Source organism: Zobellella iuensis (assembly GCF_016746085.1).
Lineage (GTDB): Bacteria > Pseudomonadota > Gammaproteobacteria > Enterobacterales > Aeromonadaceae > Oceanimonas > Oceanimonas iuensis.
This window is the reverse complement of record NZ_JAERTZ010000002.1, coordinates 56073-170345: the sequence shown is the minus strand read 5'-3', so window position 1 is coordinate 170345 and position 114273 is coordinate 56073. Positions and strand designations below refer to the sequence as shown.

Below are 114273 nucleotides of genomic sequence, written 5' to 3'. Positions count from 1 at the left end.
GGAGCGCTGCAGGGTTTCCAGATCTTCCGGTTTGATGCGGGTGTTGGCCAGCAGCCCGAACCCGGTGTTGATGCCGTATACGGTACGGTCTTCCGCCACCATGCGGTTGACGCAGTCGACCGAGGCCTGAATGGCGCCATGGGTGCTCGGATCCAGGCTCAGCTTGACCGGCAGCTCATAGGCCTGGCGCATCTGCGCCAGGGTCATTTTTCCGGGGTTGATAGTCAGAGTGCTCATAAATTAGTCCTTGTTTACCATGGGCAGATCCAGGCCGTTGTCACGGGCGCAGTCGATGGCGATATCATAACCCGCGTCGGCGTGGCGCATCACGCCGGTGCCCGGGTCGTTACGCAGCACCCGGCCCAGGCGCGCGGCGGCGGCGTCGGTACCGTCGGCCACGATCACCACGCCCGAGTGCTGGCTGAAACCCATGCCGACCCCGCCGCCGTGGTGCAGGGACACCCAGGTGGCGCCACCGGCGGTATTGAGCAGGGCGTTCAGCAGCGGCCAGTCACTGACGGCGTCGGAGCCGTCCATCATCGCCTCGGTTTCCCGGTTGGGGCTGGCGACGGAGCCGGAGTCCAGGTGATCACGGCCGATCACGATGGGCGCCTTCAGTTCACCGTTTTTGACCATCTCGTTGAAGGCCAGGCCCAGGCGGGCACGGTCTTTCAGGCCGACCCAGCAGATACGGGCGGGCAGGCCCTGGAAGCTGATGCGCTCGCGCGCCATGTCCAGCCAGTTGTGCAGGTGCGGGTTGTCGGGGATCAGCTCCTTCACCTTGGCGTCGGTCTTGTAGATGTCCTCCGGATCGCCGGACAGCGCCACCCAGCGGAAGGGACCTATGCCCTGGCAGAACAGCGGACGGATATAGGCCGGGACGAAGCCGGGGAAGTCGAAGGCATTCTTGACCCCCTCTTCCAGCGCCATCTGGCGGATGTTGTTGCCGTAGTCGAAGGTGGGCACGCCCATCTGCTGGAAGTCGAGCATGGCCTGCACGTGTACCGCCATGGACTGCTTGGCCGCCTTGACGGTGGCCTCGGGCTGGGTCTTGCCACGCACCACGTACTCTTCCCAGCTCCAGCCCTGGGGCAGGTAGCCATGCAGCGGGTCGTGGGCGCTGGTCTGGTCGGTGACCATGTCGGGCTTGACGCCGCGCCTGACCAGTTCGGGCAGCACGTCGGCGGCATTGGCGCACAGGCCGATGGAAATCGCCTTGCCCTCGGCGGTGTAACGCTCGATACGGGCCAGGGCGTCATCCAGGCTCTCGGCCTGTTCGTCCAGGTAGCGGGTGCGCAGGCGGAAGTCGATGCTGGCCTGCTGGCACTCGATGTTGAGCGAGCAGGCGCCGGCCAGGGTCGCCGCCAGGGGCTGGGCGCCGCCCATGCCGCCCAGGCCGGCGGTGAGGATCCAGCGGCCCTTGAGGCTGCCGTCATAATGCTGGCGACCGGCCTCGACGAAGGTCTCGTAGGTACCCTGGACTATGCCCTGGGAGCCGATGTAGATCCAGGAGCCGGCGGTCATCTGGCCGTACATCATCAGGCCTTTCTTATCCAGCTCGTTGAAGTGCTCCCAGTTGGCCCAGGCCGGCACCAGATTGGAGTTGGCCAGCAGCACCCGCGGCGCGTCGGCGTGGGTCTTGAACACGCCCACCGGCTTGCCGGACTGGATCAGCAGGGTCTCGTCGTCTTCCAGCCGCTTGAGCACGTCGACGATGCGGTCGAAGCAGGGCCAGTTGCGGGCGGCGCGGCCGATGCCGCCGTACACCACCAGATCCTCGGGGCGCTCGGCCACATCCGGGTGCAGGTTGTTGTGCAGCATGCGGTAGGCGGCTTCGGTCAGCCAGCTTTTGCAGACTTTATTGACGCCGGTGGGCGCCTTGATAACACGGCCGGGGGCGTGACGATCGTTTTGTTGTGACATGTGGGTTTCCCTCTTTACAGTGTCAAAGTATGAATCAACCGAGCCGCCAGCCTGGCCGTGTGGCCATCCACGTCATACTCGGGGTTGAGCTCGGCCAAATCGGCGAGCCGGAGCTTGCCACTGGCCTTGATCTGTTCAATTACGGGTTCAATCAAATCCAGCCCTACCCCCCGGGCCGCCGGCGCACTCACGCCGGGCGCCTGGGCGGCGGGGAACACATCGATGTCGATGGTCAGGTAGAGGTGGTCGCAGCGACCGATAAAGTCCGCCACCTCCTGCTGCAGCCGGGGCAGGGTCGCCGCCGTCATGGCCCTGTCTTCCCATACCAGCACCCCGAGCTGCTCGGCGCGCCGGAACAGGTTCTGGGTGTTGGCGGCCCGGCTCACCCCCAGGCAGGCATACTGGAAGGGCCAGCCCCGCTGCGCGCTCGCCTCGGCGATCTGGGCAAAAGGCGTGCCGGACGACACCACGAAGCTGGGGTCGCGCAGATCGAAGTGGGCGTCGAAGTTGATGATGCCGATGCGCGGGCGCTGCTCGCGCGGCGCCAGATGCCCGGCCAACCCAGACCAGGAGCCGAAGGCCACCTCGTGGCCGCCGCCCATCACGATGGGGAAATGGCCCAGATCCAGCGCCTCGCTCACCCGGGCGGACAGGGCCTGGTGGGCCCCTTCCAGATCCTCGCCCTGGCAGACCACGTCGCCGGCGTCGAACACGGCCGTGCCCTGGTGCCAGGCCAGGCTGCCCAGCATCCTGCGCATGGCCGCCGGGCCCTTGGCGGCGCCGACGCGGCCCTGGTTACGGCGCACCCCTTCGTCACAGCCAAAGCCGATCAGCACGGCGCCCGGTTCCCGGGCCTGCTCCAGCGGCTGCACCTGCTGGTGCCAGCGATAGGTGTCGGGCTCGGGATCGACCCGGCCGGTCCAGGGGGTCATGTCAGTCTTCATGCAGGCTCTCCCGCTACGATGCGTTGAACGAGCCGGGGCAGGCCCAGGCTATAGGCCAGCTCGGCGTAATTGTCGGTCTCCCACAGGCACAGATCCGCCGCCATCCCCGGGGCGATGCGGCCACACTCGTGCGGCAGTCCCAGGGCCCGGGCGCCCTGGGCGGTAACGCCGCGCAGGGCCTCCACCGGGGTCAGACGGAACAGGGTGCAGGCCATGTTCAGCATCAGCCTCAGGCTGAAGATGGGCGAGGTGCCCGGATTGGCGTCGGTGGCCAGGGCCATGGGCACGCCGTGGCGACGCAGCAGCGCTATGGGCGGCACCGTGGTTTCGCGCAGCATGTAGAAGGCGCCGGGCAACAGGGTGGCGACGGTGCCGGCCTCGGCCAGGGCCTTTACCCCCGCCTCGTCCAGGTATTCCACATGATCCACCGACAGCGCCCCGGCGCGGGCGGCGGCGGCGCTGCCGCCCAGGTTGGACAGCTGCTCGGTATGGCCCTTGATGGCCAGGCCATGGGCCTTGGCGGCGGCATAGACCCGCTCGCACTGGGCGACCGAAAAGGCGATGTGCTCGCAGAACACGTCCACCGCGTCGGCCAGCCCTTCGGCAGCGGCGGCCGGGATCATCCGCCGGCACACCAGCTCGATATAGCCGTCGGCATCGTCTTTATATTCCGGCGGCAGGGCGTGGGCGCCCAGCAGGGTGGTGACCACCCGCACCTTGAGCTCCCGCCCCAGGCGGCGCGCCACCCGCAGCATCTTGAGTTCGTTGTCCACATCCAGGCCGTAGCCGGACTTGATCTCGACCGTGGTCACCCCGTCCGCCATCAGCGCCTCGAGGCGCGGGCGGGCGGCGGCGAACAGCTCCTCCTCCGAGGCGGCGCGGGTGGCCCGCACCGTGCTGAGGATGCCGCCGCCGGCGCGGGCTATTTCTTCATAGCTCTTGCCTTCGAGCCGGGCCTCGAATTCCCCGGCCCGGTTGCCGCCGTACACCAGGTGGGTATGGCAGTCCACCAGCCCCGGGGTCAGCAGCCGGCCTTCGGCATCGATAAGCTCGAACCCGGCACGGTCGGCCCCGCTCAGCGCGCTCATGGGCTTCAGCCAGGCGATGCGGCCATCCTTAACCGCCACCGCCATGGGCTCGGCGGCGGCGTCGAGGCCGTCGAACAGGGTGGCATTGACCCAGAGGCGGTGGGCTGACTGTGGCATGGTTGGCTCCTTGAATCGCTATTTGTATATACATTTAAACCTTCATCCGCCCTTTGGCAAGTATCATCCGATAAAAAACCCGGATTTATCGATCTGTATCACATAAAAAATAGACAATCTATTAACATTAGGCGTATTTTTGTATATACATTAATCGTCACTCACAAGGAGGTCTCCTCATGCACCAGGTTACGGAACAATCCCGGCCCCAGGGCAAGGCCATCGGCCGGCTGCTGGGCCTGAGCACCATCGGCATCTTTATTTTCTTTATCCCCATCAGTCTGCAGGGCAAGACCAGCATACCGCTGGATCATATGGTGGGCTGGCTGCGCGCCGCCCTGGGCGAAACCGGCGCCGGCTGGTACGCCATGGGGATGATAGTGGCGGGGGCCCTTTATCCGCTGGTCACCGGCCGCTGGAAACAGAGCCCGACCGACGGCGTCTTCCTGGTGCTGAAATGGCTGGGGGTGGTAGCGGGCCTGATGGCGCTCACCGGCCTGGGCCCGGCGGCGCTGCAGGCGCCGGACATGCTGCCCTTCCTGTTCAACAAGCTGGTGATCTCGGTGGGGCTGATCGTGCCCATCGGCTCGGTATTCCTGGCCTTTCTGGTCGGTTACGGCCTGCTCGAGGCCATCGGCATCCTGGTGCAGAAGCTGATGCAGCCCATCTGGCGCACCCCGGGCCGTTCGGCCATCGATGCGGTGGCCTCCTTCGTGGGCAGCTATTCCATCGGCCTGCTGATCACCAACCGGGTGTACAGCGCGGGCCACTACTCGGCGCGGGAAGCGGCCATCATCGCCACCGGCTTCTCCACCGTCTCCGCCACCTTCATGATCATCGTGGCCAAGACCCTGGGGCTGATGGAGATCTGGAACCAGTACTTCTGGCTGACCCTGCTGATCACCTTTATCGTCACCGCCATCACGGTGCGGCTGCCGCCCCTCTCCCGCATGGACAACAGCGCCGAACACCGGGAGCCGGAAGGCGAGCCCGGCAACCGCCTGGCCACCGCCTGGCAGAACGGGATGGAGGTGGCCGAGCAGGCGCCCTCCCTCGGCCGCAACGTGATCGACAACTTCAAGGACGGCCTGGTGATGACCATCAGCATACTGCCGTCCATCATGTCGGTGGGGCTGATCGGCCTGCTGGTGGCCAAATACACCCCGGTGTTCGACTGGCTGGGCTACCTGTTCTACCCGGTGACCTGGCTGTGGGGCCTGGATGACGGCATGCTGCTTGCGAAGGCCACCGCCTCGGGGCTGGCGGAGATGTTCCTGCCGGCGCTGCTGATGGCCGAAGCCGACTTCGTGGCCCGCTTCGCCGCCGGCGTGGTGTGCGTGTCGTCGGTGCTGTTCTTCTCGGCCTCGATTCCCTGCATACTGGCGACCCGCATCCCGCTCAGGGTGGGGACCCTGGTGCTGGTATGGTTTATCCGCGCCTTCCTCAGCCTGCTGCTGGCCATCCCGGTCGCCATGCTGATAGCGCCCTGAGCCAGGCCCGGCCCGACGACGCCCGGGGCGCGTCGGGCTGGATACCGCCCCGGCTTGCCGTTAAGATGGCGTTTTTGTTAACGAGATCTTTTCATGGCCCTGACCGCCACCCTGCACAAGGTGCGGCTGAATATCAGCGATCTGCACCGCCACTACTACCAGGAACACAGCCTGACCGTGGCCCGCCATCCGTCGGAAACCGAAACCCGGCTGATGGTGCGGCTGCTGGCCTTTATGCGCCACGCCGACGAGGATCTGAGCTTTACCAAGGGACTCAGCACCGACGACGAGCCGGAGCTATGGCAAAAAGCGCCGGACGGCCGCATCCTGCTGTGGGTGGAGCTGGGCGAGCCCAGCGTCAAGCGCATCAAGCAGGCCCTGTCCAAGGCCGAGAAGGTGGTGGTGTACAGCTATGGCGGGCGCTCCGCCCTGGAATGGTGGAGCAAGCATCAGATAGAGCTGGGGCAGTTGCCGCGGCTCGAAATCTACCACCTGGCCGATCCCCAGCCGGCCCGGCTGGCCGAACTCTGCAGCCGCAGCATCGATCTCTTCGCCACCCTGCAGGAACTGGACATCCAGGTCACCGACGGCAAGAACAGCCTGGATCTGCAACTGACCCAGTGGCGCTGACCCAGGCGGGAAGCGGGAAGCGGGAAGCGGGAAGCGGGAAGTATTGTGATTCCGGCCCCTACTCCTACCCCTACCCCTACCCGCAACCCTAATACGCCGGGACGGCGCTCAGTCCAGCTTCAGGGTCGAGCGCAGCTTGTACTTGTCTCCCGGATGCCACAACCGGGCAAAACTCACCAGCTGGTGCAGTGACCAGGTGCGTCGGGTCACCAGCAGGCAGGGCTCTTCCGGCCCTATCTGCAGCCAGTCGCACACCTGGGCCGGTGCCAGCCGAGCTTCCACGATATGCTCCAGATCCGACAGCGGGCAGTGCTGTACCAGGTAGGCATTGGGGGTCATCTGGCCGAAGTCGCAGCTCAGGTAATCGGGCGCCAACGCCGGGTTGACGAAACGTTCCTCCACCTGGATAGGCAGCTGGTTTTCCAGGTGCACCATCACCGAATGAAACACCCGGGCGTTGAGCCGCATGCCCATCTGCAGGGCCACTTCCTCGTCGGCGCGGATGCTTTCCAGCAGCAGCACCCGGTTGCCGTATTGGTGGCCGCGCAGGCGCACTTCGTCGGCGATATTGTTGATGTCCGCCAGCGGCGACTCGGCCTTGGGCTCGGTAACGAAGGTGCCGAGCCCGGCCCGGCGCATCAGATAGCCTTCCTGTACCAGATCGCGAATGGCCTTGTGGGCCGTCATCCGGCTGACGCCGAACTGCCCGGCCAGCTCCTGCTCGGGCGGGATCTGCTGGTGCAACGGATATTCCCCGGACTGGATACGGGCCAGGATATGCTGCTTGATCTGCTGGTAAAGGGGGGTTGATTGGGTCACATAGCCTCCTGCGCTGGTTGCAATTGTACATACAATTGCCGGCCAGTCCCAGTCGCCGCCCGCGAAAGTTCCCTTTGGGTTCAACGGGTCTTTTCCCTGCTGTCGTTTTGCGCTATGGTGCGCGCACATCCCGCAAGCCCCATCGGCAGGAAGACCTTGGAAAAACATGAAGAAGTGCTGGTGGCGCTGCGCCAGATCATCCGCGCCATCGACCTCCACTCCCGGCAGCTCAGCAAGGTCTCCGGCCTGACCGGCCCGCAGTTGCTACTGATGCAGGCGATCAACGAGCACGGCGACATCACCATGCGCAAGCTGGCCCAGGCCACCAACATGAGCCAGGCCACCGCCACCACCATCATCGACCGGCTGGAGCAGAAGCAGTTGGTGCGCCGGGAGCGCAGCCAGACCGACAAGCGCAAGGTGCATGCGGTGCTGACCGAGGAGGGCAAAACCAAGCTCAAGACCGCGCCCCGCCCGCTGCAGGAAAGCTTTATCCAGCAGTTTCAGGCGCTGGCGGCCTGGGAGCAGAACCTGCTGCTGTCGTCGGTACAGCGCATCTCCTCGATGATGAACGCCAACGATCTGGACGTGGCGCCGCTGCTGCAGGTGGGCAGCCTGATCCAGGAAGAAAAATATTAATCCTGCAGGCTGATGCCGATATTGGACACCCCGCCCTGGGCGGCGAAGTCGCGGATGGCCAGGATGGCCTCGGCTTCCCGGGGTTGCGCCACCTGCTCTAGCAGCTCCACCTGAAACTCCATTTCCACTTCCATCAGCTCGTGCTCGTACAGCTCTTCGTCGCCGAGCTCCCGCTCCGCCAGCAGCTCGGCAAAACCGGCCACCGCCCCCAGGGAGGCGTTGCTGGCCTCCATCGCTTCTTCGCCGATACGGCAGATCACCGAGTTGTAGGCCGCTCCCAGGGCCACGCAGGCGTCCAGGGCCGGATAGGCGCCGTAGGAGTCGAACTTGGCCGGGTCCGGGATAAAGACCTCGAAGGCTTCCAGCTCGGCGGACAAGTCCACCCGGGAGCCCTTGACGGTAAGATAGGTCCAGAGCACATCCAGGGTATGGCGGAAACGCTCGCCGCTGCCGAAGCCGGAAGTCTCGCTGAACAGGCGGTAGTTGGGATACATCCGCTCGGCCAGGGCCAGGGCGAACACCGTTTGCTGCCAGGGCATCAGTTTGTTGAGTTTCTTATAAAATTTGTCACCGAACACGGGCAGTTCCTTGTGGTTGGGCTTGCCGCATTGCTGCCAATCTGACCGTTTGCGGCCAAGGCTCACACTTTATGCGGGAAACACTGGTATAAGTTTTTGCTTGTGCCATTGTCTCATAAAAAGCTGGCACAAAAAGCATATTGAGGAGAGAAGGTATGGCCAATCATACCCTGTTACTGCTCAGTCAGGATAACGCCGAATACCATGCCCTGTTAAAGCAGGCCTACTTGCCCGGACTGACCATACTCGCCCCCAGAGAAGAAACCGACATCCAGGCCGCCCTGACCCGCGCGGATATCCTGTTGGGCGAGCCTGCCCGCATCAAGGCCAGGCTCAGGGATGCACGGGCGCTGAAATGGGCCCAGTCCACCTACGCCGGCGTCGACCTGCTACTCGGCCCCGGCAGCCGCCAGGACTACCTGCTGACCAATATCCGCGGCATCTTCGGCCCCTTGATCAGCGAATACGTCTTCGGCCACCTGTTGTCCATCAGCCGCCACCTGCGCCACTACCGGGAGCAGCAGCGCCACCACAACTGGCAGCCCATTCCCTACCAGAGCATCCACGGCAAGACCATGCTGATCCTGGGTACCGGCAGCATAGGTCAGCATGTCGCCGCCACCGCCCGCCATTTCGGCATGGAAGTGCTCGGCATCAGCCGTGCCGGCCGGGAGGCACCGGGCTTCGATCGCACCTACCAGGTGCAGGCCCTGAACAAGGTATTGCCCAGGGCCGACGTGGTGTTGAGTGTACTGCCCTCCACCCCCGAAACCCGCGCTCTGTTCAATGCCGAGCGGCTCTCTCATATCAAGCCGGGCGCCATCTTCTTCAACGTGGGCCGGGGCGATGCGGTGGATGAAACCGCCCTGGTACAGGCGCTGCGCAACGGCCGTATCGGCGCCGCCGTGCTGGACGTATTCGCCATCGAGCCGCTGCCGACGGACAGCCCGTTGTGGGACCTGCCCAACGTGGTGATCAGCCCCCATAACGCCGGTTACAGCTTCCCGGATCAGATAGTGACCCGCTTCAGTCGCAACTACCTCAAATACATCGAAAGCAAGCCGATGGAGGGGCTGGTCGACTTCGATCTGGGGTATTGAGCATGGACCAACTGCTGCAGGAAATACGGGCCTGCCGGCTGTGCGAAGCCTTCCTGCCCCTGGGGCCCAGGCCCGTGGTGCAGCTGGGCGCCGAGGCCCGCATCCTCATCATCGGCCAGGCGCCGGGCACCCGGGTGCACCAGACCGGCATCCCCTGGAACGATCCTTCCGGCGACACCCTGCGTAAATGGCTGGAGGTAAGCCGGGAGCAGTTCTACGACCCCGAGCGCTTCGCCATCATGCCCATGGGTTTCTGCTACCCGGGCCGGGGCAAGAGCGGCGACCTGCCGCCCCGGCCCGAATGCGCCCCCACCTGGCACCAGCGGATACGGGCCGCCCTGCCCCGCATCGAACTCACCCTGCTGATCGGCCAGTACGCCCAGCATTACTACCTGGGCAAGCGCTACCGCACCCTCACCGAGACGGTGCGCCATTGGCGGGAATTCGCCCCGAGCCGGCTGCCGCTGCCCCACCCCTCCCCCCGCAACCGCCGCTGGCTGCGCGACAACCCCTGGTTTGAACAGGAAGAACTGCCGGCCCTGCGGGCAAGGGTGCACCAGGTGCTGGGGCGGGGCTAACCCCGCTTCGGTAAAAATTGGGACAGCAGGAACAGGCTGGCGGCCACCACCACCACGGAAGGGCCGGCGGGGGTATCGTGGCTGACGGACAGCTGCAGCCCCCCCAGCACCGACAGCATGCCGAGGCCCATGGCGTAGAACGCCATCTGCTCGGGGGTGCGGCTGAAGCGACGGGCGGTGGCGGCCGGGATGATCAGCAACGAGGTGATGATCAAGGCGCCAACGAACTTCATCGCCACCGCGATCAGCACGCTGATCATCAGCAACAGCAGCAACTTGAGCGGCTCGACCCGGACCCCTTCCACCCGCGCCAGTTCCTCGTTGACGGTAATGGACAACAACTGGCTCCAGTACCGGCGCAATACCAGCAACAGCAGCAGGCCGCCGCCGTAGATCCAGTACAGATCCACCGGCTGGATCGCCAGCAGATCGCCGAACAGGTAGGCCATAAGATCGACCCGCACATTGTCCATAAAGGCCAGGGCCACCAGGCCGAGGGACAGGGCGGTATGGGCCAGGATGCCGAGCAGGGTATCGGTGGCCAGCCAGCTGGCCCGCTGCAGGGCCGCCAGCAGCACCCCCAGCACCACGCAGGCCACCAGCACCGCCAGGGTCAGATCGATGTGCAGCAACAGGCCCAGCGCCACCCCCAGCAGGGAGGAGTGGGCCAGGGTATCGCCGAAGTAGGCCATGCGCCGCCATACCACGAAGCTGCCCAGGGGGCCGGCCAGCACGGCGATGCCCAAACCGGCCAGGAGGGCGTAGAGCAGAAAACTATCCCACATGGCGTACGTCCCCGTGATGCTCGTCGTCACAATCATGGTGGTGGGTATAGACCGCCAGTTGCGTCAGTTCGGGCCGGCCGAACAGGCGGGCGAACTCCGGGTGGCGCGCCACATGCTCCGGCTCGCCATGGCAGCAGATATGCTGGTTCAGGCAGACAACCCTGTGGGTGCTGGCCATCACCAGGTGCAGATCGTGGGACACCATCAGCACCCCGCAGTGCAGTTCGTCGCTGAGCTGCTTGATCAGGGCATAGAGTTCGGTCTGGCCGTGCACGTCCACGCCCTGGGCCGGCTCGTCCAGGATCAGCAGCTCCGGTTCCATCATCAGGGCCCGGGCCAGCAGGATGCGCTGCATTTCGCCGCCGGACAGCGCCTGCATGGCCCGCTCGGCCAGGCGCTCCGCTCCCACCCGGGCCAGCGCCTGGGCCACCGTCAGCCGGCGGCCGTGGGACAGGCTCATAAAACGGGCCACCGTCAGCGGCAGCACCGGATCCAGGTGCAACTTTTGCGGAACATAACCGATGCGCAGGCCAGGCTTGCGCCACAGCCGCCCGGCACTGGCGGTACGCAGCTGCAGCACCAGCTTGATCAGCGAACTCTTGCCGGCGCCGTTGGGGCCGACAATGGTCAGAATTTCGCCGCTTTGCAGGCTCAAAGAAATCCGTTCGAGAATCACATTGCCGTCGGCTTCCAGCCCGACGTCCGTCAATTCCACCAGCTTGGTCATCCGCTTCGCGCCTTTACATCGTTATTTGTAATATTATAACATTGCCGGTTCGCTAAACACCATAACCGAGGTATAGGGACCCGAGCCATGAGAGCCTTACTGTTGTTGGCGTTGCCCCTGCTGCTGAGCAGCCAGGCCCGCGCCCTGGAAGTATTAACCACCATCAAACCCCTGCAATTGATCGCCAGTGCCATTACCGACGGCGTGAGCGAACCCGATCTGCTGCTGGCGCCCGGCACCTCGCCCCACGATTACGCCCTGCGTCCTTCCGACGTACGCCGTATCAACCAGGCCGATCTGGTGGTCTGGGTCGGTCCCGAGCTCGAGGGCTTCCTGACTTCGCTGCTGGGCGACAAGGAAAACAGCCTGGCGCTGCTGGCACTGATCGAGCCGGCAGAACACAAACATCACGACGACCATGGTCAGGGCGGTCACCACCACCAGCCCCATGGCAACCATGATCACCACCACCATGGCGAGCACGGTCATCGGGACGAGCATCATACCGGTAAAATCAGCATCGGAAACCAGGATGATGAACATGAGCACGATCATGGCGACAAGGATCCCCATATCTGGCTGGATCCCCACCAAGGGGAGCGCATCGCCACCCTGCTGGCCGAGCGCATGGCACAGTTGGATCCGGCCAATGCTGATCTGTATCAACGCAACCTGGCCATTTTCCGGACAGAATTGGCAAAAACCGACAGCGCCGTGGCCAAACGCCTGGCCCCGGCACGCGGCAAGGGCTATTTCGTGTTCCACGATGCCTACGGCTACTGGGAAGATCACTACCAGTTGCCGTCCCGCGGCCATTTTACCGTCAACCCGGAGCGGGCTCCCGGCGCGCAAACCGTCAGCCGTATCCATCAGGCCTTGCGCGATGAGCAGGCCGTATGCGTCTTTGCCGAACCCCAGTTCCGGCCGGCGGTGGTCGAGGCCGTGGTACGCAATACCCCGGCGCGGATCGGCACCCTGGACCCATTAGCGACCGATATTGTAGTCGGTCCCCAGGGCTATTTCGCCTTTATGCAGCAGCTGGCAGAGGCCATGGCCGCATGTTTACTCAATGAGTGATAAAAATCTGAAATAAAATTCGGTATAATGCGGAACTTTCGTATCATACGATGCACTAACTTGGGTTGCCCGCCTGTTGCGGGCCCTTTAGTAATTAAACGTTAACCGCTTTATTATCCCTGGATCTATGCCTGGATAGATAAAGCGGTTTTTGTATGCATAGTTTAGCAACCAACAGGCACAGGTAATCCGGATGAATCCTCTCCGCCCGATACAAACCAAACTGCTGGGAATACCGATGCAACTGCCCAAGCGGCACCTGTACGGTATCATCTTCCTGAGCGGCCTGACCCTGACCACGGCGGTGATGATGCCCTCACCCAACGAACGGGTTGAACAGCCGCTCAAAATCAGCATCCCCGCCAGCCTGAACCTGCCTAAAGAGGCCAGGGAGCAAATCAACAACACCGAATTCTATACCCTGCCCAACGACGAAATCGGCCCGCTGGAACCGGTGGATGCCCTCGAGGTCATCACGTCCGGCGAACCCGAGTGGCAGGAATATGTGGTGCAGCGCGGCGACACCCTGAGCACCATCTTCAATGGCCTGGGCCTGCCCCTGGCCACCATGTACAAACTGCTCGATGCCGACAAAGAAAGAGCCCTGGACGGACTCAAGCCTGGCCAGACTCTTTCTTTGCTGATCGATGAAGGCAACCTGCTGCAGGAATTCAAAATACAGCAGGATCTGCTGCACAGCCGCCTCTTTGTCCGCTCCGGCGAGAACTACCGGAGCCAGCTCCAGACCGAGGAAAGCAACTGGGAAAGCCGGACCCTGGGTGGGGTGATCAACGGCAGCTTCTACCTCAGTGCCCGGGATGCGGGGCTGTCACCCAGCCAGATCCAGCGGGTAGCCAACCTGTTCCAGTGGCAACTCAACTTCGCCCGGGATCTGCGTCAGGGAGACAGCTTCAAGGTGCTGGTACAGCGGGAATTCGTCGATGGCCAGAGCACCGGCAAGTCCGAGCTGCAGGCGGTGCAGATCACCAACAAGGGCAAGAGCTACCACGCCTTCCGCCATGAGGACGGCAAGTTCTACGACGCCAAGGGCGAAAGCCTGGAACGGGGCTTTGTACGCATCCCCCTGGAGCGTAACACCCGCATCAGCTCCAACTTCAACCTGACCCGTAAGCATCCGGTCACCGGCCGGGTACAACCGCATCATGGCACCGACTTTGCCGTGCCCATCGGCACCCCGGTGGTCGCCCCCGGTGACGGTGTCGTGGTCAAGGCCACCCGCCATCCGCTGGCCGGCAACTACCTGGTGATCCGCCACGGCCGCCAGTATACGACCCGCTTCCTGCACCTGAGCCGTTTCCTGGTCAAGGAAGGCGACACCGTCAAACGCGGCCAGCGCATCGCCCTGTCCGGCAACACCGGCCGCTCCACCGGCCCGCACCTGCATTACGAATTCCACGTCAACAACAGGCCGGTGGACCCCATGCAGGTCAAGCTGCCCATGGCCGAGGGCCTGAGCGGTGCCGAGCGCCGCACTTTCCTGAGCAGGGTGGAACAGTACAAGCGGGAATTCGCCGGCTAACGGCATCCATCGCCCGCAACAAAAAAAAAGCGCCCTCGGGCGCTTTTTTGTTTCAGCCATGGTGGTAAAGCTCAGCCCTGATGGTAGGGCCGCGACAGCCGGTGCACCGCCTCGACAAAGGCGCCGGCGTGCTCGGGCTCCACATCCAGATGGATGCCGTGGCCCAGGTTGAACACGTGGCCCGGGCCCTGGCCGAACCCTTCCAGTATGGTCGCCACTTCCTGCTCGATGCGGGGAATGGGGGCGTAGAGCATGGAGGGGTCCATATTGCCCTGCAACGCCACCTTGTCGCCCACCCGCCGCTTGGCGTCGGCGATATTGATGGTCCAGTCCAGGCCGACCGCATCACAACCGGTAGCCGCAATCGCTTCCAGCCACTGGCCGCCGTTCTTGGTGAACAGGGTCACCGGTACCCGGCGACCTTCGTGCTCACGGGTCAGGCCATCGACGATCTTGGCCATGTATTGCAGCGAAAAATCGTTATAATCGCGCGGCGTCAGCACCCCGCCCCAGGTATCGAAGATCATCAGCGACTGGGCACCCGCGGCCACCTGGGCATTCAGGTAGGAAGTCACACTGTCGGCCAGCTTGTCCAGCAACAGGTGCAGAGTCTGGGGCTCGGCATACATCATCTTCTTGATTTTGGTGAAGGCCTTGGAACTGCCACCCTCCACCATATAGGTGGCCAGGGTCCAGGGGCTGCCGGAAAAACCGATCAGCGGCACTTCGCCCTTCAGCTCGCGGCGGATGGTGCGCACCGCATTCATCACATAGCCCAGCTCCCCTTCCGGATCCGGTATGCCGATTTTCCGTACATCGGCCATGGAGGCCACCGGACGCTCGAATTTGGGACCTTCGCCCGCTTCGAAGTAGAGCCCCAGGCCCATGGCGTCGGGGATGGTCAGAATATCGGAGAACAGGATGGCCGCATCCAGCGGGAAACGGCGCAGCGGCTGCAGGGTTACCTCGCAGGCCAGTTCGGCATTCTTGCACAACGACATGAAGTCGCCGGCCTGGGCCCGGGTGGCCTTGTATTCCGGCAGATAACGCCCGGCCTGGCGCATCATCCATACCGGGGTAACGTCTACCGGCTGGCGTAAAAGGGCACGTAAATAGCGATCATTCTTGAGTGTATTCATCCCGTCGTTCCGGATCAGGTGGCAAATTGGCCGTATTGTAACATCAGACGGGGAAATCGGAAAAAACTGCATACCGCCATTCGGCCGCAACGAAACCCAGGATAATGGCGAGCCAGCGCCCAACTTGCCCGCTCGACGCTTGACCACCGCGGATCTTTTCTTTACTTATAATTCATTGCCGCCCCTACTCAGGTGACTCACGGAGGGAATCATGCTCAGGAAAATGGAACAGACCAAGGCGCAGCTGGCCGGCAAACATCATGCCCTCGACGCCTTTATCAATGCCCGCCAGAATCTGCTGGTCGAATATATCCGTCTTTCCACCAACAAGACGCTGCCGACCCAGGCCGAGCTGGAAGAGTTTTGCGGACAACTGATCGATTATGTCTCCGCCGGTCATTTTGAAATCTATGATTATGTGGTGACCGCCTATGAAGCGGCCCAGGGTAATGCCCGGCTGCTGGCCGAGCGGATTTATCCGCGCATCAAGCAGAATACCGATGAAGCGCTGAACTTCCACGATAAATACACCCAGGCCGACGAAGATACCCTGCTGGAGCTGGATCAGGAACTCAGCCACCTCGGAGAACTTCTCGAAGAGCGCTTCGAGCTGGAAGACCGGCTGGTTTCCGCCATCGACCTGGTCGATCATCTGGACACCGGCCACCCCGCCTGAAAGGAGCCGACCATGGCTGAGCGCAGACTGTTTTCCCGAATCGGGCTCCAGGCCAAAGCCTGGCTTGTCGATGGCGCCGGCCATAACCACCATGCCCTGGTTCAAGACCTGTCCCTGCACGGCGCCCTGGCCATGGTGGACGAAGGCTGGGCCGGACAGAACGGCGACGAGTTCGAGCTGGTGCTCGATCTGGACGGCCATGGCCAGCGCATCATCATGCATACCAGCCAGCGCCACCATCATGGCGTTTGTATCGGGCTGGAATGCCGGCGCATGGATATCGACAGCGCCGCCCATCTGCGCCGGCTGGTGGAGCTGAACCTGGGTAACGACGAGCTGTTGCAGCGCCAGTTCGCCCAGTTGGTGAACGAGGACTAAAGCGCCGCCAGCGCTTCTTCCAGCTTCTTCACCGCGATCACCTCCATGCCCGCCGGCGCCTGCTTGGGCCTGTTGGACCAGGGCACTATGGCGCGGGTGAAGCCGTGCTTGGCCGCTTCCATCAGTCGCTCCTGGCCCGAGGGCACCGGGCGGATTTCGCCCGACAGTCCCACCTCGCCGAACACCACCAGTTCCTGGGGCAGGGCCCGGTCGCGAAAGCTGGACACCAACGCCAGCAGCAACGCCAGATCGGCACTGGTGTCCTCCACCCGTACCCCGCCGACCACGTTGACGAACACATCCTGATCCGCCATCTGCATGCCGCCGTGACGGTGCAGCACCGCCAGCAGCAGCGCCAGCCGGTTGTGCTCCAGGCCCACCGTCACCCGGCGCGGATTGGCCAGTTGGGAGTAATCCACCAGCGCCTGCAGCTCCACCAGCAACGGCCGGGTCCCTTCCCAGATCACCATCACCACCGAGCCGGTGGTCTGCTCTTCGCCCCGGCTGAGGAAAATGGCGGAGGGGTTGCTCACTTCCTTCATGCCGGTCTCGGTCATGGCGAACACCCCCAGCTCATTCACCGCCCCGAAGCGGTTCTTGTGGCTGCGCAGGGTACGGAAGCGGCTGTCGGCGGCACCGTCCAGCAACACCGAACAGTCGATGCAATGCTCCAGCACCTTGGGCCCGGCCAGGGTACCGTCCTTGGTGACATGGCCCACCATCAGGATCACCACCCCCTGCTGCTTGGCGAAACGGGTCAGCTGGGCCGCCGCTTCCCGTACCTGGGATACCGAGCCCGGCGCCGACTGCACCTCGGCCACGTGCATCACCTGGATGGAGTCGATCACCATCACCGCCGGTCGCTCTTCCCGGGCGACATGACAGATCTGTTCGACACTGGTTTCCGACAGCATGCGCAGCTGATCCTTGGGCAGCCCCAGCCGCTGGGCCCGCATCGCCACCTGCTGCAACGACTCCTCGCCGGTGACATAGAGGGTCTTCATCCTGCTGGCCAGGCCACACATCACCTGCAGCAACAGGGTGCTCTTGCCCGCCCCCGGGTTACCCCCGATCAGGATGGCCGAGCCGGGCACCAGGCCACCGCCCAGCACCCGATCCAGCTCCTTGAAGCCGCTGCCGATACGGGGGATCTCGGTCAGTGCAATTTCATCCAGGGTTTGCACCTTGTTGTCCTGCACCCCGGCATAACCGGCAAAACGGCTGTTACGACCGGCAGAGCTGGCAGGCGCCAGGCGGATCTCACTGATGGTGTTCCATTCCTTGCATTCGGAACACTGGCCCTGCCAGCGGGGAAACTCGGCGCCACACTCGCCACAGACAAAGGCAGTTTTGGACTTGGCCATGCTTGCTCACTCATTCATTAACGAGCTGTTATACTGGACCAAGTTTTTCGCCTACTCAACCCAAAGCCAAGATGGATCTCAGCCCCTATAAATCCCTGCTCAATAAACTGGTTCCTCTCAGCTATCATCATGATCTGGAAGGGCTGCTGGAGAATCTGCTGCCCGAGGCCGACGGCACCACCCGTTTCCAGCTGCAAGCGGAAGTACGCCGTCTCACCAGCCCCTGCCTGCGGGTGCTGGATCTGCGCAGCCTGTTTCCGGAGCAGTGCCGGCTGGTGCGCCACCAGGGGCTGGATCATATGTTGCCGGCGTCACTGGATACGCGCTTTCACAAGCTATTGGGCAGTTATAACGGCGAATATACCCGGGGGCTTTACGAAACCCTGATCGCCGAGCTGGCGGCCCTGCGCAAACTGCCCTCCCAGTTCAATCCCCTCCCCTGGCACCTGCCGTCCATGGGCACCCGCCGCAAGGAAAGCCGGCTGCGCTTCGTCACGCCCATATTGCTGCACCTGCCGGAAGGGCAGCTCAAGGCCAACAGCCTGGATATTTCGGCAGGCGGCCTGCTGGCACAGCTGGCCGAGCCCCGCCCCCTGCCGGAACAGGTGCCGGTGTCCCTGCCCGAGTTGGCGCACCAGCCCGGACTGAGTTGCCTGGCCAACCCCAAACGCTATCGACTGACCCAGAGCCAGGAGGATCCCTCCCGCCTCAAGATGCAGCGGATGGAAGAAGATGCCGACTGGCAACAGGCTTTGCAGCAGTTTATCGACCAGAGCCGCCCCCGCTACGGCCTGGACGCGGAAGACCTGTACGACACTGTTCTGGCCCAATGCTGGGGCAATGCCCTGCTCGAGACCAGCCTCAGCCTGTCACTGTTTTTTGATGAACAGGGGGAGCTGCAGGAAGTGCTCGCCAATCGCCATGGCCACAAGACCCTGGCGCAATGGCGGCAACAGACGGCCGCCGACCTGCTCTCGACCCTGTTATCCCCGGAGCGGGTACTGCAGATGGGCCAGCAGCCGCTGCAACCGCTGCTGCTGTACAGTTTCCGCCACCAGGGCCAGAGCCAGACTTTCTATTTCGTGGCCGATCAACATGAGCTGGAACAGCGGCAGGCCTATTCGGTATTCGTGAACGAAGGGCTGAGAAGCGGTACCCTGCAAAGCTACTACCTGACCCTTCGTCCGCTCACCTTTACCGATCAGGCGATAGAAGCCCTCGATCGCCAGGGGCTTGCCCGGTTGCAGCGGCTGAAATGGCATATCTGGCTGACCCCCATGCCCCCCCTGCTCACTCCGGTGTCGGCCGAGGTCAAAATCCAGCAACTGGCTCCTTTTATCCGCAACGCCAGAGTCCGGACGGTGAACATCACGCCCCTGGGGCTGCAGGCCTCCAAACGACAGGAGACCCGCTTCAAGTACCAGAGCGGCATCGAACTCAACATCGGCGGGCGGACGATACAGGGCCAGACCGAAGATCTGTCGAACAGCGGCCTGAAGATATCCTTGCACCATGCCGAGCGGCTCGATCTGCCCTGCCTGGTCAGTGTCAGCCTGACCGAGCTGGGTCAGCGCAGCCGCCAGTGGAAACTGAAAAACCTGCCCTACCGGATAGTGAACCAGAGTGGTGACGGCAAGATACTGCACCTGCATATTGAAGGTTCACAAGAGGCGCACTCGGGGTACCAGTTCTTCTCGGCGCTGCTCGAACAGAATCAGGATAAGCTGCGCGCCCGTCCGGATACCCATCACCGGCCGGCCTGGCTGACTTGGCTCAATCGCCAGGCCTTGCAGCAACCGCCGTCCCCCACCTTTATGCTGGGGCGAAACGACAGCGGTTTTTATGTGCAGGGGGCCATCGCCTGCCTGGCCCAACAGGCACTGATGTCATTTATGTCCAACGAGTACCAGCAGGCCCACTTCAGCCGGCTGGTTTCACGGCAATTGTTGCAGTCGCTCATTACCGCCCTGCTGCGCCCGGACGGCAAAAGCCACCTGACCATGGAAATCTGGACCGCCGCCGCCGTCGACGGCAGCAACAAACAATGGCAACTGATCGATCCGGACCCCGACAGGCGCGCCTTTTTGCTCAGTCCGCACCATGCCGGGAAGCTGCGGGTCAGTCTGCTGGTCCTCAACCGGCTGCAGCTGCGCCAGATCGACTACTTCGTGCCCGAGTGGGACAGCCTGACCCAGGCCGCCCTGCACAAGACCCAGCTGCTGGAGCAGCAACTGGCGGAGCTGGCAGCGCTCTGCCAGGTGTTCGATATCACCGACATGGTCAGGTGGCGGCAGACCCTCAATGGGCCTGCAGCAGCCCCAGCACCCCTTCCAGGCTCAGCCGGTTAAGGCAGACCGGCGCCTTTTCCTGCACCAGGGGCTTGGCATGCAGGGCCACCCCCAGCCCGGCCTGGGCCAGCATCAGCAGATCGTTGGCACCGTCGCCGATGGCCACGGTCTGGCTGATGGGAATGCCATGTTCATGGGCCAGGTCGACCAGGATGTTGGCCTTGGCCTCGGCGTCCACGATGGCGCCCAGCACTTCGCCGGTGAGCTTGCCGTCGCGGATCTCCAGGGTATTGGCAAACACCGCATCCAGCGCCAGGGTCTCTTGCAGGTGGCAGGCGAAGGGGGTAAAGCCGCCGGAGGCGATGGCCACCTTCCAGCCCATCTGCTTGAGGCCGGCAACCAGCTCGGTCAGGCCGGGCATCAGCGGCATGCGGCCGATCACCTGGTCGATAATGGCGGCATCGGCACCGGCCAGCGCCTTCACCCGACGGCGCAGGCTTTCGGAAAACGGCAGAGCGCCTTCCATCGCCGCCCGGGTGATGGCAGAGACTTCGTCCCCCACGCCGGCCAGGGCGGCGATTTCATCGATACATTCGATCTGGATGGCGGTGGAATCCATGTCCATCAGCACCAATCCCGGCTGCGCGGCGCTGGGCAAAACCGGCACACAGGCCAGATCCCAGCCCTGGGCAACCTGCTGCAGGCGCGACTTCAGCAGCGGCGACCAGGCCGACAGGCGCAGGCTCAGCAGATCCCGCCCGGCCACCACCTTCACCGCGGACACTTCCACCTCGATCCCTTCGTCATCCAAGATAAGCAGGCTGTGGTGCAGGGCCGCTTTTTCCAGTTGTTCCGCCAGCAGGACCAGGTGCCCGTCGGCAGTGGCAAGCTGCCCCGGGGCCAGGCGCCCCTGTTGCCACACATGGGCGCCGGAGGCCAGCACATCCGTCCAGTCACGAACCTTCTCGGGTAATACATCCATTAACAGTGCCACTTGGGATTCCTTTAATTCACACATTCACAAATAACCGGCACTCAGGGTAACGTATTGCTTTTTCGCCAGGCAAGGGACAATATTGGCCGTTATGCGCAAAAAGAGCCCTTTCATGTCCAAATCCCTGCCCCTGCTGCTGGTCGTGCTGCTGGCGCTGGCCGCCGGTTGGCAATTGCTGAAAGTGAACGAACTCGGCCAGCGCTGGCAAGTCCTGCCCCAGCGCGCCCTGGCCGGGCCCCTGGCCGACTATGCGGAGCCCCAGGCGGTACGCACCCTGCTGACCGACGATGCGGAAAGCCAGCAACAGCTGGTGGATGAACTGGTCGGTGCCGGCCTGGTGGTGTCGGTACGACTTTATGACGGTGGCGGCCAGTTGTTGGCGGAGGCCGGCGATATCGCCGGAGACGGCCCCCTGCCTTATATCCGGCCGCTGTATCAGGAAGACAGGCCGGTGGGTTTTCTGCACCTGGCCCTGATACCATCGCTGTTTACGGAACAACACAACAGCCTCTGGCAGCAACTGCTGCGTCATCTGGGCTGGCTGCTGCCCCTGTCTTTGCTGTTGGGGATCTTGCTGGGGCTGGGACTCGGCCGCTGGCGCGGCCGGTTTAAACGCCAGGAGGCGGAAGACCCGCCTCCCGAAGGGAGTTCAGGCTGAGTCGCCCAGCAATACCGACTCCAGCGCCACTTCCATCATGTCGTTGAAGCTGGTCTGGCGCTCGTCGGCGCTCAGCGCCTCGTGGCGCAGTATGTGGTCGGATACGGTGCAAATGGTCAGGGCCCGGGCGCCGAACTCGGCGGCCACGCCGTACAGGCCCGCCGCTTCCATCTCCACCCCCAGGATGCCGTAGTCCTTCATCAGCTGGAACAGATCCGCCTGGGGCGAATAGAACAGATCCGCCGAGAAGATATTACCCACCTTGACCGGTACGCCTTTGGCCTTGGCCGCCGCCACCGCGTTGGCCACCAGCTCGAAGTCGGCGATGGCGGCGAAGTCGTGATCCTTGAAGCGGATACGGTTGACTTTGGAGTCGGTGCTGGCACCCAGGCCAATCACCACGTCACGCAAGTTGACGTCGTCGCGCACGGCGCCGCAGGAGCCGATGCGGATCAGGGTGTTCACGTCGAACTCGGTGATCAGTTCCTTGGCGTAGATGGACACCGAGGGGATGCCCATGCCGTGGCCCATCACCGAAATCCGCCGGCCTTTGTAGCTGCCGGTGAAGCCGAGCATATTGCGTACCTTGTTCACCAGCTTGACGTCGGACAGGAAGGTGTCCGCGATGTACTGGGCGCGCAGCGGATCGCCGGGCATCAGTACGGTATCGGCGAAATCGCCGCGTTCGGCGTTGATATGTGGAGTAGCCATAATATTCCTCGTTAATCTTGTCGGTTACATCAAAACTGAAATCATTGCTGCCGCACCGCGGCCACTGCTGTTGCCTCTTTCAATCCCCGCCGCGGCCCGAGGGTAACGTCGGCAAGCGACACCGACGCTCCGGGGAAGGACAAAGGGTGCTGTTCTGCCGACCCTCCGCGCCAGGGATGGCGCGGCGGAGCCCCCAGGGGGCGAGCTTGCTCGCCGTGACGAGCCATTTCGGCCTGACCGAACATCCAGTGAATGTTCGCAGCAGGCCGAAATGGCGAGTATCAGGTCCCACGGCGTGTCGGCGGAACAGTGCGCTTTGGCCGAGTACACCAGATATCAAACAGGCCCTAAAAATGACTTGCCGTAATCCATGGGGCTGGTGCCGAAATAGGCCGCCAGGGACTGGCCGATATCGGCAAAGGTCTCGCGCCCACCCAGGGAGCCGGCCGCGAGGCCGCCACCCAGGCAGATCACCGGGATATGCTCACGGGTGTGATCGGTGCCGGTCCAGGTCGGGTCGCAGCCGTGATCGGCGGTCATGATCAGCAGATCATCCGGCTGCATGATGGCCAGCAGCTCGGGCAGGCGGCGATCGAAGGCCTCCAGGGCGGCGGCGTAGCCGGTCACGTTGCGGCGGTGGCCGTAGCTGGAGTCGAAGTCGACGAAGTTGGTCATGACCAGGGTGTCGTCGCCGGCCCGCTGCACTTCCGCCAGGGTGGCGTCGAACAGGGCGTCCAGGCCGTTGGCCTTGACCTTGCGGGTGATGCCGTAGTGGGCGTAGATGTCGGCGATCTTGCCGATGGACACCACCTCGCCGTTGTTCTCCTCCACCAGCTTCTGCAGCACCGTCGGCGCCGGCGGCGCTATGCTGTAGTCGCGGCGGTTGCCGGTGCGCTCGAAGTCGGCGGCGCTCCTGCCCTTGAAGGGGCGGGCGATGACCCGGCCGATGTTGTAGGGCATCAGCAGTTCGCGGGCAAGCTCGCACACTTCATAGAGCCGCTCCAGGCCGAAGCTGTCTTCATGGCAGGCTATCTGGAACACCGAGTCCGCCGAGGTGTAGCAGATGGGCTTGCCGCTGCGCACATGCTCTTCGCCCAGTTGCTCGAGGATGGTGGTGCCGGAGGCGTGGCAGTTGCCGAGAATGCCCGGCAGCCCGGCCTTGTCGACCAGTTCGTCGAGCAGCGCCTGGGGAAAACTGTGCTCGGTGTCGCTGAAATAACCCCAGTCGAACAGCACCGGCACCCCGGCAATTTCCCAGTGGCCGGAGGGGGTGTCCTTGCCGGAGGACAGCTCCCGGGCGTAGCCGTAGCTGCCCGTCACCTCGGCGGGCAGGGCCACGCCTTCGGCCACCCGGCCGGTGCTTTCGGCATGGGCGTGGAACAGGCCGAGCCGGCCCAGGTTGGGCAGCCGGAGCGGCCCCCGACGGCCGTTGTCTGCCTCGCCCCGGGCACAGACGGCGGCGATATGGCCCAGGGTGTCGGCGCCTTCGTCGCCGAATTGGGCCGCATCGGGCGCGGCGCCGATGCCGAAGGAATCCAGTACCAGTACTATTGCGCGTTTCATTCTGCCTCCCGCTGACGGATCACGTCATAAATCATATGGGGCGCCTCTTCCCGTTGTTCGCCCAGCATCATAGCCCGGCGCAGCTGCTCCGCCGCCTGGGCGAAATCGTCCTCGCTGCGGGCATGGATGGTCGCAAGCGGTGTGCCGACCTCTATCTTGTCACCGATACCGGCGATGGCGGTCAGGCCGACGCTGTGATCGATCACATCGTCGGCCCGGCGCCGGCCGCCACCCAGCCCGACCACCGCCATGCCGATATCGCGGGTATCCATGTCGACGATATAGCCTTCCGCCTCGGCCAGCACCGGGCGGATCACCGGCGCCCGGGGCAGGTGACGCTCGAAGCCGGTGAGAATATCGGCGGGCCCGCCGAGCCCGGCCACCATCCGCTCGAAGCGTTCGGCGGCGGCCCCCGAACTCAGGGTGCCGTAAAGCTTGCCCCTGGCGTCGTTTTCATCGTCGGCCAGGCGGCCCGCCAGCAGCATTTCCACCGCCAGCGCTTCGGTCACCTCGTAGAGACGGCCCTGGCGGATGTCGCCCTTGAGCATGGCGATGGCCTCGGCCACTTCCACCGCGTTGCCGGCACAGCTGGCCAGCACCTGGCTCATGTCGGTGAGCAGGGCCGAGGTGGGGGTGCCGGCGCCGTTGGCCACGGTCACTATGGCTTCCGCCAGCTCCCGCGACGCCGACGCCGTGGCCATAAAGGCGCCCGAGCCCATCTTCACGTCCATCACCAGGGCGTCCAGGCCGCAGGCCAGCTTCTTGCCGAGGATGGAGGCGACGATCAGCGGAATGGACTCGACGGTGGCGGTGACATCCCGCACCCCGTACAGCCGCTTGTCGGCGGTGGCCAGGCTGCCGGTCTGGCCGATGATGGCCACCCCCACCTCTTTCACCAGCCGGCGGAAGTCGGTGTTGGAGGGCATGATGTTATAGCCGGGAATGGACTCGAGCTTATCCAAAGTGCCGCCGGTGTGGCCCAGGCCACGGCCGGAGATCATGGGCACATGGGCGCCGCAGGCGGCCACCCAGGGCCCCAGCACCAAAGACACCAGATCGCCCACCCCGCCGGTGGAGTGCTTGTCGAGCACCGGGCCGTTCAGGCCCGCACCGGACCAGTCCAGCACCTCGCCCGAGTCGCGGATGCCCAGGGTCAGACTGATGCGCTCCGCGTCGTCCATGTCGTTGAAGTACACCGCCATGGCGAAGGCGCCGATCTGGGCCTCACTGATGCTGCCGTCGGCAATGCCCTTGACGAAAAAGGCGATTTCCTCGGCGCCGAGCGCCAGGCCGTCGCGCTTGTGGCGGATGATTTCCTGGGGCAGCATCAGTAGCCTCCTTCGGTGGCACCCTTGTCGCTTTCACCCAAAGTATGCAGCAAATTGGCCAACAGGCTGGAGGCGCCGAAGCGGAAATGGGCGGGGCTAATCCAGTTGGAGCCCATGATACTGGCGGCCAGTTGCAAGTACTGCCGGGCCTCTTCGGCGGTGCGTACGCCGCCGGCGGGCTTGAAGCCGATGTCCTTGCCACAGTCGCGGATCACCTTGAGCATGATGTCGGCGGATTCCAGGGTGGCGTTGACCGCCACCTTGCCGGTGGAGGTCTTGATAAAGTCGGCACCGCCCTCGATGGCCAGCTCGGAGGCGCGCTTGATCAGCGCCGGCTCCTTCAGTTCGCCGCTTTCGATGATGACCTTGAGCAGCACCTCGCCGCAGGCGGCCTTGCAGGCACGCACCAGTTCGAGGCCCAGCCGCTCGTCGCCGGCCATCAGGGCGCGGTAGGGAAAGACCACGTCCACTTCGTCGGCACCGTAGGCCACGGCGGCGCGGGTTTCCCGCTCGGCGATCTCGATGTCGCCGTTGCCGTGGGGGAAGTTGGTGACGGTGGCGATCTTCACCTGGCCTTCCACGCCCAGCTCACGCAGGGCCTTGCGGGCCACGGGAATAAAGCGCGGATAGATGCAGATGGCGGCGGTGTTGCCGGCCGGGGTGACCGCCTGTCGGCACAGGGCGATCACCTTGGCGTCGGTGTCGTCGTCGTTGAGGGTGGTCAGATCCATCAGGCCCAGGGCCTGGCGGGCTGCGGTGTGTATCTCTGTCATTTGCTTCTCCAGTCTTCACAAGGTGTGAACGAGCGGACTTGGTTCCTTGAAGACAGTTTAAATCCGTTTAACCGCAAATAGTGGCGGCCGACATATCCGGCTGTTGCTGATACCTGCCGAGCAAGTCGGCCAAAGGGCCAACTCCGCCGACACGCCGTGAACCCATCCATGGGGGCTCCGCCGCGCCGTCCATGGCGCGGAGGGTCGGCGGAGCCGTTCCCTTTGACCTCTCCGCCAACCGGCAGTGGCTGCCGGGTGACTCATCAACAGACCGGGGAAAGGGCTCGCCTAATCCTTTTACAGTGCCGCCAAGGCCAGGAAGAAACCGGCGAGGGTGGCGGACATCAGGTTGGACAGGGTGCCGGCCAGCACCGCCTTGAGGCCGAAGCGGGCGATGTCGTGGCGGCGGTTCGGCGCCATGCCGCCCAGGCCGCCGAGCAGGATGGCGACGGAGGACAGGTTGGCGAAGCCGCACAGGGCGAAGGAGATGATCGCCTTGGTGTGGTCGGACATGGCCTGGCCGGTGCTTTCCACCAGCAGTTCGTTGCTGAGGTAGGGGGCGAAGTTGATATAGGCCACGAATTCGTTGACCACCAGTTTCTGGCCGATAAAGGAGCCGGCGATGGTGGCCTCTTCCCAGGGCACGCCCAGCAGGAAGGCCAGGGGCGAGAACAGCCAGCCGAGCAGCAGCTCCAGGCTCAGGTTATCCATGCCGAACCAACCGCCGACGCCGCCCAGCATGCCGTTGATCAGCGCGATCAGGCCGATAAAGGCGAGCAGCATGGCGCCCACATTCATCGCCAGTATCATGCCGGAGGTGGCGCCGGAGGCGGCGGCGTCGATGATATTGGCGGGACGTTCTTCTGCCGGAATATCGGCGTCGGCCTGGGACTCGTCCACCTCGTGGGTTTCGGTCTCGGGCATGATCAGCTTGGCGAACAGCAGGCCGCCGGGGGCCGCCATAAAGGAAGCGGCAATCAGGTATTCCATGGGCACGCCCATGGAGGCATAACCGGCCAGCACCGAGCCGGCCACCGAGGCCAGGCCGCCGCACATCACCGCGAACAGCTCGGAGTCGGTCATCTTGGAAATAAAGGGACGCACCACCAGCGGGGCTTCGGTCTGGCCCACGAAGATATTGGCGGTGGCGGACATGGACTCGGTACGGGAGGTGCCCAGCACCTTCTGCAGGGCGCCGCCCAGGATGCGGATCACCCACTGCATGATGCCCAGGTAGTAGAGCACGGCGATCAGCGAGGAGAAGAAGATGATCACCGGCAACACCCGCAGGGCGAAGATGAAGCCGAGCCCGCTGCTGAAGGCGGCATCACCCACCAGGCCACCGAACAGGAAGCCCATGCCGTCGTTGGCATAGGAAATGACCTGGGACACACCGGCGGAGATGGACTGCAGTATGTCCTTGCCCACGGGTACGTAAAGCACGAAGGCGCCCAGGCCGGCCTGGATGGCGAAGGCACCGCCCACGGTGCGCAGCCGGATGGCGCTGCGATTGCTCGAAAACAGTATGGCGATAAGGATTAATGTCGCCATCCCCACCAAACTCATGATCAACGTCATAGTTCTATCCTTTCAGTAGCAGCTAAAAACAAAAGCCCGACAGTCATTGTCAGTTGGGCGGGATTATACGAGTTCGCTGAGAACAGAATAGGAAAATGGGTGCAATAATCGAGCAAAAAGGCAATAAAATTATGGTTTTTAGAACGAAAACGTTTTTCTTGAGGGCGCCGTCAGGACCAGCCGAACAGCCGGGAAACGTTCCGTTCGAGTTGTACCGCCAGGATGTCCTGCTCCTGCCGGCGCAGTTCCGCCAGCGTGGCCAGCACCAGCGGCAGCCGTTCGGGTGTATTGGGCCGGCCCTGAAAGCCGCACAGGGGCATGTCGGGGGCGTCGGTTTCCAGCACCAGGGCGTCCACCGGCATGGTGGCCAGGGTATGGCGGGTCTTGCTGGCCCTCGGGTAGGTGATGGTACCGCCCACCCCGAGGTGAATACCCAGTTGCCAGAAGGCTTGCGCCTGCTGCAATGAGCCGGAAAAGCCGTGCACCACGCCCCCCCTGGGCGGATGGCGGCGCAGCCATTTCAGCAGGAGGTCGTGGGTCTTGTGGCTGTGCAGTATCACCGGCAGCTCCCGTTCCCGGGCCAGTCTGAGCTGAACGAGCAGTACCTCTTCCTGCCGCGCCATCGGCAGCTCGATGGCTCCGTCCAACCCCATCTCACCCAGGGCGACACAGCGGCTGTCGGCCTGCTCCAGGGCCTGTACCAGTTGCCGCTGCCAATTGGAAGAAGCCCGCGCCACAAACCAGGGATGCAGCCCCAGGGCGTAGTAGACACCGGGTAGTGACCGGCACAACAGGGGCAGGCGCGGCCATTGCGCCTCTTCCACCCCCGGGATCACCAGCCGGTGCACGCCGAGCGCCCTGGCCCGGTGCCAATGGCCGGGCCTGTCGTCGTCGAAGGCGGCGAAGTCGAAATGGCAGTGGCTGTCGGTCAGCAGCATGGGACAGGGGGGTGACGGAAACATAAACCCAGCTTAACCGCTGAAGCCCAAACGGCAAAGCCCGCGAGACGCGGGCTTTGCAAGGGATAACAACGCGGGAAAAGCTTAGTTGCCGCTCCAGGCCGCGATCAGGGCCCGTTCCTCGTCGGTCATCTGGGTCAGGTTGGCCAGCGGCATGTAGCCGTTGGCCACCACCTGCTTGATCTGGCGCGCCAGGTGCCGGGTCTGCTGCTCGGTCTCCAGCATCATGCCGGCAGGCGCAGAGGGGAAACCGGCCTGGGTCGGCTGGGCCGCGTGGCACTGCACGCAACGGGCCTCCATGATGCCCTGCACCTGGGCCAGGGTGACCTCGGGGGCGGCCTGAACCTCGACACCGTCTTCGGCCACTTCACCGGAGACCGGCGCAGAGACCGCGGCCGGCGCCTGGCTGACGGGCGCGGCAACCCACACCACCGCCAGGATCAGCAGCACCCCCACCGCCGGGTAGGCCGGCTTGTGCTGGCCGGAGTGCATCAGCACGAAGTACTGACGGATCAGGGCGCCGGCGAAGATGAACAGCGTCATGATCACCCAGGCCTGGGGATGGTTATAGGTGAAGGAGTAGTGGTTGCTCAGCATCAGCAACAGCACCGGCAGGGTGAAATAGGTGTTGTGCACCGAGCGCTGCTTGCCGCGCTTGCCGTCGATCGGGTTCGGGGTCTCACCGGCTTTCAAGGCTTTCACCATGCGGCGCTGGCCGGGGATGATCCAGAAGAACACGTTGGCGGACATGGCGGTGGCCATGACGGCACCGGTGATCAGGAAGGCGGCCCGGCCGGAGAAGATCTGGGTGCTTAGGTAGGCGACCACCACCATCATCACCGCCACGGCGATACTGAGCACGCCGTCGCGTTCCATGTTGGGGCTGATGCGCTTGCACAGCTCGTTGTACACAACCCAGCCCGAGGCCAGGAACACCAGGGCCACGACGTTGGCCTGCCAGCCGGTCATGTTGGCGGCCCACTCCCAGGCGGAGCTGTGGTTGACCAGGTAGAAGCTGGGGTTGGTCATGTACAGCAGGGCGAACAGGGCAAAGCCCGACAGCCAGGTGGTGTAGGACTTCCAGAACGACCAGTGCAGGTCGTCCGGCAGTTTTTCCGGGCTGGTGGCATATTTCTGGTTGTGGTAGAAACCACCGCCGTGCACGGCCCACATCTCGCCGAACACGCCCTTCTTCTTGCATTCTTCCGACTTGGGCGGCTTCAGGCCGTTGTCCAGCATCACGAAGTAGATGGACTCACCTATCCAGGCGACGGCGGCAATGACGTGCAGCCATCTCAGCAACAAGTTACCAAATTCCAGCAGATACGCTTCCATGGTATTACCTTCTCTGTTTCATATTTATTACTTAGACCCTAGCGCATCGAAACAGATGCCCTGCCTGCTTGGGCGGGAGCTGAGACCACATGCGCTGCCTTCTTGCTTCAAACTGTATACAGTTTAAATTTTAAAATGTTGACAATTTGTGGTTTGATTTTTTTCAATTATATGATGATTGTCAATGTTATTTAACAAGAAATTTATTTCCAGCACCGAATTCCCGGTCTTAAAAATCTACGGATACGCATAAAAAACCATACATATCAGTATATTGACACTTTACAACCACCCAAGCCACCTCGGTACCGTCCATGGCGGCCGGAGCCAGGCCACGGGCGAGATCCGATCCCAGAATAGCGGATCCGCCGAGGGGCGGAGGAGAAAAATGGGCGATAAGGTATCGGGACTCGTGTGCCGATTCTTGTATACACTGAAAATAGGTTCCTAACGGTACCCTATTCTTGGTGAAAGGGTTAGTCCAGGGACTCCTCCCCTTCCCTCCGCGGTTGATGGACCTGAAACAGCGCAACGCGAACGTCCAGCAGCCGGTACAACGGCCGGGGATCGAAGTGGCAGGACAGCCTGTGCAGCACATGGGCCAGGCTTTCCAGGGTAGACAGCGCCTGGCCACCCGGCCCCTTGCGGATGGCGTAGCGGCCCGCCGGCGCCCGGCTGAAGCTGAGCCTCGGCAGATGCTGCAGCCAGGGATTGAGATACAACAGGCGGCGGCTCTTGCGCCAGGTACCGTCCAGCACGATAAGCCCGTCTATCGGCACCTCCGGGCCCGGCCCGCCATCGTCCAGATCAATCGCGTTCCCACCGGGATACAGCAGCCACCAGTTTCCCGCTGGGGGCGCCATGGTTTCCGCCACCTCGACCCTGAGTCCACTCAGGCCCAGTTGCAGCAAGGGCACCGTGCTCTTGGCATGCCTCGCCTCGGAAGGATGCTGCAGCACCACCACCGGCAAGGGACAGGGCTGGCGGTGCACGGCGGCGCACAGGCAGGCATTCTGCGGCAAACGGCAGCCGCGGCAGTATGAGCGTGACATGGGTGGACCCCGTGTATCGACGTAGAAAACGGATCATAGCGGCAAGCGGCGCCGGCTTGAACCCGGGCGCACATCAGATTTTGTTAATAAAGCTTTTGTTGATTGACACTTTTTTAACCAGGGCATAGACCTTTATAGAGTCCGTGCAGCCGTCCGCGGCTGCTCAACGCGCAACCATAAGGAGATTGGTCGTGTCCGCATTCCCCCCCCATCAAACCGACATCACATCCGGCGCCGCCGGCCCCCTCAACCCCGAACGTCGCCAGTTGCTGCTGGGTGGCGCCGGTCTGCTGGCCGGCGCCAGCCTGGTTGGCCTGGCTCCCCGCGCCTGGGCCCAGGGATCGCCGCTGCCGGACTATGTCGGCTGGAAAAACGCCGATGCCCTGATAGTGCACAGCGCCAACACCCTGGAAACCCGGCGCGACGCCATCGGCCGCGGGGTGCTCACCCCCAGCGACCGGCTGTTCGTGCGCAACAATCTGCCCGCCCCCGACGCCGGTATCATGCAGGATAGCGAGGGCTGGGAGGTGAACATCACCGGCGTCAACCATCCCCGAGCCCTCACCCTGGCGGAGCTGAAACGCATCGGCGTGGAGACGGTGGTCAGCGTGCTGCAGTGTTCCGGCAACGGCCGGGCCTTCTTTGCCCACGGCGCCAGCGGCACGCCCTGGACGGTAGGCGCCGCCGGCTGCGTGGCCTGGACCGGGGTACCGCTGCGCGAGCTGGTGCGCGAGCTGGGCGGCGTGGCCGAGGGCATGAACTACCTCACCGGCACCGGCGGCGAGACCATCCCCGCCGGCCTGGATCCCAAGTCGGTCATGGTGGAACGCTCGGTGCCGCTGGCGGCCCTGGAGCAGGCCCTGCTGGTGTGGGAAATGAACGACGAGCCCCTGTCCCTGGCCCACGGCGGCCCGGTGCGGCTGGTGATCCCCGGCTACTACGGGGTCAACAACGTCAAGTACGTGCGCCAGGTTGCCTTTACCGCCGGGCAGACCGATGCCGCCATCCAGGCCACCGGTTACCGGATGCGGGAGCTGGGAGAGCCGGGTTCACCGGAGCAGCCCTCCATGTGGGAGATGCCGGTCAAGTCCTGGGTGACCTCGCCGCTGACCTCGGCCAGCCCCGGCCGCACCCTGATCTACGGCGTGGCCTTCGGCGGCGTGCACGGCCTGGCCGGGGTCGAGGTGTCGGTGGATGGCGGCAGCCGCTGGGCCGAGGCGCGCTTGCTCGGACCGGATCTGGGCCGCTTCGCCTGGCGCCCCTTCGTGCTGGCGACCGAACTGGCGCCGGGCGAGTACCGCCTGGTCAGCCGGGCCAAGGACGACCAGGGCCAGGTGCAGCCGGAAGAGCGCACCGACAACGACCAGGGCTATGGCCACAACGGCTGGAAGGATCACGGCGTGACCCTCACCGTCGCCTGAGGCCGGGCGGGCAGGCGCTCGCCTGCCCCTTACCACAACATCAAGGAGCTGCCATGTGGCGACCGACCGCCAGCCTTCTCGGCCTGGCCCTCTGCCTGCCGGCGCTGGCCGAAGGCGATCCCGAGGCCGGCAAACGGGTGTTCCTGGAGCTGGCCCAGCCCTCCTGCGCCCTCTGCCATAGCCTGAAGGACGCCGGAGCCGAAGGCCAGATAGGGCCCAGCCTCGACGAACTCAAGCCCACCGAAGCGCAAGTGGTGCAGGCCGTCACCAACGGCGTGGGCATCATGCCGGCCTTCAAGGACAGCCTGTCGCCCGAGCAGATCGCCGCGCTGGCCCAGTACGTGTCGCAGGCGGTAAGGCCGTAGCCGTACCCCGGCCGAAGATGAATGGTGATGATCTGCCGATTGAGGATCGGCCGCGGATCGGGGACAATAGCGGCCGTTTATCTGTCGCCGGTGAGCAAGGCCCTTGTCTGTTGCCCCCGCTCCCTCATCAACCTAGAAGATCGCCGACCATGTCATCATCATTCCAGCAGGAAGTGGCCAAGCGCCGTACTTTCGCCATCATCTCGCACCCGGATGCGGGTAAGACCACCATCACCGAAAAAGTGCTGCTGCACGGGCGCGCCATCCAGACCGCCGGCACCGTCAAGGGCCGGGGTTCGAACCAGCACGCCAAGTCCGACTGGATGGAGATGGAAAAAGAGCGGGGCATCTCGGTCACCACCTCGGTGATGCAGTTCCCCTACAACGACCGCCTGGTGAACCTGCTCGACACCCCCGGCCACGAAGACTTCTCGGAAGACACCTACCGCACCCTGACCGCGGTGGACTCCTGCCTGATGGTGATCGACGCCGCCAAGGGCGTGGAAGACCGTACCCGCAAGCTGATGGAAGTGACCCGGCTGCGCGACACCCCCATCGTCACCTTTATGAACAAGCTGGACCGGGACATCCGCGATCCCATGGAGCTGCTGGACGAGGTGGAAACCGAGCTCAACATCATGTGCGCGCCCATTACCTGGCCCATCGGCAGCGGCAAGCTGTTCAAGGGGGTCTACCACCTGCACCGGGACGAGACCGTCCTCTACCAGTCCGGCCAGGGCCACACCATCCAGGAGCTGCGCATCGTCAAGGGCCTGGACAACCCCGAGCTGGACCAGGCCATCGGCGACGACTTCGCCGCCCAGCTGCGCGAGGAGCTGGAGCTGGTGATGGGCGCCTCCCACGAGTTCGACCGGGAGCTGTTCCTGTCCGGCGAGCTGACCCCGGTGTTCTTCGGCACCGCGCTCGGCAACTTCGGCGTGGATCACATGCTCGACGGCCTCACCGAATGGGCGCCGGCGCCCATGCCGCGGCAGACCCACGAGCGGGAAGTGGAGGCCTCGGAAGAGAAGTTCTCCGGCTTCGTGTTCAAGATCCAGGCCAACATGGATCCCAAGCACCGGGACCGCATCGCCTTTATGCGCATCGTGTCCGGCAAGTACAGCCAGGGCATGAAGATGAAGCATGTGCGCATCGGCAAGCTGGTCAACATCTCCGACGCCGTGACCTTTATGGCCGGCGACCGGGAACGGGCGGAGGAAGCCTATGCCGGCGACATCATCGGCCTGCACAACCACGGCACCATCCAGATCGGCGACACCTTCACCCAGGGCGAGGATCTCAAGTTCTCGGGCATCCCCAACTTCGCCCCCGAGCTGTTCCGCCGTATCCGGCTGCGTGACCCGCTCAAGCAGAAGCAGCTGCTCAAGGGGCTGGTGCAGCTCTCCGAGGAAGGCGCGGTGCAGGTGTTCCGCCCGCTCGACAACAACGATCTGATCGTGGGCGCCGTGGGCGTGCTGCAGTTCGACGTGGTGGTGGCCCGGCTCAAGTCCGAATACAACGTGGACGCCCTGTACGAGGCGGTGAACGTGTCCACCGCCCGCTGGGTGTACTGCAAGGATCCCAAGAAGCTGGACGAGTTCCAGCGCAAGGTGTCCCTCAACCTGGCGCTCGACGGCGGCGACAACCTCACCTACATCGCCCCCACCATGGTCAACCTCAACCTGACCCAGGAACGCTACCCGGATATCCAGTTCCGCAAGACCCGGGAACACTGACAAAACGGCGCCCAAGGGCGCCGTTTCGCTTGATGACAACGCCGTTGTCATGACCGCATAAGTCGGCCAAAGGGCCAACTCCGCCGACACGCCGTAAATCCATCCATGGAGGCTCCGCCGCGCCCTCCCTGGCGCGGAGGGTCGGCGGAGCCGTTCCCTTTGTCCTCCGTATCGTTCGCCGCCGCCTGCTGACTCCCCCCTAAAACGGCGCCGGGGCTGAAAAGAGGCAACAGGGATTGCCTCCACCGACCGTCACATGCCAGGGATGGCATGTGCCGAGCGTCACAGGGGGTGAGCTTGCTCGCCGTGACGAGTCGTTTCAGCCTGACCGAACATCCAGCGAATGTTCGCAGCAGGCTGAAACGGCGAGTGTCAGGTCCCGAAGCGTGTCGGCGGAGGTAGCCCTGTTGTCTCTTCCCTGAGCCGCAATAGACAGCCTCGCAAAGGGCGTAAACAGGTTATCAGGCAGCGGCCAGTATCTTGGCCACCCGCGGTGCCTTCTGCTGCTGCAGCAGGCTGCAACAGCCCTCGCTGGTGTCGAACAGGTGCAGGTGCTCCAGCCGGAAGCCGACCTGGATGCTGCTGCCCCGGCGGATCAGGTGGCCGCCGTCGGTCACCACCACCACCTCGTCCTCGCCGGCGTAGCGGCTGTAGGCGAAGGTACTGCCGCCCAGGGCTTCCACCACCTCCACTGCCAGCGTCAGGCTGACGTCCGCCGGCTCGTCCACCAGCAGGTGCTCGGGCCGGATGCCCAGCAGCAGCACCTCTCCCACCGTCGCCTCCCGATCCAGGGCCAGCTCGAAGCGCTCGCCGCCGCTCAGCCGCAGCCGGGCCTGCCGGCCCTCGGCCGCCACCACCTCGGCGTTGAGGAAGTTCATCCGCGGCGAGCCGATAAAGCCGGCCACGAACTGGTTTACCGGGTTGTGGTAGAGCTCGAGCGGCGCCCCCACCTGCTCCACCCGGCCGTCGCGCAGCACCACTATCTTGTCGGCCATGGTCATGGCCTCCACCTGATCATGGGTCACGTAGACCATGGTGTTGCCCAGCTGCTCGTGCAGCTTGGAGATCTCCACCCGCATCTGCACCCGCAGCTCGGCGTCCAGGTTGGACAGGGGCTCGTCGAACAGGAACACCTTGGGGTTGCGCACTATGGTGCGGCCGATGGCCACCCGCTGGCGCTGGCCGCCGGACAGCTGCTTGGGCAGCCGGTCGAGCAGGTGCTCCAGCTTGAGGATGCGGGCGGCATCGCCCACCCGCTGCTCGATCTCCGCCTTGCTCTTCTTCGCCAGGCGCAGGCCGAAGCTCATGTTGTCGCGCACCGTCATGTGCGGGTAGAGAGCGTAGGACTGGAACACCATGGCGATGCCCCGCTCCGAGGGTGACACCTCGTTGACCCTCTGGTTGTCGATGATGATGTCGCCCCCGCTTACCGTCTCCAGCCCGGCGATCATGCGCAGCAGGGTCGACTTGCCGCAGCCCGAGGGGCCGACGAACACCACGAACTCGCCGTGGCGGATGTCCAGATCCACCCCGTGGATGGTCTGCACCTCATCGAAGCGCTTGATCACCTTGTTCAGTACTAAATCCGCCATTGTTCGCGTCCTCCGCTTATGCGCCGCGGCTCAGGCCGAGCCAGTGTCCCTGCTCCAGCACCAGGCTGCCCCGTTCCACCTCCAGCCGGCAGCGGCGGGGGCTGTCGCCGAACAGCAGCTGGGTCATGCCGTAGTGGCCGTCGTCCAGCAGCAGCTCCGCCGAGCAGCGATCCAGCAGCAGGTCCAGGCTGAGCGGACGAGGGGCGCCCAGATCCAGATCGTAGTCGTGGGGGTAGTGCTCGTCGAATTCCGCCACCCCGATCCGGCCCCGGCGCCGGCTGCGCAGGCCCAGGCGGCCGTCCCGGCGGAACAGGATAAAGTCCGCCTCCTCGGTGGGGCTGATGCGCAGCTCGCTCCCTTCCGCCAGCTCAAACGCCAGCTGCAGCCGGGCCGCCTCGGGCCAGTCGGCGGCCAGCAGTTCGCCGGCCCCATGCTCGCCGCAGGCCAGTACCCGCTCCGGCCGCTCGAAGGCTTCCAGCTCGGCCACGAAGGCCCGGTGCAGGCGCAGCCCCTGGTCGGTGGCCTTCAGGGTCAGGGTCTGGGGCAGGCTCATGGCCGAGCGCCAGTGGCCGGTGGGGGTCTGGTTGGCGTAGGGCCAGCAGCTCATCCAGCCCAGCACCAGGCGGCGGCCGTCCTCGGCCGGTACATCGGCCCAGGTCTGGCTGGCGTAGTAGTCGCGGCCATGGTCCAGCCACAGTACGGTGTCGGCCGTGTTGTCATTGACGAAGCGCTCGCCGTCGAAGCGGCCCACGAAATACTGGGTGCCGGAGCCGGGGGCATAGGCCTGGCGCTGGATGCCGACGATCAGGATCCAGCGGCTCTCGTCGCTGCCTTCCACCGGGATCTCGAACAGATCCGGGCATTCCCAGGCCAGGTGATCGTGGGCACCCTCCCCTTCGCCGAACTCGGAGCAGAAGCGCCAGTCCAGGCCGTCCGCGGAACGGTAGATGCCCACCTTCTGGCCCAGGGTCACCACCATGATCCAGTGCTGGCTGGGCGCGTGCCAGAACACCTTGGGATCGCGAAAATCCTGCAGCCCCGGGTTGGGCAGCACCGGGTTGCCGGCATAGCGCTGCCAGCGGCGGCCGCCGTCGGTGCTGTAGGCCAGCCCCTGGGACTGGGGAAAGTCCCGGTCGCCCTCGCTTTTCTCGGCGGCGATGGTGTAGTAGGCCAGCAGCCCCCCTTCGGGCCCCACCAGGCCGGTGCTGTTGGCGGCATCGGCGATGGCGGTGCCGGAGAAGCACATGCCCGCGGCGTCCGGCGCCAGGGCGATGGGCAGGTGCTCCCAGCTCAGCAGATCCCGGCTCACCGCGTGGCCCCAGTGCATGGGCCCCCAGACGGTGTCCATGGGGTAGTACTGGTAGCAGAGGTGGAATTCGCCCCTGTGGTACACCAGGCCATTGGGGTCGTTCATCCAGCCGAAGGCCGGGGTGAAGTGGAACAGCGGACGGTAGGGGTCCTGTTTGGTCATCTCGATTCTCCTTATCCTTTAACGCCGGCGCTGGCCATGCTGCGGACGAACCGCTTCTGGAACGCCAGGAACACAATCAATACCGGGACCGTCACCATGCTGGCGTAGGCCATGATTTCGCCCCACTCGGTGGTGGTGCCGAAGAACTGCTGGATGCCCGGCTGCAGCGGCCGGGCGGCCTCGCCCTGCACCACCATGATGGGCCAGAGGTACTGGTTCCACATGTGCAGGAACTGCAGTATGGCCACGGTGGCGAACACCGGCCAGGACATGGGCACTATCACCTTCCAGTAGATCTGCCAGGGGCTGGCGCCGTCGATGGCCGCCGCCTCGTCGAAGTCTTTCGGGATGTCCCGGAAGAACTGGTAGAACAGGAAGATGGAGAAGGCGTTGGCCACCATCGGCAGTATCTGCACCTGCAGGCTGTTGAGCCAGGAGCCGTGCAGCACGAACTGGCCGTTTTCCCAGCCGACCCAGGGCAGGTGCGCCACCAGCATCAGCAGCGGCACCGAGATGGCCTCGAAGGGGATGATCAGCAGCGCTATCACCAGGGTCAGCATCAACTGCTGCCCCTTCCAGCGCAGCCGGCTCAGGGCGAAGGCCGCCAGGCTGTTGACCAGCAGGCCCAGCACCACTGTGGTGCCGGTGATGATCACCGAGTTGAGGAACATGGTCTCGATGGCGCTCTTGCGGAACACCGCCCGGTAGTTGTCGAGGGAGACCTCCCCCACCGGCAGCAGGGCGCGGATCGAGTAGAGATCGGTGAAGATCTGCTGCTGGGGCTTGAACGAGGAGATCACCATGAACAGCAGCGGAAACAGGAACACGTAGGCCAGCAGCACCAGCACGGCGTAGGTCAGGATCCGCTTGTAGATGAAGTTGGGATCGACCATGGAGGACGAAGAGGCGCTCATGCTTATTTCTCCCGCTTGTCGAAGTAGTATTTCTGGCCCAGGGCGATGGCCAGGATCACCAGGAAGTAGATCACGCTGATGGTGGCGCCGTAGCCGATGTCCTGCTCGCGGAACCCCTTGCGCACCGCGTGGTACATCACGGTACTGGTGGAGTCGGCGGGCCCGCCGGCGGTCATCACGTCCACCTGGGTGAACAGGCCGAAGGCGGCGATGGTGGTGGAGATCACCACGAAGATGGTGGTGTTGCGCAGCCCCGGCAGGGTGATGTACCAGAACTTCTGCCAGCCGTTGGCGCCGTCGAGGGAGGCCGCCTCGTACAGATCCTCGGGGATGTTCTGCAGGCCGGCGAGGAAGATCAGCATCTGGTAGCCGGCCCCCTGCCAGGCCGACATGACGACGATGGCCGGCATCGACCAGGCCGGGCTGCCCAGCCAGTCGATGTCCCCGATCAGGCCGAAGGACAGGGTCTTCAGGAATTCGTTAATCAGGCCGGTGTCCTTGTGGTAGAGGAAGGTCCAGACGATGGACACCACCACCATGGAGGTCACCACGGGCGCGAAATAGGCGGTGCGGAAGAAATTGGTCCCCCTCAGCCCCAGGTTGACCAATAGCGCCAGCAGCAGGGCGGCGCCGCACTGCAGGGGGATCACCATAAAGGCGAACTTCAGGGTGTTGCCGAAGGACTTGATGAACAGCGGATCCTTGGCCAGCAGCACCAGCCGCGACTCGTTGAAGGTGAAGCTAGCCAGTTCGCTGTAGTCCCGGTAGTCCGGGTTGGCGCGGAGCAGGGTGCGCAGCCGCTCGAATTCGGGCGCGCCGTCGGCGGCCCGCAGAATAGCGCCCGCCTCGTCGCGCCGGGCGTCCTGGGTCAGCCAGGTCACCGCCAGCAGCCGGTCGTAGTTGCGCAGGCCCACCATCTCGGTGGCGTTGGGCGACAGCAGCCGCTGGTTGGTGAACGACAGCACTATCGCCATCACGAAGGGCACCAGGATGAAGAGCGCCAGCCCGAAGAAGGCGGGGCTGCCCAGCAGCCAGCCGTAGAAGCGCTGCCGCCGGGCCAGGGTGTCCTTGGGGCGGGCGGCCGTCGCCGCCGGCTGCCGCAGGGTTTGGGTGGGCATCATGTCGTGTCCTGTGAACGGGAGCCGGGGCCCGCGCCGGGCGGGCCCATGGGGGTTACTGGAAGCCGTAACCGTTGTTGTCGCGGATGTTGCGCTCGATCACCGCCACCGCCGCGTCCAGGGAATCCAGCACGTCCCGTCCGTCGAAGATGTCGTTGACCGCCTTCTCGAAGCTGCTGCTGATCACCGGATAGGCCGGGGTCTCGGGGCGGATGCGGGCGAAGCGCTCGGAATAATCGTAGAACATGCGCCACTTGCCTCCTTCCCGGTAGTGCTCGGTCAGGGCCGCCGCCGCCTCCGAGGTGGGGATGGCGCTCACGGCGTCGGCCATGGCCGCGATCTCCTCGGGCTGCAGCAGGAAGTTGATGAAGCGGGCGGCGCCTTCCTTGTCCGGACAGCCGCTGCTGATGCCCCAGTGCCAGGAGCCGCTGCCGACCACCGGGCCCTGGCCCAGATCCAGGGTCGGCATCACCACCAGATCGTCCCCCAGCAGTTCGCTGTATTCGCCCACCGCCCAGGAGCCGTTGTAGTGGATGGCCACCCGGCCGCGCAGGAAGCCCTTGTCGTCGGCGGCGCGGCGGTCGATATAGCCCTTGGTCACCAGGGCTCTCATCCACTCGCCCCAGGCCTCGGCGGCCTCGCCGTTGAGCTCGCCCTCGGACGCCAGGTAGCTGGCGCGGTCGATCTGGTCGCCGCCGAAGCTCTGCAGGAAGGGGGCGAAGCCGTAGGAGGCCCATTCACCGCTCCAGCTGGTGTTGATGTCGAAGGGGTAGAAGAAGTCTCCCGAAGCCTTGAGCCTGGCCAGGATCTGGTCGAACTCCTCGCGGCTGTAGGGCTGCTCCAGGGTGGCCTTGCGGATGCCGTGCTTGTCGAGGGTGCTCTGGCGGGTGAACAGCGACAGGGCCACGTCGTACTGGCCCACCGAATACACCTTGCCCTGGTAGCTGCCCTTGCCGGTGGACACTATCTGGTCCAGCAGGGCCTGATCCAGCAGCCCCTCCAGGGGCGCCAGGTTGCCGGCCCAGGCGAAGTTGGGCACCACCGGCTGGTCCATGTCCAGCACGCAGGGCAGGCGCCCGGCCAGGGCCGCGGCGTTGATGGTTTCGGTGTAGGCGCCCTCGGGGATCAGCTCCACCACCACCCGGTAGTCGTTCTGGCTGTCGTTGAAGCGGGCGATGGCCGCCTGGGAGGCGGCGATTTCATTTTCGCTGGTGTCGTGGCGCCAGGCGCGGATTTCCACCGGCTGGGCCAGGGCCTGGGCGGACAGGCCGGTGAGCAGGGTAGCAAGCAGGGTACGGGAAAAAGTGCGCATTGTTCATCCTTGTAACAAGGCAGCCGGGGCTGCATCACTGACGGGGAACTTGGGGTCAAGTTCGGGTTCGATGAATAAACTAGCGCAAGCTAAATCGGTTTAGCAATCAACTACCGTACAAATGCATCATTTCTGTGAGCAAGGTTGCAAAATCGTTTCAGCCACCCTGTGATCCAGGCCACAAAGGCATCCGGACCGCCCCCGTCGACCGGCAAAAGGCTGAGCCCTTGCTAAACAAAAGGGGAGGCTTTCGCCTCCCCGCTTTCACCTGCTGCGCTCTAAGCCGCGGGCTCGGCCACCGCCGTTGGCCGCTCCTCCGGCTCGGTCAGGTTCGCCAGCCAGTAGCCCTTGCGGATCCGCCAGTACACCCCCAGCGCCTTCACTACCTCCTCGCTCAGCACCATGGCGTACACCCAGACGAAGGGCAGCTCCCAGAAAAAGGCCGCCAGCCAGGTCAGGGGCAGGCCGATGATCCACATGGCCACCATGTCCATGCCCAGGCAGAAGCGGCTGTCGCCGCCGGAGCGCAGAATGCCCTGGATGGCGGTCATGTTGAACACCTTGACCCAGAAGCCCAGGCACATCACCGCCATGGCCAGCTGGGTCTGGTAGGCGGTGTCGGCGTCCGGCATCTGCATCCAGCCCAGCAGCAGCGGCGAGGCCGCCAGCAACGCCAGCCCCAGCAGCAAGGAGCCCAGCGGCGCTATCCACAGGAAGCGGTGGGCCAGCCAGCGGGCCTCGGCAAACTGATCCCGCCCCAGGCGCTGGCCGATCATGATGCCGCAGGCGCTGACCAGGCCGAAGAAGAAGGCGTGGTACATGCCTTCTATCGGCGCCAGCAGGCTCATCACTGCCAGCGGCACCGTGCCCATGCGGCCGGCGATCAGGTGATAACCGAGCGAGCCGGCCGACCACAGGGTAAAGTTGGCCACCAGCGGCCAGGTCAGGGCAATGAAATTCCCCGGCAGCCGGGTACCGCGCAGCGCCCGCCAGGTGGCGCCCTTCAGCCGCAGCTCCGGCCGTTGTTGCTGCTCCCAGAGGATCCAGCCGAACTGGAACAGCCGGGCCAGCACGGTGGCGATGGCGGCCCCGGTCACGCCCAGGGCCGGCAGCCCCAGGCCGCCGTTGATCAGCCAGTAGTTGAGGGCGATGTTGAGCAGTATGGCCACCGCCGCGTACTTGAGCGGCCAGTCGGCACGGCCGATGGAGCGCATGGCCGACTCGTAGACGATGATGCCCTGGGTGGTGAACAGGGTCAGGCCGATCAGGGTGAGATATACGGTGCCCAGCTCGACCACTTGGGGATCGCTGCTGCCCAGGCGGATCAGCGGCTCGGACCAGCCCAGCAGCCAGAAGGTGAAGGGCAGCATCACCAGGGTGCCCAGCAGCAGCGCGCAGGCCAGGGTCTGGCGCACCTTGTCGCGCCGCCCGGCGCCGAAATACTGGGCCACCATGATGGAGCAGCCGGTACCTATGGCCGCCATCACCAGGATCAGCACGAAGTTGAGCTTGGCCGACAGCCCCACCGCCGCCACCGCCTCGTTGCCCAGGTGGCTGACCATCAGCACGTCGGCCATGCCCAGCGCCGCCACCAGCGCCGACTGCACCGCCACCGGCAGCGCCAGGCTCATCACCTGCCGCCAGAATTGTCGATAACCCATAATGCCCCCCGCCGGGTCGGCCCCGCCACCACGGCAACGGCTGTCCCCGGAATGCTCCGGTAATGTGAAAAAAGATGGATAGTGAAACAAGTGGCCTGCCGCCAGGGCGATAATGGCCGGGGCGCAGGCTGGAGAAGTAGTTATTATGGGGATATTCTAATAAGCGAATGAAAAACAGGCTATGTACATATGAATCAACAACCTGTGAATTTGAATCATGATGAGTTCCAAGACCTGCTCGTGCTGGGGCCCGAGTGCCGAGAGCGCTTCCTGATCAGCGAGGAGGTGCCGGAGATGCAGGACTACGATCTGCACCTGGGCGGAGTGAGCGTACTCCAGGGCCGGTACCAGGTCGGCCAGAAGGCGCCGGATCTGCACACCCTGCTGTTCACCACCGCCGGCCGGGGCCGGCTGTCGCTGCCGGGCAGACAACTGGCGATACCGCCCGGCAGCGTTACCCTGCTGCCGGCGGGCCGGCCCTTCCTGTTCGAGCTGGACGGCGACGACTGGCACATGGCCTGGCTGCTGCTGCGCGACAGCGGCACCTGGGCCCGGCTGCGGGAGCACGACAGCGACGTGTTCCAGCACGATCAGGTCTGGGCCCTGGCCCCGCTGATGGACAGCCTCTACCACCAGAGCCGCACCCCGCGCCGGCGACCGCTGCTGACCCTGGTGCACGAGCTACTTACCGAGATCCTGTCGCAGCAGAGCGGCTTCAGCCGGCTGGAGATGGCGGTGCGCCAGCTGTTTGCCCGGCTCGAGGCCCAGCTGCACCAGAAATGGAGCCAGGCCGCCCTGGCGGAAGAGGTGCACTGCTCGGTGCCTCACCTCAACCGGGTCTGCCGCAAGCTCTACGGCCAGAGCCCCATGCACCGGCTGGCCCGGCTCCGGCTGCAGCGGGCGCGGGAGCTGCTGGCCCACAGCAACTGGCAGATAAGCCAGGTCGCCCAGCGGGTCGGCTACCCGGACGCCTTCAACTTCAGCCACTGGTTCCGCCACCAGACCGGGGTCTCCCCCTCCCGTTACCGGGCCCAGGCCCGCGCCCGGCACCGGGTAGACTGAGGCCACCGGCCACCACCCGTCCCACAAAATTTACGATCCGTTTCACACTTTTATTACCCCGGGGTTTCCATCTTCCGGGGGTCTCTCTACATTAGTGTAAACGTTTACAAATAAACATCGGCAGCCGTCGGCAATACCGCCTGTTAAGTTGACATTCAGGCAACCAAACCGATTGGAACCGATTACATTAATCCGGACCAGGGTCGATCCCAGGGAGCCTGAACAGATGACCACCACCATTCTCCGCCTGTGCGGCCAGCATACCGAACTGCAGCTGCGCCACAGACCGACCGCAGAGCTGCTCTACTGGGGCAGGAAACTCGCCCATTTCGACCGGGCCGCCGCCGATACCCTGGTCCGCGCCGTGCCCAACAGCCGGCTGGACGTGGACGTGCCCCTGGGGCTGAATCCGGAAGCCGGCCGCGGGGTGTTCAGCGCCCCGGGCGTCGAGGGCCACCGCCAGGGCATGGACTGGTCGCCGGTGTTCGAGCCGGTGTCGGTGTCCCACCAGGGGCAGCAAGCCCGGCTGATCTACGAAGACGCCATCGCCGGCCTGCGCCTGGAGATGGAAATCGGCCTGGATCCCGACAGCGAGGTGCTGGCCCTGCGCCATACCCTCACCAACCTCAAGGCCGGCGACTACGAGCTGAGCCGGCTGGCCCTGACCCTGCAGTTGCCCGAGCGGGTGAGCGAATTGCAGGCCTTCCACGGCCGCTGGTGCAAGGAGTTCCAGAGCCACCGGCTGCCCCTGGTCCACGGCGGCTACCTGCAGGAAAACCGCCGCGGCCGCAGCTCCCACGAATACTTTCCCGGCTTTATGCTCGGCACCCCGGGCTTCGGCGAGCAGCAGGGCGAGGTGTGGGGCTTCCACCTGGCCTGGAGCGGCAACCACCGGCTGCGCGCCGACGTGAAGAGCGACGGCCGCCGCTTCGTGCAGGCCGAGGCCCTGTACGCCCCGGGCGAGATCCGCCTGGCCGAGGGCGAGTCCTGCTCCACCCCCTGGCTCTACGCCAGCTACAGCGACGCCGGCCTGACCGGCATGAGCCGCCAGTTCCACTGCTTCGTGCGCGCCCATATCCTCAACTGGCCGGTGGCCAAGTCCCGGCCGGTGCACCTCAACACCTGGGAAGGCATCTACTTCGATCACTCGCCGGCCTACATCATGGAGATGGCCAGCCGGGCGGCGGAAATGGGTGTGGAGCGCTTCATCATCGACGACGGCTGGTTCAGGGGCCGGGATCACGACCGTGCCGCCCTGGGCGACTGGTACCTGGACGAGCGCAAGTACCCCGAGGGCCTGGAGCCGGTGATCGCCCACGTCAAGGCGCTGGGCATGGAGTTCGGCATCTGGTTCGAGCCGGAGATGATCAACCCCGACTCGGATCTGTACCGCGCCCATCCGGACTGGCTGCTGGCCCTGCCCGGCTACCGCCAGCCCGCCGGCCGCTTCCAGTACGTGCTGGATCTGCAGAATCCCGAGGTGTTCGGCTACCTGCTGGCGCGCTTCGACGAACTGCTCGGCCGTTACCACATCGACTACGTCAAGTGGGACATGAACCGGGAGCTGGTGCAGCCCGGCCACGAGGGCCGCCCGGCCCAGCACGGCCAGACCCTGGCGGTGTACCGGCTGCTGGACGAGCTGGAGCGGCGCCATCCGCGGGTGGAATTCGAATCCTGCGCCTCCGGCGGCGGCCGGGTCGATTACGAGATCCTCAAGCGCGCCCACCGTTTCTGGCCCTCGGACAACAACGACGCCCTGGATCGCCAGCAGATCCAGCGCGGCATGAGCTACTTCTTCCCGCCCGAGGTGATGGGCACCCATATCGGCACCCACCACAGCCACAGCACCCGGCGCGAGCTGGACATCGCCTTCCGCGGCCTCACCGCCCTGTTCGGCCACATGGGGGTGGAGCTGGATCCGGTGAAGGAAAGCGAGGCCGAGCGCCAGGGCTTCGCCCGCTATATCGCCCTGCACAAGCAGCTGCGCCCGCTGCTGCACGGCGGCGAGGTGGTGCGCCTCGACAGCCCGGATCCGGCCCAGCTGATCCACGGCGTGGTCAGCCCGGACCGGAGCGAGGCGGTGTTCTACGTCGGCCAGCTGACCCTGCCCCGCTACGCCCTGTCCGGCGCCCTGCGCCTGCCCGGCCTGGCCGCCGACAAGCGCTACCGCGTCGAGCTGCTGGAGCGCCCCGCCTGCTTCGACTATGGGGTGATGAAGAAGCTGCCACTCTGGGTGGACGGCGGCTGCGTGGCCGGCGGCGACTGGCTGGCCGAGGCCGGCCTGGCCATGCCGGTGCTGGATCCGCAAAGCGCCATGGTGATCAAGCTCACCGCCCTCTGATCCCGGCGTCCCGCCCAAGGCGCGGGACTCCTTGACCCTGCATGGAAAGAAGGACCTAAAGGATGAAAACACCGTATTATCGCACTTCGCTGTTGTCCGCCTGCGTGGCGGGCCTGTTGGGACTGGCGCCGGCCACGCTGCTGGCCGAGCCGGGCGGCGAGATCTCCCCCCTGCCCGCGGCCCAGCCCCTGCCCGGCCAGGGCTACCCCATGGAGCTGACCCAGGCGGACCTGTTCCGCTTCCAGGCCCTGCCCGCCTACAGCGAGCCGGCCTGGGTCACCGAGCTGGTCGAGCAGGGCAAGCTGCCGCCGGTGACCGAGCGCCTGCCCAGGGAACCCCTGGTATTCCTGGAAAGCGGCATGCCCGACGGCGTCGGCATCTACGGCGGCGTGTTCCGCATGGTCACCGGCGGCCGTCCCGAAGGCTGGAACTATGCCGCGGGCAAGAATTCCGGCTGGGGCGGCACCGAATACACGGTGGCCGAATGCCTCACCCGCACCGGCCCCCTCACCTCCATCCGCAAGGAAGAGCAGACCCCGCTGCCCAACCTGGCCAGGAGCTGGGAGTGGTCCGCAGACGGCCAACAGCTGACCATGCACCTGATCGAGGGCGCCAAGTGGTCCGACGGCCAGCCCTTCGGCGCCGACGACCTGCTCTTCCTGTGGGAAGACAACATCATGGATCCCCGGGTCGGTGCCTGGGCCAGCCCCGGCACCTACGGCGAAGGCACCACCCTGGAGAAGATCGACGACAGCACCCTGCGCTGGACCTTCCAGGACGCCTTCCCCACCCAGTACCTGTACAGCATGGCCTTCTTCCGCATGTGCCCGGGTCCGGCCCATGTGCTGAAGCCCCTGCACCCCAGATACAACGACCAGGCCACCTATTCCGGCTACGCCAACGCCCTCTCCCCTGCCACCCTGCCGGTGGTGACCATGGGCGCCTGGGTACCTGTGTCCTACACCCCGGACCAGATGATGGTGCTGCGCCGCAACCCCTACTACTGGAAGGTGGACGAACAGGGCCAGCAACTGCCCTACCTGGACGAACTGCGCTTCAAGCTGTCCACCTGGACCGACCGTGAGGTGCAGACCGTGGCCGGCAACGCCGACTACGCCAACATGGAAAACCCCAGCAACTACCTGGAGTCCATCCGCCAGAGCCGCCAGCCCGACGCCAAGGCCCGGCTCGACTTCAGCCCGCGCATCCTGGGCTGGTCGCTGTTCCTCAACCTGTCCGAGGAACTGGGGGTGAGCGACGACCGGGAGCGGGCTATTCGCCAGCTGAACCGGGAGCTCGGCTTCCGCCAGGCCGTCAGCCACGCCATCGACCGGGACGCCCTGGCCCAGTCTATGGTGCGCGGCCCCTTCGGCCGGCCCTACGCCGGCGGCCTCTACCCGGAAGGAGTGGTGGACGAGAGCTCGGTGGCCTTCTACGGCTACAACCCGGCCCTGGCCAGGGAGCTGCTGGCCGCCCTCGGCCTCAAGGACACCGACAACAACGGCATCCTCAACTTCACCTCGGGCCCGGCCCAGGGACGGGATCTGGAGATCACCATGGTCACCCCCGACGGCCCGGGGGAGAAAGCCATGGCGGAAGGCCTGGTCAGCATGTTCCGGGAAGTGGGCATCAAGCTGATACCGCTGCCGCTGCAGGGCGCCCAGGTGGACGCCGCCCTCGGCAACGGCAGCTTCGACTTATTCATCCGCCGCAACGACAGCGAATACATACAGCCAATCCAGCTGGCCGAGGCCCTGGCGCCGGTGCACAGCAAGACCCCCTACTGGCACAAGGGCACCGACGAGCAGCCCCAGCAACTGCTGCCCTTCGAGCGGGAGCTGGTGAACCTTATCAACCAGTTCACCAACGAGCCGGATCTGGGCAAGCAACTGGAGATCCTCAACCGCTACAACCGGGTGTTCACCGAGAACCTCTACCACGTGGGCCTGGTGTCCATGCCCGGGGCGCTGATCCTGAGCAAGCGGCTCAAGAACGTGCCGCCCGGCACCCCCATCCTCAGCTTCCAGTGGGCCGAGGACGCCATCATGCGCGAGCGTGTCTGGGTGGCGCCCCAGGACAGGCTGGAGGAACTGATGCCCGGCAAGCTGCCGTTTGTGAATTGAGTCGGGATACCGGCAACACCGTCGACTGCTCCGGGCCCTGCTCTCAGGCCCGGACAGGCGCACCAACCCCTGCCCCCAACCACCTAGCAACCGAGGGTTCTTGCTATGTTACGCTTTATCTTCAGGCGCCTGCTCGCCGCCGTGCCGCTGCTGCTGGCGCTGAGCCTGGTCGCCTTCTTCCTGATCCAGCTGCCGCCCGGCGACTACGCCGACCGGCTCAAGAGCCAGGCCATCAGCATGTCGGGCATGAGCGAGCGGGAAGCCCAGGAGCTGGCCGATCGCTTCCGCGAAGAGCAGGGCATGAACCGGCCGCTGCCGGTACAGTACCTGACCTGGATCGGCAATATCGCCACCAAGGGCGACTTCGGCCACTCCTACGTCTACAACAAGCCGATCGCCGAGCTGATCAGCGATCGCCTGCCGATGACCCTGCTGATCGCCCTGATGTGCCACCTGGGCGCCACCCTGCTCGGCACCCTGCTCGGCATCTTCGTGGCCACCCGGCCCTACGGCTGGGTGGATAACCTGGTGACGGTGTTCGCCTTTATCGGCATGACCACGCCGCGCTTCGTGCTGGCGCTGCTGATGCTCTACCTGCTGGTGTTCCACCTGGGCTCGGTGCACGTGGCCGCCCTCTTCTCCCCCGAATACGTGATGGCCCCCTGGAGCCTGGCCAAGTTCGGCAACCTGCTGCAACACATCTGGCCGGTGCTGCTGGTGGCCATCTTCGGCGGCATGGCCCACCACCTGCGGGTGATGCGCTCCAACATGCTGGACGTGATGCAGGCCCAGTACGTGGAAACCGCCCGCGCCAAGGGGCTGTCGTCGCGCCGGGTGCTGTTCAAGCACGTGGTGCCCAACGCCCTGCACCCCCTGGTGATGTTCCAGGGCGTGGCCCTGCCCTACATGATCGCCGGCGAGCTGGAGATCGCCATCGTCTTCGCCCTGCCCACCGTGGGCCCGCTGATCGTCAGCGGCATGCAGGATCAGGACGTATTCGTGGTGGCCTCCTTCATGCTGCTGCTGGCCGCCACCCTGGTGATCGGCAACATCATCGCCGACATCCTGCTGGCCCTGCTCGACCCGCGCGTGCGGCTGTCCTGACGCCCAAGGAGCCTTAATCATGGAAACCCCTATGCAGACCTCGAACCTCATCACCCAGGATCCGCGCCGGCGCCCCGCCAGCCGCAACGAAGGCTACCTGGCCCTGGTCTGGCGGCGCTTCAAGCGCAACCGGCTGGCGCTGGTCTCCCTCGGCTTTATCGCCCTGCTGCTGGTGCTGGCGCTGTTCGCCCCCTTCTTCTCGCCCCAGGATCCGGCGGCACGCAACAGCAACGATATCTACCTGCCGCCCCAGGGCATCCACTTCTTCGGTGACGACGGCTTCTCGCTGCGGCCCTTCGTGCACCCCTTCGAGATCAGCTTCGATCCCGAGACCTTCGAGGCCAGCTACGTCAAGGACAGCAGCCAGAAAATCTATCTGCGCTTCTTCGCCGAGGGTTGGGACTACCGGCTGTTCGGCCTGAACTTCAGCACCCACCTGGTGGCGGCCGAGCCCGGTTACGCGGTGTATTTCCTCGGCACCGACGGCCTGGGCCGGGACAACTTCAGCCGCATCCTGCACGGCATGGGCGTGACCCTGCTGATGGCCGGCCTGATCACCAGCATCTGCGTGGTGGTCGGCTGCCTGGTGGGCATCGCCTCCGGCTACTTCGGCGGCCGCTTCGACCTCTGGACCCAGCGGCTGGTGGAGCTGATGCTCGCCTTTCCCGAGCTGCCGCTGTACCTGGCGGTGATCGCCATACTGCCGAAGACGGTGTCGCCCCAGACCACCTTCGTGCTGTTCGTGCTGCTGCTGGGCAGCCTGAAGTGGGCCCAGCTGGCGCGGGAAGTGCGCGGCAAGGCGCTGGTGCTCAGGGAAATGGACTACGTGAAGTCGGCCATCGCCGTGGGCGCCAGCGACGGCCGTATCATAGTGCACCATATCCTGCCCAACGTGCTGTCCCACGTCATCGTGGTGGCCACCGCCATGATCCCGACCTTTATCCTCACCGAGAGCTTTTTGAGCTTCCTCGGGGTCGGTATCCAGCCGCCGATGATAAGCCTGGGCCTGCTGCTCAACGCCGCCCGCGACTACCAGGTGCTGGGCTCCTATCCCTGGCTGCTGAGCCCGGTGCTGTTCATCCTGGTGGCGGTGCTGGCCTTCAACGCCGCCGGCGACGGCCTGCGCGACGCCGTCGATCCCTATTCCAACCGTTAACAGGTGATTGCCATGAAGAATTCAGAATTGCTGGTCAGGGCCGATCGACTCAGGGTGGACTTCAAGACCCGGGACGGCCTGGCCGAGGCGGTGCGGGACCTGTCCTTCAGGATCTACCGGGGCCAGACCGTGGCCATGGTGGGCGAGTCGGGCTCGGGCAAGTCGATCTCCGCACGCACCATCATGAAGCTGCTGCCCGGCAACGCCCTCGTCTCCCCCGACAGCCGCATCGAGCTGCTGGGCGAGGACATCACCGGCTTCGACGAGGCACGGATGCGCACCATCCGCGGCAAGCGCATCGGCATGATCTTCCAGGAGCCGATGACCTCCCTCAACCCGCTCTACACCGTGGGCCAGCAGATCGGCGAGATGCTGCTCGAGCACAACAGGGGCATGAGCAGGCAGCAGGTGCGGGCGCGGGTGCTGGAGCTGCTCACCGAGATGCAGCTGCCCGAGCCGGAAAAACGCATCGATCAGTATCCACACCAGATGTCCGGCGGCCAACGCCAGCGGGTGATGATCGCCATGGCCATCGCCAACAACCCGGATCTGCTGATCGCCGACGAGCCCACCACCGCCCTGGACGTGACGGTGCAGGCGGAGATCCTCAACCTGCTGCGCCGCCTGCAGCAGAAGCACAACATAGGGGTGATGCTGATCACCCATGATCTCACCATAGTGCGCCAGTACGCCGACTGGGTGTACGTGATGCAACACGGCCAGGTGGTGGAGAACAACGCCACCGAGGCGCTGTTCACCGCGCCCCAACATGCCTACAGCCGCCACCTGCTCAACTCCGAACCCTCGGGCCGGGCCCCGGCCCTGGCCGCCGACGCCCCCGAGATCCTCCGCGGGCGGGACATCAGGGTGCGCTTCCAGACCCAGGCCGCCAGCCTCTGGCGCCGCCGGCCGGCCCAGTATTTCGAGGCGGTCAAGGGCCTGGAGCTGGGCCTGCGCCGGGGCGAAACCCTCGGCCTGGTGGGCGAGTCCGGCTCGGGCAAGACCACCCTGGGCCACGCCCTGCTGCGGCTGATCGACTCCCAGGGCGAGATCCACTACGACGGCCAGCCGCTCCACGACAAGGATCGCCAGGCCATGCGCCCACTCCGGCGCAAAATGCAGATCGTGTTCCAGGATCCCTTCTCCTCCCTCAACCCGCGCATGACGGTGCGCCAGATCATCCAGGAGGGCATGCTCATCAACGGCATCGGCAAGGACGCCAAGGATCGGGAGCAGAAGGCCATCCTCGCCCTGCAGGAGTCGGGCCTGGCGCCCTTCGCCCTGGAGCGCTTCCCCCACGAGTTTTCCGGCGGCCAGCGCCAGCGCATCGCCATCGCCAAGGCCATCGCCATGGAGCCGGACTTCATCCTGCTGGACGAGCCCACCTCGGCGCTGGATCTGTCGGTGCAGAACCAGATCATCAAGCTGCTGCGCCAGCTGCAACAGAAGCACAACCTGTCGTACCTCTTTATCAGCCACGATCTGCGGGTGGTGCGCGCCCTCTGCCACCGGGTGATGGTGATGCGCCACGGGGACCTGGTGGAGGTGGGCGACACCGAGCAGGTGCTGACCCAACCCCGGGAGGAATACACCCGCCGGCTGATCCGCGCCGCCTTCGAGGTGGCGGCCTAGCGCCATGGCGCCGCATCCCGAGCCCGCGGCGATGGAGGAAGAGGCGCTCAGCATCGAGTTCCGCCGCCCGGGCGAAATGCCCGGCCACCACTGGCACCGCCAGGTGGAAGTGAACATTCCCCTGGACGGGCCGGTGCACTACCTCATCGGCGAGCGGCGTATCACCCTGCCCGCCGGTCACGTGGGCCTGTTCTGGGGCCTGATCCCGCACCGGCTGGTGGACCAGGGCGGCTGCGAACGCATGGCCATCCTCAATATCCCGCTGCCGCTGTTCCTGGGCTTCGCCCTGGACGAGGCCCTGCAGTCCCGGCTGCTGCAGGGCCAGGTGATCGTCTCGGACCGGGCCCATCTGTTCGGGGAAGGTGACATCCGCCGCTGGCAGCAGGACGCCGGCCACCGCCAGCCCCACTTCGCCGCCCTGCTGCAGGAGGAGATCGCCCTCATGTGCCGGCGGGTGGCCCTCACCGGCTGGCACAGCCTGCAGCCGGAGCAGGGCGCCGTCCCCCTTCCCACCCTGAGCCCAGAGCGGGCCAACAAGCTGCACCAGATGATCGCCTTTATGTCGTGCCATTACCGGGAGGGGCTCAAGGTCGCCCAGGTGGCCCAGGCGGCCCGGCTGCATCCCAACTACGCCATGCAGCTGTTCCGGCAGGTGATGGGGGCCAGCATCAAGCAATACCTGCTGACCCTGCAGATCAACCACGCCCGGGTGCTGCTGGCGGAAAGCCGCCGTCCGGTGCAGGACATCGCCCTGAGCTGCGGCTTTTCCAGCCAGAGCCGGTTCTACGACGCCTTCGGCCGCCTGACCGGACTGACCCCGCTGCAATACCGGCGGCAAAGCCGGGGCGAGGAGTAGAAAACGGGAATTGGGGATTGGGGATTAAAGATCGGGGACAGCGGCGCCGGCCTGCCGTCCCCTTGTCCAGGCGCTCAGGCCATCAGCCCAGCCGGGCCCAGTCGGGCAGCCAGTCGCCGTGGGCCCGGCGCAGATCGTCCACCAGACAGTGGATCTGCTCCAGATCCAGCTCGGCGGCGGTGTGGGGATCCAGGTAGGCGGCGTGATAGAGGTACTGGGGATCCTGGCGCACTACCGCTTCCACCGTCAGCATCTGCACGTTGACGTTGGTCTGGATCAGCGCCGCCAGTTGGGGCTGGATGCGGCCGAAGCGCTGGGGCTGGACGCCGTTGCCGTCCACCAGGCAGGCCACCTCCACGCAGCAGTCCGCCGGCAGGTTCTCGATGGCACCGCGGTTGAGCAGGTTGCCGTAGATCACCACCGGCTCGTGGGTGACCAGGGCGTTGACGATGCCGGCGGCGTACTCGTGGCTCTCCTTGAGCGCCATGGCCTCGCCGGACTCGATCCGCTTGAGTTCCTCCGCCCAGTCGGCGATCTGGCGCTCACAGCGGCGGGGGTATTCGTCCAGGGGCACATTGAAGCGCTCGAGCAGATCCGGCCGATCCCGCTTGATGAACCAGGGGCTGTACTCGGCGAAGTGCTCGCTCGACTCGGTGACGAAATAGCCGAAGCGCTTGAGGATCTCGTAGCGCACCCTGTTGTCGTCCGGCACCAGCCCCTGCTCGGCCAGGGCGCGCAGCCGGGGATAGAGATCGACCAGGGAGCCGTCCGGCAGGCGCTGCTGGAAGCTGTGGTAGAAGGCCATGTGGTTGATGCCGGCGCAGCGGTACACCAGGTCCGCCGGCGGCACCCCGAGGTCGGTGGCCAGCTGTTCGGCGGTGCCCTGCACCGAGTGGCACAGGCCCACGTAGCGGATGTCCGGCGCCAGCCGCTGCATGGCCAGGCTGAGGATGCCCATGGGGTTGACGTAGTTCATCAGCAGCGCCCGGGGGCACAGCTCGCGCATGTCCTCGGCCAGGGACAGCAGCACCGGAATGGTGCGCAGGCCGCGCATGATGCCGGCCACGCCCAGGGTGTCGCCTATGGTCTGCTGCAGGCCGTAGCGGCGCGGCACCTCGAAGTCGGTGAGGGTGCAGGGCCGGTAACCGCCCACCTGGAACAGGGTGAACACCGCCGTGGCCCCGGCCAGGGCCTGGCGCCGGTCGGCATGGGCCTGCACCCGGGCCGGCGCCCCGAGGGCGGCCACCAGTTGGCGCGCCACCCGCTCCGACTCGGCCAGGCGGCGGGCGTCGATGTCGTAGAGGGCGATCTCGATGTGCTTGAGGGCCGGCTTGTGCAGCAGATCACGCACTATGTTGCGCATGAATACGGTGCTGCCGGCGCCGATGATGGTGACGCGAATGGACATCTCAGTCTCCTTGTCCGTGGTTGGAAGACCGATAGTGCCCCATTCCTCCCCGGCCGGCACTCGCCAAAACCGGCCTTCCATTCCCGAAAGCTAAGATCGGGCCGCCTTTTGCACCGGCACGGATGCAATGGCGGGCAAGAGCTGGTGTAATCGATTACAAATTATTACCTCAACCCCTTTGCCACGATAAGGAGCATTATGGATTCCTATACCCCCGCCCCCGATCGCTACGACCGGCTGCCCTTCCGCCGGACCGGCCACAGCGGCCTGCGCCTGCCGGAGATCGCCCTCGGGCTCTGGCACAACTTCGGCGCCGACGGCGACCCCGGCCGGAGCAGGGCCATGGTGCGCCGCGCCTTCGATCTGGGCATCACCCACTTCGATCTGGCCAACAACTACGGCCCGCCCCCCGGCGCCGCCGAGCTGCGGTTCGGCACCCTGCTGAAGGAAGACCTGCACCCCTGGCGGGACGAGCTGATCATCGCCAGCAAGGCCGGCTTCACGATGTGGGACGGGCCCTACGGCGACGGCGGCGGCCGCAAGTACCTGTTCGCCAGCCTGCACCAGAGCCTGCGCCGGCTGGGGCTGGAGTACCTGGACATCTTCTACCACCACAGGCCGGATCCGGACACGCCCCTGGCGGAAACCATGCAGGCCCTGGCCGACATGGTGCGCCAGGGCAAGGCGCTCCATGTCGGCATTTCCAACTACCCGGCGGCCGAGGCGCGGCGGGCCGTCGCCCTGCTGGCGGAGCTGGGCGTGCCCTGCCTCGTCGACCAGGTGCGTTATTCGATGCTGGAACGGGAGATGGAAACCGCGACCCTGCCGGCCCTGGCCGAACTGGGGGTGGGCGCCATGGCCTATTCGCCCCTGGCCGGCGGCCAGCTGAGCGACAGGTACCTGGAGGGGATCCCGCTCGACTCCCGGGCCGCCGGCGCCAGCCCCTTCCTGCAGGCGGAGCAGATCACGCCCCGGCGGCGGCAGACCCTGCGCGGCCTGCACGACCTGGCCCGGGCGCGGGGCGACAGCCTGTCGCAGCTGGCGCTGAACTGGGTGCTGCGCCACCCGGCCATGACTACGGCGCTGATCGGCGCCAGCCGGCCGGAGCAGATAGAAGCGGCGGTGGCCGCCCGCCGGAGCGCCCCCCTGGGCGACGACGAGCTGGCGCGCATCGATGCCCTGCTGGCGCGGGACCGGGCGGCCTGAGTCCAGCCCGCGGGCCGCGGGAGGGAGTGGCGGCCGCGCGGTGTGCCGCTATCAGGCCCGGGCCGGCCGGCGCACCGGGGCGATGGAATGGCGGTTGATCAGGGTGGGCATATACTGCCGGCTGTCCTCCGGCGCCGGCTGTCCCGCCGCCAGCGCCAGCGCCAGCCGTGCCGCCTGGGCCGCCATCAGCTCCACCGGGTAGCGCAGGGTCGACAGCTTGGGCCGCAGGTAACGGGCGTAGATCAGGTCGTCGAAGCCCACCACCGACACCTCCTCCGGCACCCGCAGGCCGTTGTCGGCCAGCACCGAGATGGCGCCCGCCGCCATGGCGTCGTTGTAGGCCACCACCGCGGTCAGCGGCGCCCCCTTGGCCAGCAGGTTGAGCATGGCCCGCTCGCCCCCTTCCTCGTTGGGCGGCCCCTGCTCGACCAGCTCCGCCTCCACCCCCAGCCCCGCCTCCCGCAGCGCCTCTTCATAGCCCTGGCGGCGGGCCACGCTGTCCTCGATGGCCTGATCGGAACACAGGAAGGCGATATGGCGATGGCCGAGCTCGATCAGGTGGCGGGTGGCCACCAGGGTGCCCTGCTGGTTGTTGAGGGCGATGCAGCGGCCCTTGAGGGCGGAGATGTCCCTGTTGATCAGCACCATGCCCGGGTGGCGCAGGGCATAGTCGATCAGTTCGGCGTCGCTCAGGGCCTTGCTGTGCACCACCAGCGCCTCGCAGCGCTTGCTGATCAGCAGCTCCAGCGAACGCCGCTCCTGCTCCTGCCGGTGAAAGCCGTTGCCCACCAGCAGGTGCAACCCCTGCTCCATCGCCACCCCCGCCACCCCCTTCACCAGGGCGCCGAAGAAGGGATCCGCCACGTCGTTGACCAGCACCCCTATGGTGTCGCTGGTCTGGCTCACCAGGGCGCGGGCATTGGCGTTGGGGGTGTAGCCCAGCTCGCGCATGGCCTTGTACACCGCTTCCCGAGCGGCGGCACTGGCCTTGGGCGACTCGTTGATCACCCTTGAAACCGTTGCCACCGATACCTGGGCGAGGCGGGCGACATCCTTGATTGTGCTCATCGGGCATTCACTTTCAGCAGCGTAACGAATCGCCATTATACCCCTAAGCGGGGCCGGGAACAGCCGCCCGGGCCCGGTCCGGGCAAAGATTGTCCCGAACAAGTGTAAACGTTTACACTTATTTGCTAGCATGATCACAGAATGACCTCCGGCCAGTCGGCTAGACTGGCCTCCATCCAACACAAGGGAGTGACAAGATGAGGATCCTGGTAACCGGCGGCTGCGGCTATATCGGCAGCCACACCTGCCTGGCCCTGCAGCAGGCCGGCTTCGAGCCCGTGATAGTGGACAACCTGAGCAACAGCAAAATCAGCGTACTGACGCGAATTTCTGCCATAAGTGGCGAAAAACCGGTATTTTACCAGGGTGACATCCGCGACGCCGCCCTGCTCGACCGCCTCTTTGCGGAACAGCCGATCCAGGCTGTGATCCACTTCGCCGCCCTCAAGGCGGTGGGCGAGTCGACCCGCCGGCCCCTGGCGTACTATGAAAACAATATCACCGGCACCCTGGTGCTGCTCGAGGCCATGACAAGGGCCGGGGTGGCCAACCTGGTGTTCAGCTCTTCCGCCACCGTCTACGGCGACCCGGCTTCCGTGCCCATCCGCGAGGACTTTCCCCGCCAGGCGAGCAATCCCTATGGCCGCACCAAGCTGATGGTGGAACAGATCCTGGAGGATCTGCAGCTGGCCGAGCCCGGCTGGAGCATGACGCTGCTGCGCTACTTCAACCCGGTGGGCGCCCACGAATCGGGCAGCCTGGGCGAGGATCCCCAGGGCATTCCCAACAACCTCATGCCCTACCTCACCCAGGTGGCGATAGGCCGGCTGGCGCGGCTGGCGGTGTTCGGCGGCGACTACCCCACGGTCGACGGCACCGGTGTACGCGATTACATCCACGTCATGGACCTGGCCGAAGGCCACGTCAAGGCGCTGCAGCACTGCCTGGGCCGGCCCGGGGTGCACAGCTATAACCTGGGCACCGGCCAGCCCCAGAGCGTGCTGCAGATGCTGGCGGCTTTCTCCGACGCCGTCGGCCGGCCCCTGCCCCACCAGGTGGTCGGCCGCCGCCCCGGCGACATCGCCGAATACTGGGCCGATCCGGGCAAGGCCCGGCGCGAGCTGGGCTGGCAGGCCCGCCGCGACGTGGCCCAGATGTGCGCCGACAGCTGGCGCTGGCAACGCAACAACCCCAACGGCTACGAGGACTGAATATGTTTGACCCCGTCGATCATCCCCATCGCCGCTTCAACCCGCTCACCGGCCAGTGGGTGCTGGTGTCGCCCCACAGGGCCAAGCGGCCCTGGCAGGGCCAGGTGGAAGCACCGACCGAAACCCGGGCCCCGGCCCACGACCCCGGCTGCTACCTGTGCGCCGGCAACCCGCGCGTCACCGGCGAGCGCAATCCCGACTACGAGGGCACCTTCGTGTTCCCCAACGACTTCGCCGCCCTGATGCCCGACACCCCGGCGGCGGACGAGCCCGATCCGCTGCTGCGGCTGCAGGCGGCCCGGGGCACCAGCCGGGTGATCTGCTTTTCGCCGGATCACGGCAAGACCTTGCCCGAGCTGTCGCCGGCGGCCATCGAGGCGGTGATCGACACCTGGTGCGGGCAGGTGGTGGAGCTGGGCCGGCACTGGCAATGGGTGCAGCTGTTCGAAAACAAGGGCGCGGCCATGGGCTGCTCCAACCCCCATCCCCACGGCCAGGTGTGGGGCTGCGATTTCCTGCCCAACGAGATCCTGCGGGAGCAGCAATGCCAGCGGGACTGGCTGGCCGAACACGGCCGGCCGCTGCTGCTCGACTATGTGGCACGCGAGCAGGCGGACGGACGCCGCACCGTGGTGGACACCGAGCACTGGCTGGCGGTGGTGCCCTTCTGGGCCGCCTGGCCCTTCGAGACCCTGCTGCTGCCCAAGGCCCCGGTGTCCTCGCTGCCGGATCTCACCCCGGCCCAGAAGGCGGATCTGGCGCGCGCGCTGAAGGAGCTAACCAGCCGCTACGACAACCTGTTCCGCTGCAGCTTTCCCTATTCCATGGGCTGGCACTTCGCCCCGCCGCAGGAAACCAGGCCGGAAGCCTGGCAGCTGCACGCCCACTTCTACCCGCCCTTGCTGCGCTCGGCCACGGTGCGCAAGTTTATGGTCGGCTTCGAGATGCTGGCCGAGGCCCAGCGCGATCTCACCCCCGAACAGGCCGCCGAGCGCCTGCGCGCTCAGAGCCCGGTTCACTACAAAGAGGCAGAGGAGCTGTGATGATGCCGCTGGATACCGTACTTTCCCTGTTCCGCCAGCTGTTTGGCCGGGAGCCCGACCTGCGGGTGCGCGCCCCCGGCCGGGTCAACCTGATCGGCGAACACACCGACTACAACGCCGGCTTCGTGCTGCCCTGCGCCATCGACTACGAGACCTGCATCGCCGTGGGCCGGCGCAACGACGACCTGGTGCGGGTAGTGGCCGCCGACTACGACCGGCAGCAGGACAGCTTCCTCCTGTCCGCGCCCATCGAACCCCACCCGCAGCAGGGCTGGAGCAACTATGTGCGCGGCGTGGTCAGCCAGTTGCAGCAGCGCCAGCCGGGGTTCGGCGGCCTGGACCTGGTGATCGCCGGCAATATCCCCCAGGGCACCGGGCTGTCGTCCTCCGCCTCGCTGGAGGTGGCCGTGGGCCAGGCATTCAAGGAAGCCTGGGAGCTGCCCCTCAGCCAGACCGAGCTGGCCCTGAACGGCCAGGAGGCGGAAAACCGCTTCGTGGGCTGCAACTGCGGCATCATGGATCAGATGATCTCGGCCAACGGCCGGGCCCGCCAGGCCCTGCTGCTCGACTGCCGCAGCCTGGAAAGCCGCCACATCCCCATGCCGGACGGGCTGGCGGTGCTGATCGTCAACTCCAGGGTGCGCCGGGGCCTGGTGGACAGCGAATACAACCTGCGCCGCCGGCAGTGCGAAACCGCCGCCCGTCACTACGGGGTGGCGGCGCTGCGCGATCTGGACATGATCCGGCTCGAGGCCGGCAAGGCCGGGCTGGACGACGCCTGCTACCGCCGGGCCCGCCACGTGGTGGGGGAAAACGCCCGCACCCTGGCCGCCGCCGAGGCCCTGGCCGGACGGGATCTGGTCCGCCTCGGGCAACTGATGGCCGAGTCCCACACCGCCATGCGCGACGACTTCGAGATCACTGTGCCGGCCATCGACGGCCTGGTGGAGATCATCCGCGAGCACATCGGCGGCCAGGGCGGCGTGCGCATGACCGGCGGCGGCTTCGGCGGCTGCGTGGTGGCCCTGCTGCCGCCGGAGCGGGTCGCCGGGGTGATCGCCGCGGTACGCGAGCAGTATCCGGCCCGCTTCGGGCTCGTCGCCGACTGCTACCTGTGCCATCCCAGCGCGGGGGCCGGCCTGTGCTGACCCCGCTGGTGCTGCGCAACGAGACCGGGCTGCGGCTGGCCGTGCTGCCCTTCGGCGCCACCCTGTGTTCGTTGCAAGTACCGGTGGGCGGTGAGCGGCGGGAGGTCTTGCTGGGCTGCGCCCCGGCCGATTATCCGCGCCAGCAGGCCTGGCTGGGCGCCGTGGCCGGCCGCTTCGCCAACCGCATCGGCGGGGCCCGCCTGGCATACGGCGGCGAGACCTGGCGGCTGGACGCCAACCAAGCGCCCCACTGCCTGCACGGCGGCCGTGACGGCTTTCATCGCCGCCCCTGGCGGCGGCTGGCGCAGGAGGCCGACCGGCTGCGGTTGGGATTGCTCTCTCCCGACGGCGACCAGGGCTTTCCCGGTAGGCTGGAGGTGCAACTGGAATACCGGCTGGAAGGCTGGGAGCTGGTGGTGGAGTTCCGTGCCCAGTGCGACAGGCCCTCGCCGGTGAGCCTGACCAGCCATGCCTACTTCAACCTGGACGGCGGCGGCGACGCGCGCGACCACCGCCTGCTCCTGCGCGCCGACCACTACCTGCCCAGCCGCCCCGACGGCATCCCCCTCGCCCCCGCCCCGGTGCAGGGGGTGTTCGACCTGCGCCGGGCCCGGCGCCTGGGCCGGGACTGGCTCGGCCATCCCCAGCAGGCCCAGGCCGGAGGCTATGACCACTGCTTTCTCAACCATGGCGACGGCCAGGACTGGCTGGCCCGGCTGGAGTCCGGCGACGGCCTGCTGGCGATGGAAGTGCTCACCAACCAGCCGGGCCTGCAGCTCTATAGCGGCAACGGCCTGGCCGGCACCCCCGACCGCGACGGCGGCCGCTATGCCGACCACGCCGGCCTCTGCCTGGAAGCCCAGCAAATCCCCGACAGCCCCAACCGACCCGAGCTGGGCGATCCCTGGCTGCTGCCCGGCGACAGCTACCACCACCTGAGCCGCTACCGCTTTATTCCCCTCCCGGCTCGGAGACTCTTACATTGCACTGCAAAATAAAAAACAAGAATAATATGTTAAATCTATATAACGCCAGGTTAAATATGAAGCGCGCTTAAATATCATCACAATGCATCGCAAAAAACAGGCTAAAATAGGTTCTATGGTCCAACCACCTGGCGGGGCCATCAACCCACGATAAAGGAAAACGACCATGAACCAGCCTAACGATGACATGAACGGCAAGATCTGCGTGGTGACCGGCGCCGCCCGGGGCCTGGGCCGGGCCATCAGCGAAACCCTGGCCCGGGCCGGCGCCGCCCGGGTCTATGCCTGCGATATCAACCTGACCCCGGCCCTGGGCTGGATGGAGGGCTACCCCAACGTGACCGGCGCCACCCTGGACGTGTGCGATCCGGCCGCGCTGAGCGAGCTGAGCGGCCGCATCCTGGCCGAGCACGGCCGGGTGGACGTGCTGGTGAACAACGCCGGCATCACCCGCGACGCCCTGCTCGACAAGATGACCGAGTCCGACTGGGACCTGGTGCTCAACGTCAACCTCAAGGGCATTTTCATGATGACCCAGGCCATGCTGCCGCTGATGAAAGTGCAGATGAAGGGCAGCATCGTCAGCATTTCCTCCATCGTCGGCACCGACGGCAATATCGGCCAGAGCAACTACGGCGCCAGCAAGGGCGGCGTGATCGCCATGACCAAGGGCTGGGCCAAGGAGCTGGCCCGCGGCGGCGCCCAGATCCGCGCCAACTGCATCGCCCCCGGCTTTATCAACACCGAGATGACCCAGGCGGTGCCGGAAAAGGTGCTGGACAAGATGCGCTCCCGCATCCCCCTGGGCGAGCTGGGCGAACCCCGGGATATCGCCGAGGGCGTGCTGTTCCTGGCGAGCGAGCGCTCAGGCTACATCACCGGCCAGGTGCTGAAAATCGACGGCGGCCTGGTGCTTTAATCCTCACAACACCTCCGCCCGGGCTGCTCAGGCGCCGGGCCTGGGCCGGAGTCAGAACCCCAGCCAGCCGTTCATCAGCGCCATGTAGACCAGGGTGCCGGCGAGGATGCTGAGCAGCGCCTGCCGGCGCCACAGCTGCAGCGCCGCCACTACCGCCACCGCGATAAGCTGGTTGCTGCCGTCGACGGGCGCGCTCCACTGGTGTACACCCATGGCGTAGAGGGTGAGCAGCACCATCATGGCCACCGGCAGCCGCCGGCCCAGCACCTGGATGCGCCTGTGGTGGGCGATCACCCCCCGGGCCACGAAGGGGAAGGCGCGCAGGCCGAAGGTGACCACCCCCATGATCAGCGCCGCCAGCAGGTAGTCGAACTCAGACATGGGCCGCCTCCCGCTTCGCTTCCGGCCAGGCCAGCAACACCAGCACCAGCATCAGCGAGGCCGCCAGCAGGAAGTATTCACGAACCCAGACGCCGGCCACGGCTGCGGCCAACAGCCCCAGGGCCACCGCGCCCCAGTCCTTTTTGGCGCGGATCTGCTCCACCGCCAGCACGGTGAACAGGGCGGTGAGGGCGAAGTCCAGCCCCTGCAGGCCGGGGGGCAGGCCCCGCGCCAGCAGCACCCCGGCCAGGGTGCCCAGCACCCAGTAGCCCTGGTTGAACAGCGTCACCAGCAGGGCGGTCTTGCTGTCCTTCACCTGGCCGGAGGCGCTGAGCAGGGAATAGGTTTCGTCGGTGATGCCGAAGATAAAATACGGGCGGCCGAGGGCGCCCTTGGGCAGCAGATGATAGAGCGACAGGCCGTAGAACAGGTGGCGGAAGTTCACCAGCAGCGCCGCCACCGCCAGATCGATCCAGCCGATGCCCGCCGCCAGCATGCCCACCGCCAGGTATTGCAGGGCGCCCGCATAGACCAGCACGCTCATCAAGGGCGCCCAGTACCAGCTCAGGCCCGCATCCACCCACAGCACCCCGAACACCGCCCCCAGGGGCAAATAGCCCATCATCACCGGCAGGGTAAGCGGCACCACGCCGCGCCACGTATCCATGATTTTCGCCCAGCTACCTTATAAAACATTAGAAACTAAGGGATTGACCGAAGCTTGGCAAGGCATTGACTTGTTTTTACAGCCGTTTTATCGGCAGGCGTCAAACGGCACATTTTTTAGGCGAACGGCTTTTATTCGGCGCAACAATTATATAACCTTCTGGTCTGACCTGTATGGAGACACGGTGATGCTGAACCCCTTGCGCTGGTGGCGGGCCACCTTTCGCCCGCGCCACCCCATGACCGACGGCCAGGCGCGGCTGACGGACACCCTGCTGTTCTTTTCCTTTATCGCCCTGCTGGTGGGCGGCTACAGCCTGCTGAAGTGGGCCGGCCACGGCCACGGCGCCCTGATGCTGACCTCCAGCCTGCTGATGGCGCTCGCCCTGGCCTGCGCCGGCTGGCTGCGACTGGGCGGCGGCCCCGGCGGTGCCATGCACCTGGCCATGGCCGGCATGGTACTGCACGCGGTCAACATCATCTGGCAGTCCGGCGGCCTCGGCCAGTCCACCCAGCTGTACTGGCTGCCGCTGCTGATGATGCTGTGCTTCCTGATGGGGCACCGCCGCCAGGCCCTGCTCTGGTGCCTGCTGCTGCTGGCCGCGGTGGTGGCCCTGGTGGCGTTGCCGCTGCTGGAAGTGTCCCTGCCCCGGCTGCAACTGAGCGAGCGGGCCCGGCGCATCGAAACCTGGTCCGGCTTCTTGCTGCCCATGGTGTTGCTGATGATCGCCCAGTACCACACGGTCCGGCTGCGCGACAGCGCCATCGACCACGCCCTGAACGCCCGCGCCCAGAGCGAGCAGGCCGCCCGGCTGGCGGCCGAGGGCAAGGCGCAGCTGGGCCAGATGCTGACCCAGGCCGACCACAGCGCCGGCGAGCTGGTAAGCGCCGCCGGCGAGCTGGGCCGCACCTCGGGCCAGCTGGGCCAGGCGGTGGCGGAGCTGAACCAGGGCAGCCACCACCAGGCCGAGGCCGCCGATCGGATGCAAAGCCAGTTGGCCGGGCTGCATCAGGCCCTGGAACGTGCCGCCAGCTTCGTGAGCGAAGTAACCCACCGCTCCGCCAGCGCCGGCGAGCGGGCCGACCAGGGCAACCAGGCCCTGGCCGAGTGCGTGACCGCCATCCACCGCATCCAGGCCCGCCACCAGGACATCGAGGCCGCCACCAGCCTGATCACCCATATCGCCGAGCAGACCAACCTGCTGGCCCTGAACGCCGCCATCGAAGCGGCCCGCGCCGGCGAGCACGGCCGGGGCTTCGCGGTGGTGGCCCAGGAGGTGCGCGAGCTCTCCACCCGCAGCAACGCGTCCGCCCGCCAGATCCGCGAGCTGCTGGCCAGCAGCCACCAGGAGGTGAGCAGCGGCGAGGCGGTGATCCAGGGCGCCACCCAGGCCCTGTCCGGCATACTGGCGCTGGTCAAGGACATAGGCCGGGACATGCAGGCGCTGAGCGCCCTCACCCGCAGCCAGCAACAGGCCCTGCACGCCCTGGGCCAGGCCGGCGACGCCGTGGCCGCCGTGGCCGGGCAGACCCTGGCCACCAGCCGCCAAATGGCCGCCTATGAAGCGGACTTGCAGGGCATTACCCGATTGCTGGAAAGCCAGTCCAAAGGGCTGGCCAGCATAGTGCGGGAGGGATGAAGAGGCTGTCCGGCGGTGGTACCGCCATCAGCATCATGGCCGCCGTGGAGGCGGCTTTCACTATAGTGACGGCGCCATCGAAACCGCCCTCGTGCTCAAGGCCTGCTTTGGCCTGCCACTGCGGGCGCTGATTTGATCAACAACATCAATTAGTTTGCATCACCCAGCATCCAGACGGCCAGATGTCTTGGTGTGCATTGGCGACATTTTAACAATGAAAATAATGATATATTTTCAATAAATCATGAATTACATTCATGATACTAAGCGCTAAAGACCGGAGCTAAATTATGTTGGAGCGGTTTCACCTTGAAGTACTGGCAGCCATAAAAGAGCAAGGAACCTTAACCCAGGCGGCTGAATCGTTAAATTTATCCCAGTCTGCATTGAGTCACAGCATCAAAAAATTAGAAGGCCAGATAAAAACACCAGTTTGGCAAAAAGAAGGTAGAAACTTGCGCCTTACCAATGCCGGTGAACGAATTTTGACTCTTGCCAATCGGGTGTTGCCGCAATTTGAACACACTGAACTGCTATTGCGTCAGATAGCGACAGGCGAAATGGGCTCACTGCGCATCGGCATGGAATGCCACCCTTGCTATCAATGGCTGTTAAAAGTGATTGAACCTTATCTTGAAAGGTGGCCAGGCGTTGACATTGACGTGAAGCAGGAATTTCAGTTCGGTGGCCTGGGTGCCCTGCACAGCTACGAGATAGATATCCTCGTCACGCCTGATCCCTTGTATAAACCTAATTTGACGTTTATACCGGCATTTGACTATGAACATAGACTCGTCGTTTCGACATCTCACCCCCTTGCCATGCAAGACTCGATCATGCCTGAACAGCTAAGTGAAGAAGTGTTATTTAGCTATCCGGTAGAGCCTGAGCGGCTGGATATTTACAGTCAGTTTTTAAATCCCGCAAAATGCACGGTCAAAAAACACAAGACAATTGAAACGACGGAAATCATGTTGCAAATGGTGGCAGCCGGCAGAGGCGTCTGTGCATTGCCTGGTTGGTTAGTGGATGAATTCGCCAAAACAATGGCCATTAAAAGCCTCAGGTTCGGTAGCCATGGCATTAGCAAACAGATCTTTTTGGGGATGCGAAAAGGCGAAGAACAGATTAATTACCTGAGTGATTTCATTGTCCAGGCTCAGCAGGTCAGATGACCACGCTGCTTTTTCATTCAAACCCCCTCCTCTCTTAAATCATACAGCTGCCGCCCCTGTCAGGTGTTACAACATCAGTAACGGGCGGCTGTGTCCTGCTCGTTACACACCTAGCTGACCCAAGGTTTACAGGCATCGCCGACGTTGCCCGAAGCAGCTGTGCCCCGTGAACCCGACATGCCGCTTACTCTGGTGGGCGTAGGCTTACCACCACTCATGAAAAAATTGCATCTATTCATGAGATAAAATCACTTTTGATCATATGACGCCCCCTGTATAACATAGCCATGCTTAGCTCTAGACATCTGGACTTCTAGATAACAGAAAATCATCAAGTCCAGAAAGAGCCATAAACAGATTCAGATTTTAGTGCGGGAAATGGGGTGCCAGGACATTATGAATAACGAATTTAAATTTACCATCAACAGCATTGCTTTCGATGAAAACTATCAGCCCTCTGACAGTACGCGTATTACCACCAACTTTGCTAACCTGGCCAGAGGAGAGAGCCGCCAGGAAAACTTGCGTAACGCCTTAACGATGATTGATAATCAATTTAATTCCTTGGCTAACTGGGATAATCCGAAAGCGGATCGTTATTCAGTTGAACTTGAAATCATTTCCGTTGATATGGATATTGATCACGAAGGTAATGGCAAAAGTTTCCCTACTATCGAAATATTGAAGACGAATATCGTTGATCACAAAACCAAAAAACGCATTGAAGGCATTGTAGGGAATAACTTCTCCTCGTACGTGCGGGATTATGACTTCAGTGTGCTGCTACTGGAGCATAACAAGGACAAGCCAGGCTTCAGTATTCCGGAAAACTTTGGCGATCTGCACGGCAAACTTTTTAAATGTTTTGTTAATTCCGATGCCTACAAGCAGAACTTTACTAAACTGCCTGTGATATGCCTCAGTGTTTCCGATAACAAAACCTATCATCAAACTGAGAACCATCACCCCATACTGGGTATTGAGTACCTGCCCAATGAATCATCCTTGACTGAGCAGTACTTCAAGAAGATGGGGTTGAAGGTTCGCTATTTTATGCCACCCAATAGCGTTGCGCCTCTGGCTTTTTACTTCTTTGGTGATTTGCTTAATGATTACAGCAATCTTGAACTTATCAGCACCATCAGCACAATGGAAACTTTTCAAAAAATTTACCGTCCCGAGATTTATAATGCTAACGCTGCAGCAGGAAAATGCTACAAACCGGATTTGAAGAACCGGGATCACTCATTAACTCAAATTGTTTATGATCGAGAAGAGCGTAGCCAGTTAGCTATCAAGCAGGGGAAACTTGCTGAGGAGAACTTCATCAAGCCATACCAGTCTATCCTTGAGCAATGGTCTGCCAATTACGCTTTATAATCAACGAGAATATAACGGTATTTATCATGAAAAAATTATTACCCACTTCAACTGCGGGCAGTTTACCCAAACCTTCCTGGCTTGCACAACCTGAGACACTTTGGTCACCCTGGAAATTGCAAGAAGAGGAGTTGATTGAGGGTAAACACGATGCTTTACGTGTGTCGTTGCAAGAGCAGCAACAAGCAGGCATTGATATTGTCAGTGATGGCGAGCAAACACGCCAACATTTTGTAACTACGTTTATTGAGCACCTCAGCGGTGTTGATTTTGAGAAACGTAAGACCGTTAAAATTCGTGATCGCTATGATGCGAGTGTACCGACGGTCGTTGGTGCAGTCAGTCGCCAGAAGCCGGTGTTTGTTGAAGATGCCAAGTTTTTACGTCAGCAAACCAGGCAACCCATCAAATGGGCCCTGCCAGGCCCCATGACCATGATAGATACGCTTTATGATGACCATTATAAAAGCCGCGAAAAATTGGCCTGGGAATTTGCCAAAATACTCAATCAAGAAGCCAAGGAATTAGAGGCGGCTGGTGTTGATATTATCCAATTTGACGAGCCTGCATTTAATGTGTTTTTTGATGAGGTAAATGATTGGGGGATTGCTGCTTTAGAAAGAGCAATTGAAGGCCTTAAATGTGAAACCGCCGTACATATTTGCTATGGTTATGGCATCAAAGCCAATACCGATTGGAAGAAGACGTTAGGCTCCGAGTGGAGACAATATGAAGAAGTCTTCCCCAAACTGAAAAAGTCTAATATCGATATTATCTCATTAGAGTGTCACAACTCCCGTGTCCCAATCGAGCTGCTTGAACTCATTCGAGGTAAAAAGGTGATGGTCGGGGCCATTGATGTTGCAACCAATACCATCGAGACGCCAGAGGAAGTCGCCAATACCCTACGAAAAGCACTTGAGTTTGTAGATGCCGACAAGCTCTACCCTTGTACCAACTGTGGCATGGCCCCCTTGTCTCGTCGAGTAGCAAGAGCCAAGCTAAATGCCTTAAGTGCAGGAGCAGACATCCTCCGAAGAGAACTCTCGGCCTAGGGCGCTGTTTCCTAAATCAGTGAACTATCTGTTTCCTTCATGCTCCGATCCTTCAACAAACGGACTCGAGGGAAAACAGATGGGCAAAGCACCTCAGCCATCCCTCATTTAATGCCGGGAGCTCCGCCAAAGCGGAGCTCCCGGCGTTTGCAGAGCAAAACGGTATCCACCTCAATATCGTGCAGCAGGCCGACAACATCCTGCTGAACATTAACCTGGTCAATATCGGCATGGGCTGCAGCATACTCCCCACCTACATCACCCCCATCGGGCAGGAAAACGTGGTGCTCAAGCCGATGAAGCCCGAACTGCCGTTGTAGGGCCTCTATGCCAACTACCGCAAAGACAACGCCTCTCCCATCCTCGCCACCTTTATCGAGCACCTGAAGAAACTGCCGTTCAAAGGCGGGCAGTATTCCGATGCAAGGTGAGCTATCCCATGGCGCGCTGTGGCCAGCTCGCGGGAGGACTTGCACCTCCAGGAGTGCACCCGTGCCGGGCGCACACAACAAAGGGAGCCGAAGCTCCCTTTTTTATCGTTGACAGTCTGCAACGGCTTACAGTGCTTTCAGGATATTGTCCACGCTGTCTTTGGCGTCGCCGAACAGCATGACGCTGTTTTCGCGGAAGAACAGCGGGTTCTGTACCCCGGCGTAGCCGGTGTTCATGGAGCGCTTGAACACCACCACCTGCTGGGCCTTCCACACTTCCAGCACCGGCATGCCGGCGATGGGGCTGGCCGGGTCTTCGTTGGCCGCCGGGTTGACGGTATCGTTGGCACCGATCACCAGCACGGTGTCGGTGTCGTCGAAGTCGTCGTTGATCTCGTCCATTTCCAGCACTATGTCGTAAGGCACCTTGGCCTCGGCCAGCAGCACGTTCATATGGCCGGGCAGACGACCCGCCACCGGGTGGATGCCGAAGCGCACCTTGACGCCCGCCGCCCGCAGCTTGGACACCAGATCCGCCACCGGGTACTGGGCCTGGGCCACCGCCATACCGTATCCGGGGGTGATGATCACCGAGCTGGAGTTCTTCAGCATTTCGGCCACGTCCTCGGCGTTCACCTCGGTGTATTCGCCGTCTTCCTCTTCACCGCTGCTCACGGCACCGTCGGAGCCGAAGCCGCCGGCGATAACGGACACGAAGGAGCGGTTCATGGCCCGGCACATGATGTAGGACAGGATGGCACCGCTTGATCCCACCAGGGCGCCGACGACGATCAGCAGGTCGTTGGAGAGCATAAAGCCCGCCGCCGCCGCCGCCCAGCCGGAGTAGGAGTTGAGCATGGAGATCACCACCGGCATGTCGGCGCCGCCGATGCTGGCCACCAGGTGCCAGCCGAAGGCCAGGGCGATCAGGGTCATCACCAGCAGGGCGAAGCTGGAACCTTCCACCTGCACGAACCAGATCAGCAGCAGGGCGGACACCACCACCGCCAGCAGGTTCAGCTTGTGGCGGTGCGGCAGCATCAGCGGCTTGGACGAGACCAGGCCGCGCAGCTTGCAGAAGGCGACGATGGAGCCGGTGAAGGTGACGGCACCGATGAACACGCCGAGGAAGACTTCGGTGTTGTGGATATTCAGCATGGCGCCGAACATCTCTTCATGGTCCATGTAGGTGTTATAGCCCACGAACACCGCCGCCAGGCCCACGAAGCTGTGCAGCATGGCGATCAGTTCCGGCATTTCGGTCATTTCCACCTTGAGCGCAAGGCGGATACCGATGGCGGCACCGATGACCATGGCCAGGATGATCCAGCCCAGGCCGGTCACTTCGGGGTTGAAGATGGTGGCTACCAGAGCGATGGCCATACCGGCCACACCGTACCAGTTACCGGCCTTGGCCGATTCCTGCTTGGACAGACCCGCCAGGCTCAGAATGAAGCACACGGCGGCGATAATATAAGACGCAGTTACAAGTCCTTGTGACATTCCATTAGCCCTTTCTAAACATCTTCAGCATACGGTGGGTTACGGTAAAGCCGCCAAACACGTTGATGGAGGCGATCAATACCGCGATAAAGGCGAGGAAGGTGACAAAGCCACCGGTTCCCACCTGGGACAGGGCCCCGACCACGATGATCCCCGAAATGGCGTTGGTGACCGACATCAGCGGGGTGTGCAGCGAGTGGGACACATTCCAGATCACGTAGTAGCCCACGATACAGGCCAGCACGAACACGGTGACATGGGACAGGAACTCGAGCGGGGCCACCGCCGACAGCCAGGCGAACAGCACCACACCGGCGCCGCCCAGGTAGTACTTGAGGTTGCTCGGCTTCTTGGCGTGGGGCTCGGCATGAGGCTGGGCCGCCTTGGCCTTGGGCGCGGCGGACACGCTGATGGCGGGCGGCGGGAAGGTGACTTCACCGTCCTTCACCACCGTCATGTTGCGCAGCACCACGTCGTCGAAGTCGACCTTGATGTTGCCGTCCTTCTCCTTGCACAGCAGCTTGGCCAGGTTGACCAGGTTGGTGGCGTACAGGGTGGAGGACTGGGTCGGCAGGCGGCCGTTGAGATCGGTATAACCGATCACTTTCACGCCGTTGTCGGACACGAACAGCTCGCCGGGCTTGGTCAGCTCGCAGTTGCCGCCGTTTTGCGCCGCCAGATCCACGATCACCGAGCCCGGAGCCATGGCCGCCACCATTTCGGCGGTGATCAGCTTGGGTGCGGGCTTGCCGGGGATAAGCGCGGTGGTGATGATGATGTCCACTTCCTTGGCCTGGGCCAGGAACAATGCCATTTCGGCATCGATAAAGGCCTTGCTCATTTCCTTGGCGTAACCGTCGGAAGAGTCGGCCTCTTCCTCGTAGTCCAGCTCCAGGAACTCGGCACCCATGGAGTTGATCTGCTCTTTTACCTCGGGGCGGGTGTCGAAGGCACGCACGATGGCGCCCAGGGAGCCGGCGGCACCGATGGCGGCCAGGCCGGCCACGCCGGCACCGATCACCAGCACCTTGGCGGGCGGTACCTTGCCGGCGGCGGTGATCTGGCCGGTGAAGAAGCGGCCGAACTCGTGGGCGGCTTCCACCACCGCCCGGTAGCCGGCGATGTTGGCCATGGAAGACAGGGCATCCAGCGACTGGGCGCGGGAAATACGCGGCACCATGTCCATGGCCATCACGGTCACGCCCTTGGCCCTGAGTTGTTCCACCAGTTCGGGGTTTTGCGCCGGCCAGATAAAGCTGACCAGGGTGGTGCCGGCCTGCAGCCGCTCGATTTCTTCGGCGGTGGGAGCGTTGACCTTGTAGATGATGGCGGCTTGCCAGACGTCGTCGGCGCTGATCAGTTTGGCACCGGCGGCCTGGTAGGCCGTATCCTCGAAGCTGGCCTTGGTGCCCGCACCCTGCTCGATGCCGACCTCAAAACCCAGTTTGCGCAGCTGTTCGACCGACTTGGGGGTCGCCGCCACCCGAGTCTCGCCGCTAAGCGTTTCCCTTGGAATTCCAATTAACATAATAATTCCCTGATTAATGTTGATATCGCACCGGATACCGACGAGGCGCGTCCGGTTTCGGGCAAGCTGTTCCTTCAACTGCCAGGCAGCCTTGCCATTTTATTGCTCCAGCCTAATTACGTTCTTTTACAACAGTGCTAAACCTTCCACCTATATCAAAACGACGTTGTTATACCTTTTAACATTATTAACGTCGAAATTCCGACGATACCCACCAGATGACGAGTATTGAGAGGAAGATAGCGTAAGAAAGTAACAGCACTTCAGGCACTATACTGACTCGCCAGAAAAAAGATAAATCGATCTTTCCTCGAGCCTTAATAGGCTGTGGCTTTCAATCAATAAAGTATCACTTATCGATGGCCGGCAAAGCTGTGGTTTAGCGAGCAGGATCACAGAACCCGCGACTGGGTAGCCAAAGGGGACCGAGAGCCCCATCAGGGGCTCGCCATGGGCATGGCCGCGCCGAGGCCGGGAGTGGGTCGAGGCAGGGGCCATTTCAATGGCTCTTCGCCACCGATGCCGGGGTTGGTCGACTACATTCGACCCTACAAGATCTCCGGGGGATGGCGCTCGGCCGGATGATGGCGCCCGCCCTGGTCACCATCCTCCTCTTGCGGCTGGCGCAACAGGGGATCCTGCCCGAACAGGGCCACCAGCTGGCGATGCACCGCCGGGTAGGCGGCCGCCAGCTGGCGCGGGCGGGTAAAGAACAGCTCGCAGGCCACCGCCAGGAATTCGGCCGGATGGGTGGCGGCATAGGGGTCGATGGGCGGCTCTTCGTCGCGCTCCAGGAGCCGGCAGAGGGAATCGAAGGCGGCCTGGAAGTCGGCGCGCCAGGCCCCCATGTCCATGCCGGGGCGCATGGGCGGCACGCCGTCGGCATCGCCGCCCAGCATGTCCATCTTGTGGGCCAGTTCGTGGATCACCAGGTTGTAGCCGTCCCAGTCGCCGTCCTGGCACAGTTCGCTCCAGGCCAGCACCAGGGGGCCCTGCTGCCAGGACTCGCCGGCGTGCTCTTCCTCCACCTCGCTGACCAGGCCGAACTCGTCCTGCACCGACTCCCGCCGGGTGACCGGCTCGGGGATGATGATGATCTCGCGAAAGCCCCGGTACCACTGCAGGTCGAGGTGCAGTATGGGCAGCGCCGCCTGCAGCGCCAGGGCGGCCCTGTCTGCCGGAGCGAGTTCCACCCCGAGCAGGGTCAGGGTCTTGCGCGCCAGCAGCTGGGCCCCCAGCTCGCACAGGCGGACCCGCTCCCCTTCCGCCAGGCCTTGCAGTATGGGGAGCTGGTCCAGCGCTTCCCGCCAGGGCAGGAGCTCGTGCGGCCCGGGCTCCCGGCCCAGCCAGCCCTTCAGCCGGCTAAAAAACGACATGCTATCTCCTCACCGGCCATGATTTCCCATAGAAGTACAGGGTCAGTCGGCCTTATTTCACGAACAGGTACCAGTAACCGAACAGCAGGTTGAAGCCGGCGAAGAACAGGATGCCGGCCCAGCTCAGGGCCACCATGGCGCCGCCCAGACGGTAACGCTCGGGTACCTGCGGCAGTTTCATCAGTCGGTAGTTCAGCCAGGCGAACACCAGGGCGCTGATAAAGGCGGAGATCATGGCGAACTCCAGCATGGCCAGCAGGGCCCCCTTGAAGAACATGATGATCAAGGCGCCTACCAGCCCCATCACCACCATCAGCGGGTAGGTGTAGCGGGCACCGTGGCCGGTGGGGCCGCTGCCTTTCTGCTGGCCCAGTTGCACGAAGCACTCGCTCAGGGCCCGACTGTAGCCGTCCAGCACGGTGACTGTGGTGGAAAACATGCACAGGAAGGCGATAAGCGCAATCAGCCAGCGGCTCCAGTCGCCCATGACGCTGGCGTACACATTCACCAGTTGGTGGGCGAAGGCGATGCCGGAAGTGGCCAGGCTCTCGCCGCTGCCGTGCAGCACCAGGGCGCCGAGGGCGACGAAGGCGATGGCCAACAGGGTGGAGGTGATGTAGCCCACGTTGAAGTCAACCAGGGCGTCCTTGTAATCGAGTTCATCGCCCAGGGCCTTTTTCTTCTGCCTAAGCCAGACGCTGTTCCAGGAAGAGAGTTCGATGGGCGCCGGCATCCAGCCCATCAGCGCCACCAGAAAACCCACCGCCGCCAGGTTCCAGGGGCTGGGCGCCACGAAGTCGGGGGTGGCCACGCCGCCCTGGTTGAGGGCGATAAACACCGCGGTGACGGTGGCCACCGCCAGGCCGACGATAATCCACTTGGTTACCCGATCCAGGGTCTTGTAGTGGCCGGTGATCAGGAACACCAGCGAGCCGGCCAGCACTATCATGCTGAGCTGGGTCACGCTCAGGCTGTCGCCGATAAAGAGGCCGAGGATACTGCCGCACAGCATGGCCACCCCGGCGGTACTGACCACGGAGGCAAAGATATTGAGGGCGGTAAACAGGTAGAGATAGCCGCGGCCGATACGGTCATAGCCCTGGATCAGGGTTTCGTCCGCCGCCATGGTGTAGCGGGCACCAATTTGAAAGAAGGGATATTTCAGCAGGTTGACGACGATAATCAGCCCCACCAGCTGCCAGCCGTAGATGGCGCCGGCCTGGGTGGAGGCCACCAGGTGGGAACCGCCGATGGCGGCGGCGGCGCCCAGAATGCCGGGGCCCAATACCCGCATATAGTGGCTTATGCTGCGCGGACCGCTTTCCGCCACCTCGACTAACTCTGCCATCTTGCTTTCCTGCCTTTTTACTTCGGTAATATGTGGAAAAGGCAAGTAAAAAGCCATAGCAAACAGCATAAAGCAACTGATTTTTTTATCGAAAGACGGTTACATTCAGCATGTAAAACCAATTAAATAAAACAATACAGCGCATAACTTCAATAAAATAAAACTTCTCCTGCTTAATATTTCATTAAGGAGAAAAATGCCACATTTAATCACTTTTGTTATTTTTACGTTATTACTCTATTCCGAGCCCTGGGCCAGCAGCCAGGTGCCCGCCTCGGGAGCTCGGCCCTGCAAGGTAAAGGGGATGGATTCAACCCGGCCGTTGTTGTACCACTGCACCGCCAGATGCAAATGGGGCCCCGAGCTATAACCGGTGTTGCCGGATGCCGCCACCCGCTGCCCGACCCTCACCCTGTCCCCCTTCTTCACCAGCAGGGAGCCGGTATGCAAGTGGGCATAGAGGGTCATGGTGCCGTCGTCGTGGCGCAGGCGCAGGTAGTTGGTTTTGCCCCGGAATTCGGGCCTTAAGCCGCCGCCCACATGATGATCCACCGCCGCCGCCACCACGCCGTCACGGGTGGCGTACAGCGGCGTGCCGATGGGCAGGGCAATGTCCAGGGCATAGCGGTTGGCGGGCCTGTTGTGGCTGAACTCGCCGTTGAAGCCCTGGGATACCCGGTAGCGCCCGGCCACCGGCGAGGCCAGGTCCACCGCCCGGGGAAAATAGGAAGGGGTCGATGGCCGCTGCCAGGACACGGGCGCGGGCTTCACTATGGTGGAGCCGGCTATGTTCTGCACCTTGGCGGCGCTGGCCGCAGGCCGTAGCGCGTTGCCGGTGTAGGCAAAACCGTAGTCGTAGCGCCAACTGCCGGCCTGCCGGGCACTGAGCTTGCCCACGAATTTCTCTTCCCGCGGCGGCAGCCGGATCAGCTGCTGCATCTCGTCCGGGATCTGCACGTTTTCCAGGCCGGAGAAGCGAAAGGTCAGCTCGGCCCGGGAGGGCAGCCGGTTGAGGGCGAAGAAGTAGTGGCCGTCGGGCTTTTCCACCACCCGTACCAGCACGGCATCGCGGTTGACGGCGTCCTGGCTCCAGCGGTCGTTGGCATACTGCACCGCATGCAGGCGGTTATCGGTATAGTGCACCACGCCGGCGGCGTCCCGATAACGGTAGATATTGGCGTCCGACGCCAAAGGCCACAGCAGCGCCATGGCCAGCAGGGAAAGACTCGGGCCTCTCATGGTTCCGTCCTGGATGAGAGTGTTGGCCTGTTAGTATGGAAGCTTACAGCGGTTTTTGCATCACTATGGCGTCTTCCCGCTCCTCGCCGGCACGGTAATAGTCCTTGCGCCGGCCGGCCTTGGCGAAGCCCGCCGACCGGTACAGGGCCAGGGCGGCCTGGTTGGAGGCCCTCACCTCCAGCCAGGCCGTGGCCAGCCGCCGCTGCCGGCACGCGTCCAACCAGTGCTCCAACAGCCGGCGGCCGAGACCCCGGCCCTGCCACGAAGGCGCGATGCAGATATTCATCAGGGTGCTTTCGTCAATGACCGCATCAGCGATGAAATAGCCGAGCAGTTGCTCCTGCTGCCACAGAGAACCGGAAAAGTAGCGCCCATGCAGGCTCTCGGCGAGTTGTGCCCGGCTCCAGGGCTCGAGGTGAGCGGCCTGCTCCAGCATGACCATGGCGTCCAGATCGGCGGCGTTCAGGGGGCGAAACAGAGGCTGCATAACCGGCTCCAGAGTTCGCGCTTGTGCGTCGAGGTCAGCGGCAGACGGCCATGCCAGTCGAAGGCATCCGCCGCCACCGTCAGGTTGAGGCCGAGCAGGGCGGGGGCAACGGGGCTGCCCGCCGCCCGCCAGGCCGCTTCGTCCATGACCCGGAAACGGGCCGGGTCGAGTGCCAGGGCCAGACGCAGGTCGGCCTCCAGCGGTGCCGGCAACGCCCTGCCCTGGCCCACCACCAGCAGCACCATCGCCGGTTCGGCGGCGGGCGCGGGAGCCTGGGGCAGGCGCTCGGGATGGGCACAGCGCCACACCGGCAGTTCCAGCAATTGCCACAGTTGCGATTGTAACGGCGTCATAGCCACTCCATAACGCAAAAAGCCAGCATGGAAGCTGGCTTTAAGAGGTGAAGTTGGCAGGGGCAGAGGGATTCGAACCCCCAACCGTCGGTTTTGGAGACCGCTGTTCTACCAATTGGAACTATGCCCCTGCAACACGAGGCGCATTATAACCGGCGAACTTTAAAGGTAAAGGGCTTTTTCCGGCCCCCTGGTGCGTTCGCTCACCTTTTCGCCGTTTTCGATGCCCGCCTCGCCGTATTTTGCTTTGGGCGCACATTTCTCTATAATCCGTACGATTTGCAATCGCCCGGAGTTGCAGGATGCTTATCCTTTCCCGTTACCATCAGGCCGGTTTTGCGCCCGTTTATCATGGAAACGGTGGCGTTTGCGATCAATTTAGCTCTAATGGCCCCATTCAGGGGCTTTTTTATGGTCTTCACTTTACACCTTAAAGAGCGTTGCTGATGGCAAACCCCCTATATCAAAAGCATGTAATCTCCATTTCCGACTTCACCCGTGCCGAACTGGAACTGATCATCGACACCGCCGTGATGCTCAAGACCCACCCCAGGCCCGAGCTGCTCAGGCACAAGGTGGTGGCCAGTTGCTTCTTCGAAGCCTCTACCCGCACCCGGTTGTCGTTCGAAACGGCGGTGCACCGGCTGGGCGGCGCCGTGATCGGTTTTTCCGACAGCGGCAGCACCTCCCTGGCCAAGAAGGGCGAAACCCTGGCCGATTCGGTGAAGATCATCAGCTCCTACAGCGACGCCTTCGTGATGCGCCATCCCCAGGAAGGGGCGGCCCGGCTGGCGGCGGAATTTTCCTCGGTGCCGGTGATCAACGCCGGTGATGGCTCCAACCAGCACCCAACCCAGACCCTGCTGGACCTGTTCACCATCTACGAAACCCAGGGCACCCTGCAGGGCCTGACCGTGGCCTTCGTGGGCGATCTCAAGTACGGCCGCACCGTGCACTCCCTCACCCAGGCGCTCAGCCTGTTCGGCTGCAAGTTCTACTTTATCGCGCCCCAGGCCCTGGCCATGCCCGACTACCTGTGCGACGAACTGGTGGAGAAGGGCATCAACTTCGAGTTCCGCGACAGCATGGAAGAGGTGATGGACGAGCTGGACATCCTCTACATGACCCGGGTGCAGAAGGAGCGTTTCGACGAAACCGAATACATGCACGTGGCCTCCAAGTACGTGCTGACCCCGGAAGTGCTGGACAACGCCAAGGACAGCCTCAAGGTGCTGCATCCCCTGCCCCGCATCGACGAGATCACCATAGAGGTGGACGACACCCCCTATGCCTATTACTTCGAGCAGGCCGAGAACGGCGTCTATGCCCGCCAGGCCCTGCTCGCCCTGGTGCTGAACGAGAGCCTGTGAGGACCCCGATGAACAAGAGCCAACTGCAAGTCGAAGCCATCCACAACGGCACCGTCATCGACCATATTCCCGCCGGCCAGGGCATCAAGATCCTGCAGCTGTTCGGCCTGGTGCAGACCCAGGAGAAGATCACCGTGGGCCTGAACCTGCCTTCCAAGGCCCTGGGCGCCAAGGACATCATCAAGGTGGAAAACACCCGGCTGTCCGCCACCCAGGCCAACCAGCTGGCGCTGTTCGCCCCCCAGGCCACGGTCAACCTGATCGAAGACTTCGAGGTGGTGGAAAAGCTGCAGCTGCACCTGCCGGAAAAGGTGGAAGGCGTGTTCTCCTGCCCCAACAGCAACTGCATCAGCCACAACGAGCCGGTCACCAGCAAATTCAGGGTGCGGGCGGTGGACGGCCAGGTGCGGTTCCGTTGCCGCTACTGCGAGAAATCCTTCCACCGCGACATGATGGCGGTATAACCCCATACGCCCGGCCCCGGCCGGGCGCCTTGCCCGGCAACGGGGTGGAGCCCTGCAGGCCCCGCTGTTAGAATCGTCCCTTCGGAGATGGCATTCCTCCCTTAAACCGCCCCCGGGGCTGATGATGCCTGCATGATTCCTGGACACCCAGGCAGGTGCGGCCGTGTCATCCTGGTTCTGCCTCCGTCCAGGTGCCTGCGTTATTCAACAAGATAGACTGGACTCGCATGAAAAATTTCAAGCTCCCGGAGCAGTTGGTGTTGCTGCCCTACATGGTCAAATGGCTGGTGCTGGCCAGTGTCGTCGCCGTGCTCGCCGGCACGGCGTCCGCCTTTTTCCTGTTCGCCCTCGACTGGGCCACCGATACCCGCACCGGCCATCCCTGGCTTATCTGGCTGTTGCCCCTGGCCGGTTTTGGGGTCGGCTGGCTTTATCTGCGCTTCGGGCAACAGGTCGAGGCCGGCAACAACCTGCTGATCGATGAAATTCACGATCCGAAAAGCATAGTGCCCCTGCGCATGGCGCCCCTGGTGCTGGGCGGCACCGTGATCTCCCACCTGTTCGGCGCCTCGGTCGGGCGTGAAGGCACCGCGGTGCAAATGGGCGGCGCCCTGGCCGATCAGTGCACCCGCCTGTTCCGGCTCAAGCCGGAAGACCGCCGCATCATCCTGATGGCCGGGATCAGCGCCGGCTTTTCCTCGGTGTTCGGCACCCCCCTGGCCGGCGCCCTGTTCGGGCTGGAAGTGCTCGCCATCGGCCGCCTGCGCTACGATGCCCTGCTGCCCTGCGTGGTGGCGGCCATTGTCGCCGATCAGGTCGGCCTCTGGTGGGGGGTGCACCATACCCATTACCTGATCCCCGCCATCCCTGAGGTCTCCGCCTGGGGCCTAACGGCCATGATCATCGCCGGCGCCCTGTTCGGGCTGACCGGCAAGGTGTTCGCCGAGGCCACCCATGCCCTCGGCAGCGGGATGAAAAGGCTGATCGGCTATGCCCCGCTGCGCCCCTTTGTGGGCGGTATTGTCATCGCCCTCGCCGTCTGGCTGCTGGGCACGGAAAGGTACATCGGCCTGGGCATACCGACCATCGTCGAGGCCTTTGAGCAGCCCCTGCCCGCCTATGACTTTCTCGGCAAGATGCTGTTCACCGTGGCCTCCCTGGGCAGCGGCTTCAAGGGCGGCGAAGTGACCCCGCTGTTCTACATCGGCGCCACCCTGGGCAATGCGCTCGCCCCCCTGCTGGACATGCCCTTTCCCCTGCTGGCCGGCATCGGCTTCGTCGCCGTGTTCGCCGGCGCCGCCAACACCCCCATCGCCTCCACCCTGATGGCCATGGAACTGTTCGGCGCCGAGATCGGCCTCTACGCCGGGGTGGCCTGTGTGGTCAGCTACCTGTTTTCCGGCCATACCGGCATTTACCGCTCGCAACGGATCGGCCAATACAAGCACAGGAAGGCACCGGAAGGGATCAAGCTGGGCGAGCTCAGGGCCTATCGGAAAAAACTGCGGGAAATGGAGACGGCCTCCAAGCGCAGCAAAGACTAACGCCTGCCGGGCGAACCCCCTCCTTGGTCGTAAACCTCCACCACCTATACTTAGCCTGTGTGGAGCCAACCATATGGAGGTGCGTATATGACAAGCACTGAGTTCAAGCTGGCAAACGGGGACTGCGTGCTGTTCCGGCCCAGCTACGACAGCGACGACGACTTCGTGGGCTATGAAATGGTGGTCGATCACCCGGATCACCACTGCGAACGCATGGAGCCCGAACGGTTCTACCGGCCCGAGGAATTCGTGGATCTGGTATCCCACTACGCCAGCGACAGGAAAACCCGAATACTCTGATCACCAGGGGCGGCCAAGGCCGCCCTTTTCCATCACCCCGCAGCCGCTGGGCCGTTTCAGAACGTACATCACCATGCCCTGCAGGCGCGCCACCTACTGGGCGCAGTAGCCGCCATCCACCACATAGGTGTTGCCGTTGCAGCCGCTTGCGCCGTCCGAGAACAGTGGCGCCGATTTGGCAGACGCCGGACAGCACGGCGCCCGGCCTCTTCGCCCTTGCCACAGCCTGTCGGCGGGGCCGGCCCATATCCCCCCCTTGCAGCGGACTTATTTTTCCATCGCCAACAGATGGCGCACGATCGGGGGTTGTTCCCCCCGGTGAAAACGCCGCACTTCTTCCTGAATGTCGGCTCCGGTCCTGGAAACCCGGCGATGCTGGCGTAAATGCTCGGCCCAGGACTCGACTTCGAACCATTCGAGCACCAGGCCCGGCTCGGCGGCATCCTCGCTGATGCCCCAGGCGTAGGCACCGTCGCGCCGCCGCTCGGCCGACAGCCGCCTGGCCGCAGCCGCAAAGGCGGCACGATCGGCGGGATCGATGCGATATTCGATGGTGATCAGCACCGGACCCCGGTCGTGTTCAACCGGCTCTGCCGTCAGCGGCTCCGGCCAGTGGTTGGAAGGCACCAGATCGGCCTCCCCCCTGGGGAGCTTGAGCCGATGGGCGAACAACCCGACCAGCAGGAGCCCGGCTGCGCCCATCAACAAGGTCAGGGGCACGCCAAGCAGTTGGGCAACGCCTCCCCAGCACAGGCTGCCGGCAGTCATGGCGCCATTAAACACGGTCAGGTACACGGCCAAAGAGCGGCCACGCACCCAGTTGGGCAAGATGGACTGCGCCACGCCGTTAAGGGTGGTCAGGGCGGTGATCCAGGCCGCCCCCAGTGCCAGCAGCGCCACCATGGCCGCCCACTGGGGCGGTGCCAGCGAGAGGAATGCCATCACCGCCGACGTCACCACGGCGGCCAGCAGCAACAAGCCATCGGCGCTCAGGCGCTCACGCAACCGGGGCATGATGACGGCCCCACCTATAGCGCCCAGTCCGACAGCGCCAAGCAGGATACCGTAGAAACTGGCGCCGCCGCCCAGCAGCTGGCGTGCAATCAGCGGCAACAGCGCCCATACCGAGCTTGCCAGGGCAAAGAAGAGGAAGGTGCGCGCCAGAACCACATGCAATTCGCGGCTGGCGCGGGCGTAGCGCAAGCCGGCCCTAAAAGCGCCGACAAAACGTTCGGACAACACATCCGGAGCCGCCACCGGCCGCCGCCACCACAACAGGGCCGTGATGACGAACAGATAGCTGATGACGTCCACACCATAAGTGACTGCGGCCCCCAGGCCGGCAAGAAGGATGCCCCCCAGGGCGGGACCTATGGCCCGTGCGATATTGATCCCCAGAGAATTGAGCGCCACCGCACTTTTGAGGTCTTTCCTTTCCACCAGTTCGGGCACTATGGACTGCCAGACCGGCCCCATCAATGCAGCCCCGACGCCGCCCAGAAAAGTCAGGGCGACCAGGGAAGTGATGGATTGCAAACCGGCGGCCGACAACAGCATCAGGGTGATGCTGGTACAGGCCAGCAGCACCTGGATAGCTATCAATAACTTCCGCCGATCGAGGATATCGGCCAGTACGCCGGCCGGAATCGCCAGCAGGAAAACCGGCAACGAGGCGGCGGCCTGCACCAGGGCCACCGCCGCCGGCGACGGTGACAAGTCGGTCATCAGCCAGGCGCTGGCCACATCCCGGATAAAGCTGCCCGTATTGCCGATGACGGTGGCAATCCAGAGCACGGCAAACAGCTTCTGTCGCAGGGGGGAGAAACCACTCGGTGAAGCACCGGCCGAAGGCATGGTCTTCCGGGTCATGTTCACGCCTCCCTCGGGCTCGGAGCGACCAGGCGCACGAGATAACCGCCGGGCGAATCGCTTGTGGGCATGAACACCTCCTTACACCATCCAGCAGGAGCATCCCAGGGCACCAAAGAAGCCCTTGAAATCCGAGACCGGCACATTGGACGCCCAGGCGCGCGCGTGGTCGTGCCCGTGCAGACCGCAGGCATTGGCACAGCCACAGGAGCCGATGGCCTGGGCACGCATGGGGGCGAGCGAGTGTTTTCCCGCCCCGTCAGGCTCGCCCCAGGCACCATAGCCCTTGAAGGTGCGCGTGGGCGACCAGTCGGGCATGGCGGGAGGCAACGGATTGTCATCCAGTGCCGCGAAGTCACCCGCACCGTAGACCACTCGTCCCCCCACCATGGTCAAATCCGAGGTAAGAAAGGAAATTTCCTCCTCGGGCACGCTGAAATAGTCCTTGCTCGGCACTATCAGGTCGGCGAACTGACCCACTTCGATGCGTCCGCGCCGGCCTTCCTCGTTGGAGAACCAGGCCACGTTTTCGGTCCACATCCGCAGTGCCGTCTCCCGATCCAGCAGGTTGTGCTGCGGATAGAGATTCAGGCCCCCCACCGTCTTGCCAGTCACCATCCACGACAATGACACCCAGGGGTTATAGGATGCCACTCGGGTAGCATCGGTGCCGGCCGAGACCTTGACCCCTTTTTCCAGCATGCGGGCCACGGGGGGCGTGGCCTCGGCGGCGCGGGCACCATAGCGCTCGACGAAATATTCACCCTGATACGCCATGCGATGCTGCACGGCGATGCCGCCGCCCAGGGCGGCAATGCGATCGATGGACTGATCGGAGATGGTCTCGGCATGATCGAAAAACCAGTTGATGCCGGTGAGCGGGATGTCCTGGTTAACCTTCTCAAACACATCCAGCGCGCGTGAAATGGTCTCGTCGTAAGTGGCATGCAGTCGCCATGGCCAACGGTTCTGTGCAAGGATGCGCACCACTTCCTCCAGTTCCCCTTCCATTTCCGGCGGCATGTCGGGGCGTGGCTGGCGGAAATCCTCGAAGTCGGCGGCAGAAAACACCAGCATCTCGCCGGCACCGTTGTGGCGGAAATAATCGTCGCCCTGCTTGTAGGTGACGCTGGAGGTCCATTTGAGGAAGTCTTCTTTCTCTTCCCTGGGCTTCTGGGTGAAGAGGTTGTAGGCCAGGCGCACCGTCATCTGTCCCTCATCGGCGAGTTGCTGAATAACGGCATAGTCATCGGGATAATTCTGGAAACCGCCGCCGGCATCGATCACGCCGGTCACCCCGAGACGATTCAGTTCCCGCATAAAATGCCGGGTAGAGTTGACCTGGTAATCGAAAGGCAGCGCCGGCCCCTTGGCCAGGGTCGCGTACAGGATGGCCGCATTGGGCTTGGCCAGCAGCAGGCCGGTAGGGTTGCCCCTGGCGTCGCGGCTGATCTCGCCCCCCGGGGGCTCGGGGGTATCCTTGGTATAGCCCACCGCCCGCAGCGCCGCGGCGTTGAGCAAGGCCCTATCATACAAATGCAGCAGGAAGACCGGCGTGTCCGGCGCTATGGCGTTGATCTCGGCGATGGTCGGCAGGCGTTTCTCCACAAACTGGTGCTCGGTAAAGCCGCCCACCACACGTACCCACTGGGGCGCCGGGGTGATGGCCACCTGACGTTTAAGCATCTCCATGGCGTCGGCCAGGGAACGTACCCCGTCCCAGCGCAGTTCCATGTTGTAGTTGAGACCGCCACGCACCACATGGGTATGGTTATCGAATAGCCCAGGCAACACGGCCCGGCCTTTGAGATCGATCACCCTGGTCCCGACTCCGGCCAGCGCCATGATGTCGGCCTCCTCCCCCACGGCCAGGAATTTGCCGTCCTTGATGGCGACGGCGCTGGCCACCGGCTTGCCGCGATCCAGGGTGGTGATACGTCCCCGGTGCAGGACCACATCGGCAGTGATTGAGGTACTCATGACGATTTCTCCTCCGTGGATTTATCCTTTTGCGCCATGTCTTGTTCCTGGCGCCCGGGCAACTGGCCCAGCACATGCTGGCCAGCCTGCGCCTTGTCGCAGGCCGTGCTGAACGCCGTGCCGCAGAGCAATTGCTTTCCGACCGGGATGATTTGCTCCCCGATCAGGATGCCGAGCAGCCCCAGCAGGGCGACCAGCGGCGGGGCCGGTGAGCGGACGTTAAGCAGGCTGTAGATAATGCCAACCAGCAGGCCGGCCCCCAGAGACAGGACATAAAGTTTCATGCAAATCCCCACAATCTATCTGATGTCGAGAATACGGCCAGCCAGGTGGCCGTTGCTTAACGAGCTCCTTCCGTCGCCATGGCCGATTACTTGGCCGGATTGGGTCCGATACGCTCGCCGTGCTGCACACGCTCGGGGGCCTGGTGGACCATGGTGTAGGCATAGTCGACGCCCATGCCGTAGGCCCCGGAATGTTCCTGCACCAGGCCGATAACGGCGTCGTAGGTTTCCTTCCGGGCCCAGTCGCGCTGCCACTCCAGCAGGACCTGCTGCCAGGTCACGGGGATGATGCCGGCCTGGATCATCCGATCCATCGCGTACTTGTGCGCGTCGACCGAGGTACCACCGGAAGCGTCGGCCACCATGTATATCTCATAGCCCCCTTCCAATGCCGCGCACAAGGCGAAGGTGGTGTTACAGACCTCGGTCCACAGGCCCGAGACGATGACTTTTTTGCGGCCGTTGGCGGCCAGCGCATCGCGCACATTCTGATCGTCCCAGGAGTTCATTGAGGTTCGTTCGAGGATCTTGTGCTCGGGAAACACCGCCAGCAGTTCGGGATAGGTATGGCCCGAGAAGCTGTCGGTCTCGACTGTGGTGATGGTGGTCGGGATATCGAACACCTTTGCCGCCTTGGCCAAGGCCACCACGTTGTTCTTGAGGATCTGGCGATCGATCGACTGCACGCCAAACGCCATCTGCGGCTGCTGATCGATGAAGATGAGCTGGCTGTTTTGTGGTGTCAGCACTTCGAGATACTTGTTAGACATGATGTCTCTCCTTCCAGGATTAGCAAGCGGCATGGATGCCGTTCGCCCTGACACGGCATTCGAAGGTTCACTCTGCCGTACCGGGCACAGAGGGCCTCCAGCGCAAGGGGTGCCGCAGAAAGCCCGTCGCGCCTCATTAACATCAGGTCATGGCATCGGCAGCCGGCAGCGTCCACAGCCAGCCTTAAATGTAGCCCTTGTTGCCCACGTCGTTTCGATGGGGATGGTTCCGCCAGGGCCATCAAACGGATGGCGCTCGGGCATCGAGGGTTTCTTTCCGCTGATAGCGCACCGGTGAGAAAAACTATAGGTCCAAGCAAAGATCACAGAAACAGAATAAATGGAATACCATCTATTCTGTTTACCAGACACTTGGATAACGTCCGAAGGAGCCTGCCCACATGAACAAACTGCCCGATCTGGAAGCCTGGGCGATCTTCGCCAAGGTTGCGGAAACCGGTTCTTTCACCAAGGCGGCGGCGGCGTTGTCGCTGTCCCAGGGCACGGTATCCAAGGCGATTAATCGGCTGGAAAAACGCTTGAAGGTCATACTGTTCCATCGCACCTCCCGGCGCATGGTCCTCACCGACTGCGGGCTGGCCGCATTGGGCCGCGCATTGCGTATCCTCGAGGAAGGGGCAGCGATTGAAGCCGAACTGGCGGAGCAATCGGCAAGCCTTCGCGGCTCGGTACGATTTGCCGCACCTATGTCATTTGGCATCTCATACCTGGCGCCGGTGCTGCCGCAGTTCATCGCCACCCATCCCGACGTTACCCTCGACATTGAGTTCGATGACGAATTGATCGATCTGGTTGCAAACCGGTTCGATCTCGCACTGCGTATATCCAACCTGTCCGACTCCAGCCTGCTCGCACGGCGCCTGTGCAGCGTACGTATCCAACTGGTTGGTTCGCCTGATTACTTTGCACAATATGGACGTCCCCAGCACCCTCGGGAATTGGCCAACCATCGCACCCTGCAATATGCCTATTCGCATACCGGCCCGAGCTGGAAATTCCGACATGCCCACCAGGGGGAGTTCGCCCAGGCAATACAGTCCCCCTTGCGAGTCAACAATGCGGAAGCCTTGGCACCGGCGCTACGGGCCGGACTGGGGCTGGCTCTGCAGCCCGAGTTTCTGGCTTGGCAGGATTTACAGACAGGCGCCCTGGAAACCGTCTTGGAGGATTGGCAGGTAGAGCCGATTGCCCTGCATCTGGTTACCCCGCCGGGACGCACCCGGCCAATCCGCGTACAGGCATTGATGGATTATCTGGTCCAGCATTTCTCGGAAGTACCCTGGGCCCGGGAGGTCAGCGGGAGGCAATGACGGTCCCGGCTTCGGATGACCGCAGCCCCGAAAACGCCGAGCAGGGTCGCCGTTACCCTACACCAGCGACAATAAACCTGGGGGCTCGGATCACCAAGGGCGGCCCGGGCCGCCCTTTTCACAGGATGAAGATCCGCCGCTTGCCCCGGATTCAGGGCAGGTCGAACACCAGGGCCCGCACCGGCTGGGCGGCGCTGAAGCTCAAGTGCGGCTCGCCGCTTAAGGCGGCGCCGTCGCCGGGGGCCAGCCGCTCGCCGTTGACGCTGAGCTCCCCTTCCACCAGCTGCACCCAGGCCTGGCGCCCCGGGGCCAGTTCCAGCCCGGCCTCTTCCCCCTGCCCCAGCCACAGCTGGTACAGGCGGGCGTCCTGCTTGATGACCAGCGAGCCCTCGGCGCCGTCCGGGCTGACCACCAGGGTCAGGCCAGGCGCGCGGCCGAAGTCCTTCTGCTGGTAGCCGGGCTTGCCGCCGCTGGCGTTGGGCTCTATCCAGATCTGCAGGAACTTCAGCGGCCTGCTGTTGGACGGGTTGAACTCGCTGTGCAGTATGCCGGTGCCGGCGGACATCAGCTGGAATTCGCCGGCGCTCAGTATTTCCTCGTTGCCGGAGCTGTCCTTGTGGGCGATGCTGCCCTCCAGCACATAGCTGATGATCTCCATGTCCCGGTGGCCGTGGGTGTCGAAGCCCGCCCCCGGCGCCACCGCGTCGTCGTTGATCACCCGCAACCGGGAAAAGCCCATCTGCGCCGGATCGTAGTAGCTGCCGAAGGAAAAAGTGTGCCGGCTATGGAGCCAACCGAAGTTGGCCCTGCCCCGCTCATCCGCCTTTCTGATGCCGATCATGGCTCCTCCTCAATTCAGACGTTGTGCCAGAGACTGGTCCAGGCCCAGTTTGCCGGCGCCGGAGAACAGCAGGGAGACCGAGGCCGCCAGCAGCGCCAGGCCGAATTCGTAGCCGCCGTTGCTCATAAAGAGGCCGTTGTCGAAATGCACCGCGAAGATGGCCACCAGCATGGTCACGGCCAGGGTCAGCGCCGCCGGCCGGGTCAGCAACCCGAGCAGGATAAAGAGCCCGCCGAAGAACTCGCCCGCCCCGGCCAGGAAGGCCATCAGCACCCCCGGCTCCAGCCCGATGGAGGCCATCCACTGGCCGGTGCCCTCCAGGCCGTAGCCGCCGAACCAGCCGAACAACTTCTGGGCGCCGTGGGCCATAAAGATGATGCCCACCGGCAGCCGCAGCGCCAGGGGGGCCCAACCGGACTTGGACTGGAGTACGGAGATCAGGGTCGCCTTGTTCATAAATCACCTCTTCATAAAATTTGAAATAAACTTGTGGGTTTTAACGCCCGCCATCGTGGCGGTCGTTGAACTTGGAGCCAGTCTAATGAAGCCGGTGAAGGGATAAAATCGGAATGATTTGGCAGGATTGTTTAAATTTTTTGAAATAACCGTGCCCGGCCCCTGTAGCAAGCAGGAACCCGGGCTCGGAAAGCTCAACGGCGGTTGAGTCGGCGTACGCTGAGGGAGCGCAGGTAGTCGGACAAGGGGCTGATCACCGACAGCTCGGCGGCGGTACTCAGCAGGTGCGGCACATACTGGTCGATCACCGTCTCGGTTAGCCGGACGCTGGGGCCGCCGATGCTGAGCACCCCCACCACCCTTCCCGAAGCCGGATCGGTGACATTGGCGGCGATGGCCGACATGCCGGGCAACCAGCAATTAATGGCCTTGCCGTAGCCGTGCTGACGGGCAAACTCGAGATACGGCAGCACCTCGGCGAAACCGCGGGGGCAGTTGGGGCCGTGTTCCTCGGCCCTGATTTCCCCCTGGGCGGCAATCAGGCGAATCGCCTCGTCGTCCGAAAAGGTCGACAACCAGGCAAAGGCGGTGGAGGTGCAATACAGGGTCGCTTCGCCGCCGGATTCGGGATCGTAGCGCAACCCCGACAAGGCACCCTGGGCCTTGGCGATATACACCAGCCGGTCGCCGTCCACCACCGCCAGCCGCACCAGTTCGCCGCAAAACTGCGCCAATTGGTCCAGCCCGGGCTGGGCGACATCGATCACCCCGCAGGATGCCAGGTGTCGCATGCCCAGAGACGACAGCCTGGTGGTCAGCAGGTAAAGGCCGGTATCCGGTGCCTGCACCACATAGCCGTGCTCGCTCAGTTCGGCCAGCAGCCGGTGGGCCCCGCTCTTGGGCATGGAGAGCTCGTCGGCTATCGTCTGCAGTGGCAAGCCACGGGCATGTTGCACCAACAACTCGATCACCCCCAGCGCCCGGGTCAATAAACTGGCAGCCATCAGTTTCCATCCGTTTCAAAATAGAACAAAGTTCCATTATTTGGCCTTAAATACCCCCTTACGTCAAGCCCGTTCCCCCTATAAAACAACGAGGCCCGGTCGGACCGGGCCTCGTTCATCATTAGCGTGCTCGAACCATCAGGCCGCCTGCCGGGTACAGCGGCGCTTGCACAGCCTCCACAGCGGGGTCTGGTTCAGTACCAGCACCAGCACCACCAGGCTCAGCACCAGGGAGATGGGGTTGGTCAGCAGATCCATCAGCAGCCCCGCCGGGCTGTCGCCCACCGACAGCATGGCGCGACGGTAGGACACATCCATCAAGGGCCCCAGGATCACCCCCAGAATGATGGGCCCGACCTGGAAACCGGCCATCTTCAGGAAGTAACCGAAAACCCCGAAGCCGAGCAGCCAGAAGATATCTGCGATATTGTTGTTGATGGCATAGGCGCCCACCACCGACAGTATGATGATCAGGGGCAGCAGTATGCCGCGCGGCAGCTCCACCAACTTGGCGAACACCTTGATGCCGGTCAGCCCGAATACCAGCAGGAACAGGTTGGCCAGGGCCAGGCCGCCCACGGTGAACCAGAACAGGTGCGGGGTTTCTATCATCAGCATGGGGCCGGGATTCAGGCCGTGGATATAGAGGGCACCGATAAAGACGGCGGTGACCGCATCCCCCGGCATGCCCAGGGTCAGCATGGGGATATAGGCACCGCCCACGGCGGCATTGTTGGCCGACTCCGGCGCCACCAGCCCCTCGTAGGCCCCCTCGCCGAAAGGCTTGGACGGGTTCTTCACCGAGCGCTTGGCGTGATCGTAGGCCATCAGCGAGGCGATATCGCCCCCCGTGCCCGGCAGGGCGCCGATAAAGACCCCGATGGACGAGGTGCGCAGCGACAGCGGCAGGTACCTGAGCACCACCTTCCAGGACGGAATGATCTTCGACACGTCCTGCTTGACGGGTTTGAGCCCGACATGGTGCAGCTGGTACAGCGCCTCGGACACCCCGAAAAAGCCGATCATCGCCACCACGTAGGGAATGCCGCCGAGCAGGGCCACGGTATCGAAGGTGAAGCGCCCCTCGGCGGTCATGGGATCCATGCCCACCAGGCCGATGCACACCCCCAGGGCGGCGCAGAAGATGCCCTTGGCCATGGACTCGCCGGACAGGCCGCTGACCAGCAGCAGCCCCATGATCGCCAGCAGCAGATAATCCCTGGGCCCGAACAGCAGGGCCACTTCGGATACCAGGGGGGCCGCCACCGCCAGCACCAGGATGCCGACGAAGCCGCCGATCACCGACACCACTGTGGTGATGCCGATGGCTTGGCCCGCCAGCCCCTGCTTGGCCAGGGGAAAGCCGTCGAAGGTGGTGGCGATGGCCGAGGGCGCGCCGGGAATATTGAGCAGGATGGCGGAGCGGGAGCCGCCGTAGACACCGCCGATATAGACCCCCACCATCAACGCCAGGGCGTTGTTGACGTCCCAGGAGAAGGTGAAGGAGATCAGGATGGACACCGCCATGGTCACCGACAGGCCGGGAATGGCGCCGATATAGATGCCGGCCAGGGTACCCAGCGCGGTCAGCGCCAACAGCGAGGGATCCGTCCAGGACATCAGGAAATAGCTCAGGAACGACTCAGTCATAACAATTCTACCGTCAGGGGAGGACTACCTGGAACAGGTAGGAAAAAACGACATGGATGGCGCCGGTGCTGCCGGCCGCGATCAGCACGGCACTCAGCACCTTGACCCGGCCCAGATACAGTATCGACAGGGTCAGGAACAGCAGGGTGCAGAGCAGGAAGCCGAGCGGTTGCAGCAACAGCATGTACCCCACGATCATCAGCGTGAACAGCACCACCTTCGGCGGCAGCAGTTTGCCGGCGACCAAGGCGGCCTCCATTTTACGGTCCCGGTTTTTGCGGCCGAGGGCGCGGTTTTCCAGCACCAGGAACAGGGTGCACACCACCATCACCAGGGCGGCGAACAGGGGAAAGGAGCCGGGGGTGTTGAGCCCGGAAAAACCGGAGATCCGGTACGCCTGATGGAACACCAGCAGGCTGAACAGCAGCAGCAGCCAGCTGATCAGGCGCTCCCCCGGATGCAGTTTGCGTGTTTGCTTCATGATCACTCCTCCTGGGGGCGGGCGTTTGCCCGCCCCCGTTACGCTCAGGGTCTGGGGATACCCAGGGTTTCAGGCGATACCTTGGCCTCGCCGATATCCTGCATCAGCCAGCTGGCCACCGACTGCCAGCGCTGCACATAGGCGTCGGCCTCGTCACCGCTCAGGTTAAGCTTGATGGAATGGAAGTTGCCGATGAACTGATCGAATTTTTCATCCTCCGCGGCCAGGCGGAAGGCCTCGGTCAGCTTGGCCTTGATCTCGTCCGGCGTGTCGCGCTTGACGAACACCCCGTAGAAGGAGCCCCAGGGCAGGTACTTGTCAAACCCGGGAATGGCATCGGTAATAGGGGGCACACCGGCCAGGCCGGGCATGGCCTCGTCGGCCACCACCGCCATCACCTTGACCCGGCCGGCGCGGATATGCTCGCTGGCGGCGGTCAGGCCTATCGGCATGAAGTCCAGGTGGCCGCCCTGCAGCGCCGTCACGCCCGGACCTTCTCCGTCGAAGGGAATGCTGATCACTTCGATACCGGTGCTCTCCTTGAGCATGGCATTCACCAGCGACTGCAGGGTGCCGGCCCCGGAGGAGGCGGTCTTGTACTTGCCCGGGTTGGCCTGGATATCGGCGATCATCTCCGCCAGGTTGTTCCAGGGCATGTTGTTGTTGGCCACGATCACGCTCGGGCCCTGGGCGAAGATATTGATCGGATAGAAGTCGTCGTAGTCGATGTCGCTGAGTCCCAGCACCTTGTGCAGTTGCACCGGCTCGGCGCCGTACATCAGGGTATAGCCGTCGGCGGGGCGGCTGTTGACGAAGGCGGTGGCGATGGCACCGGCGCCGCCGGTACGGTTGGTCAGGATGATCTTCTTGCCCAGGTGCCGTTCCGCCAGCGGGGTGATCACCCGGCTGATGTTATCGGTGGCGCCGCCGGCCCCCCACTGGATGATCCCCTGCAGGTTCTTCCTGGGATAGTCGGCGGCGCCGGCGGCGGCAGAACCGAGGCCGAGCAGTATGGCCAGGGCGATGGCGTTGGTTCGATACTTTTTCATGCGCTTGTTCCTTTTGGCATGGCACAAGCCGGTGCGGTGCGCCGACCTTGTCCTTTGGTTAACAATAACTTCACAATCGAATAATAAATCCGGTCACACTATCGAAAGAAGGGACAGAACCCACAAGCAACCCGACGTTTTTGACAAAGCGGCCGGCACCCGTATTCATTCATCCCCTTCCGGCGGCGACCCTTCAGGTCAGTTCCACCCGCTCCGGCCGGCCGCTGGCCAGCGCCTGGCGAATGGCATTGCACACCGCCAGGGTGCCGGCCGCATCCCGCACGCTCACCAGCGGCTCGGTTTCCTCCCCGCGGATCAGGGCACAAAAATGCGCCAGCTGCCGGCGATAGGCGCCGTCCACCGAGAACGCCAGCCGGCGTCCGTCCATGGGGGAGGCCCAGCCGGGCTCCAGCTCCGGGTTCCGGTACTGCCACAGCGTCAGATCGGGGATGGACAGGGCGCCGCGGGTACCGGAGATAAAACAGCTGCTGGCGTTGTGCTGCGGAAACTGCCGGCTTTCGCCCGAGCTCAGTTCCCAGCTCCAGGGGCAGGCGGCGGTGTCCGACACCACGAAGGAGCCCAGGGCCCCGTTGGCAAAACGCAGGCCGATGGCGGCGGTATCTTCATTGGCAAAGCCGCGCCGTTCACGGGAGCCCAGCCCCTGCACCTCGACGATGTCGCCGCACAGGTGGCGCAGCAGGTCGATCTCGTGCACCAGGTTGACCAGCACCGGGCCGGCCCCCGCCTCGCGCCGCCAGGGCACCTCGTAGTAGCTGTCCGGCTTGTGCAGCAGGCAAAGGCCGTTCACCGCCACCAGCTCGCCGAGCTCCCCCCGCCGCAGGCAGTCCCGCACCGCGGCGATGCGCGGATTGTGACGACGGTGATGGCCTACCAGCACCGGCACTCCGCCCCGCTCCGCGGCCTCCGCCAGCCGCAGCGCCGAGGCCAGGTCCGTGGTGACCGGCTTTTCCACCAGCACCGGTATGCCCGCCGCCACCGCCAGCATGGCATGGTCGAAATGCAGCTGGTTCGGGGTCGCCACCACCACCGCATCCGGCCGGCCCCGGGCCAGCAGCGCTTGTGGCTCGGCGTAGTACTGGGTGTTGAAACGTTCGGCCACCCGGCCGGCGGCGGGAGAGGGATCCGCCAGGCCCGCCAGGGTTAGCGCCGGCTCTCCGGCGATGAACTCCAGGTGCTGGATGCCCATCACACCGCCGCCGATCACCCCTATCCGTAATGTGCTCATCGATGCACTCCTCCAACGTCGTCAAAATCAGCCGAGCCGGGCTCGTCCCCTCAGCACAACGGCGAGAAGGGCGCCGGCAGGTAGATGCTGGATTCCAGGGTGGTGAGCAGGGCCGGACCGCCCTTGGGCGGCCAGACGCCGTCGCTGACCGCCAGGGCACGCAGGCGGGAGCGCTCGTTCAGACTCTCGTAGGGCCAGATATTGAGGAAACGGGATACCTGGCCGTCGAGGGCGTACATGGCGCCCAACAGGGGGGAACGCGCCTCCCGTTCCGGCAACGCCTGCTGCCAGGCGTCGATCACCTTCTGCAGGCAGCCCTGCTTGATGCCGTAGACCCGCATCTCGTAAACGTTGCCTCGCTTCCCCGGCGCGATGGCCGGCAGGAAGGGAAAGAGCGCATAGGTATCGATCTGGATATCGGTCACATGCTTGCCGCAGCCGAACGGATTGCCGCCCAGCAGCAATTGCTGGCGCTCGGTGATCAGCGCCGCTTCCGAATCGTACCGGCGCAGCACCATCACCTTGTTGAGCGCACCGATATCGGAATACCAGCAGCCCAGCAGGGTGGCGTGCTCGGTATCGGCGTGGGTCTGGATGCCGTCGAACACCGCATTCATGCTGCCCATCTCGATGGTCAGGGTGACCACATCGTGTAATCTGCTCATGATTGTCTTCCTCGCTTGGTCGGTTAAAAAGGGGTTGTCAGGCCACGCCGGCCCGGGCCACCGCATGCTTGGCCGCCAGGTAGGCAAAGGTCAGTCCGGGTCCCAGGGTGATGCCCGGCCCCGGATAGGTGCCGCCCATGATCGACTGCATGTCGTTGCCGCAGGCATAGAGGCCGGCGATGGGTTGCAGGCTATCGTCGAGCACCCGGGCATGTACGTCGGTCTCCAGGCCGGTGGCGGCGCCGATGTCGCCGGGATAGAGCCGCACCGCATAAAAGGGCGCCTGTTCCAGGGCCCCCAGGCAGGGGTTGATGCCCGGCTGGCCGGCGTCGCCGTTGGCGCGCTGGTAATCGGTGCTGCCGCGCCGGAAATCCGGATCCACCCCTTTCCGGGCCGCCTCGTTGAATCGGCCGACGGTGCCGGCGAGCACGGCCGGGTCCAGCTGCAGCTGGCGGGCCAGCTCCGGCAGGCTGTCGCCCTGCAGCAGATAGCCTTCCGCCAGGAAGGGGGCCAGCCCCTTGCCGCCCGGACGCACCATGCCCAGGCCGTAGCGCTTGAGGCCGGCGGCATCGGTGATCAGATAGGCCGGAATGGCCGGCGCCTGCCGGTGGGCCTGCTGCATACCGATACCGAACAGATGGTAGGAGGTGGACTCGTTGACGAAGCGCCGCCCCTGCTGATCGACGGTGATCATGCCGGGCTTGCCCCTGTCCATCAGAAAATGCGGGAACACCGCCCGGCTGCCATCCTTGCGCTGGCGCACCGACACCGGTGCCCAGAAGGCATGGCTCAGCGCGCCCTGGCCGAAGTGGCCGCCCGCCGCCAGGGCCAGTTCCTGGGCCTCGCCGGTGTGGCCGGGGGCCGCCGGACACCAGCCCTGTTCTATGCCGGGCAACAGTTCCTGGCGCCGTTGCGGATGGCGGTTGAAGCCGCCGCTGGCCATGATCACCCCGCCCCGCACCACTATCCGGCGCCGAATCTGGCCCTGGCTCAGGGTCAGGCCCTTGATGCCTCCCTCATCCTGCTGCAACTGCTCCAGCCGGGTATTGAGGCAGATATCGACCTTGCGTTCGAGCAGGGAATAGAGCTGCCGGGCCACCAGGGCGTTGCCCATCACCAACCGGGTGCCCCGCCGATAACGCAGGCGGTCCAGGCCGTGCCGGGCGATGATGCCCAGGCTGCGCCTGAAGGATTTCCAGGACTTGCCCATGGTCAGCAAGGCGCCCACATCGTCCCTGTCCACCATCATGCCGCCGAGCACGGTGAATTCCGGGATAGGCGGGCGGATCAGCGAAAAATGTCGGCCCAGCTTGCGGCCATCGAAGGGTTGCGGCTCTATGGCCCGGCCACAGAGGGTCGAGCCCTCCAGCTCGGACAGGTAGTCCGGATGGAAGGCACGCGGCTGATATTTGACATGGGAGTGGCGTTCGATATGGGCCACGGCCTCGCCGCCGTGGTCGATAAAGGCCTGGCGCATGGCCGCCGGCGAGCGCTCGCCGACCGCCAGATCGAGAAAGGTCTTGGCCCGCTCCCGGCTGTCCGGGGCGATGCGGTTGCCGACCGGGTTGTCCGGGATCCAGGTGGTCCCCGCCGAGTAGGCGGTGGTGCCGCCCACGTATTCGGTTTTTTCCACCAGCATCACCCGGGCGCCTGCAATGGCGGCGAAGAGCGCCGCCGACATGCCGGCACCGCCGGCCCCCACCACCACCACATCGTAGACCTCGCCATCGGCGATTTGCTTGAGTTCCATGGTCATATCCGGCTCCGTCAAGAGGGTTGTCTGCCGTTAGCCCCCATCCGGGCCCGAGCGGCAAGCGATGACCGTCATCATATTAAAACTGGAACTAAATTCAACTATTGAAGTTAATTAATTTTTAAAATATTGTTCATTTCGTAATTCACACCGACGCCCTGTCCCTCTGCTTTCGGGTCGGGATCCGGATCACCCATGGAGATCAATCATGCAGCCCCCTTTTTCCCTGGCCCATCTGACGGCCCTTCACCTGACACCGCCGGAACTGATCAGCCTGGCGGCGGACACCGGCTACCAGTACGCCGGTGTCCGCATGCTGCCGGCCACCCCGGACGGCGAGGCCTATGCGCTGATGCACGACCGCGCCATGCTGCGGGAAACCATCCGCCGCAGCCGGGAGACCGGCGTCGGTGTCTTCGATCTGGAGATCCTCCGGCTAAGCCCGGACTTCCGGGCCCAGGACCACCTGGCGTTTTTCGAGGCCGGAGCCGAGCTGGGCGCCAGGGCCATGCTGGTGGCCGGCAACGACCCGGACGAGCAGCGCCAAGGCGACAACCTGGCCGCCCTGTGCGAGGCGGCGCGCCCCTTCGGGCTGACGGCGGATCTGGAGTTCATGCCCTGGACCCTGGTGCCGGATCTGGACAGCGCACTGCGGATCCTGCACCTCGCCGGCACGCCGGAGAACGCCGGCATCCTGGTGGACGCCATCCACTTCGGCCGCTCGGACAGCCGGCTGGAACAGCTGGCCCAGATCCCGGAACAGCTGCTGCACTATGCCCAGATCTGCGATGCCCCGGCCGGGATCCCGGACACGGAGGAGGCACTGATTTTCGACGCCCGCTGCCGGCGACTGCTGCCCGGCGAGGGCGGACTGGATCTGCCGGGGATCTTCGGCCGGCTGCCCCGCAGTCTGCCGATCAGCGTGGAGATACCGCACCATCTGCGGGCGCCGGCGCTGGGCGACCATGAGTGGGCCCGGCAGGCATTGCTGGCGGCCCAGGCGGTCTGTCGGCAACTGCCCCGCACCTGAACGACAAGAGGCCGGCGCAAGCCGGCCTCTGCTGGTTGATAGGGCCTCGGCCAGGGCCGAAAAAACCGGCCTTATTTCGCCGGCGACAGGCCGGGAATAAAGCCCATCACCGAATCGGTGAAGCCACCGTCCACGCACAGGTTCTGGCCGGTGAGATAACTCGCCTCCTCGCTCAGCAGAAAGGCCGCCAGGCCGCCGATATCCTCGGGCATGCCGATACGGTGCAGGGGCACCAGTTGCTTGCGCCGCTCGGTCAGCTCGGTGTTCTCGTAGATCCTGGCCGTCAGGCTGGTATGCACCATGCCTGGGGAGATGCTGTTCACCCGCACCCCCTGTCCCGCCCATTCCAGTGCCAGCTGCCGGCACAGCATGATCAGCGCCGCCTTGGTCGAGGAGTAGGCCCCGCTGCCCGGATGGGGATGCATCCCGGCCATGGAGGCAACGGCCACCAGGCTGCCCCGGCTGTCGGCCAGCGCCGGATAGGCCGCCCTGGCCAGCAGCCAGTTGGCGCGCACATTCACCGCGAACAATTGGTCCCAGTTGTCCTGCTCCAGTTCAGCGAGCGGCTTGCCGCCGGCATTGATGCCGGCATTGGCCACCACACCGTCGAGCCCGCCGCACCAGGCCAGCGCCTCGGCCACCAGCCTGGCCGGGGTATCGGCCTGGCTCAGATCCCCCAACACCGGACGGGCGTCGGCCCCCTCGGCCTCGAGCTCCTGCAGCAGCTGCTCCAGCTCCGGCCCCATGCGGCTGGCGCCCAGCGCCAGCCTGGCCCGCCGGCCGCGGCTTTTGGCCGCCGCCGCCAGCTTGCGGGCGATGCCCGCGCCTATGCCCTTGCTGGCCCCGGTGATCAGTACTCTCATCTCTTGCATCTTTCTGCTCCTTGCCTGGTGAAATAAAAAATGTCCCTGACCGGGCCGCCGGCCGGATCCCGGCGACGGCCTCAAGAAAATCGCGCTAGCCGTCGACCAGCTTGCCCAGTTCGACCCCGGCGGCGTCATGGGCCGCCACATAACCGAAGGTCATGGCCGGGCCCAGGGTAATGCCGCCGCTGGGGTAACGGCCGGCCATGATGCTCGCCATGTCGTTGCCCACTGCATAGAGGCCGGGCAGGGGCGTTCCCCCTTCGTCCAGCACCCGGGCAAACTCGTCGGTCGCCAGCCCGGCAAAGGTGCCCAGGCTGCCGGCCACGATTTTCACCCCGTAGAAAGGCCCTTCTTCGATCGGCGCCACACAGGGATTCGGCTGCTGGCGGGCGTCACCATTAACGCGGTTGTAGGCCACCTCGCCCCGGCCAAAGGCCGGATCCAGCCCCTCCCGGGCATGGCGGTTATATTGCTCCAGGGTGGCGGCCAGCCCCCCGGCGTCGATACCGCATTCCCGGGCCAGCTCGGCCGGCGTCGCGCCCCGCTTGAGGTAGCCGGAGCCGAGATAGGGAAACAGGGGCACCGGCGCCGGACGGGAAAAGCCCAGGCCATAGCGCCGCTGAAAGCGGTGATCGCAGATCAGCCAGGCCTCCACCGGCTCGCCGGGCGGCACCGCGGCCAGCAGGGCGGACATCAGGTCGTGATAGGAGTCCGCCTCGTTGGCGAACCGCCGGCCGTCGCGCAACACCCCGATGATGCCGGGTTTGGCCCGCTCGGCCAGATGGGGAAAGGCACCCACACTGCCGTCCTTGCGCCTGACCCGGGACACCGGCGCCCAGGCGCCGCTGGCATGGGCACAGGCACCGATACGCCCCCCCGCCGCTTCGCCCAGGCGCAGGCCGTCGCCGGTATTGCTCGGCGGAGCCGCCGAATAATGCCGATCGCCGCCGGCCACATGGGCAAACAGCTGCCGCTGTCGCTCGGGATCGTGGGGAAAGCCCCCCGCCGCCAGCACCACCCCGCGACGGGCCCGGATTTCCCGCTCGCCGTCGACGGTCTTCACCCGGGCCCCCACTATCCGGCCTTCATCCGTCAGCAGCCGCTGCACCGGACAGTCCGGGTACAACCGCACCTGCCGCTCCAGCGCCGATTTCAGCAAGCGGGCCACCAGCGCGTTGCCGTTGACCAGCTGCATGCCCCGGCCATGGCGCAGCAGATCCCACCAGTGCCGACCCACTCGCCGGGTCACATGCCATAGCGACGCGGCCGAGCGGGTGACATTCATGAAATGGCCCAGATCGGCGCCTCCCGCTATGCCCATCCCCCACAACGAGATCAGGTCCAGCGGCGGCCGCAGCAGAGCGATATCCGCCCCCAGCTCGCGGCCATCGAAGGGCGCGGCACAGACGGATCGGCCCCCGCCGGCGGCATGGGGGTTGCGGCCGTGAAAATCGGGGATCTTGTTGCCGTCGATAAAATCCACCGCGGTATGGCGGCGGAAAAACTCCACCATTTCCGGCCCCTGTTGCAGGAACATATCGACCCGTGCCGGATCGAAACCTTCCTGCAGTTCTTCCTGCAGATAGCGGCGCGCGGCCTGCGGGCTTTCCTCGATACCGGCGGCGCGCGCCAGCGGGTTGCGCGGTATCCACAACCAGCCGCCGGACCAGGCGGAGGTACCTCCCAGTACCGGCTCTTTCTCCACCACCACCACCTCGAGACCGAGATGGGCGGCGGTCACGGCACAGGACAAGCCGCCGGCGCCGGATCCCACCACCAGCAGATCGCAGTCGTTGACGGGCTCCGGGCGCCGGGCGCTGGCATGGTGCATGGCTGACATGAAAGGCTCCTTGCTCATTGGCATCAGTTAACACCAACAAAGCTACACAATTGAACAAAATAAATAAATAGAACTTGGTTCAAAAATTGATTGTGGTTATATTTTTATTGCCCGATAGTGTGAGCCATCACCATGGGACCGCTCGGTCGCTGTGCCCGGGTCGGCTTGTTCAAGGAGAATGGAAAATGATTGAAAAACTGGATGGATCAACCCGGCTGTACCTGATCATCGGCGACCCCATCGCCCAGGTAAAATCCCCCCTGGGGGTGACCCGGCAGTTGCAGGACAAGGGCCTGAACGCCCTGGTCGCTCCCCTGCATGTCACCCCGGATGATCTGCCGGCGTTCATGGCGGGTGCCGGCCTGGCGCGCAATATCGACGGCATCATCGTCACTGTGCCGCACAAGTTTTCGGCCTACCGCTTCTGCGCCGACGCCACGCCGCGCGCCCGTTTCCTGAACGCGGTCAACATCATGCGCCGCCGGGCAGACGGCAGCTGGTATGGTGACATGGTCGACGGCGTCGGCTATGTCGGCGCCCTCCGGGACAAGGGCTGCGCCGTCGGCGGCAGGCACGGACTGGTGGTCGGCGCCGGCGGGGCCGGTTCGGCCATAGCCCACTCCCTGCTCGAAGCCGGGGTTGCCAGCCTGGCCATCCATGATGAAGACAGGGCGCGGCGGGATGCCCTGATCGCCCGCCTGGCCGGCCTGGATCTGGCCGAGGTCAAGGCCGGCAGCCCCCGCCCCGCCGGCTACGATCTGGTAATCAATGCCACCCCGACCGGCATGAAAGCGGAAGATCCCTACCCGATCGAAGTCGAGGAATTGCGCGCCTCCACCTTTGTCGGCGACGTGATCACCGCCCCCGTCGTCAGCCCGCTGGTGGAGCTGGCACGTGCACGGGGCTGCGGCACCATGCTGGGGGTGGACATGTTCGCCGCCGTATGCGAGCGCATGGTCGACTTCCTGCTGGCGGGCGAGAAGGAACGCCAAACAGGTTAAGACCTGGAGCCTGTTTGAGCCCGTCTGGCGCCTTATCGTCCTGCCCGGGGGCCGGCAAAGCCTGATACACTGACTCATCCAACCATCAGATGAGGACAGCACCATGAGCGATACCCCCTACGTCCCTCCCACAGTGTGGAAATGGGAAGCCCCCAGCGGAGGTGCCTTCGCCCATATCAACAGGCCCGTGGCCGGCCCTACCCACGACCAGGCCCTGCCGGTGGGCCGGCACCCGCTGCAGCTCTACTCCCTGGCCACCCCCAACGGGGTCAAGGTCACCATCATGCTGGAAGAACTGCTGGCGCTGGGGTTCGAGGGCGCCGAGTACGACGCCCACCTGATCCGCATCGGCGAGGGCGATCAGTTCGGCAGCGGCTTCGTGGCGGTCAACCCCAACTCCAAGATACCGGCCCTGGTCGATCACGGCGTGCAGCCGCCGCAACGGGTATTCGAATCCGGTGCCATTCTGCTGTACCTGGCGGAAAAGTTCGGCGCCTTCATCCCCCAAGATCCCGCCGGGCGCACCGAGTGCCTGTCCTGGCTGTTCTGGCAGATGGCCAGCGCTCCCATCCTGGGCGGCGGTTTCGGCCACTTCTACGCCTATGCCCCGGAGAAGTACCAATACCCCATCAACCGCTACGCCATGGAAGTGAAGCGCCAGCTGGACGTGCTGAACCGGCGGCTGGCCGAGTGCCCCTATGTCGCCGGCGAGGAATACAGCATCGCCGACATGGCCATCTGGCCCTGGTACGGCGGCCTGGTGCGCAACCAGGTCTACGAGGCGGCCCAGTTCCTCTCGGCCCATGAATATCCCCATGTGCAGCGCTGGGCCGACGCCATCGCCCGGCGCCCCGCCGTGCGGCGCGGACGCATGGTCAACCGGACCTCGGGCCCGCTCGCAGAGCAGTTGCACGAACGCCACGACGCCAGCGACTTCGAGCTGAAAACCCAGGACAAGCTGGAGCAGGGCTGAAGCAGCGCCCCCGGAAACAACGACGCCCGGCCAGGCCGGGCGTCGTTCATCATTGGCCTGATAACACCATCAGGCCGCCTGCCGGGCGCAGCGGCCCTTGCACAAGCGTCTCAGGGGCAATTGCCGGAGTATCAGCGCCAGTACCACCAGGCTCAGCACCAGGGAGATGGGGTTGCTCACCAGGTCCCACAGCAGTCCCGCCGGGCTGTCGCCCACCGACAGCATGGCGCGACGGTAGGACATGTCCATCAGGGGCCCCAGGATCACCCCCAGTATGATGGGCCCGACCTGGAAACCGGCCATCTTCAGGAAGTAACCGAAAACCCCGAAGCCGAGCAGCCAGAACACATCGACGATGCTGTTGTTGATGGCATAGGCGCCCACCACCGACAGTATGATGATCAGGGGCAGCAGTATGCCCTTGGGCAGTTCCACCAGCTTGGCGAACACCTTGATGCCGGTCAGGCCGAACACCAGCAGGAACAGGTTGGCCAGGGCCAGGCCACCCACGATGAACCAGAACAGGTGCGGGGTTTCTATCATCAGCATGGGACCGGGGTTCAGGCCATGGATATAGAGGGCACCGATAAAGACGGCGGTGACCGCATCCCCCGGTATGCCCAGGGTCAGCATGGGGATATAGGCACCGCCCACGGCGGCATTGTTGGCCGACTCCGGCGCCACCAGCCCCTCGTAAGCCCCCTCGCCGAAAGGCTTGGACGGGTTCTTCACCGAGCGCTTGGCGTGATCGTAGGCCATCAGCGAGGCGATATCGCCCCCCGTGCCCGGCAGGGCGCCGATAAAGACCCCGATGGACGAGGTGCGCAGCGACAGCGGCAGGTACTTGAGCACCACCTTCCAGGACGGAATGATCTTCGACACGTCCTGCTTGACGGGCTTGAGCCCCAGATGATGCAGCTGGCACAGCGCCTCGGACACCCCGAAAAAGCCGATCATCGCCACCACGTAGGGAATGCCGCCGAGCAGGGTCACGCTGTCGAAGGTGAAGCGCCCCTCGGCGGTCATGGGATCCATGCCCACCAGGCCGATGCACACCCCCAGGGCGGCGCAGAAGATGCCCTTGGCCATGGACTCGCCGGACAGGCCGGTCACCAGCAGCAGCCCCATGATCGCCAGCAGCAGATAATCCCTGGGCCCGAACAGCAGGGCCATTTCGGAGACCAGGGGCGCGCCCACCGCCAGCACCAGGATGCCGACGAAGCCGCCGATCACCGACACCACTGTGGTGATGCCGATGGCCTGGCCCGCCAGCCCCTGCTTGGCCAGGGGAAAGCCGTCGAAGGTGGTGGCGATGGCCGAGGGTGCGCCGGGAATATTGAGCAGGATGGCGGAGCGGGAGCCGCCGTAGACACCGCCGATATAGACTCCCACCATCAACGCCAGGGCGTTGTTGACGTCCCAGGAGAAGGTGAAGGAGATCAGGATGGACACCGCCATGGTCACCGACAGGCCGGGAATGGCGCCGATATAGATGCCGGCCAGGGTACCCAGCGCGGTCAGCGCCAACAGCGAGGGATCCGTCCAGGACATCAGGAAATAGCTCAGGAACGACTCAGTCATGACAATTACCCGTCAGGGGAGGACTACCTGGAACAGGTAGTGGAAGATGGCGTAAATGGCGCCCACTGCCCCGGCCGCGATCAGTATCGCCTTCACCAGGCCAAGCCGCCCCAGGTATAAAAATGACAGCACCAGGAACAGGAAGGTACAGAGCAGGAAGCCGAGCGGTTGCAGCAGCAGCATGTAACCCACGATCATCAGCGTGAACAGCACTATCTTGAGCGGCAGCAGCTTGCCCAGCACCGTTTCCAGGCGGGACTTCTGTTCCTGGCCGGCCCGGGCGATACGCCAGTTGTCGCACACCAGGTACAGCATGCAGGCCACCATGACGCCCGAGGCGAACAGCGGAAAGATGCCCGGGGTGCTCAGGCCGCCGAAGCCGGAGATGCGGTAGGCCTGATGGAACAGGAACAGGCTGAACAGCAGCAGCAGCCAGCTGATCAGGCGTTCACCCGGGTGGAGCTTGCGCGTTTTCTTCATAACAACGAATCCGGTTGGCGGGCGGGCCGGCTCCGGCCCGCCCCGTTAACATCAGGGCTTGGGGATCCCGAGCGTTTCGGGGGATACCTTGGCCTCGCCGATCTCCTGCAGCAACCAGCTGGACACCGACTGCCAATGCGCCAGGTAGGCCTCGGCCTCGTCACCGCTCAGGTTCAGCCTGACCGACTGGAAGCGCTCGGCAAACTGCCCGAACAGCTCATCCTCCGCGGCCAGGCGGAAGGCCTCGGTCAGCTTGGCCTTGATCTCGTCCGGCGTGTCCTTCTTCACGAATACGCCATAGAAGGGCCCCCAGGGCAGGTACTTGCCGAGCTCCGGGATGCTGTCCGTGATGGCCGGCACGCCCGGCAGGTTGGGCAGCGGCTCTTCCGCCACCACCGCCAGCGCCTTGAGCCGGCCGGCCCGGATATGCTCGATGGCGGCGGCGAGCCCCAGCACCATCAGATCCACATGGCCACCCTGCAGCGCCGTCATGCCGGGCCCGTCGCCGTCGAAGGGGATGCTGATCACCTCTATGCCGACGGTGTCTTGCAGCATGGCGTTGACCATAAACGGCAAGCCCCCGGTGCCGGTGGTCCCCGCCTTGAACTTGCCCGGATTGGCTTTGATGTCGGTCAGCATCTCGTCAACATTGTCCCAGGAGGTTCGGTTGTTGGTCACGATCACGCTGGTCCCCTGGAGCAGGATGCTGACCGGGTAAAAATCCGCATAGTCGACGTTGCCCAGGCCCAGCACCCGGTGCAGCTGTACCGTTTCGGCGCCGTACATCAGGGTATAGCCGTCGGCGGGGCGACTGTTGACGAAGGCGGTGGCGATGGCGCCGGCACCGCCGGGGCGGTTGGTGAGAACGATTTTCTTGCCCAGGTGTGACTCCGCCAGGGGAGTGATCACCCGGCTGACGTTATCGGTCGCCCCGCCGGCACCCCACTGGATAATGCCCTGCAGGTTCTTGGTGGGGTAGTCGGCCGCCAGGGCCGAGACAGTACTCAGCCCCATGACGAGGGCGATGACCTTGGACTTGAATGTTTTCATGCATATCTTCCTGTTTGCTGAGTCGAACCGTCCCCTGCGGGACGGTCCCATCCTTTAATCAGCCCCGTCGGGACCGCCGGTTTTTCATCTGCACCCTGTCAGATAGACAGGTAAAAATGAAAAAAGTCTTTAACATCACATTCTCATAACCGGCACACAGGGTGTCACGACGCCCCGGCCGCCTTGTACTCCCGCGCCTGGGAGGCCAGCCGGATATGGGCGTTGATCTCGCCGTAGCGGGAGTAGCCCCGGCGCTGCACCACCTCGAAGAAAACGCCCTGCACCTCGTGGGTGTAGAAGTGGAAGAACTCGCCCTCGTCGTTGCGATCGTAGAGGATATTGAGCCGCTTGAGCCGCGCCAGCAGCTCGGGCTCCAGGGCGAAGCGGGCGTCCAGATCCCGGTAGTAGTTGTCGGGGATAGATAGTATCCGCTCGGCGCCTACCTGCTCGGCGGTGGCGAAGATGTCCCGGCTTTCGAAGGCGATCTGCTGCACCCCCGAGCCCTTGGAGCGGCTGATAAAGCGCTGGGCCGAGGCCTCTCGCGCCGACGACATGTTGATGGGGATGCGGATCTTGCCGTTCTGGTTGCGCGCCACCCGGCTCACCATCAGGCCGTACACGTCGGGCAGGTCCTGGCTCGGCTCGATATCGAAGCCGAAGATCGACTTGTAGAAGAAAGAGGCCGACAAAAAGTCCACCGGCGCCACCGTCTGGCCGATGTGATCGATGCGGCTCAGGCCGTAGTCCGGGGCCGGCTCGTCCGATGCCATGGGTTCGAAGTCGATGTCGAAGAAGCGGTAGGGGCCGCGCCGCTCCACGAAATACACCAGGCTGTCGCCGACCCCGCGGATGGCCGGAATGTTGAGCTCGCCCGGCCCGGCCTGGTGCTCGAAGCGGTTGCAGCGGTAGTGTCGGGTGCGCCGGAGCAATTGCTTGAGGTTGTCGGTGGCCAGGGCCAGGGCGCATACCGAGGTACCATGGGCCAGGTAATGCTGGTGCGCCAGGCTCTCGGGCTCCCGGTTCAGCACCAGGTTGATGTCGCCCTGGCGCATCAGGGTGACCTGCTTCGACTTGTGTTTGTGGGTTTCCCGGAATCCCAGGCTGCGGAACAGCCCGAGCAGTTCCTCGCCGGTATCGCCCTCGATGGCGAATTCCACGAACTCGATGTCCTGGATCTCGGGGCAGCGGCTGTCCTCGCCGGTCGCCGAGGTCTGGTCGTCCAGCCAGATCAGCGAGCGCATGCCGTCCACCGCCTTTTCGGCCGGCGAGGAGGAGCGGAATTCGTCGTTGAAGATCTCGTGGGACAGGTAGTCGTCGAAGCCCTTGTCCTTCAGGCACTGCACGAATTCCACCAGCGGCATGTCGCCCTGGCCGGGGAAACAGCGGAAATGACGGCTGAAGTGCAGTATCTCCATCTGCAGGCTGGGGGCGTCGGCCACCTGCACCAGGGCGATTTTGTCGAGGGGGATCTCGTCGCGCAGCAGGTCCAGGCTGTTGCCCCGGGCGAACATGTGGAAGCTGTCGAGGATGATGCCGAGCTGGGAATGATCCGCCCGCTTGACGATATCCCAGGCCTGGTCGTAGTCGCGCACATGGCGGCCCCAGGCCAGGGCCTCGTAGCCGATGTGAAAGCCCTCATGGCGCGCCAGCTCCGCCAGCTCGTGCAGATCCGCCGCCGCCCGCGCCGGATCGTCGATGACGTGGGGCGAGACGTTGCTGCAGATCAACAGCCGCCGGGTGCCGAGTTCGTGCATCAGCTCGAACTTGCGCTGGGCCCGGTAGAAATTCTGCTGGCGGAAGGGCTCGGGCATGGCCTCGAAGTCGCGCAGGGGCTGCAGGGCGATGATCTCCAGCCCCAGATCCGCGGCCAGTTGCCGCACCTGCCCGGGCGTTAGATCCGACTGGGTCAGATCGTTTTCGAAGATCTCCACCCCCTGGAAGCCCGCCGCGGCGGCGGCCTCCAGTTTTTCCCGCAGGGTGCCGGACAGGGTGACCGTAGCCAGTGCCGTTTTCATGCCGCTTCCTCCTCCAGTGACAGGGCGAACAGGGCCGCCTTGTAGCTGCCCGCGCCCAGGCCGACGATGACCCCGTCCACCACGTCCGACAGGTAGGAGTGGTGGCGGAACGCCTCGCGGGCATGGACATTGCTCATGTGTACTTCGATCTTCTTGCCGGTCACCAGCGCCAGGGCATCGCGGATGGCCACCGAGGTATGGGTGTAGGCGCCGGCGTTGATCACCAGGGGCTCGCCGCTGAATGCCATCTCGTGCAGCCAGCTCACCAGATCCCCCTCGTGGTTGGACTGGCGGATCAGCAATTCGAAACCCAGCTCCCTGGCGGTGGCGCACAGTTCGGCGCATAGCTCCTGATAAGTGAGGGAGCCGTAGTGCCTGGCCTCGCGCAACCCCGTCATGTTGATGTTGGGACCGTTGTAGATATGTATCCGTCTAGACATTGCTTACTCCCCGGCGGGCCACTTCCGGGTCCACCTTGATGCCGGTAAAGAATTCGAAGGCGTCGATGCCCTGGTGCAGGAACAGCTCGAAGCCGGTGATCAGGCTCAGCCCGGCCCGCTCGGCCTGCTGCAGAAACTCGGTCATGATGGGGGTGTAGACCGCATCGAAGGCCCAGCGCTGGCCGCCCAGCAGCTCGGCGGCGAAGGCCAGCCCCGGGGTGCTGTAGTGACCGACCGGGGTGGCGTTGACCAGGCCGTCGCAGCCGCGGATGCAGTCCTCGACATCGGCCTTCGCCACCAGGCTGGCCCGGGCGCCGCAGGCCTGCAGATCCGCCAGCAACTGCGCCTGGCTGGCGGCCTGCTCGTCGTACAGATAGAGGTGCTCGGCATCCAGCGCGGCCAGGCCGAAAGCGATGGCCCGGCCCACGCCGCCGGTGCCCTTGAGGAACACCCGGCCCGGGTTCTGCCCGGGCTGGGCCGCCCGGTAGGCACGCCCGAAGCCGCTGCAGTCGGTATTGGTGCCAACGATGCCGCCGGCCTCGAACACCACCGTATTGAGGGCACCCAGCCCGGCCGGCGTGTTCCGCCGCTCGGTGACGATGTCCCAGGCTTTTACCTTGTAGGGATGGGTCACGTTGACCCCGCGATAACCCTGCTCGCCCAGGCGGTGCAGCAACGCGGCCAGGGCCGGGGTGTCATCCAGCACCATATCGAACAGCTCATAGCTCACGTCCAGGCCATATTGCTGCCCCAGCCAGGTGTGCAGCCGGTTGGATTGGGTCTTCTGGATATGTTGGCCTACCAGTCCAAGTTTCATCTCTTACTCCTAGAATCCGAACAGTCGCGGCAGCGTGGTCACCGTTGCCGGCACGAAGGTGATGATCAGCAGCACCAGCACCTCGACGAAGAACATGGGGATGATGCGCCGGGTCAGCGCCGCCATGCCCACGTTGGACACGGAATCGGCCACGAACAGGCACAGGCCCATGGGCGGGGTGATGAGGCCTATCATCAGGTTGAAGATCACTACGATGGCGAAATGCACCGGATCTATGCCGAAGCTCATGGCGATGGGGTGCAATATGGGCACCAGCACCAGCATGGCGGCCATGCCTTCCAGCAGGAAACCCACCACCAGCAGCAGTACCAGGATCAGCATCAGGAAGGTGAAGGGCGAGGTCACCATGTCCAGCACATAGGCGCTGATGGCCTGGGGGATGCCGTTGAAGGTCATCAGCCAGTTGGCGGCGGCCACCACCCCGATGATCAGCAGTATGGTGGAGGAGTCGCGCATGGAGGTGACGAAGATGCCGGGCAGATCCTTCAGCTTCAGCGACTTGAGCAGCACGAAACCGGCGAACAGCGCATAGGCGGCGGCGAAGGCGGCGGCCTCGGTGGGGGTAACCACGCCGGCGACGATGGACACCACGATGAACACCGGCATCAGCAGCGGCACCAGGCCGTTCTTTAGCGCCACCAGCTTGTCTTTCAGGCTGAGTCGCGGATGGCGGCTGGCGTAATGCCCGGCAAAGACGAACACATAGATGGACAGCATGGTCGCCAGCAGCACCCCGGGCACCACCCCGGCCAGGAACAGGGCCGGCACCGAGACCCCGGGCACGATCAGCGCATAGATGATGGCCGGGATGCTGGGCGGAATGATGGGGCCGATCACCGAGGACGAGGCGGTGAGCGCCGCGGCGAAGCTCTTGGGATAGCCTTCCTTTTCCATGGCGGGCACAAACACTCGGCCCAGGGCCGAGGTGTCGGCCACCGCCGAGCCGGACAGGCCGGCGAAGATCACCGAGGCCCAGACGTTGACCTGGGCCAGGCCGGCCTTGAAGTGGCCGACCAGGGCGTTGGCCAGCTGGATGATACGGCTGGTGATGCCGCTGGCGTTCATCAGCTCGCCGGCCAGCACGAACAGCGGTATCGCCAATATGGAGAAAGAGTCCAGCCCCATGAAGGTACGCTGGGCCAGCAGGGTCACCGGCATGCCGGCGCTGGTGAGATAGGTGAAGATGGCCAGCATCACCGCGAAGGCGATGGGCACGCCGATGGCCAGGGACAGCAGCAGAACAACGGAAATCAGCATGGCTCAGTTCTCCTCGCCGTGGCGCAGGCTATGCACACTGTTGAGAAAACAGATCAGCGCGGTCAGGGCCAGCAGCACGCCGCCCAGGCTCATGGCCGCCTGGGCATAGGCCATGGGGATGCCGAGGCCGGTGGACAGCAGGCTGCCGCGGGTGGTGAAAAACACATAACCGGAATAGGCCACTATGACCCCGACCGCCAGGCTCGCCAGGTGCACCAGCAACGCCAGCCGGGCGCGAGCCCTGGCCGACAGCAGGTCGGTCAGCAGGTTGAAGCCGATTTGGCGGCCTTCGATATAGGCCAGGCTGGCGCCGAACATGGTGCCGTAGATCATGGCGTAGCGGGCGAATTCCTCGCTCCACAACAGCGGGGCGTTGAAGGTGTAACGGCTCAGGCTGCTGGCGAACACCACCAGGAATATCGCCAACAGGGAGCCGCCGGTCAACAGCGCCAGCAGCGCCCGGTAGTAAGAGGTGAGCTTTTTCATGGAAACCTCGGGGATCGCGAGCCGACGCTTTTGGGTCAGCTCCTGCGCAGGGAAAGATGCATGCTTGTTCACGACAACCTCGACGGGACAAGGGATCCTTCGGCGGCCCCAACCGCCGAAGGAAAGGGGATGACGGAGATCAGAGCCGGGACTCGGCCTGCTCCACCGCGGCTTGCAGGTCGCTGATCCAGCTCGGGTCGATCTGCGACTCCAGCCACTTCAGCACCGCCGGCTGGGCCAGTTGCTTGAACTGCTCCAGCTCGGCGGGGGTGGGTACCGCCACTTCCATGCCGTTTTCGATAAGCTGGGTCAGGCCGATGGCGGAGTTGAACTGCTGGATGGAGCGGCCCATGACCCCGGCGATCACCGCGTTGCGCTTGATGATCTCCTGGTCCACTTCCGGCAGGCTCTGGAAGAAGCTGTCGTTGATCAGGAAGAAGTCGGTGCCGTACACGTGCTGATCCAGGGTCATGTACTTCTGCAGTTCGTCAAACTTGTTGGCGTAGATGACGCTCACCGGGTTTTCCTGGCCGTCCACCACCCCGGTGCCCAGGGCGGTCGGCACTTCCGGCCAGGGGATGGGGGTGGGGTTGGCGCCCAGCGCCTTGACCATTTCCACGTAGAGCGGCATGGTCTGCACCCGGATCTTCAGGCCTTCCATGTCCTTGGGAGTGCGCACCGGACGCTTGGAGTTGGTGAAGTGGCGGTAGCCGGTCTCCCCGTAGGCCAGGGTGCGCAGGCCGGTTTTTTGCAGGCAGTGCTCCGCCAGCTTCTGGCCGAAGTCGCCGTCCAGCACCCGCCAGGCCACGGGGGCGGACTTGAAGATATAGGGGGTATCCAGTACCGCCGCTTCCGGACAGACCTGGGAGAAGGCGCCGGACACCGCCGTCATCTTGAGGATGCCGTCCTGCACCGACTGTACCATGTCCACCTCGCTGCCCAGCTGGCTGGCGGGGAACAGCTTGACGGTGACCCGCCCTTCCGACTCGGCTTCCACCAGGTGCTTGAACAGCAGGCCTGCGGCTCCCTTCTTGGAAGTCTGCCAGTCGGCCGGATCCACGTGGCCGAAGTTGATCTCGACCGCCGAGGCGCTCATGGCGGTCAGGCCGCAGGCCAGCGCCAGGGGGCGCAGCAGGGAGTTGAAAGTCTTGTTCACTCGCATCGGGGAATACTCCTTATTCCGATTGGTTGATTCACCGCGTCGGTGCCGTGGCTGGCACGGCCCGGGCGGCTCGGGTAGCACTCATGTTGCATCTATGTTATTTAGGTTAAGCCTAATCCCTCGCGGTCGGGGGTTAAAATGAAAGTTTCTAAAGAAACCATATCGAAATCGATATAACCGCCTGTCCGTCGGGATTTTTCAGTCCGTTTGAAGCCATAACTCTCTTCACCGCTCCTTCGGCCAGCTCAAAACTTCATCAGCAACAATCACTTGAAGGCAAAACATAAATTTCGCCCGGTATCAGTTCCAGAAGAAACAGACCGGTACTGATATATCAAAAAAGTTTGTTAGTAACCGTTAAAACGACTTATCCATAACAAAATATGTGAGCACTATCATAAGAAAGGGCGACAGGATGGAAGGGCGGGAGGAAAACTCGGAGGGAAGCGCCGGCCGACCGGCAAAAAATTCCCACACCGGGCACGGTGTGGGACAAAGCGGGCGATCAGGGAGCCCCGGATGTCATTGGACGCCGTGGAGATCGGCATCAAGCCGCCCCTCGGCACCCACTTGCGGAACGGCGATTCAGTTATCGTGCAATCCCCGGCGGGCCACTGCCGGGTCCACCCGGATGCCGGTAAAGGACTCGAAGGCCTCGATGCCCTGATACAGGAACAGCTCGAAGCCGGTGATCAGCGTCAGCCCGGCCCCTTCCGCCCCTTGCAGAAACTCGGTCATGACGGGGGTGTAGACCGCATCGAAGGCCCAGCGCTGGCCGCCCAGTTCGGCGGCGGAAAAGGACGCCCCCGGCGTGGTGTAATGGCCGACCGGGGTGGCATTGACCAGGCCGTCGCAACCGCGTGCGCAGTCGACCACCTGGTCCGCCGCCACCACGCTGGCCCGGGCGCCGCAGGCCTGCAGATCCGCCAGCAGTTGCTGCTGGCTGGCGGCATGCTCGTCATACAGATAGATATGCTCGGCCTCGAGGGCGCTCAGCCCGAAGGCGATGGCCCGCCCCACGCCACCGGTGCCCTTGATGAACACCCGGCCAGGATTCAGCCCGGGCTGGGCGTCCCGGTAGGCGCGGGAGAAGCCGGTGCAGTCGGTATTGGAGCCGGTGAGGGTGCCGGACTCGAACACCAGGGTGTTGAGTGCCCCCATGGGGCCCGGGGTCTGGCGGCGCTCGTGCACCAGGTCCCAGGCCTTGACCTTGTAGGGGTAGGTGATATTGAGCCCGCGATAGCCCTGCTCGCCCAGCCGGTGCAGCTGCGCGGCCAGGTCCTCGGCGTTATCCAGCACCAGATCGAACAGCTCGTAGGTCACCTCCAGTCCGTATTGCCGCCCCAGCCAGGTATGCAAGCGGGGGGACAGTGATTGCTGTATGCGTTGACCTACCAGTCCTAGTTTCATCCTTCACTCCTAAAATCCGAACGAGCACGGCAACCCGGCTTGCCCGGTGCCATATCCGGTGCCGGTAGCCACCAAAGGTGACGCCGATGTTGTACGAACCAGCCTAATCGCTTGCCATCGGGGGTTAAAATGAAAGTTTCCAAAGAAACCATATCGAAATCGATATAATCGCGCTCATAACGGCCTGAATCCGGCTTTACAGGCCTGTTTTATGGTACCAACGAGACCCTGAATCGACGAAAAGGGTCCTCAATAACAATCAATTGAAACCAACAGCCCGATGCCACCCCGCCCATGCCGAGCAAGGGGCCCGGATAGGTTCACGCCAAACACCGGGTTTACATATCGAAAAGGTTTGTTATCAGCCTTAAAACCGGCTTATCCATAACTAAATATGTGAGCCTTATCATAAGTTGCCCTTTTTCGCCGCCCAGGTTCCGTGGACCTGGGTAAGAATGGGGCTATTCCCGATAACGGCTGCCGGAGCCCCACTCCGGCCGGAGACAGACCATGCTTGAGAACCGAATCAAATTCCGCCACCTGCAGTGCTTTATCGAAGTGGCCCGGCAGAACAGCGTCAGCCGTGCCGCCGACGTGCTGGCCCTGACCCAGCCGGCGGTATCCAAGAAGCTGAAAGAGCTGGAGGAGATGCTGGAGGTGCAGCTGCTGGACCGCAGCAAGAAAGGGGTGGCGCTGACCCAGTTCGGCGAGGTGTTCCTGAAATACGCCGGCGCCAGCATGTCGGCCCTGCGCGAGGGCACCGACAGCCTGGTGCAGGCCCAGATGAAGGGCAAGGTCCGCATCAACGTGGGGGTGCTGCCCACGGTGGCGGCCAGCGTGCTGCCCGCCGCCGTGCTCCGTTTCCGCCAGGCGGGCATGGAGGCCACCCTCAACCTGGTGGACGGTCCCAACACCCTGCTGCTGGGACAGCTCAGGGTGGGCGAGCTGGATCTGGTGGTGGGCCGGCTGGCGGAGCCGGAGCTGATGACGGGGCTGTCATTCCAGCACCTCTATTCCGAGCGGGTCACCCTGGTGGTGCGTCCGGGCCACCCCCTGCTGACCCGGACGCCCCTCAACAACATCCAGGACATCCGCCAGTTCAACGTGCTCTTCCCCACCAAGGAATCCATCATCACCCAGGCCGCCGAGCGCTTCCTGATCTCCCAGGGAGTCGGGCTGCCGCCGGATCGGATCGAAACCATATCGGTGCCCTTCGGCAAGGAATACATCCGCCAGACCGATGCCATCTGGATGATCTCGCGGGGCGTGGTGGCCCGGGAAATCGCCGACGGCGAACTGGTGGAGCTGCCCTTCGACACCAAGGAAACCCTGGGGCCGGTGGGCCTCACCACCCGCGCCGACACCATCCCCTCCCCGGCGGTGCAAATGCTGATGAACGCGGTGCGGGATGCCGCCATCGCGGTGCGGGACAGGGTCGGCGACTAGGGTGCATACCTTTTTCGATATACCAGATTGATAAATCCTTATTTTACATGCCCCTTACCTTGGGCAACATTGGGAGGCAATTCTCAGCGGCCAGGAAACAGGCAGACCAGATGACACACACCCTGGCCATCAACGGCATCATGCTCCACTACCGGCTGGAAGGGCCCGAGCACCTGCCCTTGCTGGTATTTTCCAACGCCCTGGGCACGGATCTGCGCCTCTGGGATCCCCTGCTGCCCCATCTGGCCGGCCGCTACCGCTTCCTGCGCTACGACCTGCGCGGCCAGGGGCTGTCGGATTGCCCGCCCGCCCCCTATGCCATCGACGACCATATCGGGGATCTGGCTGGCCTGCTCGATGCCCTGGGGCTGCGCAAGGTGAACCTCTGCGGCCTGTCGGTCGGCGGCCTGGTCGCCCAGGGCCTGGCCGCCCGCCGCCCCGACCTGGTGAGCCGCCTGATCCTGTGCGGCCCGGCCGGCAAGATAGGGCCGGCCGGGCCATGGGAGGCGCATATCCGTTCGGTAAGGGAAGGGGGCATGGCGAGCATCGCCGATGCCGCCCTGGCGTTCTGGTTCGCCCCCGGCTTTCGCGCCCGCCACGCCGCCGAACTGGCGCTGTGGCGCCATATGCTGGCGCGCACCCCGTTGGAGGGCTATGTCGGCACCTGCGCCGCCCTGCGCGACGCGGATCTGAGCCGGGAGCTGACCCGCCTGACCCAGCCCAGCCTCTGCATCGCCGGCGAGCAGGACCAAACCACCCCGCCGGATCTGGTGCGGCGTACCGCCGCGCTGATCCCCCACGGCCGTTTCGAGGTTATCGCCAACGCCGGCCACCTGCCCTGCGTGGAGCAGCCGGCGGCCCTGGCCCGCCTTATTAGCGGTTTTATCGGGGAGCAGGAGATGCCGCTCAACCGCTTCGAGCAGGGCATGGAAGTGCGGCGTTCGGTGCTGGGCGACGCCCATGTGGACCGCGCCGGCGCCAGCCAGACCGATTTCGACGCCCCCTTCCAGAGTTTTATCACCGAAGGCGCCTGGGGCTCGGTATGGAACAGGCCCGGGCTGAGCAAGCGGGATCGCAGCCTGCTCACCATCGCCC

103 protein-coding genes, 1 tRNA gene, 1 pseudogene and 1 riboswitch (2 of these 106 running past the window's edge) are annotated in these 114273 nt (G+C 64.1%); of the genes and pseudogenes, 43 read left to right on the top strand and 62 right to left on the bottom strand.

Features of this window, described 5'->3' with window-relative positions; translation table 11 throughout:
• The 4 genes in view from hutH to hutI are tightly spaced (at most 14 nt apart) and all read right to left on the bottom strand, a layout consistent with a single transcriptional unit that may run on beyond the window.
• A protein-coding gene (hutH, locus tag JKV55_RS01305; protein WP_202081938.1) for a histidine ammonia-lyase crosses the window boundary here: on the bottom strand, window positions 1–237 show its 5' end (the start). It extends 1296 nt beyond the left edge of the window; the window shows 237 of its 1533 coding nt (coding positions 1–237); its start codon is at window positions 235–237; the stop codon falls past the left edge of the window.
• A 3-nt stretch (window positions 238–240) separates the two neighbouring features.
• A complete protein-coding gene (hutU, locus tag JKV55_RS01300; RefSeq protein ID WP_202081937.1) occupies window positions 241–1923 on the bottom strand; it encodes a urocanate hydratase in 1683 nt (560 codons plus the stop codon).
• Between the two features lie 14 nt (window positions 1924–1937).
• Window positions 1938–2867 (bottom strand): formimidoylglutamase, encoded by a 930-nt coding sequence (hutG, locus tag JKV55_RS01295; RefSeq protein ID WP_202081936.1) that lies wholly within the window; start codon window positions 2865–2867, stop codon window positions 1938–1940.
• Window positions 2864–4072, bottom strand: a complete 1209-nt coding sequence (gene hutI / locus JKV55_RS01290; protein WP_202081935.1) for an imidazolonepropionase — start codon at window positions 4070–4072, stop codon at window positions 2864–2866. The genes hutG and hutI overlap by 4 nt, the downstream gene beginning before the upstream one ends.
• Window positions 4073–4251: 179 nt before the next feature.
• Here hutI and JKV55_RS01285 point away from each other — a divergent pair, with 179 nt between their 5' ends.
• Window positions 4252–5562 (top strand): YjiH family protein, encoded by a 1311-nt coding sequence (locus tag JKV55_RS01285; protein ID WP_202081934.1) that lies wholly within the window; start codon window positions 4252–4254, stop codon window positions 5560–5562.
• A 93-nt stretch (window positions 5563–5655) separates the two neighbouring features.
• On the top strand, window positions 5656–6192 hold the full coding sequence (locus JKV55_RS01280; protein ID WP_202081933.1) for a YaeQ family protein: 537 nt from the start codon (window positions 5656–5658) through the stop codon (window positions 6190–6192).
• A 108-nt stretch (window positions 6193–6300) separates the two neighbouring features.
• Here the strand turns inward: JKV55_RS01280 and hutC are convergent, their stop codons facing one another.
• Window positions 6301–7011: a histidine utilization transcriptional repressor HutC gene (gene hutC / locus JKV55_RS01275; protein WP_369409606.1), complete on the bottom strand. Its 711-nt coding sequence runs from the start codon at window positions 7009–7011 to the stop codon at window positions 6301–6303.
• 156 nt (window positions 7012–7167) lie between these two features.
• Between hutC and JKV55_RS01270 the strand changes: the two genes are divergently transcribed.
• Window positions 7168–7650 carry a MarR family winged helix-turn-helix transcriptional regulator gene (locus JKV55_RS01270; protein ID WP_202081931.1) on the top strand — a complete coding sequence of 161 codons (483 nt, stop codon included), beginning with the start codon at window positions 7168–7170 and terminating at the stop codon, window positions 7648–7650.
• Here JKV55_RS01270 and JKV55_RS01265 read toward each other — a convergent pair.
• Window positions 7647–8228 carry a YjaG family protein gene (locus tag JKV55_RS01265; RefSeq protein WP_202081930.1) on the bottom strand — a complete coding sequence of 194 codons (582 nt, stop codon included), beginning with the start codon at window positions 8226–8228 and terminating at the stop codon, window positions 7647–7649. The two genes, JKV55_RS01270 and JKV55_RS01265, sit on opposite strands and share 4 nt — an antisense overlap.
• Before the next feature lie 155 nt (window positions 8229–8383).
• Here JKV55_RS01265 and JKV55_RS01260 point away from each other — a divergent pair, with 155 nt between their 5' ends.
• Complete coding sequence (locus JKV55_RS01260; protein WP_202081929.1) at window positions 8384–9328, top strand: D-2-hydroxyacid dehydrogenase; 945 nt, start codon at window positions 8384–8386, stop codon at window positions 9326–9328.
• Window positions 9329–9330: 2 nt separating this feature from the next.
• A complete protein-coding gene (locus JKV55_RS01255) occupies window positions 9331–9906 on the top strand; it encodes a uracil-DNA glycosylase family protein (RefSeq protein ID WP_202081928.1) in 576 nt (191 codons plus the stop codon).
• On the opposite strand, the gene znuB is transcribed toward JKV55_RS01255, so the two are convergent.
• Window positions 9903–10691: a zinc ABC transporter permease subunit ZnuB gene (znuB, locus tag JKV55_RS01250; protein WP_202081927.1), complete on the bottom strand. Its 789-nt coding sequence runs from the start codon at window positions 10689–10691 to the stop codon at window positions 9903–9905. The two genes, JKV55_RS01255 and znuB, sit on opposite strands and share 4 nt — an antisense overlap.
• Window positions 10681–11418 carry a zinc ABC transporter ATP-binding protein ZnuC gene (gene znuC / locus JKV55_RS01245; protein WP_202081926.1) on the bottom strand — a complete coding sequence of 246 codons (738 nt, stop codon included), beginning with the start codon at window positions 11416–11418 and terminating at the stop codon, window positions 10681–10683. Before znuC ends, znuB begins: the two co-directional genes overlap by 11 nt.
• 87 nt (window positions 11419–11505) lie before the next feature.
• Between znuC and znuA the strand changes: the two genes are divergently transcribed.
• Both znuA and mepM read left to right on the top strand, forming a co-directional pair.
• Complete coding sequence (gene znuA / locus JKV55_RS01240) at window positions 11506–12495, top strand: zinc ABC transporter substrate-binding protein ZnuA (protein ID WP_202081925.1); 990 nt, start codon at window positions 11506–11508, stop codon at window positions 12493–12495.
• A 193-nt stretch (window positions 12496–12688) separates the two neighbouring features.
• On the top strand, window positions 12689–14035 hold the full coding sequence (mepM, locus tag JKV55_RS01235; protein ID WP_202081924.1) for a murein DD-endopeptidase MepM: 1347 nt from the start codon (window positions 12689–12691) through the stop codon (window positions 14033–14035).
• 71 nt (window positions 14036–14106) lie between these two features.
• Here the strand turns inward: mepM and hemE are convergent, their stop codons facing one another.
• A complete protein-coding gene (hemE, locus tag JKV55_RS01230) occupies window positions 14107–15174 on the bottom strand; it encodes a uroporphyrinogen decarboxylase (RefSeq protein WP_202081923.1) in 1068 nt (355 codons plus the stop codon).
• A 211-nt stretch (window positions 15175–15385) separates the two neighbouring features.
• On the opposite strand from hemE, the gene rsd reads away from it, so the two are divergent.
• Entirely contained in the window at window positions 15386–15850 is a 465-nt protein-coding gene (rsd, locus tag JKV55_RS01225) for a sigma D regulator (protein ID WP_202081922.1), read from the top strand.
• 12 nt (window positions 15851–15862) lie between these two features.
• Window positions 15863–16228 (top strand): PilZ domain-containing protein, encoded by a 366-nt coding sequence (locus JKV55_RS01220; RefSeq protein WP_202081921.1) that lies wholly within the window; start codon window positions 15863–15865, stop codon window positions 16226–16228.
• On the opposite strand, the gene radA is transcribed toward JKV55_RS01220, so the two are convergent.
• Entirely contained in the window at window positions 16225–17592 is a 1368-nt protein-coding gene (gene radA / locus JKV55_RS01215) for a DNA repair protein RadA (RefSeq protein ID WP_202081920.1), read from the bottom strand. The two genes, JKV55_RS01220 and radA, sit on opposite strands and share 4 nt — an antisense overlap.
• 71 nt (window positions 17593–17663) lie before the next feature.
• Between radA and JKV55_RS01210 the strand changes: the two genes are divergently transcribed.
• Complete coding sequence (locus JKV55_RS01210) at window positions 17664–19940, top strand: PilZ domain-containing protein (RefSeq protein ID WP_202081919.1); 2277 nt, start codon at window positions 17664–17666, stop codon at window positions 19938–19940.
• On the opposite strand, the gene serB is transcribed toward JKV55_RS01210, so the two are convergent.
• Window positions 19891–20868 carry a phosphoserine phosphatase SerB gene (gene serB, locus JKV55_RS01205; protein WP_202082011.1) on the bottom strand — a complete coding sequence of 326 codons (978 nt, stop codon included), beginning with the start codon at window positions 20866–20868 and terminating at the stop codon, window positions 19891–19893. The two genes, JKV55_RS01210 and serB, sit on opposite strands and share 50 nt — an antisense overlap.
• A 118-nt stretch (window positions 20869–20986) precedes the next feature.
• Here serB and JKV55_RS01200 point away from each other — a divergent pair, with 118 nt between their 5' ends.
• A complete protein-coding gene (locus JKV55_RS01200; protein WP_202081918.1) occupies window positions 20987–21532 on the top strand; it encodes a hypothetical protein in 546 nt (181 codons plus the stop codon).
• On the opposite strand, the gene deoD is transcribed toward JKV55_RS01200, so the two are convergent.
• The 8 genes from deoD to JKV55_RS01160 all read right to left on the bottom strand — a co-directional run bounded on the left by deoD (window position 21524) and on the right by JKV55_RS01160 (window position 30831).
• On the bottom strand, window positions 21524–22243 hold the full coding sequence (deoD, locus tag JKV55_RS01195; RefSeq protein ID WP_202081917.1) for a purine-nucleoside phosphorylase: 720 nt from the start codon (window positions 22241–22243) through the stop codon (window positions 21524–21526). The two genes, JKV55_RS01200 and deoD, sit on opposite strands and share 9 nt — an antisense overlap.
• A 336-nt stretch (window positions 22244–22579) precedes the next feature.
• Window positions 22580–23806, bottom strand: a complete 1227-nt coding sequence (locus JKV55_RS01190; RefSeq protein ID WP_202081916.1) for a phosphopentomutase — start codon at window positions 23804–23806, stop codon at window positions 22580–22582.
• Entirely contained in the window at window positions 23803–25134 is a 1332-nt protein-coding gene (gene deoA / locus JKV55_RS01185; RefSeq protein ID WP_237332585.1) for a thymidine phosphorylase, read from the bottom strand. The genes JKV55_RS01190 and deoA overlap by 4 nt, the downstream gene beginning before the upstream one ends.
• Window positions 25134–25907 (bottom strand): deoxyribose-phosphate aldolase, encoded by a 774-nt coding sequence (gene deoC, locus JKV55_RS01180; protein WP_202081915.1) that lies wholly within the window; start codon window positions 25905–25907, stop codon window positions 25134–25136. The genes deoA and deoC overlap by 1 nt, the downstream gene beginning before the upstream one ends.
• Window positions 25908–26204: 297 nt before the next feature.
• On the bottom strand, window positions 26205–27485 hold the full coding sequence (locus JKV55_RS01175; RefSeq protein WP_202081914.1) for a NupC/NupG family nucleoside CNT transporter: 1281 nt from the start codon (window positions 27483–27485) through the stop codon (window positions 26205–26207).
• Between the two features lie 170 nt (window positions 27486–27655).
• The gene (locus JKV55_RS01170; RefSeq protein ID WP_237332584.1) at window positions 27656–28447 is read right to left on the bottom strand and encodes a TatD family hydrolase; all 792 of its coding nucleotides are present in this window, start codon (window positions 28445–28447) and stop codon (window positions 27656–27658) included.
• 81 nt (window positions 28448–28528) lie between these two features.
• Window positions 28529–29779, bottom strand: coding sequence for a urate hydroxylase PuuD (locus tag JKV55_RS01165; RefSeq protein ID WP_202081913.1), 1251 nt, complete (start codon window positions 29777–29779; stop codon window positions 28529–28531).
• Between the two features lie 476 nt (window positions 29780–30255).
• Window positions 30256–30831 carry a tRNA-uridine aminocarboxypropyltransferase gene (locus JKV55_RS01160; protein WP_202081912.1) on the bottom strand — a complete coding sequence of 192 codons (576 nt, stop codon included), beginning with the start codon at window positions 30829–30831 and terminating at the stop codon, window positions 30256–30258.
• 191 nt (window positions 30832–31022) lie between these two features.
• Here JKV55_RS01160 and sorT point away from each other — a divergent pair, with 191 nt between their 5' ends.
• The 3 genes from sorT to prfC all read left to right on the top strand — a co-directional run bounded on the left by sorT (window position 31023) and on the right by prfC (window position 34353).
• Window positions 31023–32252, top strand: a complete 1230-nt coding sequence (gene sorT / locus JKV55_RS01155) for a SorT family sulfite dehydrogenase catalytic subunit (RefSeq protein ID WP_202081911.1) — start codon at window positions 31023–31025, stop codon at window positions 32250–32252.
• A gap of 53 nt (window positions 32253–32305) precedes the next feature.
• Window positions 32306–32617 (top strand): SorU family sulfite dehydrogenase c-type cytochrome subunit, encoded by a 312-nt coding sequence (gene sorU, locus JKV55_RS01150; protein WP_202081910.1) that lies wholly within the window; start codon window positions 32306–32308, stop codon window positions 32615–32617.
• Window positions 32618–32766: 149 nt separating this feature from the next.
• A complete protein-coding gene (gene prfC / locus JKV55_RS01145; protein ID WP_202081909.1) occupies window positions 32767–34353 on the top strand; it encodes a peptide chain release factor 3 in 1587 nt (528 codons plus the stop codon).
• Between the two features lie 461 nt (window positions 34354–34814).
• Here the strand turns inward: prfC and JKV55_RS01140 are convergent, their stop codons facing one another.
• The 6 genes from JKV55_RS01140 to JKV55_RS01115 all read right to left on the bottom strand — a co-directional run bounded on the left by JKV55_RS01140 (window position 34815) and on the right by JKV55_RS01115 (window position 42421).
• A complete protein-coding gene (locus tag JKV55_RS01140; RefSeq protein WP_202081908.1) occupies window positions 34815–35945 on the bottom strand; it encodes an ABC transporter ATP-binding protein in 1131 nt (376 codons plus the stop codon).
• Window positions 35946–35961: 16 nt separating this feature from the next.
• A complete protein-coding gene (locus JKV55_RS01135) occupies window positions 35962–37416 on the bottom strand; it encodes a glycoside hydrolase family 32 protein (protein WP_202081907.1) in 1455 nt (484 codons plus the stop codon).
• An 11-nt stretch (window positions 37417–37427) separates the two neighbouring features.
• The gene (locus JKV55_RS01130; RefSeq protein ID WP_202081906.1) at window positions 37428–38330 is read right to left on the bottom strand and encodes a carbohydrate ABC transporter permease; all 903 of its coding nucleotides are present in this window, start codon (window positions 38328–38330) and stop codon (window positions 37428–37430) included.
• A 2-nt stretch (window positions 38331–38332) separates the two neighbouring features.
• Entirely contained in the window at window positions 38333–39451 is a 1119-nt protein-coding gene (locus JKV55_RS01125) for a carbohydrate ABC transporter permease (RefSeq protein WP_202081905.1), read from the bottom strand.
• Window positions 39452–39503: 52 nt separating this feature from the next.
• Window positions 39504–40760 carry an ABC transporter substrate-binding protein gene (locus JKV55_RS01120; protein WP_202081904.1) on the bottom strand — a complete coding sequence of 419 codons (1257 nt, stop codon included), beginning with the start codon at window positions 40758–40760 and terminating at the stop codon, window positions 39504–39506.
• A 278-nt stretch (window positions 40761–41038) separates the two neighbouring features.
• Window positions 41039–42421 carry an MATE family efflux transporter gene (locus JKV55_RS01115; RefSeq protein ID WP_202081903.1) on the bottom strand — a complete coding sequence of 461 codons (1383 nt, stop codon included), beginning with the start codon at window positions 42419–42421 and terminating at the stop codon, window positions 41039–41041.
• Between the two features lie 189 nt (window positions 42422–42610).
• Here JKV55_RS01115 and JKV55_RS01110 point away from each other — a divergent pair, with 189 nt between their 5' ends.
• From JKV55_RS01110 to melR, 7 genes are all read left to right on the top strand, one after another.
• Window positions 42611–43483: a helix-turn-helix domain-containing protein gene (locus tag JKV55_RS01110; RefSeq protein ID WP_202081902.1), complete on the top strand. Its 873-nt coding sequence runs from the start codon at window positions 42611–42613 to the stop codon at window positions 43481–43483.
• Window positions 43484–43709: 226 nt separating this feature from the next.
• Window positions 43710–45824: an alpha-galactosidase gene (locus JKV55_RS01105; protein WP_202081901.1), complete on the top strand. Its 2115-nt coding sequence runs from the start codon at window positions 43710–43712 to the stop codon at window positions 45822–45824.
• 62 nt (window positions 45825–45886) lie between these two features.
• On the top strand, window positions 45887–47947 hold the full coding sequence (locus JKV55_RS01100) for an ABC transporter substrate-binding protein (RefSeq protein ID WP_202081900.1): 2061 nt from the start codon (window positions 45887–45889) through the stop codon (window positions 47945–47947).
• 105 nt (window positions 47948–48052) lie between these two features.
• Entirely contained in the window at window positions 48053–49051 is a 999-nt protein-coding gene (locus JKV55_RS01095) for an ABC transporter permease (RefSeq protein ID WP_202081899.1), read from the top strand.
• 19 nt (window positions 49052–49070) lie between these two features.
• Window positions 49071–50207: an ABC transporter permease gene (locus tag JKV55_RS01090; RefSeq protein ID WP_237332583.1), complete on the top strand. Its 1137-nt coding sequence runs from the start codon at window positions 49071–49073 to the stop codon at window positions 50205–50207.
• Between the two features lie 12 nt (window positions 50208–50219).
• Complete coding sequence (locus tag JKV55_RS01085; RefSeq protein ID WP_202081898.1) at window positions 50220–51839, top strand: ABC transporter ATP-binding protein; 1620 nt, start codon at window positions 50220–50222, stop codon at window positions 51837–51839.
• Between the two features lie 4 nt (window positions 51840–51843).
• The gene (melR, locus tag JKV55_RS01080) at window positions 51844–52695 is read left to right on the top strand and encodes a transcriptional regulator MelR (protein WP_202081897.1); all 852 of its coding nucleotides are present in this window, start codon (window positions 51844–51846) and stop codon (window positions 52693–52695) included.
• Between the two features lie 82 nt (window positions 52696–52777).
• On the opposite strand, the gene JKV55_RS01075 is transcribed toward melR, so the two are convergent.
• The gene (locus JKV55_RS01075) at window positions 52778–54103 is read right to left on the bottom strand and encodes an alpha-glucosidase/alpha-galactosidase (protein WP_202081896.1); all 1326 of its coding nucleotides are present in this window, start codon (window positions 54101–54103) and stop codon (window positions 52778–52780) included.
• 195 nt (window positions 54104–54298) lie between these two features.
• On the opposite strand from JKV55_RS01075, the gene JKV55_RS01070 reads away from it, so the two are divergent.
• On the top strand, window positions 54299–55309 hold the full coding sequence (locus tag JKV55_RS01070; protein WP_439654891.1) for an aldo/keto reductase: 1011 nt from the start codon (window positions 54299–54301) through the stop codon (window positions 55307–55309).
• A 51-nt stretch (window positions 55310–55360) separates the two neighbouring features.
• On the opposite strand, the gene JKV55_RS01065 is transcribed toward JKV55_RS01070, so the two are convergent.
• A complete protein-coding gene (locus JKV55_RS01065; protein WP_202081894.1) occupies window positions 55361–56377 on the bottom strand; it encodes a substrate-binding domain-containing protein in 1017 nt (338 codons plus the stop codon).
• A 197-nt stretch (window positions 56378–56574) separates the two neighbouring features.
• On the opposite strand from JKV55_RS01065, the gene galE reads away from it, so the two are divergent.
• The 5 genes from galE (at window position 56575) to fabG (ending at window position 61684) form a co-directional block, all read left to right on the top strand.
• A complete protein-coding gene (gene galE, locus JKV55_RS01060; protein WP_202081893.1) occupies window positions 56575–57588 on the top strand; it encodes a UDP-glucose 4-epimerase GalE in 1014 nt (337 codons plus the stop codon).
• Between the two features lie 2 nt (window positions 57589–57590).
• Window positions 57591–58631, top strand: a complete 1041-nt coding sequence (locus JKV55_RS01055; RefSeq protein ID WP_202081892.1) for a UDP-glucose--hexose-1-phosphate uridylyltransferase — start codon at window positions 57591–57593, stop codon at window positions 58629–58631.
• Window positions 58631–59779, top strand: a complete 1149-nt coding sequence (galK, locus tag JKV55_RS01050) for a galactokinase (RefSeq protein ID WP_202081891.1) — start codon at window positions 58631–58633, stop codon at window positions 59777–59779. Before JKV55_RS01055 ends, galK begins: the two co-directional genes overlap by 1 nt.
• The gene (locus tag JKV55_RS01045) at window positions 59776–60777 is read left to right on the top strand and encodes a galactose-1-epimerase (protein ID WP_202082007.1); all 1002 of its coding nucleotides are present in this window, start codon (window positions 59776–59778) and stop codon (window positions 60775–60777) included. The genes galK and JKV55_RS01045 overlap by 4 nt, the downstream gene beginning before the upstream one ends.
• A 154-nt stretch (window positions 60778–60931) precedes the next feature.
• Window positions 60932–61684: a 3-oxoacyl-ACP reductase FabG gene (fabG, locus tag JKV55_RS01040; protein WP_202081890.1), complete on the top strand. Its 753-nt coding sequence runs from the start codon at window positions 60932–60934 to the stop codon at window positions 61682–61684.
• A 51-nt stretch (window positions 61685–61735) separates the two neighbouring features.
• Here fabG and JKV55_RS01035 read toward each other — a convergent pair whose 3' ends face one another.
• Together JKV55_RS01035 and JKV55_RS01030 are read right to left on the bottom strand one after the other, a co-directional pair.
• On the bottom strand, window positions 61736–62065 hold the full coding sequence (locus JKV55_RS01035) for a branched-chain amino acid transporter permease (protein WP_202081889.1): 330 nt from the start codon (window positions 62063–62065) through the stop codon (window positions 61736–61738).
• Window positions 62058–62732, bottom strand: coding sequence for an AzlC family ABC transporter permease (locus JKV55_RS01030; protein WP_202081888.1), 675 nt, complete (start codon window positions 62730–62732; stop codon window positions 62058–62060). Before JKV55_RS01030 ends, JKV55_RS01035 begins: the two co-directional genes overlap by 8 nt.
• A 187-nt stretch (window positions 62733–62919) precedes the next feature.
• Between JKV55_RS01030 and JKV55_RS20180 the strand changes: the two genes are divergently transcribed.
• From JKV55_RS20180 to JKV55_RS01000, 6 genes and pseudogenes are all read left to right on the top strand, one after another.
• Window positions 62920–64371 (top strand): methyl-accepting chemotaxis protein, encoded by a 1452-nt coding sequence (locus tag JKV55_RS20180; RefSeq protein WP_202081887.1) that lies wholly within the window; start codon window positions 62920–62922, stop codon window positions 64369–64371.
• Window positions 64372–64396: 25 nt separating this feature from the next.
• Window positions 64397–64501: pseudogene (locus JKV55_RS01020) on the top strand (IS5/IS1182 family transposase); the annotation flags it as partial.
• A 160-nt stretch (window positions 64502–64661) separates the two neighbouring features.
• Window positions 64662–65546 (top strand): LysR family transcriptional regulator, encoded by an 885-nt coding sequence (locus tag JKV55_RS01015; RefSeq protein WP_202081886.1) that lies wholly within the window; start codon window positions 64662–64664, stop codon window positions 65544–65546.
• A 396-nt stretch (window positions 65547–65942) separates the two neighbouring features.
• Window positions 65943–66926 (top strand): DUF1852 domain-containing protein, encoded by a 984-nt coding sequence (locus JKV55_RS01010; protein ID WP_202081885.1) that lies wholly within the window; start codon window positions 65943–65945, stop codon window positions 66924–66926.
• A 26-nt stretch (window positions 66927–66952) separates the two neighbouring features.
• Window positions 66953–67981, top strand: a complete 1029-nt coding sequence (locus tag JKV55_RS01005; RefSeq protein ID WP_202081884.1) for a methionine synthase — start codon at window positions 66953–66955, stop codon at window positions 67979–67981.
• 179 nt (window positions 67982–68160) lie between these two features.
• Window positions 68161–68301, top strand: coding sequence for a hypothetical protein (locus tag JKV55_RS01000; RefSeq protein WP_202081883.1), 141 nt, complete (start codon window positions 68161–68163; stop codon window positions 68299–68301).
• Window positions 68302–68538: 237 nt separating this feature from the next.
• Here the strand turns inward: JKV55_RS01000 and pntB are convergent, their stop codons facing one another.
• The 8 genes from pntB to JKV55_RS00960 form a co-directional block, all read right to left on the bottom strand.
• On the bottom strand, window positions 68539–69915 hold the full coding sequence (gene pntB / locus JKV55_RS00995; RefSeq protein ID WP_202081882.1) for a Re/Si-specific NAD(P)(+) transhydrogenase subunit beta: 1377 nt from the start codon (window positions 69913–69915) through the stop codon (window positions 68539–68541).
• Between the two features lie 4 nt (window positions 69916–69919).
• Window positions 69920–71443 (bottom strand): Re/Si-specific NAD(P)(+) transhydrogenase subunit alpha, encoded by a 1524-nt coding sequence (locus tag JKV55_RS00990; RefSeq protein ID WP_202081881.1) that lies wholly within the window; start codon window positions 71441–71443, stop codon window positions 69920–69922.
• Window positions 71444–71991: 548 nt separating this feature from the next.
• The gene (locus tag JKV55_RS00985; RefSeq protein WP_202081880.1) at window positions 71992–72819 is read right to left on the bottom strand and encodes a M90 family metallopeptidase; all 828 of its coding nucleotides are present in this window, start codon (window positions 72817–72819) and stop codon (window positions 71992–71994) included.
• A 52-nt stretch (window positions 72820–72871) separates the two neighbouring features.
• A complete protein-coding gene (locus JKV55_RS00980) occupies window positions 72872–74167 on the bottom strand; it encodes an Nramp family divalent metal transporter (protein ID WP_202081879.1) in 1296 nt (431 codons plus the stop codon).
• A 237-nt stretch (window positions 74168–74404) separates the two neighbouring features.
• On the bottom strand, window positions 74405–75406 hold the full coding sequence (locus tag JKV55_RS00975) for a peptidoglycan DD-metalloendopeptidase family protein (RefSeq protein ID WP_202081878.1): 1002 nt from the start codon (window positions 75404–75406) through the stop codon (window positions 74405–74407).
• 43 nt (window positions 75407–75449) lie between these two features.
• Entirely contained in the window at window positions 75450–75893 is a 444-nt protein-coding gene (gene rimI, locus JKV55_RS00970; protein ID WP_237332582.1) for a ribosomal protein S18-alanine N-acetyltransferase, read from the bottom strand.
• On the bottom strand, window positions 75869–76246 hold the full coding sequence (locus JKV55_RS00965; RefSeq protein ID WP_202081877.1) for a hypothetical protein: 378 nt from the start codon (window positions 76244–76246) through the stop codon (window positions 75869–75871). Before JKV55_RS00965 ends, rimI begins: the two co-directional genes overlap by 25 nt.
• 54 nt (window positions 76247–76300) lie before the next feature.
• Window positions 76301–76377 (bottom strand) — tRNA-Trp (locus tag JKV55_RS00960).
• 315 nt (window positions 76378–76692) lie between these two features.
• Between JKV55_RS00960 and pyrB the strand changes: the two genes are divergently transcribed.
• From pyrB to JKV55_RS00940, 4 genes are all read left to right on the top strand, one after another.
• Window positions 76693–77616: an aspartate carbamoyltransferase gene (pyrB, locus tag JKV55_RS00955; RefSeq protein WP_202081876.1), complete on the top strand. Its 924-nt coding sequence runs from the start codon at window positions 76693–76695 to the stop codon at window positions 77614–77616.
• 8 nt (window positions 77617–77624) lie between these two features.
• Window positions 77625–78080 carry an aspartate carbamoyltransferase regulatory subunit gene (gene pyrI / locus JKV55_RS00950; RefSeq protein ID WP_202081875.1) on the top strand — a complete coding sequence of 152 codons (456 nt, stop codon included), beginning with the start codon at window positions 77625–77627 and terminating at the stop codon, window positions 78078–78080.
• 74 nt (window positions 78081–78154) lie between these two features.
• Window positions 78155–78218: riboswitch (Fluoride riboswitch) on the top strand.
• Window positions 78219–78307: 89 nt separating this feature from the next.
• Window positions 78308–79624 carry a voltage-gated chloride channel family protein gene (locus tag JKV55_RS00945; RefSeq protein WP_202081874.1) on the top strand — a complete coding sequence of 439 codons (1317 nt, stop codon included), beginning with the start codon at window positions 78308–78310 and terminating at the stop codon, window positions 79622–79624.
• A gap of 87 nt (window positions 79625–79711) precedes the next feature.
• Window positions 79712–79924 carry a hypothetical protein gene (locus JKV55_RS00940; RefSeq protein WP_202081873.1) on the top strand — a complete coding sequence of 71 codons (213 nt, stop codon included), beginning with the start codon at window positions 79712–79714 and terminating at the stop codon, window positions 79922–79924.
• Between the two features lie 267 nt (window positions 79925–80191).
• On the opposite strand, the gene JKV55_RS00935 is transcribed toward JKV55_RS00940, so the two are convergent.
• The 4 genes from JKV55_RS00935 to JKV55_RS00920 form a co-directional block, all read right to left on the bottom strand.
• Entirely contained in the window at window positions 80192–81793 is a 1602-nt protein-coding gene (locus JKV55_RS00935) for an MFS transporter (RefSeq protein WP_202081872.1), read from the bottom strand.
• Between the two features lie 81 nt (window positions 81794–81874).
• Window positions 81875–83773 (bottom strand): amidohydrolase, encoded by a 1899-nt coding sequence (locus tag JKV55_RS00930; protein WP_202081871.1) that lies wholly within the window; start codon window positions 83771–83773, stop codon window positions 81875–81877.
• Window positions 83770–84057 carry a XapX domain-containing protein gene (locus tag JKV55_RS00925; protein WP_202081870.1) on the bottom strand — a complete coding sequence of 96 codons (288 nt, stop codon included), beginning with the start codon at window positions 84055–84057 and terminating at the stop codon, window positions 83770–83772. Before JKV55_RS00925 ends, JKV55_RS00930 begins: the two co-directional genes overlap by 4 nt.
• Before the next feature lie 86 nt (window positions 84058–84143).
• The gene (locus tag JKV55_RS00920) at window positions 84144–84827 is read right to left on the bottom strand and encodes a hydrolase (protein WP_202081869.1); all 684 of its coding nucleotides are present in this window, start codon (window positions 84825–84827) and stop codon (window positions 84144–84146) included.
• A gap of 401 nt (window positions 84828–85228) precedes the next feature.
• Between JKV55_RS00920 and JKV55_RS00915 the strand changes: the two genes are divergently transcribed.
• Window positions 85229–86158, top strand: coding sequence for a LysR family transcriptional regulator (locus JKV55_RS00915; protein WP_202081868.1), 930 nt, complete (start codon window positions 85229–85231; stop codon window positions 86156–86158).
• Between the two features lie 151 nt (window positions 86159–86309).
• Here the strand turns inward: JKV55_RS00915 and JKV55_RS00910 are convergent, their stop codons facing one another.
• The 9 genes from JKV55_RS00910 to JKV55_RS00870 form a co-directional block, all read right to left on the bottom strand.
• Window positions 86310–86999, bottom strand: coding sequence for a pirin family protein (locus tag JKV55_RS00910; protein WP_202081867.1), 690 nt, complete (start codon window positions 86997–86999; stop codon window positions 86310–86312).
• Between the two features lie 9 nt (window positions 87000–87008).
• Window positions 87009–87455: a DoxX family protein gene (locus JKV55_RS00905; protein ID WP_202081866.1), complete on the bottom strand. Its 447-nt coding sequence runs from the start codon at window positions 87453–87455 to the stop codon at window positions 87009–87011.
• Between the two features lie 194 nt (window positions 87456–87649).
• Entirely contained in the window at window positions 87650–88459 is an 810-nt protein-coding gene (locus JKV55_RS00900) for an IclR family transcriptional regulator (protein ID WP_202081865.1), read from the bottom strand.
• A 138-nt stretch (window positions 88460–88597) separates the two neighbouring features.
• Entirely contained in the window at window positions 88598–90109 is a 1512-nt protein-coding gene (locus JKV55_RS00895; RefSeq protein ID WP_202081864.1) for a tripartite tricarboxylate transporter permease, read from the bottom strand.
• 13 nt (window positions 90110–90122) lie between these two features.
• Window positions 90123–90590 (bottom strand): tripartite tricarboxylate transporter TctB family protein, encoded by a 468-nt coding sequence (locus JKV55_RS00890; protein WP_202081863.1) that lies wholly within the window; start codon window positions 90588–90590, stop codon window positions 90123–90125.
• 44 nt (window positions 90591–90634) lie between these two features.
• Window positions 90635–91639 (bottom strand): tripartite tricarboxylate transporter substrate binding protein, encoded by a 1005-nt coding sequence (locus JKV55_RS00885; protein ID WP_202081862.1) that lies wholly within the window; start codon window positions 91637–91639, stop codon window positions 90635–90637.
• Between the two features lie 193 nt (window positions 91640–91832).
• On the bottom strand, window positions 91833–92885 hold the full coding sequence (locus tag JKV55_RS00880) for a Gfo/Idh/MocA family protein (RefSeq protein WP_202081861.1): 1053 nt from the start codon (window positions 92883–92885) through the stop codon (window positions 91833–91835).
• Window positions 92886–92935: 50 nt separating this feature from the next.
• Window positions 92936–93550, bottom strand: coding sequence for an NIPSNAP family protein (locus JKV55_RS00875; protein ID WP_202081860.1), 615 nt, complete (start codon window positions 93548–93550; stop codon window positions 92936–92938).
• Window positions 93551–93587: 37 nt separating this feature from the next.
• Window positions 93588–95306, bottom strand: coding sequence for an FAD-dependent oxidoreductase (locus tag JKV55_RS00870; RefSeq protein ID WP_202081859.1), 1719 nt, complete (start codon window positions 95304–95306; stop codon window positions 93588–93590).
• Window positions 95307–95511: 205 nt separating this feature from the next.
• On the opposite strand from JKV55_RS00870, the gene JKV55_RS00865 reads away from it, so the two are divergent.
• A complete protein-coding gene (locus tag JKV55_RS00865; RefSeq protein WP_202081858.1) occupies window positions 95512–96333 on the top strand; it encodes a sugar phosphate isomerase/epimerase family protein in 822 nt (273 codons plus the stop codon).
• 71 nt (window positions 96334–96404) lie between these two features.
• On the opposite strand, the gene JKV55_RS00860 is transcribed toward JKV55_RS00865, so the two are convergent.
• The gene (locus JKV55_RS00860; protein WP_202081857.1) at window positions 96405–97205 is read right to left on the bottom strand and encodes an SDR family NAD(P)-dependent oxidoreductase; all 801 of its coding nucleotides are present in this window, start codon (window positions 97203–97205) and stop codon (window positions 96405–96407) included.
• Window positions 97206–97290: 85 nt separating this feature from the next.
• Window positions 97291–99039, bottom strand: coding sequence for an FAD-dependent oxidoreductase (locus JKV55_RS00855; RefSeq protein ID WP_202081856.1), 1749 nt, complete (start codon window positions 99037–99039; stop codon window positions 97291–97293).
• 185 nt (window positions 99040–99224) lie between these two features.
• Between JKV55_RS00855 and JKV55_RS00850 the strand changes: the two genes are divergently transcribed.
• Both JKV55_RS00850 and yghU read left to right on the top strand, forming a co-directional pair.
• A complete protein-coding gene (locus JKV55_RS00850; RefSeq protein ID WP_202081855.1) occupies window positions 99225–100040 on the top strand; it encodes a shikimate dehydrogenase family protein in 816 nt (271 codons plus the stop codon).
• A 103-nt stretch (window positions 100041–100143) separates the two neighbouring features.
• Window positions 100144–101013: a glutathione-dependent disulfide-bond oxidoreductase gene (yghU, locus tag JKV55_RS00845; protein WP_202081854.1), complete on the top strand. Its 870-nt coding sequence runs from the start codon at window positions 100144–100146 to the stop codon at window positions 101011–101013.
• 69 nt (window positions 101014–101082) lie between these two features.
• On the opposite strand, the gene JKV55_RS00840 is transcribed toward yghU, so the two are convergent.
• From JKV55_RS00840 to JKV55_RS00795, 10 genes are all read right to left on the bottom strand, one after another.
• Window positions 101083–102594: a tripartite tricarboxylate transporter permease gene (locus JKV55_RS00840; protein ID WP_202081853.1), complete on the bottom strand. Its 1512-nt coding sequence runs from the start codon at window positions 102592–102594 to the stop codon at window positions 101083–101085.
• Between the two features lie 12 nt (window positions 102595–102606).
• Complete coding sequence (locus JKV55_RS00835; protein ID WP_202081852.1) at window positions 102607–103074, bottom strand: tripartite tricarboxylate transporter TctB family protein; 468 nt, start codon at window positions 103072–103074, stop codon at window positions 102607–102609.
• A gap of 51 nt (window positions 103075–103125) precedes the next feature.
• Entirely contained in the window at window positions 103126–104124 is a 999-nt protein-coding gene (locus JKV55_RS00830) for a Bug family tripartite tricarboxylate transporter substrate binding protein (RefSeq protein ID WP_202081851.1), read from the bottom strand.
• Window positions 104125–104288: 164 nt separating this feature from the next.
• Window positions 104289–106139: a bifunctional sugar phosphate isomerase/epimerase/4-hydroxyphenylpyruvate dioxygenase family protein gene (locus tag JKV55_RS00825; protein ID WP_202081850.1), complete on the bottom strand. Its 1851-nt coding sequence runs from the start codon at window positions 106137–106139 to the stop codon at window positions 104289–104291.
• Entirely contained in the window at window positions 106136–106579 is a 444-nt protein-coding gene (gene aroQ / locus JKV55_RS00820) for a type II 3-dehydroquinate dehydratase (RefSeq protein ID WP_202081849.1), read from the bottom strand. Before aroQ ends, JKV55_RS00825 begins: the two co-directional genes overlap by 4 nt.
• Entirely contained in the window at window positions 106572–107396 is an 825-nt protein-coding gene (locus JKV55_RS00815; RefSeq protein ID WP_202081848.1) for a shikimate dehydrogenase family protein, read from the bottom strand. Before JKV55_RS00815 ends, aroQ begins: the two co-directional genes overlap by 8 nt.
• 9 nt (window positions 107397–107405) lie before the next feature.
• On the bottom strand, window positions 107406–108674 hold the full coding sequence (locus tag JKV55_RS00810; protein WP_202081847.1) for a TRAP transporter large permease: 1269 nt from the start codon (window positions 108672–108674) through the stop codon (window positions 107406–107408).
• Between the two features lie 3 nt (window positions 108675–108677).
• Window positions 108678–109160, bottom strand: coding sequence for a TRAP transporter small permease (locus JKV55_RS00805; protein WP_202081846.1), 483 nt, complete (start codon window positions 109158–109160; stop codon window positions 108678–108680).
• 139 nt (window positions 109161–109299) lie between these two features.
• Window positions 109300–110322, bottom strand: coding sequence for a DctP family TRAP transporter solute-binding subunit (locus tag JKV55_RS00800; RefSeq protein WP_202081845.1), 1023 nt, complete (start codon window positions 110320–110322; stop codon window positions 109300–109302).
• 585 nt (window positions 110323–110907) lie between these two features.
• Entirely contained in the window at window positions 110908–111732 is an 825-nt protein-coding gene (locus JKV55_RS00795; RefSeq protein WP_202081844.1) for a shikimate dehydrogenase family protein, read from the bottom strand.
• A gap of 510 nt (window positions 111733–112242) precedes the next feature.
• Between JKV55_RS00795 and pcaQ the strand changes: the two genes are divergently transcribed.
• Window positions 112243–113178: a pca operon transcription factor PcaQ gene (gene pcaQ, locus JKV55_RS00790; RefSeq protein WP_202081843.1), complete on the top strand. Its 936-nt coding sequence runs from the start codon at window positions 112243–112245 to the stop codon at window positions 113176–113178.
• Between the two features lie 110 nt (window positions 113179–113288).
• Window positions 113289–114273, top strand: partial view of a bifunctional 3-oxoadipate enol-lactonase/4-carboxymuconolactone decarboxylase PcaDC gene (pcaDC, locus tag JKV55_RS00785; RefSeq protein ID WP_237332581.1) — the 5' portion only. 194 nt of this gene lie beyond the right edge of the window; the window shows 985 of its 1179 coding nt (coding positions 1–985); it begins with the start codon at window positions 113289–113291; its stop codon lies off the right edge, out of view.

Excerpts from the sequence above, each read along its gene's own strand:
- JKV55_RS01280 (WP_202081933.1), top strand. The coding sequence starts at position 5,656 with ATGGCCCTGACCGCCACCCTGCACAAGGTGCGGCTGAATATCAGCGAT.
- JKV55_RS00825 (WP_202081850.1), bottom strand. The coding sequence starts at position 106,139 with ATGAAAACGGCACTGGCTACGGTCACCCTGTCCGGCACCCTGCGGGAA.
- aroQ (WP_202081849.1), bottom strand. The coding sequence starts at position 106,579 with ATGTCTAGACGGATACATATCTACAACGGTCCCAACATCAACATGACG.
- mepM (WP_202081924.1), top strand. The coding sequence starts at position 12,689 with ATGAATCCTCTCCGCCCGATACAAACCAAACTGCTGGGAATACCGATG.
- rimI (WP_237332582.1), bottom strand. The coding sequence starts at position 75,893 with ATGCAGCCTCTGTTTCGCCCCCTGAACGCCGCCGATCTGGACGCCATG.
- JKV55_RS00935 (WP_202081872.1), bottom strand. The coding sequence starts at position 81,793 with ATGACCCGGAAGACCATGCCTTCGGCCGGTGCTTCACCGAGTGGTTTC.
- JKV55_RS01125 (WP_202081905.1), bottom strand. The coding sequence starts at position 39,451 with ATGATGCCCACCCAAACCCTGCGGCAGCCGGCGGCGACGGCCGCCCGC.
- pntB (WP_202081882.1), bottom strand. The coding sequence starts at position 69,915 with ATGTCACAAGGACTTGTAACTGCGTCTTATATTATCGCCGCCGTGTGC.
- JKV55_RS01165 (WP_202081913.1), bottom strand. The coding sequence starts at position 29,779 with ATGGAAGCGTATCTGCTGGAATTTGGTAACTTGTTGCTGAGATGGCTG.
- JKV55_RS01075 (WP_202081896.1), bottom strand. The coding sequence starts at position 54,103 with ATGTCCATTCGCGTCACCATCATCGGCGCCGGCAGCACCGTATTCATG.
- JKV55_RS01005 (WP_202081884.1), top strand. The coding sequence starts at position 66,953 with ATGAAAAAATTATTACCCACTTCAACTGCGGGCAGTTTACCCAAACCT.
- galE (WP_202081893.1), top strand. The coding sequence starts at position 56,575 with ATGAGGATCCTGGTAACCGGCGGCTGCGGCTATATCGGCAGCCACACC.
- JKV55_RS01170 (WP_237332584.1), bottom strand. The coding sequence starts at position 28,447 with ATGTTTCCGTCACCCCCCTGTCCCATGCTGCTGACCGACAGCCACTGC.
- hutG (WP_202081936.1), bottom strand. The coding sequence starts at position 2,867 with ATGAAGACTGACATGACCCCCTGGACCGGCCGGGTCGATCCCGAGCCC.
- hutU (WP_202081937.1), bottom strand. The coding sequence starts at position 1,923 with ATGTCACAACAAAACGATCGTCACGCCCCCGGCCGTGTTATCAAGGCG.
- JKV55_RS01105 (WP_202081901.1), top strand. The coding sequence starts at position 43,710 with ATGACCACCACCATTCTCCGCCTGTGCGGCCAGCATACCGAACTGCAG.
- JKV55_RS00905 (WP_202081866.1), bottom strand. The coding sequence starts at position 87,455 with ATGAACAAGGCGACCCTGATCTCCGTACTCCAGTCCAAGTCCGGTTGG.
- JKV55_RS00945 (WP_202081874.1), top strand. The coding sequence starts at position 78,308 with ATGAAAAATTTCAAGCTCCCGGAGCAGTTGGTGTTGCTGCCCTACATG.
- JKV55_RS01140 (WP_202081908.1), bottom strand. The coding sequence starts at position 35,945 with ATGGCGGATTTAGTACTGAACAAGGTGATCAAGCGCTTCGATGAGGTG.
- fabG (WP_202081890.1), top strand. The coding sequence starts at position 60,932 with ATGAACCAGCCTAACGATGACATGAACGGCAAGATCTGCGTGGTGACC.
- JKV55_RS00885 (WP_202081862.1), bottom strand. The coding sequence starts at position 91,639 with ATGAAAAAGTATCGAACCAACGCCATCGCCCTGGCCATACTGCTCGGC.
- JKV55_RS01210 (WP_202081919.1), top strand. The coding sequence starts at position 17,664 with ATGGATCTCAGCCCCTATAAATCCCTGCTCAATAAACTGGTTCCTCTC.
- sorU (WP_202081910.1), top strand. The coding sequence starts at position 32,306 with ATGTGGCGACCGACCGCCAGCCTTCTCGGCCTGGCCCTCTGCCTGCCG.
- JKV55_RS00865 (WP_202081858.1), top strand. The coding sequence starts at position 95,512 with ATGCAGCCCCCTTTTTCCCTGGCCCATCTGACGGCCCTTCACCTGACA.
- JKV55_RS01220 (WP_202081921.1), top strand. The coding sequence starts at position 15,863 with ATGGCTGAGCGCAGACTGTTTTCCCGAATCGGGCTCCAGGCCAAAGCC.
- JKV55_RS01030 (WP_202081888.1), bottom strand. The coding sequence starts at position 62,732 with ATGGATACGTGGCGCGGCGTGGTGCCGCTTACCCTGCCGGTGATGATG.
- JKV55_RS01160 (WP_202081912.1), bottom strand. The coding sequence starts at position 30,831 with ATGTCACGCTCATACTGCCGCGGCTGCCGTTTGCCGCAGAATGCCTGC.
- yghU (WP_202081854.1), top strand. The coding sequence starts at position 100,144 with ATGAGCGATACCCCCTACGTCCCTCCCACAGTGTGGAAATGGGAAGCC.
- JKV55_RS00940 (WP_202081873.1), top strand. The coding sequence starts at position 79,712 with ATGACAAGCACTGAGTTCAAGCTGGCAAACGGGGACTGCGTGCTGTTC.
- JKV55_RS00805 (WP_202081846.1), bottom strand. The coding sequence starts at position 109,160 with ATGAAAAAGCTCACCTCTTACTACCGGGCGCTGCTGGCGCTGTTGACC.
- JKV55_RS01130 (WP_202081906.1), bottom strand. The coding sequence starts at position 38,330 with ATGAGCGCCTCTTCGTCCTCCATGGTCGATCCCAACTTCATCTACAAG.
- JKV55_RS01090 (WP_237332583.1), top strand. The coding sequence starts at position 49,071 with ATGGAAACCCCTATGCAGACCTCGAACCTCATCACCCAGGATCCGCGC.
- JKV55_RS01085 (WP_202081898.1), top strand. The coding sequence starts at position 50,220 with ATGAAGAATTCAGAATTGCTGGTCAGGGCCGATCGACTCAGGGTGGAC.
- JKV55_RS01260 (WP_202081929.1), top strand. The coding sequence starts at position 8,384 with ATGGCCAATCATACCCTGTTACTGCTCAGTCAGGATAACGCCGAATAC.
- JKV55_RS00870 (WP_202081859.1), bottom strand. The coding sequence starts at position 95,306 with ATGACCATGGAACTCAAGCAAATCGCCGATGGCGAGGTCTACGATGTG.
- JKV55_RS00880 (WP_202081861.1), bottom strand. The coding sequence starts at position 92,885 with ATGAGCACATTACGGATAGGGGTGATCGGCGGCGGTGTGATGGGCATC.
- JKV55_RS00920 (WP_202081869.1), bottom strand. The coding sequence starts at position 84,827 with ATGTCTAACAAGTATCTCGAAGTGCTGACACCACAAAACAGCCAGCTC.
- JKV55_RS00860 (WP_202081857.1), bottom strand. The coding sequence starts at position 97,205 with ATGCAAGAGATGAGAGTACTGATCACCGGGGCCAGCAAGGGCATAGGC.
- JKV55_RS00990 (WP_202081881.1), bottom strand. The coding sequence starts at position 71,443 with ATGTTAATTGGAATTCCAAGGGAAACGCTTAGCGGCGAGACTCGGGTG.
- JKV55_RS00830 (WP_202081851.1), bottom strand. The coding sequence starts at position 104,124 with ATGAAAACATTCAAGTCCAAGGTCATCGCCCTCGTCATGGGGCTGAGT.
- JKV55_RS01190 (WP_202081916.1), bottom strand. The coding sequence starts at position 23,806 with ATGAAACGCGCAATAGTACTGGTACTGGATTCCTTCGGCATCGGCGCC.
- JKV55_RS00840 (WP_202081853.1), bottom strand. The coding sequence starts at position 102,594 with ATGACTGAGTCGTTCCTGAGCTATTTCCTGATGTCCTGGACGGATCCC.
- JKV55_RS00915 (WP_202081868.1), top strand. The coding sequence starts at position 85,229 with ATGAACAAACTGCCCGATCTGGAAGCCTGGGCGATCTTCGCCAAGGTT.
- JKV55_RS00925 (WP_202081870.1), bottom strand. The coding sequence starts at position 84,057 with ATGAAACTTTATGTCCTGTCTCTGGGGGCCGGCCTGCTGGTTGGCATT.
- JKV55_RS01095 (WP_202081899.1), top strand. The coding sequence starts at position 48,053 with ATGTTACGCTTTATCTTCAGGCGCCTGCTCGCCGCCGTGCCGCTGCTG.
- JKV55_RS00800 (WP_202081845.1), bottom strand. The coding sequence starts at position 110,322 with ATGCGAGTGAACAAGACTTTCAACTCCCTGCTGCGCCCCCTGGCGCTG.
- JKV55_RS00980 (WP_202081879.1), bottom strand. The coding sequence starts at position 74,167 with ATGGCAGAGTTAGTCGAGGTGGCGGAAAGCGGTCCGCGCAGCATAAGC.
- JKV55_RS00985 (WP_202081880.1), bottom strand. The coding sequence starts at position 72,819 with ATGTCGTTTTTTAGCCGGCTGAAGGGCTGGCTGGGCCGGGAGCCCGGG.
- JKV55_RS00835 (WP_202081852.1), bottom strand. The coding sequence starts at position 103,074 with ATGAAGAAAACGCGCAAGCTCCACCCGGGTGAACGCCTGATCAGCTGG.
- znuC (WP_202081926.1), bottom strand. The coding sequence starts at position 11,418 with ATGACCAAGCTGGTGGAATTGACGGACGTCGGGCTGGAAGCCGACGGC.
- JKV55_RS00965 (WP_202081877.1), bottom strand. The coding sequence starts at position 76,246 with ATGACGCCGTTACAATCGCAACTGTGGCAATTGCTGGAACTGCCGGTG.
- deoA (WP_237332585.1), bottom strand. The coding sequence starts at position 25,134 with ATGCTGCCCCAGGAAATCATCCGCCACAAGCGCGACGGCCTGGCGCTC.
- JKV55_RS00930 (WP_202081871.1), bottom strand. The coding sequence starts at position 83,773 with ATGAGTACCTCAATCACTGCCGATGTGGTCCTGCACCGGGGACGTATC.
- pyrB (WP_202081876.1), top strand. The coding sequence starts at position 76,693 with ATGGCAAACCCCCTATATCAAAAGCATGTAATCTCCATTTCCGACTTC.
- JKV55_RS00910 (WP_202081867.1), bottom strand. The coding sequence starts at position 86,999 with ATGATCGGCATCAGAAAGGCGGATGAGCGGGGCAGGGCCAACTTCGGT.
- galK (WP_202081891.1), top strand. The coding sequence starts at position 58,631 with ATGATGCCGCTGGATACCGTACTTTCCCTGTTCCGCCAGCTGTTTGGC.
- JKV55_RS00810 (WP_202081847.1), bottom strand. The coding sequence starts at position 108,674 with ATGCTGATTTCCGTTGTTCTGCTGCTGTCCCTGGCCATCGGCGTGCCC.
- JKV55_RS00875 (WP_202081860.1), bottom strand. The coding sequence starts at position 93,550 with ATGAGCAGATTACACGATGTGGTCACCCTGACCATCGAGATGGGCAGC.
- JKV55_RS01110 (WP_202081902.1), top strand. The coding sequence starts at position 42,611 with ATGAATCAACAACCTGTGAATTTGAATCATGATGAGTTCCAAGACCTG.
- JKV55_RS01285 (WP_202081934.1), top strand. The coding sequence starts at position 4,252 with ATGCACCAGGTTACGGAACAATCCCGGCCCCAGGGCAAGGCCATCGGC.
- JKV55_RS00895 (WP_202081864.1), bottom strand. The coding sequence starts at position 90,109 with ATGACTGAGTCGTTCCTGAGCTATTTCCTGATGTCCTGGACGGATCCC.
- znuB (WP_202081927.1), bottom strand. The coding sequence starts at position 10,691 with ATGTGGGATAGTTTTCTGCTCTACGCCCTCCTGGCCGGTTTGGGCATC.
- JKV55_RS00850 (WP_202081855.1), top strand. The coding sequence starts at position 99,225 with ATGATTGAAAAACTGGATGGATCAACCCGGCTGTACCTGATCATCGGC.
- JKV55_RS01255 (WP_202081928.1), top strand. The coding sequence starts at position 9,331 with ATGGACCAACTGCTGCAGGAAATACGGGCCTGCCGGCTGTGCGAAGCC.
- hutI (WP_202081935.1), bottom strand. The coding sequence starts at position 4,072 with ATGCCACAGTCAGCCCACCGCCTCTGGGTCAATGCCACCCTGTTCGAC.
- melR (WP_202081897.1), top strand. The coding sequence starts at position 51,844 with ATGGCGCCGCATCCCGAGCCCGCGGCGATGGAGGAAGAGGCGCTCAGC.
- rsd (WP_202081922.1), top strand. The coding sequence starts at position 15,386 with ATGCTCAGGAAAATGGAACAGACCAAGGCGCAGCTGGCCGGCAAACAT.
- JKV55_RS01035 (WP_202081889.1), bottom strand. The coding sequence starts at position 62,065 with ATGTCTGAGTTCGACTACCTGCTGGCGGCGCTGATCATGGGGGTGGTC.
- znuA (WP_202081925.1), top strand. The coding sequence starts at position 11,506 with ATGAGAGCCTTACTGTTGTTGGCGTTGCCCCTGCTGCTGAGCAGCCAG.
- JKV55_RS01010 (WP_202081885.1), top strand. The coding sequence starts at position 65,943 with ATGAATAACGAATTTAAATTTACCATCAACAGCATTGCTTTCGATGAA.
- JKV55_RS01115 (WP_202081903.1), bottom strand. The coding sequence starts at position 42,421 with ATGGGTTATCGACAATTCTGGCGGCAGGTGATGAGCCTGGCGCTGCCG.
- JKV55_RS00855 (WP_202081856.1), bottom strand. The coding sequence starts at position 99,039 with ATGTCAGCCATGCACCATGCCAGCGCCCGGCGCCCGGAGCCCGTCAAC.
- pcaQ (WP_202081843.1), top strand. The coding sequence starts at position 112,243 with ATGCTTGAGAACCGAATCAAATTCCGCCACCTGCAGTGCTTTATCGAA.
- JKV55_RS01200 (WP_202081918.1), top strand. The coding sequence starts at position 20,987 with ATGTCCAAATCCCTGCCCCTGCTGCTGGTCGTGCTGCTGGCGCTGGCC.
- deoD (WP_202081917.1), bottom strand. The coding sequence starts at position 22,243 with ATGGCTACTCCACATATCAACGCCGAACGCGGCGATTTCGCCGATACC.
- pyrI (WP_202081875.1), top strand. The coding sequence starts at position 77,625 with ATGAACAAGAGCCAACTGCAAGTCGAAGCCATCCACAACGGCACCGTC.
- prfC (WP_202081909.1), top strand. The coding sequence starts at position 32,767 with ATGTCATCATCATTCCAGCAGGAAGTGGCCAAGCGCCGTACTTTCGCC.
- JKV55_RS20180 (WP_202081887.1), top strand. The coding sequence starts at position 62,920 with ATGCTGAACCCCTTGCGCTGGTGGCGGGCCACCTTTCGCCCGCGCCAC.
- JKV55_RS00815 (WP_202081848.1), bottom strand. The coding sequence starts at position 107,396 with ATGAAACTTGGACTGGTAGGCCAACATATCCAGAAGACCCAATCCAAC.
- JKV55_RS01015 (WP_202081886.1), top strand. The coding sequence starts at position 64,662 with ATGTTGGAGCGGTTTCACCTTGAAGTACTGGCAGCCATAAAAGAGCAA.
- JKV55_RS00900 (WP_202081865.1), bottom strand. The coding sequence starts at position 88,459 with ATGGCTGCCAGTTTATTGACCCGGGCGCTGGGGGTGATCGAGTTGTTG.
- deoC (WP_202081915.1), bottom strand. The coding sequence starts at position 25,907 with ATGACAGAGATACACACCGCAGCCCGCCAGGCCCTGGGCCTGATGGAT.
- JKV55_RS00975 (WP_202081878.1), bottom strand. The coding sequence starts at position 75,406 with ATGAGAGGCCCGAGTCTTTCCCTGCTGGCCATGGCGCTGCTGTGGCCT.
- radA (WP_202081920.1), bottom strand. The coding sequence starts at position 17,592 with ATGGCCAAGTCCAAAACTGCCTTTGTCTGTGGCGAGTGTGGCGCCGAG.
- JKV55_RS01175 (WP_202081914.1), bottom strand. The coding sequence starts at position 27,485 with ATGACGTTGATCATGAGTTTGGTGGGGATGGCGACATTAATCCTTATC.
- JKV55_RS01065 (WP_202081894.1), bottom strand. The coding sequence starts at position 56,377 with ATGAGCACAATCAAGGATGTCGCCCGCCTCGCCCAGGTATCGGTGGCA.
- JKV55_RS01120 (WP_202081904.1), bottom strand. The coding sequence starts at position 40,760 with ATGCGCACTTTTTCCCGTACCCTGCTTGCTACCCTGCTCACCGGCCTG.
- JKV55_RS00890 (WP_202081863.1), bottom strand. The coding sequence starts at position 90,590 with ATGAAGCAAACACGCAAACTGCATCCGGGGGAGCGCCTGATCAGCTGG.
- JKV55_RS01100 (WP_202081900.1), top strand. The coding sequence starts at position 45,887 with ATGAAAACACCGTATTATCGCACTTCGCTGTTGTCCGCCTGCGTGGCG.
- JKV55_RS01055 (WP_202081892.1), top strand. The coding sequence starts at position 57,591 with ATGTTTGACCCCGTCGATCATCCCCATCGCCGCTTCAACCCGCTCACC.
- JKV55_RS01135 (WP_202081907.1), bottom strand. The coding sequence starts at position 37,416 with ATGACCAAACAGGACCCCTACCGTCCGCTGTTCCACTTCACCCCGGCC.
- hemE (WP_202081923.1), bottom strand. The coding sequence starts at position 15,174 with ATGAATACACTCAAGAATGATCGCTATTTACGTGCCCTTTTACGCCAG.
- JKV55_RS00795 (WP_202081844.1), bottom strand. The coding sequence starts at position 111,732 with ATGAAACTAGGACTGGTAGGTCAACGCATACAGCAATCACTGTCCCCC.